The sequence below is a fragment of the Algoriphagus alkaliphilus genome (assembly GCF_900103735.1).
Classification (GTDB): domain Bacteria; phylum Bacteroidota; class Bacteroidia; order Cytophagales; family Cyclobacteriaceae; genus Algoriphagus; species Algoriphagus alkaliphilus.
In genome coordinates this window covers 1-93,076 of the sequence record NZ_FMXE01000019.1, presented here as the reverse complement: position 1 = coordinate 93,076, position 93,076 = coordinate 1, and the positions used below count along the sequence as shown (strand labels likewise).

The window sequence follows — 93,076 nt, the reverse complement described above, 5'->3', positions numbered from 1 at the left end:
GCCTCCTTTACACCGCATACTGTCCGGCCAGTAGCAGCTTACACCTGCCGGACTTTATTCCTGAGAACACATATACCCCCTCAGTTTCAGTATGGGCTATGGATATATCGATGTTTTACTATGGAGGTTCACTCTCGTTCAACTCCCCGTTACTCACCTGACGGATGACCTCCGCCTTTTCTTTATCGCTCAATACGAGTACCTTTCGGTGAAACGCACCATAAAGTGGTTTGTGAAGTCTGGCTGACAGCCTACACGATGGACCTACCATCATCTTTTCAACAGCATGCGTAGGACTTATTCCTCCGCTTCAAGGCACACATATGATTATCCGCAATGATGCCAGTAGATCAAAAATGGCCTCGACTTCGCTCGGCCTCCGGATTCGGGGTTAATGATGGGAGGGGAGGAAAGTCGAGGTGAACATTTATAAAATTTGGTTACTGGTAAGAAAGCGGATATACGTAGTTACAAATTATGATACTTCGAGGAATTAGGATTTAAAAAAGTTTGGTCTGTGAATTAACATCAAGCTAACCCATTCCTAACATCTAATTTTTTTGAAAAAATCTGTGAAAATCTGTGTTTTTTTCTGCGAAAATCTGCGGGAAACTAAACTAGCTTAAATCTCAAAAAATCGATTTAAGCCCCAAATGATCTACAAATGGCTGGAGGTCCTTATCCAAATGAAGTAAAATCAACTCTTTCTCAATGCAGTATGTAGCAATATAGGAGTCGATGGTTTTACGAATTGTGATGCCTTTTTTTCGCAAAAACCGATAATTCTGAGCGGATTTCAGAGCTATTTCTTGACCTCCAACTATTGCAAAAGGAAACTCATCAAGGAAACTCTTAACTTCATTGAAAACATAGTCTTCACGATACCCTTGAAGAATTTCAGTATAGATTAAATCAGTCATCAGAATATTTTCCACTCAAATAAACCGACTAAGAAACTCTGCTTCTTTCGTGTTTTTACCATTTAAGTAAGAAATCCAAACTGAGCTGTCAACCAAAATCACGATTTTCTCTCATTTCGTCAAGATCTCCTTCCCATTGATATTTCCCTCTAATCTGCTTAATTTTTTCCTGCTTCTTAAGGGAAACCATGTTCGCAAGAGCCTTTTCAACCACACCTTTTTTCGTCGTGATTCCCGTTAGCTTCATTGCTTCACGAATCAACTCTTCGTCGATGTCAATATTTGTTCTCATGTGTAGGTTTTTATAAAAATACACATTTTGATTACTGAGGGTTCTCTGATTCAAAAGTTTGAAAGCTGATTTCTTTAAAACGCATGTTTAAACATACCTTCTGGCAAAGCCTACAATTTTCAAATTTTTCAATCTTTCAAAACTCAATTCCGTACCTTTGACTTAACCAAATCATCCCCCATCATGAACGAGCGCTATATGCAGCGCGGAGTTTCCGCATCCAAAGAAGACGTTTACAACGCCATTTCCAAGCTTGACAAAGGCCTTTTTCCGCAGGCTTTTTGTAAAATCGTGGAAGACACGCTCGGCAATGATCCGGAGTACTGCAATATCATGCATGCGGACGGTGCCGGTACCAAGTCGTCTTTGGCTTACCTCTATTGGAAAGAGACCGGTGACCTTAGCGTTTGGAAGGGAATAGCGCAGGATGCCATCATCATGAATACGGATGACCTGCTTTGTGTAGGTGCAATCAATAATATTTTGGTTTCCTCCACCATCGGAAGAAACAAAAACCTGATCCCGGGAGAAGTAATCGCTGCCATTATTCAAGGCACGGAAGAAGTCCTGCAAATGCTCCGAGATAACGGTGTAAATGTCGTACTCACCGGAGGAGAAACTGCCGATGTGGGAGATCTGGTACGGACAATTATCGTTGACAGTACGGTTACCTGCCGCATGCGCAGAGAGGATGTCATTTCCAATGACAAAATCCAGGCAGGAGATGTGATCGTTGGGCTTTCATCCTTTGGCCAAGCCAACTATGAGACTGGGTACAATGGTGGAATGGGCTCAAATGGCCTGACTTCAGCCCGTCACGACATTTTCAATAAACTTCTGAAAACCAAATACCCTGAAAGCTTTGATCCGGCTGTTCCTGATGATCTGGTTTACTCCGGAAAATATAACCTGACCGATCCCGCTCCGGGTGCCCCGGTCAACATGGGCAAGCTCGTCCTTTCCCCAACCCGAACCTACGCTCCGATCATGGTGGATGTCCTCAACTATATGCGTCCGCATGTTCATGGGCTGGTGCATTGCAGCGGAGGGGCACAGACCAAAGTACTGCATTTTGTGGACAAAGTTCACGTCATCAAAGATAACCTGTTTGAAACCCCACCATTGTTCCGGGTTATTCAGGAAGAAAGCGGAACAGACTGGAAAGAGATGTATAAGGTCTTCAACATGGGTCATCGGATGGAGGTTTACCTCGATGAGCGCTTCGCCGAGGAAATCATCGACATCGCGGAATCATACGGAGTAGAGGCCAAAATTATCGGCCGAGTCGAGCCTCACGGTACCAAAAAAGTCACAATTCAGAGTCAGTACGGGACGTTTGAGTATTGACCCCCTGACCCCCTGAAGGGGGAAAAACAAGTAACTGGTAATCGATGGGAATCTTCGACATTCGTTATTCAACATTCGATGTTCGAAATTGAAAAAAGTCGCGAATTTATACTTGCGATGAAAATTGTCGACACCTCGTAAATCAAAAATCGCAAATCCTTTGTCTCGCTTTTTAAAAATTCTCTCTTGGTCTTTTGGGGTTCTCCTCCTGATTATCCTTGCCACCATTACCAGGGTAGATCGCTCACCGATTGAAGAACAGGAATTTTACCACGAAACTTTCGATCGTCTTGAAAAAACACCCTGGCAAGGTTCTGAAGGCGGCTTTTGGTTGGCAGGCTGGGGAAAAGCCAATGTAACACCGGATAAACCTGTTGACTTGGTGGGCTATGCCCCGCGTGGCCCCTATGAATTTGTACAGGACAGCAGCTTTGTCAAAGCCATCACGCTGAGCAATGGCAAAACCCAAATCGCCTGGCTAAATTTTGAACTTTTGATTGTCCACCCTGCTTTGGCAAAAGCTGTTGAAGAGGGAGTAGCAAACTCCGGCTTAGCACCTGATCAGTTGATTTTCACCGCGACCCATACCCATTCAGGTATGAGCGGCTATATGCCCGGGGCGATTGGCAAACTGGCTTTCGGAGGTTATGACCAAGAGATCGTGGACCATTTGGTAAACAAAAGTATCGAAGCACTCCGCTTTGCGGTTTCCACTCAGGACACTGTTTCACTCAGCTATCGCAAAGTCGATGCAGGGAAATATGTGGCAAATCGTTTCATCAAAGATGCGCCTTATGATCCATTTGTACGTCAGTTGATTTTCAGCAAAAGAACCGGCGAAAAGGCAGCCTTTTTCACCTATTCAGCTCATGCTACCTGTTTGAGCTCAAAGTTTATGGGCTTATCGGGTGATTATCCCAAATACTTGACCCGTGCTTTGGAAGCACGAGAATATGAGTTTGCCATGTTTGCAGCAGGGACTGTCGGAAGCCACAGACCGCTTTCTCCGGGAAATACTCCAGAAAAAGTTCAGGCCTATGCAGCAAGTTTGGATTCCGCCATTTGGCTTCGAATGACTCAGTTTGCCACCTTGAAGACACCCCGGATTCTTCACTCACGATTAGATATCGGCCTCCGCGAACCGCATTTGCGGATAACTGACAATCTTCGTATCAGACCTTGGCTATTCAATTATTTGCTTGGAGAGACCAATCCGCACCTTGATTTCACCCAGATCGGCAACTTATTATTGATTACATCAAGTGGAGAAATCTCCGGGGTTTTTTATGAAGAATGGGAAAAGCTCGCCAAAGAAAAGGGGCTCAACCTGATCGTTACTACTTTCAACGGTGGCTATATCGGCTACATTACGCCCGACGAACTCTATGATGAACACTACCATGAAGTCCGGGAGACCAACTGGTATGGCCCGGGAAATGGTCACTACTTTGATCAATTGATTCGGAAAACCATTTCAAAATCAGGACGCTAAACAGCTTGCCAAACTTGGGACCGGATCCATCCTTTTCGCCAGCATTTTTCATGATTCAATTCAAATCCCGCATTTTTAAACAGACTGTTTAAACTGGGGAGATCCTTTCTTCGATGTGAAGTAATAAGCCGGAAAAAGCCGATCATTCCTTTCTGAATCAATTTTTGCTGAATACCTACCGGATCAAAAAAGTCAGAAACCACGATTTTGCCATCCTCCAAAAGAGCCACTTTTATTTCCGAGAGCAGTATTGTAATCTCATTATCAGGCAAGGTATCGAGAACAAAGGGCTAGTAAGCCCGGTCAAATTTTCCTGTACTTGGCCAAGACCCGGTTTGAATTTTTAATCCCGAAGCTTTAAGATTTCTTTTTGCCAATTGGGTTATCCGTGGTGACAATTCCCAATACTCACCCTCCACATTTCCCTCAAAATCCCGATAGGCCTCACCATCCCCACCGCCGATGATTAACAACTTTTTACCTTCAACTCCTTCCAAAAAGGCTTGATTTGCGTAGATTAAGTCCCCTCCGAAAACCAGTCTTGAAATTATCTGATAAAAGGGAGCAAGGAAACCATAGGCATCTGACATGAGTAAAAGGTAGAAGCGAGTAGGAAGACAAAAGTATCAAGACGCAAGAAAATCAATGAACACTCTTCAAGAATTGACCTATACTAAACACTGATAATTGCGTTTGAAAATTGATCATTTAATTGTGATTATCTTTAACTTGAAAAAAATGATTCTGATATGGACTTGAAAATCACTATAGAAACTAGCCAATCTGATTTAATTGATAAAATCCTTGAATTGGTCAAAGGGGAAGCCGCGAAAGTCAAGGTAGAGAAAAGCAAAACCATTAAGCAAATAGAAGTTGGAGACTTACTCGATTCGCTTGCAAAGAGCCATCCTGTCAATTCGATTAAAGATCCCAAAGAATGGCAACGCGAGATTAGAGAAGATAGAGCCCTTCCTTTTTAATTATATGTTTTTACTGGATAGGAATATCATCATTCATGCACTGTCTCCTAGTCATGATCAGATTCGAGATTTTTTAAGAGCGAAAAATTTGGTCACTTCTATAATTAGCAAAATAGAAGTTTTGGGCTATTCAAAATTGACTGATCATGAACGTGAGGGTTTTCAAATTTTCTTTGGATCGATTCCTTCAATCCAATTGACTGAAAGCATTGTTGAATCAGCGATAAAACTTAGACAAGTAAGAAAAATGACTTTAGGAGACTCGATAATTGCAGCCACAGCCTTAGTAAATAAATTAGAGTTGGTGACTGCAAACACAAAGGACTTTGACTGGATTTCAGATTTAAAGGTTGTCAATTTTCAATAACCTATGATCATTTTTCAAGGTAAAACCAAGGGTTCGGATCCTGCTGTGTCTTGACACTTGTTTCTAGGCTCTTGTTTCCAAAATCCAACTTCTTGTGTCTAATATCTTCTCATCCCCAAAACAACCCACTCGATGAAAAACATCCTAAAAAAAATCTCTGGAATCCGTCAATTACTCAGCAGCGTGGACTTGGACCAAATCTCCAAACTCTCGCAAAAAGTGGACCTGCCCAAAATGGTCGGCCTCGTCTCACAAATGAGTGAATCTGACCTACAAAAAATGATGGGGATGCTCAAAGGTGGTGGAAAACCCAAAGAAATCCCTGCCATTAACGGAGATTTTTATGAGTTGGGGAAAACCTTGAAACCTGAGGAACGGGAAATCCAGCTTAAGGTCCGGGAGTTTATGGAACGTGAGATTAAACCGATCGCCAATGACTACTGGAATCGCGCTGAATTCCCCATGCACATCATCCCAAAAATGGCCGAACTCAACATCGCAGGGCTCACCTATCAGGGTTATGGCTGCCCGGGACATTCCGCGCTTTTGGAAGGGTTTATCGCTATGGAAATGGCGCGCATCGACACCTCGATCTCCACTTTCTTCGGAGTTCAAAGTGGCCTGGCCATGGGTTCAATCTACCTCTGCGGCTCGGAGCAACAAAAGCAAGAGTGGCTTCCCAAAATGCAGAAACTCGAGAAAATCGGTGCCTTTGGCCTCACCGAACCTGAGGTGGGTTCGGGTGTGGCAGGAGGACTGACCACCACCTGCAAGCGGGAAGGGGAGGTTTGGATTTTGAATGGCCAGAAAAAATGGATCGGAAACGCCACATTCTCAGACATCACCATCATCTGGGCGAGAGACTTGGATGACAATCAGGTCAAAGGATTTATTGTCCGAAAGGAAAATCCCGGGTTCTCGGCGGAAAAGATGGAAGACAAAATGGCGCTCCGTACCGTCCAAAATGCACTCATCACCCTGACCAACTGTGCAGTCCCGGAAACAGATCGGCTACAGGAGGCCAACTCATTCCGGGATACCGCAAAAGTCCTTCGCATGACCCGTGCCGGTGTAGCCTGGCAGGCGGTGGGATGTGCACGAGGTGCGTATGAGTTGGCTTTGGCCTATACCAACGAGCGGATTCAATTTGGCCGACCGATCGCATCATTTCAATTGGTACAGGATCTATTGGTGACTATGTTGGGGGATCTCACAGCTATGCAGACGATGGTTTTCCGGCTTTCGGAGATGCAGGATCAAGGCGAATTATTGGATGAGCATGCTTCTCTTGCTAAGGTCTTCTGTACGCTAAGAATGCGCTCGATTGTAGATCACGCCCGGGAGCTTTTTGGAGGAAACGGGATTTTACTCGAGCATAACATCGCACGCTTTGTGGCAGATGCCGAGGCGGTCTATTCCTATGAAGGCACCAAAGAGATCAACTCCCTGATCGTCGGAAGGGCAATCACCGGACACAGTGCTTTTGTGTAAAAACAGAAAGATTTTACCACAGAGAACTCAGAGTATTTAGTTTTTCTAGAAGAAATCTCCATTTGAACCTCAACCCTGAACACCAAGGGATACTTCATTCAAGAACACAAAGAAAAGCTAAAGCTTTTTTGGATAGAACCTTAGAGATTCCGCGGTGCAAATCAAAGAAAAAGAAGCAATCCCGGCAGTATAAAACTTGCTTCCATTCGCATTCTTTTTTGCTCCAATGATAGTCCTGCCTGGAAAAAAGTCAGGTAATGCACCAAGCTCATCAGCAACAAAATACATGCAAAAGGTCTATAAAAGGAGGACAGTAGGACAAATCCCGCCATGGAAATAAAGATCAAAGCAAAAGCCAACTTTCGGATCCATTGGATAAGTAAAATTGGTGGAAGTGACCATGCTGCCGAAAAAAAGCCGGCATTTTGATCTTCATCTTTATCAATGAAAGAAAGCATCAGCAAATTCAAAAAAGCAAGGCACATGTAAATAAGGATAAAAATCAGATCCTGCCAAACCAAGTCTATTCCATCAGCCCGAAGGATAGGAAGCCAAGCAATCCCCACCACATAAAACACCGCAATGGAAAATTCCTTCATCCAGCCCGGTCCGGCTTTGCGAATCAAAAATTTACTCCCCAAAATCATCACTGCCAAGGCTAGCGTGAGTTGAAGTTCTTTACCCCAACCAAACCACCAAAATGCGCCAGTCAAGCCAAGCGAAACAGAAATGGCCAGAATTAAACTCAGCAGTCTCCAATGGGCAAGATGATAAACCCGTCGGGGCGACGAGGGCAAATCCGTACTGTGGACATCCTGCAGGTGATCAAGCGTGTAAATACTCCAAACGGCCAATGCCAACAGCACATATGCGGGCCATTGAAGGTTAGAATGCAGTAATTCCTCAAAGAATACCATCCCCGCCATCGCACCGATTACAACATCAATGGAAAGCCAGGAAATGTATTGATAGGGAGATTTTTGAAGGGCCATGGGATAAAAATAGGAGTCAACAGTCGACAGACCACAGTCCATGGTTATTTTCTATTCAAATTTTCTATTTTTGGGGAAAAAACCCACATCACCAACCTGCTGTCGTCCGTTGACAGTGGACTGTTGACAAAAATCAACTCCTATGAAATCCCTATCCCTCCTATTGATCGCACTTTTTGCCTCCTTGGCCACTTTCGCCCAAAGCCCTATCAGAATTGCTTTCCTTGGCAACTCCATCACCCAAGGTCCCGGCAGAGACAACCCCGGTAGCTATCCACTACAAGTGGGAGCTTTGCTCGGCGACTCCTATGAGGTCAAAAACTTTGGTGTAAGTGGGCGCACGCTTCTTAAGAAAGGCGATTTCCCTATTTGGAACGAGCCTCAGTTTCAGGAGGCCAAAGACTTCACTCCTGACGTCCTCGTGATCAAACTGGGAACCAACGATTCCAAGCCTCAAAATTGGGCGCATAAAGCAGATTTTGTAAATGATTACCTAGACCTGATCGCTGAATTTCGAACGCACATGCCTGCCGATGGGAAAGTCTATATCGTGATTCCTGTGCCTGTGACCCGCGAAAACTTTGGAATCAATCCCGAGGTCATGAACAATGAACAGCGGCTGATGCTGTACGAAATCATCCAAAAATCCGGGGCAGAAGCCATCGATCTCTACACTCCCTTGATGAATAAAACAGAATTGCTTCCCGACGGTGTCCATCCCAACAAAGAAGGCTTGACGATCATGGCGAATGTGATTGCAAGGAGGATCCGTTTGTAAAACCGATTGGAAGATTGGAAAATTGAAAAATTGCTTCTTCTTCGTCCCTCGATCCCGATGATTATGAGGAGCAATTTCCGGGTAATGTCATGGGTTTTGCAATTTATGGCCGCTGTGAATGCCTGTCTGCCGACAGGCAGCCCTCCTCTCACCACTTATTTTCCAGTGATATTTTGGGAAAAACAAAAACGAAAAAAGCCTCAAACACATTGTAGATGCACCTGAGGTTTTTTTGCTTTCTAAAGATTCAAAAATCAATACCTAAGAATCGCTGCCACTCCCGACTCGGATGGCATTTGATCCGGATTCAACACAGTGACCTGACCACCCATTCGGAGCGCCAACTCGCTCATGTCATCCAGCAAATCATCTACTCTCGGGTTGTTAATATCTTTGTTCTGAACATTGCCTGTGACCAAATTGGTAATTCGGCTGGCAATAATCCGGTCTGCCTCGATAAGTAAGGTATCAACTCTACCTTCCACCAAAGCCACTGCTACCTCTTTGATGTCTTCGCTTCCCAAGCCATTGGCTTTGGACTGATTGTAACGGCTGACAAGTTCCTCCTGTTTTTTGAGAAATTCCGGCTCCATGATTTCCCAGGCCATAGCTGCCATTTTATCTATCGAAACAGCCGTCGGGTTAATTTTTATTCCGTCTTCCAGCAACAAGGGATTTTTGTTGACTTGGTGAAATAGGTGATGATATTCCGGTAAAGCCGCAAGCAAAAGCGGGATGCCGGTAGGCTTGGAATAATGCTCCGCTACGGACTCTGCCACAGCTCTGAAATAGCGCTCTGAGTCAATATCCACTTCCTCTTTTTTACCCCCATGACCGTGGTGCATCGAAGCACCCGTGCCGCCATAAGAGGCGACCGTCGAATGCTTATCGGTCTTTTCCTCACCAAGCGCATCAGTCATCGTAGCAGGAACAAGCGCATGAAGTTCCAATTCAACCAGCGAATGACGATTGCCTTCAAACAGCTGGATATCATGCCGGTTTATTGCCAAGACATGAAACCGACCTGTGGATTGTAAATAGTACTGAATCGGTTTGGTGTGAAAAGTATCCGCCACAATTGCCATTTCTTTTGGGCTGGTGGCCAGGTCCACGGCTTTACTATATCCCGGCGAACTGAATATCGCCAATCCTTCGGAAGTATAATTCCAGAAACCATCCCCACCTGTGATTTCAAGCAGGGGCTGAAGGTGTTTTTCGATTTCATCCTTTGAATACTTCCTCAGCAGCGAAGTTTCCAATTCTTTCATCAGATTTTTGAATCGCACCGGATTCTGAAGATTTTCAGGATGGGTTCGGTGCGTAGGCATATAAAGCGACAGACAGGGCGATTCAGCTACTGCCAAAAGTTCCTGAAGTAATGCTTTATTGACGGGGGTGGTGTTTTTGTTAGTTTTCATGTGTATATAATTGTTTTTTAGTGGTCACATGGAATCTCGCATGCAGAATAATCATCCCTTTGGGTGTCGCTTTGGGTCATGCTCGGTTTCATAGTTATAAAAAGATTGATGAGTATAAAAGGTTAATCCTAAGACAAATCGGGTGAGTGCACGGAATCCACTCGGGGAAACGGGGAAGATTTGAGATTTCTTAGTTGTGCCAAATAGCAGTGAATGCTCAGAAAATGGATCTGAATTCAAAAACAAAAAGAAATCAATAACGAAGAACTGATGGCTGATTTAAAAAAGGGTGGAAATAAATCAGGAAAGCCAAGGGAGGTTAAATCCCTTTTAATCAATTCCAAAGCTGAGCAGGTAATCTCAAACGGAAATAAATCAACAGGATTTTAGGCCGTATGCCCAAGGCTGATTACAGTTTGGTTAACGGCTGGTGTGAGTCAAAGTTGTCCTAATATGCGAGCGGGATATCTGCCATTGCGCATGAGGAGTTCAAGGCCCAGCGGTCAATTCACTTTTGGTAAATTACTTTTGGTAAATTACTTTTGGTGAATTACTTTTGGTGAGTTAAAAGTAGCTACTCTTATGGCTGGTAAATACAAAACTCCAACGAACCCCTTTCCAACTTCCGGATATTATGGTCCACGATATTTTTGTGATCGGGAAAAAGAAAGCCAACAGTTGGCCCAATTCCTTCAGAATGGCCAGTCTTGTCTATTAATGGGTCACCGGAGGCTGGGGAAAACTGCCTTAATTCACCATGTAAAGGGATTACTTCCCGCTGATTGGGAATTTATTTATTTGGATATCCTTTCTACAGAAAATGAACAACAGCTGCTCAACAGCTTGGGAGCTTCACTGCTCCAACATTTTTCCGAAAAAGACAGCACGGGAAAGCGAGTTTGGGAATTTGTCAAAAGTCTGAGGCCCACTATTTCTTTCGACCAGTTGAGTGGTATTCCACAGGTAAGTTTTCAAACCAGTCAAGCGGAAAAGCCAATTATTGATTTATTGAGCTTTTTATCAAGCTGGCAGAAGCCTATCGTGATTGCAATCGATGAGTTTCAGCAAATCCACTCCTATCCGGAGAAAAACACGGATGCTTGGCTTCGTTCCGCTATTCAGCAACTCCAAAATGTCGTTTTCCTTTTTTCAGGAAGTCAACAATCGATTCTCAGTGAACTTTTCTCTGACCCTTCAAGACCGTTTTATAAAAGTGCCAGCCCACTAAAGCTCGAAAAGATAAATAAAGAAGAATACAAAAAGTTCATCGTAAACACGTTTGCAAAACATGGGAAAACTATGCCTTCCGATGTAGCAGATCAGCTTTTAGATTGGACCAAGTGCCATACCTACTATGTCCAACTGCTTTGTAATCGGCTTTACCAGATCCCTACCACATCCTATGAGATATCCGATTGGCAGACCTCGGCCCAACAGATTCTCAATGAAAATGAGACCTTCTTTCTCCACTATAGAACACTGCTAAGCCTCCACCAATGGAAACTCGCTGTAGCCATTGCCAAAACAGGACGAGTCTATGGCCCTACTTCCAAAGATTTCATTGGAAAAAACAATCTGGGAAGCTCAGCCACGGTTTTCAAATCCCTGGATGTCTTAATAGAAAAGGAAATGATATTCCGGGAATTCGATTCGGAGGGAAATACCTACTACGAGGTATATGATGTGTTTTTCGAAAGATGGATTCAGGGGACTTATTGAAAAAATTAATACAATCTTCTCTCAGGCAAAACCCCTCTCACCCCACCTCTGGGATCTTCCACATCACCCGAATATCTTGGAATCAAATGGATATGAACATGAGGAACAGTTTGACCGGCAACCTCTCCAGTATTAATTCCCACATTGAATCCCTCCGGATTAGAGCGTTTCTGGATTTCCTTTTTCACTTCATTAAGCATAAAAATGCAAGAAGATTGCTCTTTAAAACTTAACTCAAAATAATCCGAAACATGCCTTTTGGGTATAATTAAAGAATGCCCGGGATTAACCGGAAATTTATCCAAAATTGAGTATGCTTGAGCCGACTCCAATATCAAGTCAACCTCTGAGCCTGGATTGCAAAAAGGGCAAGTTGAATCAGCCTTTTGAATTTGATTGTAATGCTGATATTCATAGATCTCACAATTATCATTTTTGAAAAAGGATCGGAAATGCAAGACAACATTGGTTTGAAAAGTGGGTTTTTGGTGGATTTTATGGATTCTAAAACCTTCATAAATTAAATCTCTTCTTACTGCAAAATAGGCCTTTCCTGTTGGCTTTAGCAGGGAGGAAACCTCCATCAAGACTTTTGATTGCTCTTCTGGAAGCAATACATTCAAAACATAAAAGCAGATAATAGTATCAAATCGCTGATCTGGAAAAGCAGGAAAATAATGTTTGTCATATCCGGAAATCTGAAATCCTTTAGTCTTTAGAATTTCGACGTCCTTTCCAAAACCACATCCAAAATCGAGTATTTCACCTTTTAGAAGGTTCCTTTCCTTGATAATCCTTGCTGGAAAGGAAAGAGAATCTCGCTCCTTGGCAGTGAGATGGGAATATTGATTAGCATTTTGGCTCATAAAACTCAAATCCATTATTGTGAGCAATTGTAATCAAAGGTTCTAAAGTTTCTTTAAACCTAATCTTAGCCTCACCTTCGTTGAGAAAATGTTCAAAAGAAGGAAAAATCGTTAGGTAGTCTTCAATCAACTTAGAATTTGATTTTTTGATGAAGACCAACTCAAAACTCCTCTTTTGAATATCAAAAAAAGTATCGAAAAACTGGTTGAGTTTCGGAAGCTTGTCGCTTTTCGATGCGTTGATTGAAGGATGTGCTGGAACCAGATTCCAGTTCAAATCATGAGAAACAAAGTTGTAAGGCACAAAATGATCCAAAGCATAAATCTCTTTAGTAATTGTTTTACCTGAGTAAATGCACTTTTGATCAGATACCTCATCGAAATAAAGATTCCAAAATTCCACTTTTTGTTTGGTTAAATTTTTCCTTCCAATTGGCTTAATCAACTTATTAGGAATATCTGGCACATTCGGGTTATGCTTCTGTAAAAATAAACCTAGGTTCCAATGGCAGAAATCTTTCAAAATACCGGAATTCTTCTGAAGGTACTGCATCCAATCAGGATGAATTTCAATGTAATTTGAGAATAAGGAATAGAGGCATTTCAGCTTCACATCTCTCGATGCCTTGTAAATCTGTGACGGACTCATCTTTGGAAACCAAGGGGAAAGAAACCAATGAGGCACCTGATTATCAAAATGAGCAAGGAAACTCTGGGATTGTGAATCAGAAAAAGAAAGAATTTTTTCCCAAACTCTTTGGCGACTTAGGTCGATAGACACCTTCTTTGTTTCCTTGAAAAACAAAGCTGCCTCTTGGACCTTATCCTGTTTTCCAAAAGAAACTTTGAAGTAATTAACGGTATACCAAGCATTTGCCAGCATTCGGGCAAATAATTTCCTTTTTTCAATCTTTGATCCTTCTTCCTCAGCCAATTGGATCAAGGAAAGAAACCAATAAAACTTATAGGTGGCAGAAGTCTTTTTTAAAGTTGCTGATAAAAATTGAACTGGAAGAGACTTATCATCAGGCAAATTGAACGTCATAGCATTAAAAACTTTAGTTCAATTTATACAAAAGTCATAAAAAAACCACAACCCTAACGAGCTGTGGTTCTATTTTGGGACCTATTGCTTGATTACTTTCCGGCAAGGGCATTGGCACCGGATACGATCTCGAGGATTTCGTTGGTGATGGCTGCCTGACGGGTTCTGTTGTACATCAATTTCAATTCTTTGAGCAAGTCTCCGGCGTTTTCGGTAGCCTTATCCATCGCTGTCATTCGGGCGCCATGCTCTGAAGCATTGCTTTCCAGGATGGCTTTGAGGAATTGCACCCGCAAGGCCTTTGGCACCAACTCCTCGATGATAAACTCGCGGGAAGGCTCCAGGATATAATCCGTCTCTACCGTGACTTTTTCGGTCGCTACAGCTGCCATCGGAAGAAATTGCTCGGTTCTAACAAACTGAGTCGCTACGTTTTTGAATTCGTTGAATACCAAAACTACCTGATCAAACTCCCCCGCAACAAATGCATCCATGGCATAATTTGCCGCTTCGCTAATCGCATCAGTAGAAAGACTCAGAAAAAGTGTGGAGTAATCTTCGATTCTGGCGTAGTTGGTCTTTTTGAAGTATTCCAAGGCCTTCTTACCAATAGTCATCACGGTGATGTCAGCACCAACAAATTGCGCGCGAATGGCAAGATTGGTTGCTTTTAACACGTTGGAATTGAACGCTCCGCAGAGTCCTTTGTCCGAAGTAATGGGGATCAGCAGCACCTTCTTCACCTCTCGCTTCTGCGCATAAACCAGGTCGGTGGCACCTTCCGAGGCCGCAGACACGTTGTTCAGAATAGCGGTCAACTTCTGAGAGTAAGGACGCATCTGAATGATTTTGTCCTGTGCCCTTCTCAGTTTGGCGGCGGACACCATCTTCATGGCCTTTGTGATCTGCTGTGTAGAGATTACCGAGGTGATTCGCTGCTTTACTTCCTTAAGATTAGCCATCAGTGAGTTGTAATTCTATCAATCCGGCGAGGTCGCCCCCGCCGGGGATTTTCAATTATTTAGCGTATTTAGGTGCCAGTTCGGCAGCTGCGGTAGCAAGAATCTTTCCTGCACCGTCCACGTCACCTTTGAGGATCAATTGCAACGCCTCAGGATAAGTAGAGTCAAGCAACACGTAGAATTCCTTCTCGAATGCTCTCGCTTTCTCTACAGGCACGCTGTCCATCAAGCCTCTCGTAGAAGCATAGATGATTGCTACCTGATGCGCTACAGATACCGGGGCATACTGAGGCTGCTTCAGGATTTCCTGATTACGACGTCCTCTTTCGATGGTACGCTTGGTAGAAGCATCCAAGTCAGATCCGAATTTGGAGAACGCTTCCAATTCACGGAACTGCGCCTGATCCAATTTCAGAGTACCTGCCACTTTCTTCATTGACTTAATCTGTGCATTACCACCCACTCGGGATACGGAGATACCTACGTTGATCGCAGGACGGATACCGGAGTTGAAAAGGTTGGTCTCCAAGAATATCTGACCATCCGTAATCGAGATCACGTTTGTTGGGATGTAAGCGGAAACGTCACCTGCCTGCGTTTCGATAATCGGAAGTGCGGTCAAAGACCCACCACCTTTGACCAAAGGTCTCAGGGAATCCGGAAGGTCGTTCATCTGACTTGCGATGGCATCAGACTTGTTGATTTTCGCAGCTCTTTCCAGCAATCTTGAGTGTAGGTAGAAAACGTCACCCGGATAAGCTTCACGTCCCGGAGGTCTTCTCAATAGTAGGGAAACCTCACGATAAGCTACTGCCTGCTTGGAAAGATCATCATAGACCACCAAAGCCGGACGGCCGGTATCTCTGAAAAATTCACCGATAGATGCTCCTGCAAATGGCGCAAAGAACTGCATCGGAGCTGGATCTGCAGCAGAGGCAGCTACAATTACGGTATAAGGAAGTGCTCCGCCTTTTTCAAGTGCAGCCACTACGTTAGCTACGGTAGAGGCTTTCTGTCCGATCGCTACATAGATACAGAAAACAGGTTCTCCTTTTTCGTAAAATTCTTTTTGGTTGATGATGGCATCAATTACCACGGCAGTCTTTCCAGTCTGACGGTCACCGATGACCAACTCCCGCTGACCACGTCCGATCGGAATCATCGCATCGATAGACTTGATACCAGTCTGAAGCGGTTCGTTTACTGGCTGACGGTAGATTACACCGGGAGCTTTTCGCTCCAAAGGCATTTCGTATAGTGGTCCTTCGATCGGGCCTTTTCCATCAATTGGATTTCCCAAGGTATCGACAACTCTTCCAAGCATGCCTTCGCCTACCATGATAGAAGCGATTTTCTTGGTACGCTTTACCGTATCCCCTTCTTTGATCTCTTTGGAATCACCAAACAATACAGCACCTACATTGTCCTCTTCGAGGTTTAGAACCATTGCTTTCATTCCGTTGTCGAATTCAAGCAATTCTCCGGATTGTGCTTTGGAAAGCCCGTAAATACGCGCTACGCCATCACCTACTTGGAGGACTGTACCTACTTCTTCAAGTTCGGCTGCAGTTCTGACACCCGCGAGTTGTTCTCTCAGGATTGCCGAAACTTCATCAGGTCTTATTTCTGCCATGTTATCGTCTATTAATGCTTTTTCTAAATTTTACTTTCGTAGAGATTAACAGCAAACTGAGCACGCAATTCTCTCAATTTACTACTTAAGGATTCGTCCAACTGACGGTCATTTACCCGAAGGATAAACCCTCCAATCAGATCAGGATTGATTTTTTCGATGAGCTTAACGGTTTTCATTCCGGATATTTCCAGAACAATTTTGGTAAACTCAGCCCGAAGATTATCATCCAAAGGAAAGGTAGTAGTCACTTCTGCTACCTGTATGGAATTGTGGAGTTGGTATTGTGCCTGAAACTCCTTGGCAATGTCTATCAAAGCTTCCTCTCTGTTCTTTCTGCAAAGAATTTCAAAGAAAGCGAGGGTAGTATTTGTTGTACCTCTTTTTTCGAAGAGGGCTTTCAGGATTTTCAGCTTTTTATCAGAGCTTACGGTGGGATTTCTCATCGCAAGTTCAAAATCCCTGTTTGATTTGGCCAAATTGACCAAATGCAGGAAATCCTGATACACCTCTTCCAATTGGCCTCTTTCGATGGCCAATTCCATCAGAGACTTGGCATAAGCGTATGCAACTCTATGGTTTGACATGAGGATTTAGTTAAGCTTAATGTCTTTTATAAATTCGTCGACGAGGGCTTTTTGCGCTTTTTGGTCAGTCAAATTTTTTCTTAATAATTTTTCAGCAACTTCAAGTGTCAAGATAGCCACCTGATTTTTCACTTCAGTCAGGGCTGCCTTTTTCTCAGTTTCGATTACTGCTTTGGCATTTTCGATCTGCTGTGCCGTAACTTTTAAGGCGTCGTTTTTGGCATCTTCAATCATTTTCACAGAAGCTTCTTGCGCTTTTCTCAAAATGACGTCACGCTCCAGACGTGCTTCGGCAAGTAGTTTTTCATTGTCTGCCTTGAGATTAGCCATTTCATTACGAGCTGATTCAGCCGCTTTGAGGGCGTTTTCGATGCTGCTTTCGCGCTCCTCCAAAGCCGCAAGCATAGGCTTCCAAGCAAATTTGATGAGGATGAAAAGCAAACCTAGGAAGCCAAACAGCTGCCAGAATATCAGACCGGAACCTGGGGTTATTAAATCCATGGATGTGTGTGATTTATTTCAGATTGTTCAATAGAAAATAAGAAAAGGGAAAGGCCTAGCGCCGATCCCTTTTCGATTTTTTTAGCTGATGCCCGCGATGTTAAGCGCGATCAACAGACAGATTACTGCTGCAAACAGGGAAACCACCTCGATCAAGGCAGCAATGATCAACATTGCACCTTGGATCTTACCAGCAGCTTCAGGCTGACGAGCAATAGCTTCCATTGCCTGACCACCGATACGACCGATACCAAGTCCTGCGCCAATCGCAACAATACCTGCACCGATACCAGCTCCCATAAGAGCAAAACCAGCGGACAATAAGATAGACATTAACATAGTTTTAGATTTATAAATTGAACAAAGAAATTACTGATTAATGGTGATCGTCATGTGCGTGTTCTGCCACCGCAGATCCAATGTACATCGCTGAAAACAGCGTAAACACATAGGCCTGAATTGTGGCTACCAGCAACTCGATGATATTGATAAATGTCACCATCACGGTACTAACGACACCTATTGTAATGGATTCGAAAATAAAGGCTAAGGCAATAAAGCCAAGGATTACGATGTGACCCGCTGTGATCGCGACAAATAGTCGTACCATCAAAGCAAAAGGTTTGGTGAACAATCCGATGATCTCCACCGGCACAATGATGAGCAACATAAGCGGAGGAACGCCGGGAGTCATGAAGATGTGCTTCCAATACTCCTTATTCCCGTTGACGTTGGTTATGATGAAAGTCAAAACCGCCAAAACCATCGTCACCGCGATGTTGCCTGTCATGTTGGCTGCACCGGGAATCAACCCAAGTAGGTTGCCAAACCAGACAAAAAGAAAAAGTGTAATTAAATAAGGGACGAATTTCTTGTATTTCGGGCCGATTGATTTCTGAGCGATTTCGTCACGGACGAAAATGATGATCGGCTCCAGAATTGCAGCAGCACCTTTTGGAGCTACTGGACCATTCTTTTTGTAGTGATTTGCCGCTGACAGTGCGAGATAAGCCACCAAAAACAATACAATAAACATCATGACGACATTTTTGGTAATCGAGAAATCGATGAAACTTGCTCCGTCTACCCGACCCAAATGATCATGATCATCTATAAAATATCCTTCATACGCATATTCTTTTCCGAATTTATGCGTTTCGTGATTTTGGAAATCAGATGACTTGAAAAACTCCAATCCACGATCTGCTGAATAAACAATCACAGGAAGTGGAAGCGTCACGTGAGTATCGCCAAAAGTAACAAAATGCCACTCATGGGAATCTACAACGTGGTGCATGATAAAGCTCGTCTTATCTTCATCTGATCCTGCTGCAAGCGTTGAATTAGAAAAAATCAGTGTGAAAACTGACAGTAAAAGACTTAAGGCCAATAATTTACGCGTCATCAACTCGTTTGTTTTGAGGGGCTACTTCGAAATCGGCCGCAAGTTAGCCAGAAAGGTGTAGATATCAAAAACCAAGTAGAACAAAAAAATCATAAAGAAATCAGCGATAAACAGAATAATATTGGCCATTCCCGGCCATACTTCTAGTCCAATGAATACCAATGAGGCAATTAATCTCAGAATCATGGCCAAAACCATAATTTGGAAGAAATTTTCAGCAAAGCTTTTTAGTAAAAAACCATTGAGCAAACCGATCAAAAAGGAGGTGATCACCATGAAAAAATAGATTTCCCAGATTTTTTCATGAATGACCTGAGGCAATAAAAAATTCAGAGTGACAATTAAAACGGCTATTGCTGCCGAAAAAAGAACAAATCTGAGGTGAATGGATTTGGGTAGAGCCATCGCTTTTTTTCACAAAAGTAGCCCAAATTTTCTTTCCGTCGTCGGACAGTATTCTTTGTGGTGAATTTTGGAATTGCTGAACCGGTGAATTGTGGAAGGGTTGAATTGAGGAACTGAGAAATTGCTTAATCGAAGTAAAAACAACTTACAGCTCTCTCCTTAAAGGCCTATCCATCTCCTTTCAACTTCCTGACTATTGACTTCTGCCTTTCTAAATTGCAACTACCTACTTCTCAAGTTTTGTCTTGCATCTTGTGTCTAGCTTCTTGTCTCTAAAAAACTACTTATCCTGCTTCATCTGCGCCCAAAGCTGATAAAAAGCCACAAAAACAGAAAGAAAACAGAAAACCAAAATCCAAACCGGAAACTTCATTTCAGACCGCTGCTGAAGCAACCAACCGAAATAAGTACCGGCACCAATGATTCCAAACAACTGAAAAGAAAGGCCGATATATTTCACATAGACTGGCGTACTGCTGTCTTCTTTGCCTTTTTTTCCTTTCTCGATTTCCATAGTAAAGTGAAAGTATCTAAAAATTTCAGTAAAAAGGATGTCAAATTGAGGTTATGGTACGATTTGGGCTTTATGGTCGTTCGGTAAGTAAGCTAAAAAGCCTATTTTGGTATTCTAATTGGGTAAATTCTGAAATGAGAAGATTTTCCGGACTGGCTGTAGTCATTGTTATTTTTATCGGAGCCTGTTCCTCTGAGCGCAACACCTTTACCAACAGGGCATTTCACAATCTTACGTCACACTTTAATGCCTATTACCTTGCCGATGTCAAAATCAGGGATGTGGAAAAGCAAGTTTTCTTAAATTATAAAGAAGACTTCACACAGGTATTACCTGTTTTCATCCCGATAGATTCTGCTACCATCCAACAGAATAAAGAAAAATTGGATTCGGCACGAGAACTTTCTTCAAAAGCCATCGATTGGCACCGCATCGCCAAATGGGTCGATGACAGCTATTACTTACTCGGTAAAATAGATTACCTGCAAGCCCAACAAGACGATGCACTCAATGCCTTCAAATATGTCAACAGCAATAGCAAAGACAAAGCACTCCGCCACAAAGCACTGATCAGCCTATTACATCTCTATATAGATCGACGGGAATACGAGCAGGCAAATTTTACGATTGACTATTTGTCCAAAGAGACTGGGATTTCAGAAGAAAACAGGTTTCAGTTGTTTAAAACACTCGCTTATTATTACGAAAGCCGCACTGACGCTAATGGAGTCATTGGGGCATTGGATCGAGCCGTAGGATATGCCCCGGATAAAAAGGAAAAGTCCAGAATCAATTTTATTCTCGCCCAACGCTATCAGCGCGAGGGACTTGACGCCCTGGCTTATGATTATTACAGAAAATCTCTTGAAGGAAATCCTCCCTACGAACGGAGCTTTTTTGCTATGCTCTATGCGCAGCAAGTAGCTGAACTCAACGCCTCAAAAGATTTGAGGAAAGTCAGAAATTACTATGACGGACTTTATAAAGATTCAAAAAATAGTGATCTGAAAGATGTAGTCGTCTACGAGCGGGCACTCTTTGAGGAAAAACAGGGGGATATTCCTTTGACGCTGGATTTGCTTCATCAAGCTGCCAAAGAACCGGGTAGCAACCCGAGACTCAAAGGATATATTTATCAAAAACTGGCGGAGATTAATCTTCGGGAATTCAAGGATTTTAGAGCGACAAAGTACTATCTGGACAGTGCGCTCACCTTTATTCGTGAAGATGATCCAACTGCACTTTCCATCCGGGAACAAAAGAAAACCTTGGACCAATACGTATTCCATGTGGAACGGATACAGCTCAATGACAGTCTCACTATGATTGCAGGATTGAGTCCTGAAGAACAACAGACTATCGCCCAGAATTTTATTGCTGCCGAAGAAGAAAGACTGATCAGAGAAGCAAAAGCCAAAGAACCTCCCAAAAATTCGAATATTTTCAATAACCTTTTGGCTTTTAGTGGAAGAGACCCCGGTGCCAGTTTCTACTTTGACAATGGAGTAGCCATGCAGCAGGGGGCAATTGAATTCAGCAGAGTTTGGGGAAATCGCCCCATTCAGGATAATTGGAGAAGAAGGTCTGCAATTTTTCAGACGACTATTCAACCTCAGCAATCCACGGGTTCGACCGATTCACTGTCGCCTTCTGAAAACCAAATTTTAGCGGGCCTACCTTCCATTGAAAGCCTATTGGCTAAAATCCCAAATACCCCCGAACAGATTTCTTTGCTAAATTCTGAGTTGGAGGAATCGTATTTTGAACTTGGAAAACTGCTGTATTTCGACTTGAAGGAAATAAAGCCAAGTATCAATTATCTAGAAACATTGATTCGGGATTATCCAACGACCACACGTAAGCCTGAAGCTTATTACCTGCTTTACTTGGGACAAAAAGACTCCAAGGGAAATTTTGAGCAATACATCAACCGATTGAATAGGGAATATCCTGAATCGCAATACACTTACTCCGTCAACAACCCAAATGCGGCCTCCGGAAATCTAGCTGCACTTGAATCTTCCAAGGGGTATGAACGGGCTTACAACGCCTATTATGGAGGGCAATATCAGGAAGCCCAACAATTGATCAGAACGACTCTGGAAGCATATCCATTGACCAGAAACACTGAAAAACTACTCCTGCTCGATGTTATGGTGATAGGCAAGTTGGAAAGTAGAGATCGATTCAAAAGTAGACTGGAGTCTTACATCGCAAACACGAAAGATGAGGCCTTGGTCAGTTTGGCAAGAAATATGCTCCGCCCTCTACTAAGCAGTGATGAACTCGCCGCCTTAGCTCCAAAGGAAAGTATCGCAATTGACTCAACCCAACTTCTTGCAGATAAAGCGGCTGAAAATACAGGAAAAGTAGTTCCGGCTGATTCTCCTTATAAGCTAAACGAATCCCAAACGCATATCTTTGTGATCGCTTTGACCCGAACTGAATCCGAGAATGCAAAGAATCTCTTGGCGGACCTTGAAAATTTTCACTCAAAAAGTTTTCCAAATGCCCGGCTTAGGACTGGCAACATGAATATGACCCAAGAAAATGCGATTTATATTATAAGTCCGTTTTCTAACGCCGAAAAAGCAAAAGAATATTATTTGAAATTTTCAGAAGAGTTTAAGTCCGAAGGATTGCAGGAAAGTGCCCGCACCAATTCCTTCTTTATCTCGATCGAAAATTTTCAGACGCTCAACAAAACAAAAAACACGGAGGAATATCTAACCTTCTTCCGAACCCTATATAAGTAAAATCCCATGCAAAAAAATACCAAACCATCAAATCCTGTTTGGGTCGGTAAAACAATAAAATACCTTTGGATTTCCTTCGTCGGAGGGGTGATTTTCTTCATCCTGTTTGTCTGGATGGTCAGTGTGAATTTTCTCGGTTTATTTGGGACTTTACCGGATTTCAAGGCTCTGGAAAATCCTGAAAGTGAATTGGCCTCTGAGCTATATTCAGCGGATGGTTTTCTATTGGGGACTTATGCCCGTGAAAATAGAAGCCCCGTAAAATACGAAGAACTATCCCCCAACTTAGTTCAGGCTCTCGTTGCAACCGAAGATGTGAGATTTGAGGAGCACTCCGGAATTGACATGACTGCAATGATGCGCGTGTTTGTCAAATCCATTTTATTGGGTCAAGATGCAGGTGGAGGATCAACATTGAGCCAACAGACTGCAAAAAACCTCTTCAAAACCCGAACTGACGCTTCTCAAGGCATCCTGAGTTCGGTGCCGGGACTTCGCATGCTGATCATCAAAACCAAAGAGTGGATTGTAGCTACTCAGTTGGAAAAAGCATACACCAAAGATGAAATCCTGACTTTATACCTCAATACCTCTGAATTCGGTTCCAATGCCTACGGAATCAAAACCGCCTCCGGAACATTTTTCAATAAACTACCATCCGAGTTGTCTGTTCAGGAGTCAGCCGTTTTGGTAGGACTTTTCAAAGCCCCGACCTATTACAGTCCTGTCTTCAATCCGGAGAACTCACTGAGAAGGAGGAACACCGTTCTTGGTCAAATGGCTAAAAACGGGCTGTTGACTGAGACAGAGTTTGATTCAATTTCCAAGCTTCCGATCGAACTTGACTACCGGGTTCGTAATCAAAACCATGGTCTTGCCACCTATTTCAGAGAAATAGTAAAAGCAGACCTGATCAAGTGGACGAAAGAAAATCTCAAGTCTGACGGGTCATCTTATGATCTTTTTGGAGACGGCTTAAAAATCTATGTCACCCTAGACAGCAGAATGCAGCGCTATGCTGAGGAAGCTGTTCAGGAACACATGTCAGTCCTTCAGCAGGCATTTTACAAGGAAATGGGGAACAGAGACCCATGGATAGACGAAAACTTTCAAGTCATTCCCAACTTCATCGAAAATGCAGTAAAGCGGACTGAAGCTTACAGATTGCTTAAAGTCCGCTATGGCGATGATACCGACTCGATTAATCTAAGGCTAAACGAAAAGAAAAAAATGCGTGTCTTTTCCTGGGATGGAGAAATCGACACCCTGATGAGTACCATGGATTCCATGCGATACTACAAGAAATTTCTTCAGGCCGGATTTATGAGCATGGATCCCCACACCGGACACATCAAAGCCTGGGTAGGTGGTATTGATCACAAATACTTCAAGTTTGACCACGTAAAGCAAGCTAAGCGTCAGCCGGGATCAACTTTTAAGCCCTTTGTCTACGCAGCAGCCATTGAAAATGGCTACAGCCCTTGCTATTCAGTGGTCGACCAACCGGTGGAAGTCTACATACCCGGTCAGCCAGCTTGGAGTCCTTCTAATGCCGACGGTAAATTTAGCTATCAAAAAATGACCATCAGGCAAGCAATGGCTGAATCTGTAAACTCGGTTACTGCATATATGATGAAAAAATTGAGTCCAAAGATTGTAATCGAAACAGCGAGAAGACTTGGCATTACCAGTGATTTGGAAGAAGTGCCTTCTCTGGCTTTGGGAGTAAATGATGTGTCCATATTCGAGATGACCGGAGCATTTGGCACATTTGTAAACCAAGGAGAACATACCACACCTTATTACATAGACCGCATAGAGGATAAAAACGGAAACGTAATTCAGCAATTTACCCCACGTAAAAAGCCTGCCATGAGTGAAGAACACGCTTATTTGATGTTGTATATGCTTCGAGGTGGATTTGAAGAGAGAGGGGGAACGAGTCAAGGAGTTCCTTATACACTTCGAGAAGGAAATGAACTTGGAGGTAAAACCGGTACCACTCAAAATGCATCGGACGGATGGTACATGGGCGTAAGCAAAGACTTGGTTTCCGGTACCTGGGTTGGTGGAGATGATCGGGCAATTCACTTCAGAAATTGGTCAGCAGGTCAAGGTGGCCGTACTGCAAGACCGATATGGGTCAAATTCATGGCCAAAGTCTATGAAGACAAGAGCTTAGGGTACACCAAAGGTTCCTTTCCAAGACCTGATCGACCGCTCAGTATAGAGATTAATTGTGACCGCTACGAACAGGAAAGTCAACGATTTGCAGATTTTGATTATGACGCCAAAAAGAACGATTTCTGAATTAGTCAGTTATTTAAAATACATACCATGAAAAGCAGCCTGAATCACAGGCTGTTTTTTTAATTTTAACCCATGCAATCCTCATCCTTTTTACCGGAAGAACACCTGCAACTCCCCGATCAACCGGGAGTATATAAATATTTCAATGAGGAAAATGAATTGATCTATGTAGGCAAAGCCAAAAGCCTAAAAAAGCGGGTCAGCAGCTATTTCAATAAAAATACAGGAGTAAACCATAAGACCAAAAGAATGGTCAGGGAGATCCGAAAAATCGAAATCACGATCGTGGACAGTGAGCTTGATGCGCTGCTGCTTGAAAATAACCTCATCAAAAAAAGTCAACCCCGGTACAACATTTTGTTAAGGGACGATAAGACTTATCCTTATTTGCTTATCACTAAGGAAAATTTCCCGCGCATTTTTCAAACCCGCAAACACATCCCAAAGCGAGGAACCTACTTTGGGCCATTTGCAAGCGTAAAGGCCATGAACAATGTTCTTGATCTCATCCGTGACTTATTTACCATCCGTACCTGTAAACTCGACCTGAGCCACTACAAAATCGATGAGGGCAAATACAAAGTATGCCTGGAATATCATATCGGCAATTGCCAAGGACCATGCGTTGGCTTACAAAAGGAAGCCCCCTATCTCAAGGATTTAGAACAGGCTAAACATATTTTGAAAGGAAATCTTGGCGTCCCAAAGACCTACTTCAAACAGGAGATGCAAGCTTTGGCGGAGAATCTGGAGTTTGAAAAGGCTCAAAAGATGAAAGACAAATTGGATCTTTTGGAAAAATATCAATCCAAATCCCTCATCACCAGTCAAAGCATCCAAAACCTTGATGTTTGCACCATCGTCACAGATGAAAAATACGCTTATGTAAACTTCATGCGTGTAAAGAACGGTGCGATGATCACTTCCAAAAATGTGGAATTGAAAAAACGATTGGATGAAAGCAATGAAGAGTTACTGATCACAGCCCTGATTCATCTCCAAGATCAATTTCAAAGTGATGCAGATGAGATTCTGATCAATATTGAATTGGAAAATCCCATCGAGGGACTCAATGTAAGCGTTCCAAAAATCGGGGATAAAAAGAAACTTATCGAACTTTCACTCAAGAATGCGCTGTATTACAAAAATGAAAAAGCGCTGCTTCAAGGGCTTAACCAAGACAAAAAGGATAGAGTCATCAGGCAACTTCAGCAGGATCTAAGCCTTCCCGAAATTCCGGATCACATTGAGTGTTTTGACAACTCGAACATTCAGGGGACAAGCCCTGTAGCGAGCATGGTATGCTTTATGGGAGGGAAACCGACTGTCAAAGAATACCGCCACTACCACATCAAGACGGTGGAGGGAGCCAACGATTTTGCGAGTATGAAGGAAATCGTCGGAAGACGCTACAAACGATTGATGGAGGAAGAAAAACCACTGCCGAAACTTATTGTAATCGATGGAGGCAAGGGTCAATTATCCTCAGCAGTCGAAGCGCTTCAGGAATTGGGAATCTACGGAAGAATGCCAATCATCGGAATCGCCAAACGATTGGAAGAAATCTATTTTCCGGGAGATTCCTATCCTATTCACATCGACAAAAAATCAGAAAGTCTAAAATTACTTCAGCGGATCCGCGATGAGGCACACCGATTTGCAATTACTTTTCATCGCAAAGTCAGAAGCAAAAATGCATTTGGGACACAGCTGACCGGGATTTTAGGGATTGGAGAAAATACTGCCGACAAACTATTGAAACATTTCAAATCAGTAAAAAACATAAAATCTGCGAGTGAGGCAGAATTGACTGAGGTAATCGGAATGAGCCGGGCGAAATCACTCCTGGAATGGATGGAAAAAAATAAAGGGGCCTAAGCCCCTTTTTATTTTACCACTCCCAAAGAGAGTTTTCAAATTCTAACAATTTGTATTCGAATCCAAGCGAATTAAGATAAGCTTGCATTTCGGGATTAGGATGATCGGATTTAACCAAATCAGCAATCAAGGCTTCATCCGGATTAGTAAACCTTCTGACTACAGATCTGAATAATCTGGATTCAAAAGCTTCATCGTAAGTTAAGCTTTTTGAAATATTTTGAAAATTATGCCATCTGGCTGTTGGATGACTTTTGAAATAATTGACAAAATCCTTGTATCGAACAAAACCCACAGTTTTTTGACCCGCATTGGCATTTGTTTGAGAGGGCATCACCAATTCAATGTATTTGATATCAAATTTGAGTTGGGAATGATGTTTATCAAAAACAAAGTCCTCTTTGAAATCCAGGTAATAAAGTTGTTTAGAAAAGATTGAATCTCCATTTGCTGAAATCCAGAAATTGTCCTGGAACTGTGCAATAGAGAGCGGTTTGGAAAATTCCGGATCAGCAAATACCTCAAATGCGTTTTCATCAACAATAGCCTTATAAATCTGAGTTACAATCCCATTGGCTTTGTTATCCCCTGAACCATAGAGCGAGAGGTTGTACTTTTCTCTCAAATCTATTCTACGCCAAACCGAGATTTGATACATCTTATCATCATCCCTGATTCGCTTGGCTGAATAAATGGTATCCATGGAGAACTGACGATCTCCAAAACCTGATGGGGTGACACTGGTGGCCACTTGGGCATTGGTGCGAAGAGGTACCAATCCAACGACAACCAAAACTGCCAGGAAGATGTGTTGCACAAATCGTTTCATAATTTTCTTTATTTACTTCGAAATCCAATTACTTAACAGCAAGTCGGATAATCTGTCTTAGTTCAGAGTTGATTTTATTTCCTCTGAAATTTGTTCTTGTAACTTGTGTTACCCTGATTACGATGTCATCGCCAGGACGTGCACTTTCTAGTAGTGTTCGCATACTACCACCAATTGGAACTGTACCTCTTGGAACCTCACTTCTCAGGAGAATAAGTTCTCCCCCAGTTACTTCAAAATTGGAATCTTTCGACATTGTTCTTGCAAACGTTGGTTCTGCAACCGCAGCCACCTTCATTCCACTGAAAACATTTATTGCGTGTGCAACAGCTCCATCCATTTCAGATCCATTTGCTGCCAAAGCTTTAATCGTAGGCAATGGAACAGGCTTAATGTCAAACACAACGTCACCGATTCTATTTCCACCACTGCTTACGCCAATAGTAACTTTTCCTGACCCTCCAGGAATCACGGTAATCTGACCGGGTTTACTTCCTTTAATGGATTGTCCATTGCTCACATTGAAGTCAGGAGAATAGGTGTTGCCTAGAGCCGGAACTTCAATCAATAATTCATTGGCACAATCGGCATATAGCTGCTGAACAACTTCTGAAGAAACTTTGATGATAGGCTGCGCTACAAAATATTCGTATTCAACAGGAATCACTTGATCTTCACCTCCAACATTGGTGATAATTTCACCCTTCAATAATTGTCTGGAAAGACCCTTGTCGTCATAACTTCCCGCAGGAGGCACTGTAAACTCTACTTTTCCAAAACCATTTTCAACAGGGACTGTACGTCCTCCCAAAGTCATCGTCGGGGCTGCAGAAGATGAAGCAGAGGCGATAAACATATCACCTTGAAATTTGGTGCCTGCTGCAACCACATTAGAAACGGCAGCAATTTTACCTTCCAAAATATCCGCTTTGAAATAGAAAGTACCTATTGACTTGGCAATTTCGCTCAATGCCTCACTTTCTATATTTAAGACTTCATTTTGATATTGGGAAATAAGTGCCAACACCGCTCCAACAGGTGATTTTACAAACGTGAGGTTTACAAAGCTCTTGTTTCGAGCTTCTCTGTCGTTAGCAAATAGCTCAATATCTTTTGCATCCCGAGCAATTGGAGGAAAAGTCATTCCTGTAATTCCTATACCATTCAGAATGCCTGAGATTTGAGTGGGATAGTTATTAAGTTTTTCTTTCAACTCTTCTCCTTTACCGCTGTTCGCAAATAAATTACCCGGAACTTCAGTATTCTTCAACGCGGAATTAACAAAGTTACCTTCATCATTCTTTGCATTTGCCTGAGTAATGAGTTGCTGTTTCAGGTCTTCCAAATACGAGAAAATTTCTTTCGTCTCATTTCTAACCGCTTGAGAAGCTCCTACTTTTGGAAGATCTTTCGGGTTATTTCCCTGCTCTTCTACCGCTCCTTTAATATTAGCTACAGAGGATTCGTTTTTTGAAATATAATTCCGTGAGGTTCTTTCCATCCCATCGTTGATGAGAACGAACTTCTGAAGGATCTGATTACTTACTTGGAGGGCCAAAAGGGCCGTCAATACCAAGTACATCATTCCGATCATCCTCTGCCTAGGTGTCTCTTTAGCTCCTGCCATCTTATTTAGTATCTATTATTTAGATGTTTGGGATTAATTAACCTTTCATGGCTGAAAGCATTCCGCCATAAATTTTATTAAGCGAGCTAACGTTTTGATTCAACTTGACCAATTCATTTTTAAATGCTTCAGTTTCCTTACCTGCTTCGGACAAGCCTTGCATAGCTGAAGTCATATTGCTGTAGAATTTATTCAATGTCTTTACATGGCTGTTTGCATCCTGCAATTCCATTTCATAAACTGTATTCAGTGCAGAAAGATTTTTAGTTACATTCTGAACTTGAGTATGGTATGCTTTTGCATCCTGAGAAGCTGCAGACATTTCGGTAAGGGCTGCTGCGGTTTTGCTATAAGAAGCATTCATATCCACCAAAGTCTTTGCAGCGGATTTTACATTTGTCGCATACTCATTTGTAGCAACGGCAGCATCAGAAAGATTACCCATTTTTTCTGCCGATGTTGCTAAATTTTGCATCCCTTTACCCAAGCTTTCTATCAATTCCGGGCCTATTTTAGCTTTTGCAAGCATGTCATCCAATTTGGCAGAAACATCGTCTCCCTTGGTCTTTTTAGAACCTCCATCAGCAAGTTCAGGATAAATTTTACTCCAGTCCATTTCTTCTGCTTTTGGCTCAAATGAAGAAAGAAAAAATATTATTGCTTCTGTGGTCAATCCAACACCGATCATGATGTTGGCAAATTGCCAATCCAGAATTTTAAACATTGCACCTAAAATTACGACAGAGGCACCAATACCGTAGATTTTTGGCATCCAATTGCCGTAGAACTTTGCTTTAAACGAGTTGCTGTTATTAGCCATTTGTAAATTATAAATTAAGGTTTAGGTTTTTTGAAAATTTGAATTACCGTCTTGTACGCTTTGAAGACTTTACATCCATTGATCCGGATCTGCCCATGAAAGTCATAGCAGTTCTGAATCCAATGTGTGCCTGAGCCACGTCCTGATATTCATAGGTCCGGGTAGACGTCTCTAAATAATGTGCGATATCTTTCCAGCTTCCGCCCCGAACTATCTTTCTTGGTTCATTTGGATCGTTATATACCGGATCCAAATCCCAAGTATCGACTCTGGATGTTGCTTTATATGCGTCCATCACCCATTCTGCCACATTACCGGACATGTTATACAATCCAAATCCATTCGGAGAAAAAACATCCACGGGCGCAGTGTAAGCAAAACCATCATCGATGTAATTACCCCTACCCGGTTTGAAGTTTGCCATCAGACAACCTCTTTTGTTTTTAAGATATGGACCTCCCCAAGGATATTTAGCGACATCCTTGCCGCCTTTTGCTGCATATTCCCACTCTGCCTCAGAAGGAAGTCTAAAAGAAGGAATATCAAAATCAGAGTCATCATTAGCCCTGAGATGATAGGTTCTCCACACACAGTATTGCTGCGCTTGATCCCAAGTAATTCCTACCACAGGATAATCGTCAAAAGCTGGGTGGTCAAAATAAAATTCCATCAAAGGATCTCCATAATGATAAGAGAAGCTTGTCGACCACACTGTAGTGTCAGGTTTAAGTTCCTCAAAGTTAAATGTGGGTGGATCTTTTAGCGTAGTGGGGGTACCGGTGGCTAACTCTCCGTTTTTAACAGCCTCCAAAAATTGTCTGTATTTGTTATTGGACACTTCGTATTTGTCCATAAAAAATTCAGAAATAGTGATTTGCTTATTCATAGCAGACTGCGTGTAGGCAATATCTTCATCAGATTGTCCCATCCAAAAAGTACCAGCTTTCACTGGTACCATGTCTATCGGGAGATTTTGCTGCCAGCTCGCTCTTTTGGCTACCCCGGTAACCTCGCCTCGCCTGTTGGACTTTTCACTTGCAGATCCCTTCTTATTAAAAAGCCCGCAACCTGGCAAAAGGGTTGCTAATGCTAAACCCAAAGTTATCGGGACTAAGCGAATTTTCATTTTTTTATACATAAATGACGTTTTTGAAATCATCAAATTATTGCTCAACACAAATCTTAATCCTAATTCGAAATTTAGGCGAATAAACCCCAATAATGCAAATAACCTGCCAATTATAAACCTTTTTGTAAACGAAACGTAATCGGCATTTGCTGTAAAGCATTTTACCGAGAATCAGATTTAAAATCTAAATCTTGGGGTTCTTTGAATAACACGTTCTATCTCTCGGTTGGAGGACGAAAGAACATACCTTAGCATTAACTCGTGACTGGTCGGAGATTTGGCATCTAATCCCCCGGTGACTAAATCAAATGCATAACCTAGCTTTAGAGAATTGTCTCTCAATAAACTATATCCCAAAATCAAAGAAATAGACTCCTCCCCACGATACGCCAATCCTGCATTGATCTTATTCTGATGTGTTGCCATAACGCTGACATCATAAGAAAAATTATTAAACGATACAGTTTTGATTAGCAAACTGGGTTCTATTCTCAATTGACCTATTGGTCTGATTCTATAACCGAACAATACATAAGAATGGTTTTTTAACTGATTTGCGTAGGCTCCATCTCCAAAATCAAATGCTGGCTGATTTAGGTGTTTTGAACTCAGTCCCAAATAATAATCTCCCCGATCATACAAAATACCTGCTCCAAAATCCAAAGCTAATTGGCCTTCTTTGCCTGCGTTGGGTAGAGTAGGTTCAGGATTGACAACAATAATTCCCCCATAATCCAAGGAACTCGAAAATATTCCGGCATACCCACCAAAACTCAATGTGGCCCTGTTTATTTTTTTATGGTAGCTAGCTTTAAGATTGATTTCGAGATTTCCTGCCGCTCCGATCTGATCATTGACGATGGATATGCCATACCCTATATTTTTACCCTCAAGCCTTCCTTCTGCGGTGATCAATTGAGTGATAGGCGCCCCTCCTTGTCCTGAAGTGGTAGTATAGTTGAGCCATTGGGACCGATGAAGTGCAGAAAAACGATACCCCCCCTCTTTCCCCGCAAAAGCAGGATTGTAAAACATGCCATTGTACATGTATTGGGTAAACTGTGCGTCCTGTTGGCAATATGCGCTTACTGCATTTAAAAGCAGAATCAGCACGATTCCTGTTTTTAAAAAGTTATCCAAGCGGCTTTTGGTATTCATCAGGCTGTAGTCTTTCCCATTTTTAAATAGTACATGAATTTAAACTGAAAAACCACAGAAAATGATTTTAAGATTTACAAATTATTTGCCTTTTTGATATAAAGCTCCAATGCCCCCGTCATACTTGGCGCATTTGGCATTGGCGCCTCAATATCCAAAATCAAATCCAAATCCCGAACAGCCTGTGCTGTAGTAGGACCAAATGCAGCAATTCTGGTGTTTCCTTGGACGAAATCCGGAAAGTTTTGTTTTAAGGATTTGATGCCTGATGGACTGAAGAAGGCCAAAACATCATATTTAACATCTGCCAGATCAGTCAAATCTGCTGCAACCGTATGATAAATAATGGCCTCAGTGAATGCGATACCATGTTTTTCCATGTATCCGGGTATGTCATCCTTTCGGATATCAGAGCATGGGAACAAATACTTCTCGTTTTTGTGCTTCTTGAAGTAATCAAAAAGATCCTCAGCTGTCTTCTGTCCCACGAATAACTTTCGCTTTCGGATGACAATATACTTTTGGAGGTAATGTGCAGTTTGATCTGAAATGCAGAAGTATTTCATTTCAGCAGGCATTTCTATCTTGAAATCCTTACAAATCGCAAAAAAGTGATCGATGGCATTCCGGCTTGTAAAAATGACTGCCGTATGCTTCAAAATATCAATCTTTTGCTTTCGGAATTCTTTTGGCGGAACAGGCTCGACCTTAATGAATTGTCTAAAGTCTATTTTTAGTTTATACTTTTCCGAAAGCAGGACGTAGGGAGAATTTACATCAGTAGGTTTTGGCTGGGAAACTAGAATACTTTTTACTGGCTTAAAGCGATCTTTTGGAGTTGCACTCATGCTAGTTATTTCCTTAATTTTTGGTTAAAACACCTCATAGACCAAGAAACATAATCCACTTTGAAAAGATTAGAAATGGTACTAATTCAGCAATACAAAGGTAGGTAAATAAATGGTATTTCTTAAAACTCAGTCTATTCATCATAATAAGAAATAAACCCACTACCCCGAAAATATAAAACCAAAAGAAGCCCGTAATTAAAATCGTTAGGGCAGATCCCAGTTCCGAAAAATTGTTGGCAACAAAATAAGCCCCCACCAACAAAACTAAGGCAAATCCAAAAACTACCAATCTCAAAAGATAGAAAAAATGCGAAAACTCCGCCTTTCCCAAATCAAATAAGTAAGATATCACACGGATACCGATAAACTTAAAGATGGTCAAGACCAATATTGCAAATGCGCCAAGTAGCCAAATCAGCAAGAGTGAAGAAAAATCCAATCCAATCCATGTCTCCAGCCAGTCTTTTTTGAAAATCACCAAACCTGTAACAGCAGTCTGCGAAATCATCATTCCCACAATCAAGAGATAGAAAATAATGTCAAATGAAAAAAACTTTTGAAGGTTACCGCTTTCAGAAAAGTCCTCAGCACTGATTACTGCCAAGGGCTGAAGCATCACTGCCAACAAATATGGGTAGGCAAGCTTATACAAGGCAAGGAAAAAAATAATCACAAATAAGCCTGTAAAATAAAAATCTTTCACAGACTGGGGGACGAATCGTTCTAAAAGTGGAACTCCCTCCGAAATTACGCTAGTATCAACTCCATCAATCCGTCCTATTAATTTCTTAATCCCCACATTCATCGGGGCAAGATTGGGACTTACCACTGTGAAGTCCAATGAATCTTTTCTAAACTCCGCCTTCAATTCATTGACCGATTTATAAAAAACTGTATCGCCTGTCGTCAATTGCCACAGTTTTTGATCAATAAAAACAGTGGATTTAGCAGGTAATTTAATCTGGAATTCAGATTGGGGAAATGCGGTCAAATTAAGTTTTAGCTCAATTTGATTGTTGCTCCCAAACCAAGATTCCTCCCGTGCAGATTTCCATAGCCCGTCATAATTTTCCAACACCTGTGCTACCGATGCAGTACTCAGCAGAAAGTAAAAAAAGAATAGTAGTCGAATTTTAGACATAAATTTTTCACCCGCTAAAACCTAGCCAGATACCCAAAGTGAATCCTGGAATAAGAAAACGATAAGGCTTGGATGTCAGATTTCCCTATCGCAAGCACAAAACTGAATAATCCTCCGTCAGTGTCCAAATTGATTCCCGTGCCAAATGAAAATGGACGGTCAATCTTGGGAGAATTATACGGGTTTTCGATGATCCCAAGGTCAGCAAAAACAATCAGAAAGGAATTTTGATCAAAAAACAAGCGCTGTTCGAGATTGAGATAGCCAAAACTTTTTGCAAAGAAATTTTTCTCGTTAAATCCACGAAGACTTTTCAATCCACCTACCCGATAAAGCTCATTGAGGAACAAATTCTGATTTTGAAGAAATCCCCCAACTGCTCTAAACCACATTCCCCAGGTAGGTTTAACAAACAGATGTTTTTCTCCTGAAAACCACCCTTGATACTGCGCAGAGGATTCTTCAAGCCCATCATATAATTCCTCAGGTAGTCCCGTGTTTTGCAGTATTTGCTTATTGCCTAAAGAAAACCTTCCTTGAATTCTGCTGCCCCTTCTTGGAGAAACTGGTGAATCCAGGGTATTCCAATCCATTCCGATCCCATATTGATTCCATCTGTAGTCAATCGAGGCAGGCAAGGCCTGATCAGGAATGATGTCTTCGGGTGATATCAGATCTCCTGCTTGCCTTTTTGTAAAGAAATTCAAATAGGTTTTATCTGATATCCGAAATCCAAAATCCAGTTCAAACATCCGATTCACAAAACTGGAATCCTGTTTGAGCAAAGAGAAACCTACCCCAACATCCAATGGGGTATGAAAGACAAAGGATTCTTTAGCTTTAATTTCCAGGGATTGGGATTGAATATTCAGCCTTTGCCAATTAAGAGAGAAATCCCTGCCTTTCCCTCCTAGATGATACAATTGAAGATCCACTTCCCCAGTAATCAAGACTTTTCCTAGTTCATTCTCATTAGGCAAAAGCCCAATAACTCCGTCAAACACATTGACTCTTCGATCCTGAAGCATAAAAATGGGCTTTGCCTGCCGCATCTGAAATGCCAATTCAGGTGACTCAACAACCGTGAAATAAGGTGATTTACGGATGGTTTGAGTGGCTTTTGCCAGGTCTTTTTGTGAAAAGGGTTGGCCTGGGATCAAGCCTGTAACCTGCTGAAGGTATCGCTTATCAGTTTTACTTCCACCTGCAATCTCCAAGCTATCCCAAGTGATCCTTGGGCCAGAGTTGTACTCCAACACTCCGGAGATCAGATTATTTCTGATAGTCAAGCTATCTATTTTTAACTCGGCAAAGGGATATCCTGTGTCTTCGGCATAGCTAAGGACTCGATCAATCCACTGGTAAGGAGCTTTATAGCTTAACATCGGCTTTCCCAAGGATGCAAAAAATTCTTCAGGAACGCTTCCCGGCTTAATGTTTTCCCACCGAAATAGTTGACCAAAATCCCAAGTCAAACGCAACGTGTCGTTAAAATTTTTCTCCCTAAAATACCCTTCTAAGTACCCCTCGGACTTGAAAATCAAGGAAACCGAGTCAGTCAATTTCCCCACTTCAGTGAACGTGCCAAATTCTCTGATTTTTTTGATTTCCGAGGTTGGAGATTCAGTCCATTCCACTCGAATGATCTGTTGACCCAGACAAATTGCCTGGCTAAAAGTCAACCAACTAACTACTGTCAAAAAAAGTGACTTCAAGGTGCTATTCAGGATTGTTTATATTCGCAAGTTAATCGAATTCACTTGGCAGGCATCTACATTCACATTCCCTTTTGCAAGCAAGCTTGCCATTACTGCGACTTTCATTTCAGCACCAATCTGAACCGAATGGATCAACTCGTGAAAGCAATCGGTAAAGAGCTCGAAATCCGAAAAGATTATCTCGCCGGACAACCCATCAAAACCGTCTACTTGGGAGGAGGTACCCCATCTCTCCTTTCGGAAAAAAACCTGAATTTTTTACTGGAAAAAATTCAAACAACTTTTCGCACAGACTTGCAGGAAGTTACACTTGAGGCAAATCCAGACGACCTTTCTGCTGAAAATTTAAAGTTTTGGAAAGAATTGGGCATTGATCGATTGAGCTTGGGTATCCAGAGTTTTCAGGAAGAAATATTACAATTTTACAATCGCGTTCATTCTGCCTCTGAGGCCTTGGACGCGATTTATCGAGGGAGAGACGCGGGATTTGAAAAGTTTTCCATTGACTTGATTTATGGCTTTCCATATGGAGATCATTCTATTTGGGAGAAGGATCTGACAGAAGCACTTCGCCAGGATCCGGGGCATATTTCCGCTTATTCGCTTACCGTAGAACCAAAAACTGCTTTGGGCAAATGGATTATAAAGGGTCGATTTCAGCCTGCAGAAGAAGATTTTGTGGCAGAGCAGTTTGAACTACTTCAGGAGCAATCAGAAAAATCAGGATACATCCAATACGAAATTTCAAATTTTGGCAAGTCAGGCCAATTTGCCTTGCACAATACAAATTATTGGACGGGTGTTCCATACCTCGGTGTAGGGCCCAGCGCTCATTCCTTTGACGGAAAAAACCGCGGTCTCAATCCGGCTTCAAATACCGCCTACATTAAAGAGTTGGAAGCTGGTACAAGTCCTTTTGAATTAGAACTCTCCACAAAGGAAGATCAGGTAAATGACAGAATTCTTACCGGTTTGCGTACGATTTGGGGACTTTCGCCAGCCGAATTATGCAGTGAATATGGGGTCGATATTCTGGATAGCAAAAGAAAAGAGATTGAGAAATTAGAAAAGATGGGTTGCCTAATATGGGATGGTAAAATCCTATCTTTGAGCAAAAGGGGAAAGTTGCTGGCAGACTGTATCGCAGCCGAACTGTTCATCTGAATTCATAAAATCGAGTCTGGCTGAATCAAACAGGCATTACGCGAGACTTGAATAGTGGGATGATTATCCAAGGCAATCCTCCCGCCTGCAAATCTGTCCTTTAGAATCAACTGACAAACACATGAATTACAATTCAAATCCTAGGAGAAAAAAGGAAGCTGCACCTTTGGAGGCAGCGTTCAATGAGTTACTCAAAGCGTATCGATTAGAGGATAAATTCAAAGAAAAACAACTGATTAGTTTTTGGGGAGAAATTGTGGGAAAGACCATTTCAGACCGAACGACCGCTGTATTTATCAGAGATAAGAAGCTTTTTGTAAAACTAAGCTCCGGACCTGTTAAAAAAGAACTGATGCTAAACCGCTCCAAAGTTCTGCTTCTGATCGAGGATCAAGTAGGAAAAGGCGTGGTAGAAGATCTTATTTGTCTTTAACCTCTTTTTGACAATTTTTAACTGGACCGGGCCAACTGAATTCCCTCCAAATAATAAGGATTAATTCAGTTTCAGTATTATTGCGGTATTGTTCCAATGATCAAACTACCCTCAATCCATATAGGTAAGCTTAGCCTGCTGCTCGCCATCCTGGTGTGGCTTGCCTTGTTGTTTGTGGATTTGCTTAGGCTATTTGGCATGATCAACGAGATCGATTCTGGGATTTCAGACGAGATCACTTGGATCTTGGAAATTGTTTTCTTTTTTACCCTTTATGGATTCTACAGCTATTCAATAGAGAAAAACATCCAAAGCGATTTCTTAAATCTTTTGTGGAGGGCCGCATCGACGGGGATCTTCGCAAGTGGTGTAGCCCTTTTGATAGAACTTTTCTATTTGTCTTTGGGAGACAGCAGGCTGGCCTCGGAGCTTTTTCTGAAGAATTTTTTCTACCACGTTAATTTTGCCCTCACGACTATTTTTCTGATTTCATCAGCCTTGCTGTGGAAGCATTTGATACTTTATCAAAAGAGCAAGAAAGTGGTCAAGCAGTGGCAGGCTTTCGAATTTGCTATGCTGGTCGCCATGTTTTTTGTTTTTTTCAACAAGAATAATTTCGATTACAGCTTCTTTTTTGGAATGGTCATCCTGTTAATCATTTCGGCAGTACTATCCGGAAATTTGAAATGGATTCCCTACCTCACTTTCAAAGAAAAATGGAAGTCCCTGCTTTTCCTTTTCTTTATCTTAGTCTGTATTGGTTACCTGTTTAGACGGTTCATGGCCTATTCTGAGGCAGAGACATATCAGGTTAATCTGACTGACAACTTATTTCTAATGGCCTTATTTGGCTTTATCTTCATCTACGCCCTTTTTAGTTTTTTAGTCACTTTGTTCAATCTCCCCACCTCTTCGGTCTTTGAACAAAAACTGACCGAAGCCATAAATTTCCAACGTCTCAGCCAATCTATTCAGCCCGGAGAAAATGAAGAGCAGGTACTGGACATTCTACTGGACAGCTGCATGAGCGCTTCCTATGCTGATGCTGCGTGGATAGAAATAAACCCTGAAGAACAAATTATCGGAACGAATCAATTGAGATTTCTGGATGAACTCACCAGGCACGAACTTTCAGCACTGATCAAAAACCAAAAAAATGCAACAGACTGGGCTACCTCCGACAAGCCGGAGATGCTTCAGCCGCTTACCGTTAAACTTACCCATCCCCGTTACGAATCCACACTATTGGTCCCAATCGTGATCAATAAAACGGCAATAGGTCGAATGGTACTCTGCAAAGAAGTACGAGACGGATTCAATAAGGAAATGGTAAATATCATCAGCACTTTTGTTCGGCAGGCATGTATCGCAGTAGAAAATCACCGGCTTCTAAATCAGGCGATTCAAAACGAGCGATACCAAGAGGAATTAAAAATTGCTCAACGCGTCCAAAAGGCATTACTCCCCACCAAATTGGATCATCCTGATTCTTTTGGAATTTGTGCCTTTTCAAATGCTGCGGACGAAGTAGGTGGTGACTATTACGACACCTTTAAACTGGATGAAAACCGATACGTACTCATCATCGGGGATGTATCGGGAAAAGGAACCTCCGCGGCATTCCACATGTCTCAGATGAAAGGCGTATTTCATAGCCTTATTCAGCTTAATCTGAGTCCTGCCCAATTTATGATAAAGGCAAATTCAGCTTTGAGCAAATGCCTGGGGAAAAATCATTTCATCACCGCATCTATCTTCTTTATCGATATAGCGAAGAAAAAAATCTGCCATGCCCGCGCTGGTCACATTCCTACCCTCTTTTATAAAGCTAAAGATGATAAATCTGAATTTATGCTCTTTGATGGATTGGGTTTGGGAATTTTAAGAAACAAGCAGTACGAAAATCACGTTCACGAAAAAACCTTCAACTATGAGTCAGGTGACATTCTGGTATTAATTACTGATGGTATCGTAGAAGCAAAAAACCAAAAAGGGCAGCAGTTTGGATTTGAACGTATCCGTAGTTTGGTGGAAATACACCATAAAAAGTCCCCTCTTGAAATTCAAAACCAACTTATCGAATCCCTTCACGTTTTTGTGGGAGGGGATAGATTAATCGACGATGATTATTCGATGATGGTCGTGAAATTCCAAGATCCCATAAATTAAGAATACTTTGTATAAAGAACCCCTAAGACATGCTTCGTATTGAAAAAACAACAGAAAATCATAGTGAAATCCTCAGCCTTTTCGGCGAAGTTGATGCTAGTAACTCTGTGATCCTTGATGAGGCAATCCAAGAACTGGTGGATGGCGGCTCAAAGTCTATATTAATAGACGGCAAAAACCTGGAATACATCTCCTCCGCCGGATTGGGAGTATTCATGTCCTACTTGGAGGATTTTCAGGAGAATGGAATCAGTATGAAAATCTGTAATTTGGTTCCAAGAGTTTTTGAGGTGTTTAAAATTTTGGGACTGGATCAACTGATCCCCATTTACAGAGACAGAGCCGCTGCATTTGCCGATTAGAAATGAAATACCGTCTTAATATTGCTTGCCAAACTTCGGCCCTTTCGGGATTAAGATCTTTTATCCAGCAGGCATTGGTAGGAGTAGCTTTTAATGATAACGAGAAGCATCAAGTTACCTTGGCTGTGGAAGAAGTATGTGCCAATCTGATTATCCATTCCCACGGCTGCAATCCTCAGGAGAGCATTCAGTTAGAAATAATTGATTCTGCTGAAAAACTGATTTTTGAAATTTCCGATCAGGGCAAAGCATTTAATATTTTGAATTATAAAAGTCCTGACTTAAAAGAAGTCATGCTCGAAAAGCGAAAAGGTGGCTTAGGCATCATTTTGGTAAAGAAGATTATGGACGAAATAGAATTTGAATCTGAGAATGGCACCAATACTTGCCGGCTGATCAAGTGGTTTCAATCCTAATTTTGGTTAAATGCCAGTTAAATGCCCTGTCATTAAGTCATTGAACCCGAATTACTGATAAATTTGTAACATTGCACCTTTAATCGGCCATCAAGTCCATGAATCACCGAACCGTTTCGGCATTTACATTTTCTCTTTTATTTGTTTGCTTGCTTGGCAGTACTTGGTCTGTTTTGGCCCAAACCACAAAGGAGGCGCTGCTTACCCTTGACGGGAAGCCTGTAGAAATAGACGAATTAGTCTATCTCATATCCAAAGGGAGAAATACAGACACTCCAAAATCGGGAGTTAGCCGTGAAGAATTCGAGGAAAATCTTGACCTTTTTATCAATTATAAATTGAAAGTTAGGGAGGCCGAAGCCTTAGGTCTTGATCAAGCTGAAGAATTTTCAAGAGAATTCAATTCATTTAAAGAAACGCTCATTTACCCATACCTGATCAAAAACTCCCTCGAGGAAGGCGAGCTTCGAAAAGCTTACTCCAGAATGCAGGAAGTGGTCAGAGCCAGTCACGTACTCTTTCAATTCCCTCCGAATGCGAGTTCGGATGACAGCCTGATTGTTCTCAAAATGGCATTGAAAGTCAAAGCTGAAATCGAAAATGGGGGAAACATCAATGAATTGGCGGTCCAATATTCTGATGATCCATCTTCCAAAATAAACAAAGGGGACTTGGGTTACTTCACAAGTCTTCAGATGGTGCAGCCTTTTGAGGATGCCGCATTCAATCTTCAAGTTGGCCAACTCTCAGATCCCGTTTTATCCAATTTTGGGTACCATGTCATTCAGGTACAAGACCGTCAGCCAAATCCCGGACAAGTAAGAGTTTCGCACATCTTAGTTCGCTTTGACGCGGAAAATCAGACTCAGGAAGAAAACGCCCGAAGGAAGATATCGGATATCTATGCGGAAATCCAAAAAGAAAGTACGGTTTGGGAGGATATAGTGAAGACCTTTTCCGAAGATCCCGCAACAAACCAAAGAGGGGGTATGCTCCCTTGGTTTGGCGTTGGAAACATGATCCCTGAATTCGAAATGGCGGCTTTTTCGCTTACCGAGATTGGTGAAATATCTCCTCCTTTGAAAACCCAATATGGTTACCACATTCTACGTCTTGAGGAAAAAAAGCCCATTGACACCTTTGAAGAAATGGAAGAATCAATCCGCTCAAAAATATTGAGGGATTCTCGTTCCGGGATGATTCAATCTCAGGTGGTTGCAATCCAAAAGGCGCGCTATGGATTTGTAGAGAACGATGCCTCGTTAGCTTTGCTGGCCCAGGCGCTTAACCAAACAAATAAATCAAGTTTTGAACCGGCCCTGATCAGTCGGTCCCTGGAAAACACTCCACTTTTCACCTTACAGGGCAAAACCTACAAGGCAGCAGAACTAGCAGCATACATAAAAGCCGAGGAGCTGAGCCCAAAGGTAAAAGGCGGAACTTTTGATATTTGGTACGATCGCTTTGTCGCAAGCACCTTAGCTCAAACAGAGGAAAAAGACCTGGAGGCAAATAACAAAGAGTATCAAATGCTGCTCAAGGAATACCGGGATGGAATTTTACTTTTCTCTCTGATGAATCAGGAAGTCTGGCAAAAAGGAATTACTGATTCGATTGGTCAGGTGGAATTTTATAGAAAAAATATTTCTCGGTATCAGTGGAAAAATCGCATAGAGGCGTATATAGTGAAGGTTTTGGATAAAACCAAACTTGTAAATGCCCGTCAGGTACTGCAAGGGAACGGATTCAACCAAACCTTGATTCAAAATTTTGAAGCAAACTTCAAAGCTAATACCCCATTGGCTTACCAGACTGAATCCGGTATTTTCGAATACGCTGATCATGAGATCCTCTCCAAAGTCAATCTAAATCAGACCTTCCAGGAGATTGAAGTGGATGGGGCAACGTACTTGGTTACGCTAGGTCAAAAATTCCCTGCCGAACCACGGAAATTCGAAGAATCAAGGGGTCTGGTAATCAGGGATTATCAAGAATACCTAGACAAGACACTCACTGATACCTTAAAAAGAAAGTACCCAATCCAGATAAACGCTCAAGCCAAGGAAGAGGCTTTTCTGGCATTGAATCATTAATTTAAATGATTTCCAATTCTGGCAATCAAAGATCACCAAACATCATGAAATTTCTAATCCGACTTATTCTTAGCGTTTTTGGAGCGATGGCTCTTAGTCAGACTCTTCTTGCACAGCAAGCTCCACCGACCGGCCAAATCATAAATAAGATTGTCGCAAAAATTGACAATAATATTGTCCTTGAATCTGAAGTCCAGCAGACCTATATCGAAGCCCTTGCGCAAGCTCAACAAGGAATAGTTGCGCCAACGCGCTGTGAGGTTTTTGAAAGCCTGCTGATCAATAAGCTTATGGTGGCCAAAGCTGAAATCGACTCCGTACTGGTTACGGAACCTGAGGTTTTGCTTCAGGTAAATAGTCGATTCAATTCCGTCATGCAGCAGTTTGGTGGAGATGAGGCCATGTTGGTCCAAGTTTATGGAAAAACTGCTGAACAACTCAAAGGAGAAATCGAAGATGTCATCCGAGAGCAAATGATTGTAACCAAAATGAAATCGAAGATCACAGAAGGGCTGACGGTATCTCCTGCTGACGTAAGAGCATTTTTTTACAGCATACCCAAAGATTCACTCCCCCTGTTTACTTCCGAAGCCACAGTAGGACAAATAGTAAGAAAACCGGAAGTAAGTCCGAGAGTAAGGGAACAGCTGATCGCGCAGCTTACCCAATTCAAACAGGATATTCTGGATGGAAAAGCAGATTTTGCTGATCTGGCAAAGAAACATTCTGAAGATCCCGGTTCCGGTGCACAAGGAGGGGATCTCGGATTTTTCCGCAAGGGCGAATTAGCACCTGAATATGAATCTACAGCCTTGGGACTTCGCTTGGGAGAAATCAGTGATCCGGTAGAAACCCAGTTTGGTTTTCATATGATCCAATTGCTTGAGATAAAAGGAACGAGTTACAATACGCGCCATATTTTAAAAATTCCTGTTCCGGACGAGGAGGATATCTTAAAAGCAGAACGTTACCTTGACAGCCTAAAGCGGGAAATTGAAGCAGGCAAAATCGAATTCGCAAAAGCAGCAAAGGAGTATTCCAACGACAGAGGCACCTCTGATAATGGAGGATTTTTCACTGATCCATCTACAAATTCAAATCGCCTTTCCCTCAGAACATTGGAGGATCCTGTGCTCTATTTCACCATTGATACCATGAAAGTGGGAAGTATTACCAGACCGATTCGATTTGAAGACCCAAGAGAGGGAGTTAAAGTGAGAATTCTGTACTATCAGGCCAAATACCCTGCACACCGGGCCAGTTTGGAAGCTGATTATGAAAAAATGAAGGCTGCCACGCTACGTCGAAAAGAAGACGAAATTCTCGATAAGTGGTTCATTACTGCCAAGGAAGATGTATTTATAGACATTGATCCTGCGTACGACCGATGCAACGCGCTGAAAGGAAATTAGAATTCCAATAAAAATTTAATCTGACCCCAAAAGGTTTTAACTTTTTGGGGTCAGTCGTTTCTAGCCCATCACCTTCGGGGAAATCTTAATAATTTTTCAAAAAGATGATCAGTCGATTAAATTCAGCGTCTGTTATTGCCGGGAAATTGGCAATTCGAAAGCTCGTAGACTTTAAAGGCCCATAGCCACTCCCCAATTGCATGCCTTCTTTTTCGGCAGCCTTTTTCACAGCAGAAATCAACTCCTCCGATCCTGCTACTCCCATTACGGTGCTACTCCGAGTCAGCTCATCATCTACCAACATTCTGAATTTTTCTGACTGCGCGATGGTGTTTTCCAGATTTTTCATCCGTGCTCTCAATCGGGCATCCACATGCTGGATTTCAGGTAGATCCTTCAAAACCCTGTTGAGCAAATAAATCCCAAAAACATTCGGGGTGTAGTGGGTTTGGAATCCGGCTGCATTTTCCAACATAAAGTTAAGGCTGTTGTATCGCCCCTTTTCACCTTTCTGCAAGGCCTTTTCAATGGCTTTAGGAGAAACAATCAACACTCCAAGTCCCGCCGGGAGACCAAAGCACTTTTGAACCGATGCATACCAAATATCCGCCAAGCTAAAGTCCATCTCAATGCCACCCATGCTGGATGTAGTGTCAACGGCAATCATTTTCTCCGGAAATTTCCCTCCAATCGCTTCGATGACCGACATAGGGACCTGAGAGGCGTTTGCGGTTTCATTTTGGGTTATCGCAATCACATCAAATTCCCCGCTGATTTCTAATCCGGCAATATCCACTGCCTGATTGGCCTCAAGTTTCAAACCAAAAGAAGCAGGAACGATATGCTTGGCATATTCAAACCATTTTTTGCCAAATGAACCGGAATAGATATGAAAACTGGCCCTTTCCACGATAGATTGGGAAATAATCTCCCAATTCTCAGTTGCGGAAGAGGTGAACAACAACTTATAGTCATCCGGCATGTGGAGTTTTTCGCGCATGAGCTGCTCGGTCTCCTGGTAGAGTTGCATGAATGCCCCACTGCGGTGATTGGCACTGAGGATCCCCTGATTGTAGGCATCCTGCATGTAGTGAGGGAGCGCGTCGTAAACTTTGGACGGCCCTGGAGCAAAAGTAATCATAGGTCTGGAGAATTGAGAAAATAGGTGACCCCGAGTTCGTAGCCTTTCAGCCCTAAGCCTGAGATCATACCTACACAAGACTTGGAAATAATACTTTTATGACGGAATTCTTCCCGCTTGTAAATGTTGGAAATATGGACTTCGAGCGTCGGTGTGGTAACGCCTGAAATAGCATCCGAAATCGCCACCGAAGTATGGGTATATCCTCCGGCATTAAGGAGGATGGCATCGAAACCAAAACCCACTTCGTGGATTTTATTGATCAATTCTCCCTCCACATTACTTTGGAAATAATGGAGTTCCACTTGAGGGAAGCGCTTTTGAAGCTGCTCAAAATAAGCCTCAAAGCTTTGACTTCCGTAGATTTCGGGTTCACGTTTCCCCAACAGATTTAGGTTGGGTCCGTTGATGATTTGGATTTTCAATTTAGGATAGGTTAAGGCTTTGAGTCAAAGTTAAGTAGTCCCTGTAAGCATACAAGGTCTAGTAGTCTGAAGTTTAAAACTTCCTTTCTTTTATTCTAAAAAGATACGCTAAGGTAAATTCCAGATTAGTTGAACTCATATCAAAAATTCTGCCCTGCGATTCCGGGTTTGTGAAATCATATCCAAACCTGACTTCAGCAGAGAGGGTACTTTTCCCAAACAGTTTTGAAATACCTGCCCCTGCTGTAAGTCCGTACATCAATTTGTTCGGCACATCTCCCGCACCTCCATAGGTTGGCAACTCTCGCGGAGTTTCCCCTTCAAATTCACGGGTGATGTCTTTTGCTTGGAGTAAATAGCCTAGATGCGGGCCAACTTTGATCTGAAATCGCCCGGATCGGCCGGCAAAAAAACTTGCCAGTAGCGGAACTTTGAGGTAAGTCAACTCCGTCTGATTCAGCTTTTCATCTCCATTAAATTGGCGAAAGCCCAGGGTCAGCTGCTGAAGGTTAAGTTCTATTCCGGCATTTTTGGAATTGAAATATTCCACAACAAAAGAAAAAGTCGGAGAACCTATCCCATCTACTGATCGACTTCTTGTAGCAGCAGAAGCTTGGTAACTATAAGTAGAAGTCGCATATCCTCCTCTGATCCCCACACTGAGCTGAGCCATTGCTCCAAGAGGGAGGATAAATAAGGAAAGGCAAATCAGGATTTTATGCATGCTCAAAATTAAGAGAATTCGAAGGACTTACTTTATTTCTGATTCAGGATAAACGTCCCCACAATAACTTCTCCATCAATTCCAAGACCCCGAACTTCTACAACTACAGGGCCATCCGAATCATTGGTGTAAAAAGAAAATGTCACGGTTCCTTTCTCATCCGCTATCAAATAGGGATTCCAATAAAGAGTCTGACGGTCGTCTTTTTCAACAGGTTCGGTAATCTGGGCATAATCCACAGGAATAAATGTCCCTGTAGGCTGGAAACCCTCCACCAAAAATTCCTTGATGCCTGATCCGGCCAAACCATCCAAGCTCATATCCAGATTGTCTTTGAGGTAAACAGCAATAATTCCGTTTCTTCCCTGATCGCCGAGCATCGGAGCCATCCGTGTCACCACTTCTACCCGATCGATATCAAAAGGATTGATACTTCTTAAATTATCAGCGGCATTGGATGCCCCGGATGCCCCCATAATAGCCCCATTGACCATGACCAGAGGCTCCATACTCCCTTGGCCGGAGACCGCCCCTCCACGGATTCGGATGGACTGCTGCCCTGTCGCACCCGTGGTATTTATCCGCATACTTGGCACATTCCCCGCTAGACTATTCACCAAATCAGTATTACTCCCAGTTTTGGTCAAGTCCTCGCCTCTCACGACAAAATCAGGGTTACCATAAATGGCTGGTTTTGAGTTGGAGTTCGTTTGCTTTGCCGCAGGCAGTTCTTCCTCCACTTCAGAGATTCTAATAGGTTTGGCAAGGGTGATTAATTTTGGAAAATAAGCCTCCTCGGGGAGAGCTATCGGAGCCTTTAAAGGAGTGGACAGGTCAATTTTCAGAGGTTTGCCTTTTTTATCCATGGCAGAAAAAGCCAACTTCAACGGGCCAAAATATTCCAAATCATCCAATACAAAAGTCCCATTGCTCCCAGACTCCAGATCGACCATCCCCTGAAAATCATTCACAAAAGCGGTAACCTGTGCAGCAGTGCCTTTGCCTTTCTCATCTGTCACAGTACCCGAAAGTTTCAGACTTCTTTCGATCGGGTAGGAAAACCGATCCAAACCCAAATTCTCGGACACTCCATGGAGATTTAGAGCATTTGCCATTTCTAAAGTTCTTTTGACAGGAACGAGCTGACGGGCATCCCAAACTCCCACAGAAAGTGTGGCGGGAATCGACTGACCTTTATCATTGGCTACATTAATGGTTACAGTGACTTTCTCTCTGGTACCGAATTGCGCTTTATCGGCCTGAATTGCTGCCCCCTGATTTTTCCAATTGGTAAAGGTTTCCTCGGGGGCGATTCGCTTGTAAGGATCGAGAATGCTCAAAGGCTGGAGAAAATACTGATTGGGGCCATAATTTCGCATCCAATTGGTATAGGCACGGAGAAAATATTTTTCACCCGATAACGAATCTGGCAGGTAGAAATCCCCGACTACAATTCCGTCTCTGATCTGGAATTTTTTCTCAATGACCATATCCCGCTCCCCACTGACCAATTCTACATGGAGTACTTTGCTGAGTTCATCACGCAAGTAGGAATTGCCGTAGGCAAAATACCCCTTGAAAAAAACCTGATCCCCGGCATAATAGTACGGCTTGTCGGTATGGAGATAGACTTTCTCCTGATAGTTTTTAGCTGTTTTGGCCAAATCCTGAAGCTGAATCGCCTTTTCGGCATTGTAATCCAAAGGAAGCAAATTGGAAATTCGCTTGCGGTCCATATCCCCTGAGAAAACCAAATCCTGAGGATTTATTACCATGCCATTTTCCTTTACCTTGACTTTTCCGCCATTTACTTCAAGCCATGAAATCGGATAGGGCGCGTCTTTGTAGGTGTTTGCCTGAGCAAAGCCCTTCTGATAGTGAATCTCAATCCTGCCCTTCAAATTGATAAAATACTCACCCGGTGGACTTGTTGGTGTAACCAATGGATCAGCTTTATATACCACCACCGAATTGCCCAACTCATTGGCGAAAATATCGCTTCGCATATTTCTGCTGGCTGATCCTCCTGCCTTGTCTCCATAGAGGAAAAATCCTTCACGCTCCTGCGTCCCATTGAGTATCGACCGGAACATATTCATGGGAGATTTGCGGTAGATTTCTGCACGATTCTTTATCCAGGTTGATTTCTGTATTTCTGACTCCGGGCTCATTTCCTCAAATCTCGCCGCACCCACAATTCGATAATTAGTCGGTGAGTCAAAAAATTCATTCAGGTTAAAGGTGATTTTGTATCCTAAATATTGATTTTCGATTTCAATCGGAAGGTCAGCTTTCGCCACAAAGGCACCTTTATCCGCTCCAACAGGAAAATCAATCACCCATGGATTCAGGATCTTTGTTTGGCTTGCGGCATCATCAATACCAATAAAGAGGTTTTGAAATTTACGCAAGTCCCGTTCCCAGTTTTTGTCACGGGACGCCTTGATTTCCACATCACTCAGCTCGGTCGCAAATGGCTTCATCGACAGATTCACCGTCAGGTTTCCGCCTGGGTTCAGGGTGACTTTTCGTGTCTCTGCGACATATCCCATAAAGGAAAAACCCACTTCCAAAGGCCCGGCCTCCAGGTTGGAAAGGGTGAATTTCCCATCCATATCGGTGACGGTTGAGATGGTGGTATTATTGATAAAAACATTGCAAAAAGGCAAGGTTTCACCAGTTTCGGCATCTTTAACTGAACCAGTGATGGTTCCACTTTGAGCAAAAACAAAATTAAATAACCCTAAAAAGGCAAGGAGCGAAAGAAAGGCACTTTTATTCATAAATGCATGAGTTGGTTTAGCGTATGCAAATAATCGATTTTTGAATCAGTTTCCGCCTTGAGTTGTATCATTGAGCAAAAATGAACCATATATCGGCTCCCCGAGATCAGTTATTCCTCTAATTTCAACCCAAATTGGCCCAGGCTTCTCATTTAATTGAAATTCAATCTGTTGAGACATTCGAGATCCCACTGCAACAAGGAATGGATTCCAGTAGAGTGTAGGCTTGAGTTCGGTTAAAAAGGGAAATTCAGCTCGGGATTTTTCAAGCTCTTCAAAGGATTGATTTTCGGGATAACCTTTCATTTTAAAAATTGTGTAATTATTCATATTAGCTTCAATTGCTTTACTTCGATCCAAACCGGATTTTAAAATAATAGAAATAATTCCGTTTCTTCCTAAATCGCCATATTGAGGCACCAGTCTTCGAATGACCTCCACACGCTCAATCGAGAACACGTTCAGATTACTGATCACATCAAATGCAGTCTGTCCCCCACTTCCCCCACCTCCTAGACCTGATAATCCGGCAGAATTCATCGGTGCACCATTTACCAAGACCAAAGATTCACCACCTCTAAATCGAATAGCAGGAGGAGTTCCAAAGACTGTCATCCCGGGTATTTGACCTGCCAAGGCATATAGGAATTGAACAGTTGTCCCATTTAGAAAAATATCATCTGTTTTCACTACGTTATCCGGATTACCGTAAATCATCGGCCCCATGGAAAGCTCTCGTCTATCCTCAATTACTGCTTCTTCCATCAGGATTTCTCCCACCTCAAGATCTAGTTGTGACTGAATATCCGGAGAAGGTTTAATCCCTCTGGGAACAATTGCCGGAAAATCAAAAGATTTAGGAATGGATACAGCCGGATAATCCTTGATTGCCAAACTGACATTTCGGACAGGCAGTGCCTCTCGATCTATTGCCTGAAGGGCGATTTCAAAGGTGCCATCAAAATTTGAAGATGGAAGTTCAAAGCTCCCGGATTTGTCCGTCCCCAGTGTTCGGACATCGGTATATCCGTTGATGAAAGCTTTAAGACTTCCAGATACAGCCTGCCCTCCCCTGTCCAACAATTGCCCCTGAAGGGAAAAACCATTTTCAGGATGTTTGGGGAATTCTTCAATTGCCCTTTTTGCCACCTTAGGCTGAAAACTCTCCTCCATTTTTGTCTTCTCCTGGATCGGTACCGCTTGATTCAAATCCAAAACAGATACAGATAGATTGGCATTCACAGGATTACCAGAAGCATTGGTTGCCATGATATTAAGCTTCACAGTTTCTCCTCCCTCGTAAACTTGCTTATCTGAAAACACACCGACCCCAACAGCTTTCTGCTGAATTTCGGAAGCTTCAGGCTGAAACTGATGGCCTAGAATCTGAATGGGTTGAAAAAAATCACTTTCCGAATAATTCTGCCCCCATGCTGTGTAAGCCCGAAGGATGAAATTCCCTACATCTTGACTATTCGGGAGCTCCAAATACCCAGAAGAAACTCCTCCGTTAATTTTAAAAACTCGATGCATCCATAGGTAGCCTGTACTGTCCAAGAGCTCCACATGCAGCACCTTACTCAGTTCCTCCGCCATCAGCGGATTTCCATAGTTAAGGTAGGCTTTGAAATAAAGATTTTCCCCTGGCCAATAATGCTTCCGATCCGTATGAACGAAAATTCGCTCCTGCATCGCATCGGCAGTCTTTTCCAGATTGGCCAGTTTAATCAGTTTTTCTGCATTGAAATTTGAAGGCAATCCAAAGATTGGATTCATATCCAAAAATGCCCCACCCAACACCAGATCTACAGAACTCACTGGTGCCCCATTGAATTTGACTTCGAGCTTTTCTCCTAAATAATCCAAATTTCCATTCTTCCCATCAGGTATGTTTACGGACAAGGGCTTCGTAAAGCTCAAAAGATAATCTCCCGAATTATTTGCAAAAGACACTTCAGGATTAGGGTCTGTGTCAAAATTCTCCACTGCACCTGTCATCAGTTCAGAGATATACTTTTGCGGGGATTGAGCAAAGATTTTCATGCGTTTCTGACGCCAAAGTGTCATTTGTCCACCTTCACTTGGCAATTCAAAATAGCTGTAGGTTGCTTGAATTTTATCCGATGATCCTAAAATGAATGGCTTGAAATAAGTTGAAACCAAATAGCCCGTTTCATTATTGGAGAAGAAAATCGGACCGATGGAGTGAACTCGAAGGTTTTTGTCTTCTAACCTTTCGAAAAGTAGTTTGTCCGGATTAAGCAGAGCGATTTCCCGCTTTTTAATATCAGATCCGACAAAGGCTTCCATGACTTGATCCATAACTTTGGTCTGTTGTCCTTTGGAGAGATTTTCTCCACTTGGATCCAGTTCAGTAGTTTTAGTCAGCTTGACTTGGACATTCTTTTGAATTCCTGCTTTCAGCAAAATAGTCTCGCGATAAGAATTCCAACCATGCCCCCAGACTTGAACCTCCCATTTTCCTTCAGGAATACTTGAAATCAAAAAGTTGCCAAGCGAATCCGAAAACGCCTGAAATGTGGTATTTGGAATGAAAATATGCACATCCTCCAGCGGTTGCCCGGTGATTTGGTCTGTGACTTTACCAGCCATTCGGGAAGTTTGTCCAAATAGAATTATTGTATGAAAAAAGAAAAGGAGTGAAAAAGTAAGTCTTGATCTCATTTTTTTTAGGTTATAGAATACCTCTTCAAGTATATAAAAAAAGCTCCAATCTGGAGCTCTTAGTTTTATTTTTTTACATTCGGAAGATTATTGATCAGACTTTAGATCATCCCGGTCTTTTAATTTTTTATCCTCCACATTCTTGTTGAGGAACTCATTGATCTTGTCAATCGGGAAACTGGAACTTATCTCTCCAAAGGAATTGATCTCCATTTTGAAACCTTTCAGTTCGTCATGAACCCGTGGTTCCTCTTCTTTTTTCTTTTTCTTTGCCATCTTATGCTACGACTGTCAAGGTGCTTAACGCAAATCGGATTCTTTTGGCCACTTCAATTGGACCTAAAATAGCAAAAACTACCATCAAATCAGGTCCGGCACCGGAACCGGTCACCGCCAGTCGGACTGCTTGCATCACTTTGCCGAGCTTGATTCCTTCTGTCTCGGCGGTGCTTTCCAACAACGATTTGGCTGAAACTGCATCAAATTCAACACTATAGCTATCCAATGCAACGGCGTATGCACTAAGGACTTTTACGGCATCCCCATTCCACTTTTTTGAAGCGATCTCTTCATCAAAACTGTCTGGGGCTACAACGATAAATCTACTCTCTTTCCACAATTCAGCAGGGAAAGTCACCCGATCTTTCACAAGGTTGACAATGGAATCGATTCTGTCCGAAGGAACATCTACCCCATCCTTTTTCGCGTCAGCTATCAAGAATGCAGCTAATTCAGAGGTAGGTTTGATTTTCAGATACTGCTCATTGAACCACTTGGCTTTGGCGATGTCGAACTTGGTTCCTGCTTTCCCGATTCGCTCTACGGAGAATGCTTCCACCAATTCCTCCAGCGTGAAAAGCTCCCGCGCATCACCGGGATTCCAACCCAGGAACGCCAGGAAATTAAGGAAAGCATCAGGTAAATAGCCCTGCTCACGGAAACCTGAGGACTTTTCTTCGGTAAAAGGATCTGTCCAGTTCAATGGAAAAACCGGAAAGCCTAACTTGTCCCCATCCCGCTTGGACAGTTTGCCATTTCCGTCCGGCTTCAGCAAAAGCGGCAAGTGCGCAAACTGCGGCATGGTAGCTTCCCAACCGAAAAACTTATACAAGAGTACATGAAGCGGAGCAGATGGAAGCCACTCCTCGCCACGAATGACATGAGTAATATTCATCAAGTGGTCGTCCACGATGTTTGCCAAGTGATACGTCGGCATGCCGTCAGACTTCATCAGGACTTTGTCATCCAAGGTGCTCGAGTGAACCAACACCCAACCCCGGATCATGTCATTGAGCCTTACTTCCTCATTGCGGGGAATCTTCACTCGGATCACATAGGGATCACCGGACTCCAAGCGGGCCTTCACCTCCTCGGGCGGAAGCGTGAGGGAGTTTTTCATTTGAGTTCGGGTGATGCTGTTGTATTGAGGCTGAACCACTCGAGCAGCAGTCAAGCGCTCACGCATGGCTTCGAGTTCTTCGGTGGTATCGAAAGCGTAATAAGCATGACCCTTCTCCACCAAATCAAGCGCATATTGCATATACATCGGCTTGCGCTCTGACTGACGATAAGGGCCACAGTCACCCGGATTCCAGGGACTCTCAACAGGGGAAATCCCGAGCCACTCCAGCGATTCTTTGATGTAATCTTCCGCTCCGGGTACAAAGCGCGTCTGATCGGTATCTTCGATGCGGAGGAGGAATTTCCCTCCCATTTTTTTGGCAAAAAGGTAATTGTAAAGGGCGGTGCGGATGCCACCGATATGCAGTGCTCCGGTAGGAGATGGAGCAAATCGTACGCGAACTTCTCTGTTCATGATGTATTCTTCTCAGCTAAAAACCCTGAATTCTGGGCTTTGGTTTGTCAAAATCAGGGGGCAAAGATAGGGAAATGTGGGGGAAAGGGAGATCAAAAAATGGAAGTATAAAAGATGGGAAAGCAAATCCATCACCTAAAGGAGCTATTTGAAATATGTATGTACGGAACTTTGCCAGTAGCTTTTGAATAGACTTAAAATTCCCTAAAAACACCAAAAGTTAGGCTTCATCGGACATCGGACACCCGACATCCGGCCCAAATGGGTTATTAAATTTGCTTACTGGCAGAATAGCGTAAAATCATACTAATTAATCTGATTATCCGCAATCCTGCCAGAAATTAAGAAATATGCTTTAGAAGTTGCGGCTAATCGTCCACAGACAACGGTCGACGGTCCACAGCATGTTCTAAGGAACTTCAAACGATATTTAATAGGGTTACTGGTAGAAAAGCGGATATACATACTAATTAAATACAGATTGCTTCAATCCCTGTATTATCAAAAAATATCTTGCCAATGATTCTGTTAAAAATTTTCTTTGTTAGCCTTATTCTGATAGAAGTTTCAGAGACAAATACTCGAGGCACAAATGAATACGACTTAATCAATTTTCTAGCCTGTGAGACAAATGAATATGTGTTGGTAGATGAGCGATTTCTTTTTTGGAAAGATTATGGCAGTGATTCTTATGCAAAATTACCCACTAAAAATATAGATTCAGGAAAAAGAATGGATAGTTTTGATTTGGACAGCCCTTTGGAGGAGAATGATAGAGGTAAAATTGAACAAGTTTTAAATTTCAGCGGCCCTCATTCCATCCATTTAGATTCTCTAAACTGCGAGAGTAAATTAAATAAAACTAAAGACCTTGTGCCTAAAAAGACAATCTATTCCTACTCCTGTCCAATTCTACTGAAAGGAATAGACCATCAACTGTATGGAATCATTTTGGAACAAGAAACCTTTGAGATAAACAACGAATTAAAGCTAAAGGTATTTGTAAAGCGATCAGACTCTTGGGGATTGGTTTACGAGTCACTAATAGCTTTGTCCTAATTGCAGTGAAATCTAAATTGCCCAAATCGAAAGGTCTGGGCTTTTTTTGATCAAAATTGTCTAAAGATGCGTATCTATTCGTTTAAAAATTAACTTACTTGTGAGTCCCTTCCCTTTTCATCCTCCACCTTCTGAACTTTGATTTTTTCAGTGTCACTTGGCAGAATCCATCCCTTAGCCAAAGCATGGGCAGCAGCTTCTGTTGTGTCTTTGACCAAGATCAATTCAACTCCGTGACTTTGATAGGCTGAAGATAAGTCACTCAGATCTGCTCCGGAAACATCCCGAATGTAGACTGCAAGTATCCTTTTTTTATAATTCACGACGACCTCTAGGTAAATCTGCGGGTCTTTCTGACCGCTGTCTCCGATCAGGATGAAATCCAAACCTCCAAACACCTCAAGGATATGGTGAATCTGCTTTAGTTTATGATCATGGTGACTCCCTGCGATCAGCTGCTCTCGTGACAGACCAATATCCCGAAGCATAAGAGGTCCCTTGGGGATTTTGTGTGCATCTAAAAACTCCATCAAAAAGTCGTAAATGTTCCAAGGACTGCTCGAAACGTAGAAAATCGGGTTGCTCAGAATTTTATCCCTGCCCTTGCGCAATGTTTCATAAAACTCCGAAACTCCCGCGAAAGGAATCCGGGTATGTGCATTTTGGGTAAATGTCACCTTTAGCATCTCCCACATTCTCATCGCCCCCGTAGTCAAGATCGTATCGTCGATATCCGAAATAATTCCGTAATCCGGATCCGGTGTGGGGAAATATACCTCGCCTTGCGCAACCACTTCCGTCGCCTTACCCAGAAGATCATGAAGGAGTCTCAGTCTCACTGGGTGCCAACCTTCAAGGACTTCGACACCATTCAATAGAAGTTGAATCTCAAAATATCCCTCTTCGTCCGTAGTTACTTTGATCGTTTTCCCCTGAAATTCAGCTTCCAAATCCACTCCCGGAAAAACAATGGTGAGAAAACGTTTTCTCATTTTTCGGAAATTCCTCCAAAACCGATCTTCAGGTGCAGAAGCTTGAATGTCCCGGTCTGCCAAAACTCTGCCTGCCAGATAGAGTTCCTTTCCGTTTCCATAGCCAGCATAAGGCTGGATCAGCACCTTCTTCACAAACCCGACTTTCACCCAAATCCAAAGCTTACCCCTTGAAAACTTGCGCTTTGCATAATAAATTACGGGGAGGACACGAAATCGGGAAGGAGGTGGAGATGACATCGCGCAAAATAGGTTAATCTACCTTGATCAAAAAATATTCATTTTTTTGGTCAAAAACTCCTTTAATGAAAGGTGCATGACCCCTTCAAAGGAATTCCCATCAAACTCATCCAGTGTGATAACCACTTTGGGATAGTTGTCAGCAATAAGCTGGAGATTTCCAAACTCTCGTTGAATCGTGGCGGGTTCTTTGATCGACAATGCTACTTGTACATATAAGGTTTCCCCGTCCTTGTGACAGACAAAGTCCACCTCCCTATCCCCTATCACGCCGACTTTGACATCATACCCCGAGATCAAAAGCTGATTATAGACCGCATTCTCTAAGATTTTACCTAGATCCTCGGGTCGAAATCCCCAAATACCATGTCTGATCCCAAGATTTTCGAAATAGTATTTATCACCTATTTCAAAAAGTCTTCTACCAACCAGATCGAATCGGGATACTTTATGAATCAAAAAAGCATTTGTTAAGTAAGACAGAAAAGCTTGAACCTGATTAGGAGCAATCTTTACCTGCTGAGATTTGAGAAAGGCAGCAATTTTATTGGCAGAAAACAAACTTCCGGTATTGTTGGCCAAATACAACACAAGCCTCTCTAGAAAAACAGTGTTTCGAATAGAATTTCGGTTGACCACATCCCGATACAGAATGGTATTGTAGATATTTTTTAAATATTCAAAAACTACAGAATCAACCAACTCTAAATGTCGGAGGTAAGGCAAACCACCAAACTTGAGAAACTTTTGCAAGGAAACATCACTTTCTTCCAGTTGATGAAAATGAAGAAACTCCATATAGGAAAGACTGTAAACCTTAATCTCAATAAATCTACCACTCAGAAGTCCTGCAATATCCCCTGATAGCAAATTGGCATTACTGCCTGTACAATAAAGATCAAGTTCTTCGTCCAAAAGTAATGAGCGCAATGCATCCTGAAACCCTTCAATATCCTGTATTTCATCAATGAAGACATAGTTCACTTTGCCTGCCTCCTTTTTGTCCTTGATAAACCGATGCAATTCTTCTGCGGAATTCAGAAAAGAAAATTCCAAATCTTCCTTATTGATGTAAATGATTGAGGCATCAGGAAAATCAGTCTGGATTTTACGAATCAGTTGAAATAAAATATAGCTCTTACCGACCCTTCGCTGTCCGGTAAATACTTTGATCAGACCCTTACCGACGAAAGGCCAAATCCGATCTAAATAAATGGGACGCTCAAATATTTCTTTGGGCAGATTCATGAGTTAATCTAAAATTGAGATTTACAAAAACAAGAAAGCTGTAATCATAATTATAAAAATTGTGTAAAAATACAAAGGTTGTAATCATAATTACAACTTTTCTAAAAACTGCTCCTCTGAATTTGCAATTCTGAGGCACTATAACCCGATTTGCAATCCTGACTTGTCAAAAAACCGAAAAGTTTAGGATTACAAATCTTGGAAACATAATTCAAGACTGGAAATCTCGAAGATCACTTACTCAATTCATAAAGGCAACTTCTCCAAATCCACATTTCCACCCGAAAGGATAATACCAACCTTTTTGCCTGCAAATCGATCCTTATTTGCCAGCAAAGCCGCCAAAGGAACTGCGCATGAAGGCTCAATCACGATCTTCATCCGCTCATACACCAAGCGCATCGCATCGATGATTTGCGGATCGGTGGCGAGCAGAATATCCTCGACATAGTGTTTGATCAATTCGAAGTTGAGTTTGCCAAGGGAAGTTAGCAACCCGTCAGCAATGGTATTTGGATCTGTTTGGGGGATAATTTCTCCTGCATGAAAGGATCGAAAAGCATCATCCGCACCAGTAGGTTCTCCTGCGATTACTTTTATTTCAGGATTCAAATAATGTGCGGTCAACGCTGTTCCACCAAGAAGTCCCCCACCGCCAACAGGTGCCATTACTATTTCCAGATCGGGCTGATCTTCCAATAGTTCCAGCGCACAAGTCGCCTGTCCTTCGATCACATCCATGAAATCATAGGGTGGAATAAATGTGGCTCCGGTTCGGGCTACCACCGATTCTAGGGTAGTTTCCCTCGCTTTCAGATTCGGCTCGCACTCGATGATTTCCCCTCCATATCCTTTGACCGCTTTCTTTTTGATCTCAGGCGCATTGGAAGGCATGACGATGTAGGAAGGAATCCCCGCTACACTTGCCGCACGTGCCAAGGCGGCCGCATGGTTTCCTGAGGAATGTGTCGCGACTCCTTTAGCCCGCTCCTCAGGGGTAAGTTTCATAACGGCGTTTGCGGCGCCACGTGCTTTGAAAGCTCCGACTTTCTGGAAGTTTTCACATTTGAAAAAGATCTCACAACCTGCGATTTCATTGATTGCGGTGGAAGTAAGAATCGGTGTGCGATGGATAAAGGGCTGAATGCGGTCATGTGCCGCCCGGATATCGGACAGGGTGGGAAAATTCATGGGTTAAAGATAAGGAAGGGAGATATGCTTCGCGAAATAAACTTTGTGAGATAAGCTGCGCGCCTGCCTGCCGAAGGTAGGAGATACAATAGAAATATACCTCTCCCTGCGATCAGTGAAATATCATGGAGGAAAGCGACGTAACTGCCTACAAAAGTTAGGATAAAAATATTTCCCGCTGATTTGCGCTGATTGGAACCGCTGATCTGCGCGGATTTCAAAACAATAATTCCAAAATTCTGCGGAAATCAGCGATTTTTTCTGCGTCCATCTGCGGGAAAAAAAATTATTAAATCCTGATTCGGCTCAAAATAAGCACAAAAACATCAAAATACAGCTCATTTTTCCTTGATTTTGAGCCGTATTTTTATCATTTTTGAACCGATTGAAGGAAATGAAAGAAACAACATCAGAAATATTAACCATCATTCAGGACTCAAAAAAGGTCTCAAGGCAAGAAATTGGGGATAGGATTTCCTTTTCTTCCAGTGCTGCCACGCTCAAAAGAATCATTCAAAACTTGCTGGATGAAGGTTGGATCTGTTCACAGGGAAAAGGAAAGGCAACGGCTTATCTTCCTTCATCAAAATTGGAATTAAGTTTTCCAATTGATTTGGATGCCTATTTTTTAAAAGAGCAAGACGAAAGAATCGTCAAAAACCAATTCGATTTTGAGATTTTTGAAAAGCTGGAGCAAAACCAAATTTTTTCTTCAGATGAAATTAGTGCTATGGAGAAAATCCATGAATTGTTTAAGAAAAGAGTTTGCGATTTGACTCCGAATGAATACCAAAAGGAAATGGAGCGTTTGGCGATTGACTTAAGCTGGAAATCCTCTCAAATAGAAGGTAACACATATTCCCTACTTGAAACCGAGATCCTGTTAAAAGAAAAGAAAACAGCTTCAGGCAAGACTATAGATGAAGCAACTATGCTACTCAATCACAAGGAGGCGATTGACTTTCTTGAAACAAATAAAGATTATGCGGAGCGGATCTCTGTCCGGGCTATTGAAGATTTGCACCGCATACTTATTGAAGATCCGGGAATTGGTAAAAATATTCGGAGGAGAAGAGTTGGAATTACCGGTACTAATTATCAGCCCCTGGACAATGAATTTCAAATTCGGGAGGCATTGGAAAAAACTTGTCAGCTTATCAATTCTTCAAAAATAGGGTATGAAAAAGCTTTTTTAGCCCTTCTACTTATCTCCTACATTCAACCATTCGCAGACGGAAATAAGCGTACTGCCCGAATCTTTTCCAATGCAATTCTTTTAGCGTATGCGCATTGTCCGATTTCATTTAGAACTGTTGATCCACTTGACTACAAAAAAGCCATGTTGGTATTTTATGAACAGACAAACTTAAGTCCGATGAAGCGCATATTTATCGAGCAAGCTGAGTTTGCTGTGAATACCTATTTTTGATAAAAAGGTCTCGATTATCTATATAGGATGATGGGTTTTGCAAAATTGGCTTCGCGAAATACTATTCAGATATACTTCGTGAGATAATTATTTCCCGCTGATTTGCGCTGAGTCAAATCGCTGAATTACGCAGATTTCTAAGGGGATCAACAAAATCTAATTAAAAAAATCCGCGGAAATCTGTGGCTTTTTTATGTGTAAATCTGCGGGAAACCAAAAGTAATTTGTAGACTGTTTCATCCTATTCCCTATACCGAAAACTCCTCTCATCAATCGCCCGCATCGTACACAAAATCCCGTCGAGGTGATCGTATTCGTGCTGAATCAGTTCAGAAATCGCTCCATCCACGGCCCAACTTTGCTTTTGCCAGTTTTCATCCCGGTATTCCAAGGTCAGCGATTGGTGCCGTTTCACCTTGACCAGCAGATTGGGAAAACTCATGCAGTCATCCCAAAGCTCCAATTTTTCATCGCTCAGGGCCTTCAACTTCGGATTCAAAATAATGTAAGTCCGATCCAGATTCAGGTAAAACATCCGCTTCTTAATCCCCAACTGCGGTGCGGCTATTCCTCTTCCAAATTGATAAACCCTGCGAATGTCCTCCATGGCTTCGTGGAGTTGCTGAGTCCATTCTGGCACTTGAGGGAGGTCAGTTTCTAGTACAGGTTCGCAGATTTCGTAGAGTCTCGGGTCTCCGAGTTTGAGTATATCATGGATGGTTTTCATGGTTTAAAAATAATGGTTGATATGCGATTTTTCGGAGTGTTATTTGAGAAGTATGATGGAAATACTGTTGAAATGTACCTCACAACGCTCGGTGAAATACGCTTCGCGAAATATTTCGTCCGACGAAGGAGGACTTATTTCAAATGTATTTCTATGTATTTCCTATATCCCATATTTTCATTCTTTTCAAATACCAAGTAATAGCCCTATTTCCCTTACTTTTGCGCCATGAATTACCTTTCGGTTGAGAATCTCAGTAAGGCTTTCGGGGAACGGAAGCTTTTTTCAAATATATCCTTCGGCATTTCCCAAGGTCAAAAAATAGCACTTGTCGGCATCAACGGCGCAGGAAAGTCAACTCTGATGAAAATCATCATGGGTCAGGAGATCTCCGATACCGGCCAAGTCGGCATCAATCAGTCCGTCAAAATCGCTTACGTCCACCAAAATCCGGTGTTTGAAGGTTCGCTGAGTATCTACCAGACCATCTTTGACCAAAGCAACAGCGAAATTCTTAAGGTGATCGAGGATTATCACAAGGCACTTTTGGACTCCGAGCGGGGCATTGACAACTCAGACAAGATGTCTGACCTCTTTGAGAAAATGGATGCGTTTCAGGCTTGGGATTTTGAATATCAGGTAAAGGAGGTTTTGGGAAAACTCGGCCTTCACGACACAGATCTGCCGGTAGGAACACTTTCCGGAGGGCAGCGCAAGCGGGTAGCTTTGGCAAAGGCTATCCTAGAGAAACCTGATTTGCTTTTGCTTGACGAGCCAACCAACCACCTTGACTTGGAGACAATCGAGTGGCTGGAAGATTACTTGTCAAAAGCCAACCTTTCGCTTTTCATGGTGACTCACGACCGGTATTTTTTGGAGAAAGTCACCAATGAAATCCTCGAACTCGATCAGGGAAAAATTCACCGATATCAAGGCAACTATGGCTATTTCTTGGACAAGAAAGCCGAACGGATGCAAAATGAAGATGTCGAACTTGAAAAAGCTAAAAGCCTTTACAAAAAGGAATTGGACTGGATTCGCCGTCAGCCCAAAGCCCGTGGCACCAAGGCCAAATATCGTGTGGAAGCATTCGAGGAAACCAAAGAAAAAGCTTTCACCAAGCGGGAAGAGCGTGATATTGAGCTTACCGTATCAACTCAGCGACTTGGAAATAAGATTCTTGAGATAGACAAAATCTCCAAAGCTTATGGAGAAAAGACATTGGTCAAAGATTTCTCCTATGTCTTCAAAAAGAAAGACCGGGTCGGAATCGTCGGGCCAAACGGTGCTGGAAAGACTACTTTTCTCCAAATGATTACAGGTTTGAATCAACCCGATTCAGGTAAAATCTCTGTGGGTCAGACGACAGCTTATGGCTACTACCGACAGGAAGAAGATCGATTTGATGAGGAAAAGCGCCTGATTGATGTGGTGAAAGAAGTGGCTGAAATTGTGACTTTGGACAAAGGTCAGACAATCACGGTGAGCCAGTTTTTGACGCAGTTTGGATTTCCTCCCAAGCAACAGTTTACGCCAATCGCCAAAATGAGCGGTGGGGAGCGCAGACGGCTTCAACTGCTGATGGTGCTGATCAAGAATCCAAACTTCCTGATCCTCGATGAACCTACGAATGATCTGGATTTGATGACTTTGAACATCCTGGAGGAATTCTTGGACACCTTTCCGGGCTGTCTGATCATCGTATCTCACGACCGATATTTCATGGATCGCTTGGTCGAGCACTTGTTTGTGTTTGAGGGTGAAGGGGTGATCGGTGACTTTCCGGGGAATTATACGGATTTCAGGGAATGGGAGAAAGAGATGCAAGAAGCGAGAGCCAAGAAGCAAGACATTCCGGCGAAACAAGAACCTAAAATAGAGAAGCAAGAGGGAAGAATCGAGAAGCAAGAATTAGCTCCGAAGGTCAAGGCGGGTTTTAAGCAAAAGCAGGAATTCAAAAAGGTGACAGAATCCATGGCAAAACTGGAAGCTGAAAAGGCTAAGCTCACCGATCAGATTTCTGCTGGTGGTTCCGAAGTCGATCAGCTGATGGCTTGGTCAAACAGGCTTCAGGCGATCGATTCCGAAATAGAGAAACTGGAACTGACTTGGTTGGAATTGAGTGAATTGGATGGGATTGATTAGTTGGCCACAAAGCCGCCAAGGCACAAAGGTTTTTCTAAATTTAAAAAACAGAGTAAAAGTGAGATTTACTATACCTTAAGCTTTTATAGTTTGGTTAAATACCTTATATTAAACTAATTATATCAGAAAAATATGGAAACTTTCCTCATCGAATCCAAGAATCCAGAAGATTCCAAAGCAATAAAGGAGTTTTTGAAATCTCTGAATATCAATTACAAGTCTTCCAGTTCCATCTCTTTAGAAGTCTTGGAAAGAGCGAATGGAATTGCTGAAGTATTTATAGAAGCTAAAAAGATCGAATCCGGAGAGAAAGAAGCCAAGAGTTACTCCTCATTCAAAGAATTAATGGATGAGCTATAAGCTAATTCCTACTTCCAATCTTTGAAAAATCTGAACTAGAAAAAGTCTCCGTCCGGTATATCAAGGCACTTTTGGAGTCCTAGGAAATTTGAAATTGTTTCAAATTTAAACTTTGCGACTTCGCGGCTTCGTTGCAAACTTCAAACTCTTCCCTTCAAAAAATCCTCTCTTAACTCCTCTGGAAACTTCTCAATGGCATAACGTAAGTCCGTCCTAGGCAGGGATTGGTAATGCTTCTTCAGGAAGTCAAACTCATGTTTAAAAATAACAAAGGCCAGTCAATTGACCAGCCCAAGTTTTAGAAATCGTCTCCGCCAAAATTGTCTCCGCCTTCCCTGCGACTACCACGATCCTCTCTCTTGTCTTTGAATCCTCCAAACCGATATGTGAATGACAGCGTGCCAATCCGGGTTTCCCGCTGGAATGTGCGGGTTTGTGTGAACCTCGGATCTTCGGTCGTAGTTCTGAAATTCCTGGTATTGAAAATGTCTGTGACATTCAGGCTCAAAGTTCCTTTGCCTGAAAGTACCTCGCGCCTCATGCCTAGGTTGATACTCCATTGGGGTTCGATCTGCCCCTGTGGCTGCACGATCGGGCCCCGATAATTCCCCTGAAACTGGATGCTGAACCACTTTGGAATAATCATATTTCCCAAAAGAGAAACTGTCCAGCTGAAATTCTCATTGCTGAATCCTTCTTCAATATTCTCTCCGTTGACTTTGGAATAGAAAAAATTCCCGGTCAGTGTGGCATCAAAATTTCCGGAAACCTGAAACTGATTGATCAATTCAAATCCTGATGAAGCTTGCGTATCAGCATTTTCACGGGTGGTTATCGCCACATTGTTGTCTGTCAGATAGGTGATTCGAGTTTGAACATCGGTGGAATACCGGTGGTAAACCGTAGCATTGAACAGGTATCGATCCCAGCCTTTCATGTACCCAAACTCATAGCTGTCGGTGAATTCCGGCTGGAGATATGGATTTCCAATATTGAGATTATACTGGTCATTGACTTGATAGATCGGGGCCAAATCCCTGATGCTGGGACGGGAAATTCTTCGGGAATAATTCAGGCTGAGTTCATTTTCTTCACCCAGACTATAGGTAAGGTAAGCACTTGGAAAAAGGTTGAAATAGTTATTGGGAATTTCCTCATTTCTCTTCTCGGTAATTCCCAAGGTCTCGGTGTATTCACCTCTCACCCCAAGCTGATACCCGAGTTTATTGTGTTTGTTTTTGAAGGTGAAATAGGCCGCGTAGACATTTTCTGTGAAATCATAAGACTCTGTGAGGCTGTCTACCACCACTGGCCCAAACTCATTAGAAATGTCACCCTGTGCAAAAACTTGACTGGAATTCCAGTTGCCAAAAGTTCCCTTCAGCCCGGACTCGATTTTCCCATTTTGCCCAAAAGGCTTTTCATAATCCATCTGGGCCACATAAAGCCCACTTGTTCGGGGTCGATTGTTGGTTTGAATGATTCTTTTGGAAGGATCCTCTTTTCCATCTCCATAGAAAAACTGCTGCTCATAATATTCGTCCTGACTCCTTTCGTCATAGGAGTAGGTGAAAGATGTGAACAGCTTTTGCCCGAGAGAATCAATCTCCCAGTTATAGCTCAGCCCGCCCTCATAATTGGAGGAAACACTATATTCTTCATTCCTTCGGAAAAAAGTAGAATCAATCACTCTTGCAGAACTGATATTTCGCTGATTGACATCTGCAAACTCAATTTCATCATCAAAATTTCCCTGAAAATAAAGCCCCAAAGTTTTCCCAGGCTTTAAGGAAAAATCCACTCCTCCTCTCACCAGATGATTTTTCTCAAATTCCAATCCGTCCTGGTTCTGATCCAAAACCGGAGAAAATCCTTCCAGATTGGTGGTTCGTGTTCCTTTTCCCGACTCGATTTCCCGTCGATCCTGCCAGTTGTAGGAGAAAAAGTAATTAGCGTTTTTCTTACCGTAATTCAGGTTGATGCCGGCTTGGTACTTATCTCTGGTTCCTATTGAGGCATTAAGCTGTCCATTGACCCCGGTCGCTATGTTTTTTTTCAAAATGATATTGATGATCCCTCCTACTCCAGCCGCATCATATCGGGAGGATGGATTGGTTATCAGCTCCACTTCCTTAATGCTGCTTGCAGGAAACTGCGAAAGAATGCTTTCCACATCATCTCCTGACAGATTGGACGGACGCCCGTTGATGTAAATCAGGATATTCCCACTTCCCCGCAAGCTGATTCCTCCCTCGTCATCCACTTGAATGGAAGGTAAAGTCGCCAAGAGTTCAGCCGCAGTTGCTCCTTCGGCCAGGATGTTGTTTTCAACATTGTAGGTACGCTTATCAATGTCAGATACAAACATGGATGTCACTCCCTCTACGATTACCTCATTCAGATTTTGCGCATCAGGCTGGAGTTTGATTGTCCCGAAATTCATCGACGGACGATCCCCCAATCGGATCTTTTCGAAAAAGTCTTTGTATCCGATAAATCCAACCCTAAAGAGGTATTCCCCCGGCTTTCCGACAAAGGAAAATGTCCCGTCCAAATCACTCATTCCTCCGGTCACGAGAGTGGAATCAGCTGGATTGAGCAATGCGATATTTGCAAATTCCAGCGGCTGCTCATTACTTCCGTCTGCGATTTTACCTTTCAAACTCACCTCCTGGGCCTGTAGCACCAAGAAGCGAAAAAAGGAAAGGATAAATAGGATTAGTAGCCTATATCTCACCATAGTTTTTAAAATCAAATTCTTGGAGAAGCTCTCAGGAAAAATAAAGACATTATAAATTCGACTTTTACCAAAGACTATTACCCGTTAAACCAAAAAAATGAGCCGGGGTTTAATCGTATTGACCAATAAGTTTTAAGGGGTAAAAAATCCTTACATCGTGTATTCTGGCTATTTGAGTGGGAAAAAAATTAACAGGATCTGGTCTTGGGTGAAATGGATTTTTTTGAAATACATAAAGGTCGCAATCCCTTTGTGGTTTAGCCGGTGAAAATTTCCAGAGCAGCGCGGATCATCTTTTCCACCGTTTTTTCTGCCTCAGGATCAAATTGCTTCAAAGGTCGGTTTGCTACAATGGCGTTCAAACTCAGCATTTGATGCCCGAGCAATTCTCCCATCGCATAATAACCTGCCGTCTCCATTTCGAAATTGGTCAGACTTCTATCTTCAATTCTTAGGGCAGAAAGGCGCTCGATCATTTGATCAAATCGTGGCTTCAGTCGGACTTCTCTTCCCTGAGGCGCATAAAATCCCGGACAGGTCAAGGTTACACCCTTGACAAAGTTTTGGTCAAGCTTTTCAATAAGACTAACCGAAGCAGAAGCTTGATAGGGTAGAAATGAAAGGCCCAACTCCACCTGAATAGCCTTTGCCAAGCTTTGATTTCCAGGCAACTCCGGATAGTAAACCATCAGGGTATCCATGCCTATTCCAATCTCCGAAGCCAACAGCGATCCAACAGGAATATCAGACTGCATACTGCCAGAGGTCCCCAAACGTATAATCTGCAAACTCTTTTTTTCAGGCTTGATTTCTCGTGTCTGTAAGTCCACATTAACCAAGGCATCGAGCTCAGTCATCAGAATCTCGATGTTGTCTGTCCCCATGCCCGTACTCATTACGGTCACTTGTTTTCCGTTTAGCCTGCCGGTATGGGTGATAAATTCCCGTTTGTTCATTTTGAAATCAATCCGATCAAAATATCTGGAAACCAAGGCCACCCGATCAGGATCCCCTACTGTAAAAACAAGAGAAGCCAGATGTTCTGGCTTCAGATGTAAATGGTAAATACTTCCGTCATAATTAACGATCAGTTCAGACGCAGGAATTTTCCGATTCTCCATGGAGTTTTTGGATTAGTTCTTTACTTGGCTTACGGTGAAGTCCTTTATATGGATTATATCCGTTGGTATTTTTCTGGTAGTAGCCGGTCCCGTCATAAGGTCGCTTTTCGGGATTTTCTTTGCACTCCACAGAGCAGGCACCATCCATTTCCCAACCGCATTTTTCACAGATCGCAAGGTGTTCGTTGCAAGTTGGATTGGCACAGTTGACCATCCGGTCAGAGGCCGTCCCACAGACGTGGCATTTCGAAATCACCGTAGGATTCACTTTGTTGACATCCACAGCGATGCGATTGTCAAAGACGTAGCATTTTCCCTCAAAGTCCTCTCCTCCTGCTTCCATGCCGTATTTGATGATACCTCCATGAAGCTGATAGACATCCTCAAAGCCCTGTTCCAAAAGGAAAGCGGAGGCTTTTTCACACTTGATTCCACCCGTGCAATAGGTGAGTACTTTCTTGTTTTTCAGATGCCCGAGCTCTTTTACTTTCTCCGGAAAATCACGGAAGTTGTCGATATCGAGGGTAATTGCATTTTTAAATCGACCGAGTTCATGCTCGTAATTGGAGCGAACATCCAAAATGACCACATCCTCCTGATCTTTCAAGGCCTTGAATTCCTCAGGGGCAAGATGCTTCCCGGTTTTCACATTTGGATCCAGGTGGCGAAGCGCAGAATGCACGATTTCAGGCTTGTACCGCACATGGATCTTGGTGAAAGTATGTTTCTCGTGGAAATCGATCTTGAACTCTGTTTTTGCAAACCGCGGATCAGCCTGAACATAGGCCATGTACTTTTCGCAATCTTCAACCAGTCCTGAGACTGTTCCATTAAGTCCTTCATCAGAAATGATGATTCGACCTCGGATGTTGTTGGCAACGCAGAACAGGTGATGCTCTTCCCGATATTCTTCGGGGTTTTCGATTTTTGCGTAGCAATAGTACAGCAGGATGCTGTAAGGTTTGTTTGTTGTTGTTTCCATAACTAGCGCCCTGTTTCGGCAGGGTGTTGGGGATTTTTGATTTACGATTTTTGATTTACGATGCCAATGACCGATGTTTTACTTCATCATTCGATATTCAGCATTCGGTGTTCGTTATTTCTTCTTACTTCTTACAACTCACTTTTTACTTTTCACCACTTACTTCACCTTCGCCGCCGGATTCCCGAAGACCGTTTCATTTTTTCCTACTGAACCAATCACAACAGACCCAGCACCAACTCGGGCTCCTTTGCCGATTGTCACTCCAGCCACTATCGTTACTCCCGAACCGATAAATGCGCCTTCTTCAATCGTCACCTCCGCATTTACGATCGATCCTGCTCCGATCTGCACAAAATCACCAATTACCGCCTTGTGATCAATCAGTGCAGCGGTGTGGAAAATGCAATGGCTTCCTACTTTTGCTCCGGCACCGATCGTGACATTTGCATTGATGAAATTACCATGACCCAAAGCAGCATCTGTGGAAACATAAGCACGCTCATGGATTGCATTGACGGGCTGGACTTTTCGGTTTTCGATAAGCATTTCCACAAGAAACTTGCGGTATTTTACATCGTCAACTGCGACAAATGCTTCGGTTTTCTTACCGATCAACTTTAAGAAACCTTCGTCCTCGGGATTCCCCAAAATTGGAATATTATTGATCTCCGTACCGTAAAGACTCTGATCCTCATCCAAAAAGCCATAGACGATGACTTGATTGCTGTTGAAAATCTCAAGTGCGGGATGAGCAATTCCTTTTGCTCCCAGGATGATCACCGGTTTTTCCATAAATTTTAATGGTTTTGGACTGCGAAAGTACGAGAAATGACTCGCCTGCGCAAAGCTTCATTTGGATTGGCCCTTGAGAAGGCTCTGCCCGATTTTGCAGTTCAGGCATTTTTGGGGCTGGCAATACGTTCGGAAAAGCCCGATCATACCCTGAGAATCGAAGGCATTTTCAGCTTTCCAACCTTTGTCCCCATACTTTCGGATGATGAAATTACTCTCGGCGGGGATCGTCTGCATCAGGTCAAAGCATCGCTCCTGCCACTCGGGCTGCTCAAAGTATCGACCGTATGCAAACCAAAGCGGAATCACAAAATTGATAATCAAAAGCTCCAAAGAACCGCCGGAGATGCCCTTGGAAGCCACTTTTTCCGTCGGTTTGCCAAAGGAATAATGATACTTCCAATAGTCAGAAGGCGGTATTTGGAGGAGTTTTTTGAAAGCTGCAAACTCCCGATTATCTTCTAAAACAGCCTGAAGTAAATTAGGCGCTTTGGAGAGAATCGCCGCCAATTGTGCAATTCTTATTGTCGGGAAATTGGTCGGTCTTGCTCCCAGGAAGGTCCAGTGTTGACGCAGAAGTGGAGTTGTCCAGCCGAATTTTTTCTGATAAAAATCATACTCTCCAATCAAATGCTGAACATAGGGTTCATCGCTTTTTTCCGGCATAAGTCCGGCCTGACCTAATAGCATCGCCTCCAAAGCTGAAACCTGAGTTCGATGCTTTTGGAGCACTTTATACGGAACCGAGGCTGCCAATTCCCCCATTGGCTGACTGTTGATCTTGAATCCAAAGCAGGTGAAAAGCCAACGGTAAGCCGTCTCTTCCCAATCTCCTTTGGTTTGGTCAAGTATCGCAAGTATCAGTTGGGATTTTTCCAAAAGCCGCTCCACCAAGGCCTTTTCCAGAGCAGAAAATCGGATAATTTCCTGAACGGCAAGTAAGGCATGTGCACAGGGCAAGTCAGATTTGAAATCCAGCATTTGCTCGTAGTTTCTCCAGATTTCCAAGAAAATCTTGCCTTTCAGTTCAACCGTAGGCATTGGGGTACCATCGTTTCGAAGCACTTCGCGGTTATTTTCCCAAACCACGTGCAGAATCACCGAATTGTAAGCCGGATCACCTCCGTGTGCATGCTGCTTCCATTCCGAGGCCATCCGATGCACTTCGACATGCCCGTGGAGCGTGACCCCATCCAAAACAACGGTCGCATCTCGAAAGTCAGGCCCTTCGCTTTGATTGTGAAAGCCAACCTTTATGATTTGGACGAATTGACCATCAGTTGTCCGAAGGTCATTTTTGTCGAAGTATTGATACTTCCAGACAAATTGTAAAAAGTCTTCTTTGAAGTTCATAATTCCCAAAGACTAAGAATTTATGGAATTTAAGGAATTCAGAATTAGAAGTCAACTTCAAATCAGATTCAAGTGCAAATCGATTTGAAGATTGGCGTTTTAAAAATACCATCTTTTGTTTTCGAACTTTTTGTTTAAATTTTATGTACCAAAAAAGTACATGCTATTAAAACTATGCTAGTTATCAGTTCAAAAGAATTTAGAGATAATCAAAAAAAATATTTTGACCTAGTGGATCAGAATCAGCAGGTTATTGTACAGCGGGGTAAAGATAAATCCTACGTTTTGGTACCGATATCAGACGAAGATCGTTTTTTCCTCGATCCAAAAGTCATTTCGGAGGTAAAGGAAGGAATTGAGCAGTACAAATCTGGAAAGGTAATAAAAGTGGCAAAGGAGGAACTTGATCAACTCCTTGGACTATGAGCTATGGGTTAGTTTTCACTCCTAAGGCTGTGGAAGGAATTGAAAAACTTAAAAAATCAGGGAATATTCCTCTAATCAAAAAACTTAAAAAACTCCTTTTAGAATTATCCGATCACCCTTTCACTGGGACCGGACAACCCGAACTTTTGAAACATGATTTTGCTGGATTTTGGTCGAGAAGGTTGAATAGAGAACATCGAATTGTTTATGCCGTTGACCAAAAGATCATTAAAGTCTCGGTTATTTCTGTTTTAGGGCACTATACGTAAATCTAGAAAAGCTTTCCAAAATCAAAGATACCTCTCCAAAAGCTCCTTCATCTCCTCTTGCAGCTTTTGAGCTTCTTCCCCTGCAACTTTCGCAAAATCCTTTTCACCAGAAGCATAAATAATTCCCCGGCTGGAATTGACCAAAAGTCCACAGGTCGAGTTCATTCCATATTTCGCTACCTCGGCTAAGCTTCCTCCCTGGGCACCCACTCCCGGAACTAAGAAAAAGTGTTCCGGAGCTGCTTTTCGAGCTTCACCAATCAATTCGCCCCGAGTAGCGCCGACTACATACATCAGGTTTTCCGGACTGCCCCATTCCTGACTTTTCTCCAGTACAGACTGGTAAAATGGTTTTCCTGCTTTGTCTTCGATCAGTTGGAAATCCATCGAGCCCACATTCGAAGTCAAGGCCAACAGAATCACCCACTTGTCCTTAAACTCCAAAAAAGGCGAAACACTGTCTTTTCCCATGTATGGAGCCACCGTGATCGAATCGAAATCCATGGATTCAAAAAATGCCTTAGCGTAGAGTTTGGACGTATTTCCGATATCACCACGTTTTGCGTCAGCGATAGTGAAAATATCCTTGGGGATGAGTTCGGATACTTTTGCAAGTGTCTCCCATCCTTTCGCTCCCAAGGCTTCGAAAAATGCAATATTGGGTTTATAGGCCACTGCAAAATCAGCTGTCTCTTCGATGATGGCCTTGCAAAAGCTGAAAATCGGATCAGCTTCAGAGCGCAAGTGAGCCGGTATTTTCTCCAAATCAGGATCTAAGCCTACACAGAGAAAGGAGGATTTTTGTTGGATTTGGGAGAAAAGCTCGGATCGGGTCATGTTTGGTGGATTTTGGGCAAAGGTATTGATTTAAAAAATTTAGGCTAGTCTTCATCTTTGCAGATTTAAAATGACATTTTAAATCTGCAAGGATGATTGAAATAAATTTTATTGAAAAACAGCTAGTTGTGATTTTTTGCTAAATCAGCTTTTACAAATGTCCCAGCCAAGGAAATCCCAGCTGAAATCAAGAAAAAAATCAAACTGAAAGCCACGGCTGCGGTCTCTTCGATTCCTGCATAGGTGTGCGCGTAGACAAAGACCAATTCCCGTGCTCCGACTCCACCGATCGTCAAAGGCAAAACCGCTACAATCGAGGAAAGTAAAAACACAAGCTGGTATGCGAGGATATGCTCCGTGATTCCTAAGGATCGAAGGATAAACCAAGCACAAATGAGTTGTGCGATTTGTCCGGCAAATGACCAAACATTAGCCCGCCAAAATGAGGGGAGGAAGTCTTTGAAAAGAAACTTTTGAGCCAGCCAAAATAGGGGAATAGTCAAGATCAATCCGCCAATCATCACTCCATTCCAAACCGGACTTTCGAAAAAGGCGAAGTCAACTTTCACCACTAAAAAAAAAGCAAAAAGCAAAAACACAATCGCGATCAGTCCACCGAGACGATCCAAAAGGGCAGCTTGCAATAGTTTTTTGACAGGAGTTTTAAACTGTTTGTTGAGCAGGTAAACTTTGTACCCATCGCCACCGATTCCTCCGGGAAGGAATAGATTGTAAAACATCCCGATCAAATAGAGTCGCCAGTTTTGGCCTTCTGAAAGGTGTATTCCGATATTTTCAAAGTAACGATTGAGGCGGATGGCCGTAGCCACCTTACTCAGGATAAACAAGGCCAAAGCAGGAATCAGCCAAAGCCAGTTGATCGATGTTGCGAGTAGAAAAAGCTGCCCGGTATCGATTTTCCTAAAAACCAAGTACAAAGCCAAACCTGTCAGCAGAAGCTTCAGGGCTGTTTTGAGTTGATTTTTGAATCGGATCAAGGAGGGGAATGGGTTATTGGTTAATAGTTATTGGGGAAAGAATGCTCAATTATCAAACTCAATGTTCAATTTGCAAGGGATTATACTGCCAACTTCTACTGCCTACTTTTTTCAGCTTTCTGATTTTATATTTCTGATTTCTTCATCTGATTTCTTCATCTGATTTCCACCCTCGCCTTCGACTCCGCTCAGGCTGACAGAACTGCAAACTGACCACTGCCAACTTTTTCAAACTTCTGACTTGATACTTCCGACTTCAACCTTTTCTCCCTGAAAAACCGCCTTCACGGAATAAGTCTTTTTGTTTTGGGACTCATAGTAAGTGCGAACAATTATCTCTGAAATAATCCCTGTAGTGATCAGCTGGATTCCTCCCAAGAGCGAAATAAACCCGACAATCATAAGCGGTCGACCCCAAATGTCCTCTCCCATGATTTTGAGCACCAAAAGGTAGAAGTTGATCAAGAATCCCAAAACCAAGGCCATCAATCCCAATCCTCCAAATAAGTGAATCGGACGCTGAAAATACTTTTGGAAGAAAAGCATCAGGATCAAATCTGCCATCACCTTGAAAGTCCGGCTCAAGCCATACTTGGAAGTTCCGTGAATCCGGGGGTGATGCTTCACATCGACTTCGGTCATTTTGGCTCCCTGCTGCTTAGCCAAGACGGGGATAAAGCGATGCAACTCACCGTAAAGCCCCATATTTTGGGCAATCCCAGCTTTGTAAACCCGAAGTGTACAGCCGTAGTCGTTTAGGTACACTTTGGTGGCATTTCGGATCACCCAATTGGCGATTTTGCTGGGAATTTTGCGCAGCACAAAGCCATCCCTTCGTTTAGCACGGCATCCTGCTACCACGTCCCATTCTTCATCGATTGCCTTTTGGAGTATCATAGGTAGGTCGGTGGGGTCATTCTGCAAATCCCCGTCCATGGTTGCGATGTACTCACCGGTAGCCATGTCTATGCCTGCTGCAAGAGCGTTTGTCTGCCCAAAATTGCGGTTGAAAATAATGAGTTTAGTGCGGGCATTCGCGTATTTTTTGACTTCGGCCACAGTCCGATCCGTGGAGCCATCTTCGATCAGAATCACCTCATAGTCGATCTCTGAGAGAGCGGCATAAGTGGCATCCAAAAGTGGTTTGATATTATCTTCCTCGTTGTAAACGGTGATGACAACAGACAAAAGTGGCTTGTTCATGGGATAAAATTTGGTCAAAAATACCCAGAAATACTTCTGCTGACAAAATCACATCAGATTTGAAGCAATTCCCCCACTTCTAATTCCCGGCCTTCCCTTATCAATAGGTTCCGATATCTTTTGGATTGTATTCCAAAAGATTCTCCCAAACCTGGATTTTGGTTTTTCCCAATGTGTCTTTCCCAAACAAAAAAGGGCGTTCCTCCTCAAAAAGCAATTTTTCAAATCTTACTGCGGCTTCGGGAGAAGCCTGATTTCTACTCACGAAAATAAATTTTTCAGGCTTCCCGACAAATTGGTCCATTCCCGGCCAAAGGTCCCATTGATTTTTTCTGCTGCCCATGTTGACCGTGAAAGTTTGGGGATGGTCTTTGATGTAAAAGGCCAGTTCGGAAGCGACATGATAACTTTCACTGAATATTACAGGAGCAAAAATCTCAAGGCTGTCTCTCAAAAAGTCAATCCTATTTCCCAGATCTTCATATCCTATCATACTTTTGAACAGTGCCTTTTCCGCGGAGAAAATTGGTCCTTGGCTTTTCCAGCGGAGAAAATTTGGAAGATAAAACAGAAATGGGAGGCTAAGACTGATGGCCAATGCCCATTGAGAATACCGCTTCCATTTATCTCCAAATTCGGCGACTAGGGGTGCCAAAAAAACGGGAAATGTACTGTAAGTAAACCCCGGCCAATTGACCTCTATAAAGGTGAAAAGGCTAAGTCCCCCAAAGCCCAAAAATGTCAGAAGACCCGGAAACACAAGATAAATGCCTGTATAATCTTTTTGAGCAGTCAATTTTTTTATTCCATAAAAGAAAAATGGCAGAAAGAAGACCGAGACCATAGCTAATTGACCTCCAAAATATTCAGAGGTTCTTTTCAACAAAAGGCCAACATCAAAAGGCCTGGGCGTGGTGCCTGAAACTCCCCCAAGAGCTGCCAGATGTTTGAACGTATAAAAATCATTTTGAATGTTCCAGATCAGGCTGGGTAAAAATCCCAAAAAAGCGATGCCTGCAAACCAAAGCCATGGTATAAATTGACTTTTTATTTTCCCGGAATACACGAGAAAAAACAAAGATGCCGGAAATATCAGAACCATCGTCAATTTGGACATGATGCCTAAAGCGGTGATTAAGCCCGCGATTACCCATTGCCCTTTTAGTTCAGAAAATATAGCCCGATACAACAAATACCAGGACAGTGTCCAAAAAAAAGTCATGGAAGTGTCGGTCGTATGAAAAGTGAATTCCAGCAAATGAATAGGCATTCCCAAAAATATCAACCCGGCAAGGCATGCGGTTTTTTCAGACTTGTAGAGATCAAAGGCAAAGGAATAGACAATCCAAGCCGTAGCCAATCCAAAGACTATGGGGGTGAACCTTACGGCAAATTCAGTATCCCCAAAAATCCCGGTGCTGAGAAAATTGAGTACAGCCACCATGGGAGGTTTGGAGTAATAATGCCAGTCCATATTTTGAGCCCAAAGCCAATATTGGGCTTCTTCGGTAAACAGGTCAAGCTCCGGTCTGAAGGTTAAGAGTATTTTAGCTATGGCAAAACCAAGATTGGCCACCCAAAAAACTGCCAAAAAATGTTGTTTTTCTGTCATCAGGGGTTTACTAAATGAAAAAGCCCTCGGTAAAACCGAGGGCTCCTCACAAATTTAGAGTTTTACTGTTTTACCAATACTACCTTTTCTTTATACTTTTTGATTTGTCTGCGCAAGCCCTCGACTGCTTCATCAGCAGCAGCTTCGAATGATTCATCCTGATGCTTTGCAAAAAACTGTTTCCCGGGCACATTTAGCTTAATCTCGACTATTTTATTTTCATTTTTCTCATTTTTATCGATCCTCATAAAAACCTCCCCATCGATGATTCGATCATAGAAGGTGTCCAGTTTGTCCGCCTTTCGCTGAATAAAGTCGATCAATTTGCGATCCGCATCAAAGTGGATGGAGTGCATCTGCAGTTTCATAGTGATTTGCATTTAAGTGGTTGAACAATTGATTTATTTACGCTTTAGGATGTGCCTGTTCAAACACAGCCTTCAGTTTTTCCATAGAGTTGTGGGTATAGACCTGAGTCGCCGCCAGATTGGCATGACCAAGTAGGTCCTTTACAGCATTGAGGTCGGCACCTTTGTTGAGTAGGTGAGTGGCAAAGGTGTGCCGGAGCAAATGTGGGCTTCTTCGCGTATTCTGCGCAAATAGGTCTAAATAATGTCTGACGATCCGATAAATCAACATAGAATAGCTTTGCTCTCCCCGATTGGTTACAATAAAGTAGGCATTCCCGTCTGTTTTTGAAAACCTTTCCACAAATACTTTTTGATACAAAATGATATTCTGTTTCAGGGATTTTGTCAATGGGATTATTCGTTCTTTTTTCCTTTTCCCTAAAACTTTCACCTGGTCTTCGATGAGATTTAAATCCTTCCACCTGAGGTTGGTTAATTCCGAAAGTCTGACTCCAGTCAGGTAGAGAAACTCCATCACCATTCGGTCCCGCTGTCCCTCAAAGGTGGGCTCGTACACGCTTTCTTCTAAAACGGCCTCAATGGTCAGTTCCTGTACAAATTCGGGAAGTTTTTTCGGATTTTTAAGGGATTTTAACTTGTAAGTGGGGTCTTGAGTAATCAGCCGGGAGCGCAACAAAAACTTATAATAGGATCTCAAAGTGGCTATTTTTCGGTTAACTGAGGTGGTACTCAAACCCTTTTCGACCAAATCAATCACCCAAGCGCGAAGTTCTGAATGCGTGCACTGGGTAAGCTCATTCACCTCAAATGAAAGAGACACAAAATCAGCTACTTGCTCCAAATCGTTGCTGTACGCCAGCACGGTATGCGGGCTGCTTCGCTTTTCATACTCCAGGTAATTGATAAATGAGTCAATCATCACTCAAAAGGTAGCAGAAAAACGGAAAAATAACAGTGACTTTTGTCAGAGAATAAAAACAAAAACGCACCTGCCATTAAGGGCAAGTGCGTCTGTATTTAGAATCAAATTCTGATTACTTCATCTCTTCGTTGCGAAGTTGTTGCTTGTAAGCAGCTTTGATGACTTGTGCTCTTCTTACGATAGAAGGCTTTGTAAATGCCTGACGGGCTCTGAGTTCGCGAACCGCACCGGTTTTGTCAAACTTCTTTTTAAAACGCTTCAGCGCTTTTTCGATGGATTCGTTCTCTTTTACGTTTACAATGATCATAGTGTACACCCCCTTTCGTGGCTGCAAAGGTAAGAGAATAATTTATAAATTGGAAGATCGGAAAAATTTAAAATTAAGGTGCCTCTTTGGAGATTTGAAAAAATAAATTCAGCCCTTGTAGTTAGCAAACCCATACCACTCAAACTAATTATTTACCCCACCAATTCAATTTGACCGATTATCAGATTTTTGCCAAATTTCTTAGTTGATTTTTTGGTATCCAACTTCTGCTTTCCTAGTTTTAATTCAGCTAGCTTTTTAATCAATCTTTTAACTAAACAAAAAAACAACATGAAAAAAACGATGTTTTTAGCCTTGGTCGTACTGGGTATGGTTTTGGGTACTATCGCAGAAGCACGTTAAGCACCATGCGATCACATTTCTTCAAACAATTATGGATGCCATGTATATAATTGTCCAAGTGGATGTGTTGTTTGGGTTTGTCCGAATCCAACAAATCCCGCAGGACCTCCAGTTGTTGGTGAATTTTGTGACGAATAATTAAAATGATACAGCGCTGTATTTCTTTGATTCTAATAGTTTTGCTATTTGAGTCATGTAATTCTTCTGGTGACGATCAGAACAATGAATATGTACAATTAGAAGAATTGATTTTTATTGATTCAGTTTTAATTGAAGAAGAGAAAGGTTTCTTGACAAAACCAGCAAAATCTACAATTTTAAATGACACCTTAATTGCTATTATAAGTATGTATGCAAAAGGCATATGGATAGTCAATACAAAAACTGGTAAAGAAGAAACAAGTCTATTGGATAAATCTGTAATGGGCGTAAGTTTCTTTATCAGTAACTCGGATTGGACTAACTACCCAGAAGTATACATTCTAGATGGCAGATCGTCAAATGTTTATCACCTAAACCTTGAAAAAGGAAAAAACGAAACAGAGATTATACTAGACAAAATCTCGATCAAGCTCCCAAAAGGATTTAGTTTTAGGATTTTTGCTGATCTATTTTGGTTTAGGGGTAACGAATTCTATATAGAACTGTCGCCGGATGATACCCGCCAAACTTCCATTGATTTTTACAAAAAAGCAGGAAAATTCATTGGTGTATTCGACCTAAATGGAAATTTCAAATATAGGTTTCTAGATTATCCACCCTCACTTACCAATTTGAAAGGATTTATAGAGCCTACTTCTGTTTATAGTTTTGGTCGATTAAACGAAACAGAATTCGCATTATCTTTTCCGAGCGAAAAACATTTGTTGATGATTAATAGCCGGGATACAACAGAAATAAAAAAAATCGCATTTCCAAAAAGTCAATATTTTGAATACGAATGGCCATATCTAGAAGAAGAAGTGTTCCATGATATGACTGCACCTAAATCTTTTCCTGCTCCGCACCGGTTTGGAGAATTGATTTTTGATAAAGAAAATCTTTACCTCCAATCATTTATGAAAGACAATGTTAATTTTTCAACATTTAAACTGATGTCTCATATTTTGAAGTATAATTTTAGAACCAAAACTTGGAAGGAAAGTAGGAATCCGAAAAATTTCCTTGACCTGGGAATTTTCTCAGGAGTTTTAAATGACACGCTCTATTTTGTAGAGGCTTCAGTAATGAACAGAAATGAAAAATACATCAAGCGAGCAGTCCTCAGACCTATCGAAGACTAAATGGCTCATAACTTTTCCAAAGTTCGAAACTTTGGAATGGTTTTACTGCTAAAACAGAAAAGTCCAACCCTTTCGAGTTGGACTTTTCATTTATATAGAATTTTGATCTTAGGAAATCACTTTCTCAGCCAATACTACAATCACATTGTCTTTAACCTCGACTACGCCGCCATCCACAATGAAGGACTGCTTGCCCTCTGCTGTGGTAAAGGAGACCGTGCCTTTAGCCAAGGCCGAAACAATTGGCGCGTGATTATTCAACACCTGAAAGGATCCATCAGCACCAGGGAAACTTGCCTCTGATACCTCTCCCTGAAATACTTTCTTCTCCGGTGTGACGATTTCTAACTTCATAGATGTTTGGTTATTGAGTTATTAGATTAGGAGTTATTGGTTTCCAAATACTTGTATCCACCAATAACTAATAACCATTAACTAATTATCTTACTTCGGCAAGCATTTTCTCACCTTTAGCGATGGCATCATCGATGCTACCTACCAAGTTGAACGCTCCTTCAGGAAGGTGATCTAACTCTCCGTCCATGATCATGTTGAAGCCTTTGATGGTGTCTTTGATATCAACCAAAACACCTTTCAAGCCTGTAAACTGCTCTGCTACGTGGAATGGCTGAGAAAGGAAACGCTGCACTCGTCTCGCACGGTGTACGACTTGCTTATCCTCATCGGAAAGTTCTTCCATACCCAGAATGGCAATGATATCCTGCAATTCTTTGTATCGCTGAAGGATCTCTTTCACACGCTGCGCACAGCCGTAGTGCTCCTCACCAAGGATATCCGGAGAAAGAATTCGAGAAGTAGAGTCCAAAGGATCCACCGCAGGATAAATACCCAATTCGGCAATCTTACGGGAAAGTACGGTAGTCGCATCCAAGTGAGCGAATGTCGTCGCCGGAGCCGGGTCAGTCAAGTCATCCGCAGGTACGTAAACCGCCTGAACAGATGTAATAGAACCGTTTTTAGTAGAAGTGATTCGCTCCTGCATGGTACCCATTTCGGTAGCCAAGGTAGGCTGGTAACCTACTGCAGACGGCATACGTCCAAGAAGTGCGGACACTTCAGAACCTGCCTGCGTGAATCGGAAGATATTGTCAATAAAGAATAGAATGTCTTTTCCCTGACCTGTGCCATCACCATCACGGTAATATTCAGCAAGTGTCAAACCTGTCAAAGCTACTCGAGCACGTGCTCCGGGAGGCTCATTCATTTGACCAAACACGAAGGTTGCTTTTGAGTTTTCAAGCTCTTTCAAATCAACTTTAGATAGATCCCATCCACCTTCAGTCTCCAATGAGTGAACGAAGTCTTCCCCGTAGGTAACGATGCCTGATTCGATCATTTCTCGAAGTAGGTCATTTCCCTCACGGGTTCTTTCACCCACACCGGCGAATACAGAAAGACCTGAATAAGCCTTGGCGATGTTGTTGATCAATTCCTGAATCAATACGGTCTTGCCCACACCGGCACCACCGAATAGACCGATTTTACCACCTTTTGCATAAGGTTCAATCAAGTCGATTACTTTGATACCTGTATAAAGAATTTCGGCAGAAGTAGAAAGATCTTCAAATCTGGGTGCAGATCTGTGGATCGGAAGTCTTTTTCCGGCAGGAACCTGAGGGAGACCGTCAATTGCATGACCTACTACATTGAAAAGACGGCCTTTGATAGCTTCGCCAGTCGGTACAGAGATCGGTTGACCCAAATCTCTTACCTCCATGCCACGTACCATCCCTTCGGATGCGTCCATTGCGATGGTTCTTACTCTGTCTTCGCCAAGGTGTTGCTGCACTTCCATTACGACTACCTGACCATCTTCTTTGGTCACTTCCAGTGCGTCAAGGATGTTTGGCAGCTTTCCGCCTTCAAAGGAAACGTCCACCACGGGGCCGATTACCTGAGTTATCTTTCCAATATTTGCCATTTGTTGCTTGAAATGTAAAAAGGTTTACGCTTTTTTAATTCGAGCGCAAAATTAACCATTAAAGCCTAATCCCAAAGGATATTTGGAAAATAAATCCTAGCTGCACTGCTCAGCGTCTGGCGAAAGTGTTTTTGGGCTTTTGAGACCAATATTATGTACTTACAAAATCCGCTTCGCAAAAAGAAAAACGCCTGACCAATAGCGGCTGCTGAGATAGTCCTCGGTCACACCGAGCGAAGTAGATGCATGAATAAACCGAATATCACCTTTCACCGATTCGGTGACTATTCCGGAATGGGTGACTTGGTTTTTCCTTTTGCCAGTGGCAAAAAACAACAAATCTCCAGGCCGAACTTGATTTAAGTTGATCTTTTGACCCAACTTGCTTTGATCCGCGGACATACGGGGAAGATTAATCCCAACGGCATAATAGGAATGGTAAACCAATGCTGAACAGTCCATTCCAGCCCGGGTAGTTCCTCCATATCTGTAAGGTGTTCCTCTGTAGCTTTTTGCAGTTTCTACCACAGTGAAAGCCGGGCTGTCTTTGGGGATTTTCTTGGATCTACAGCTCTGAAAAAAGAAAAGCCCAAAAAGAAAAAAGACAGGCAGAAATTTTAAAAAGACTTTTTGACCTTTCACTGGAATACTTTAATGGTTTTTCAAGTTTAAGAGGTAGGCTTGGATAAATCAAGGCATTCTTTTTAAGTATATGATCTTTTCCTAATGTGATTAGGATCACCGAAATCCCTATCACGCTCATTTTATCTTTGCATCACAATTCAGAAACAATAAATATTACCTATGAATATTCAACAATTTTATGACGAAGGATTAGCTCATGCCAGCTATGCTATCTTAAGTGAAGGGAAAATAGCCCTTGTGGATCCAGGCCGGAACCCTCAGCCCTATTATGATTTTGCCGAAGCTAACCTTGCCAAAATCGTAGCAGTAATCGAAACTCATCCTCATGCCGATTTTGTCAGTTCACATTTGGAATTATACAAAAATGACGATGCCACCATCTACGTTTCCAAATTAGTCGGAGCAGAATACCCGCATGTTGGTTTTGATGAAGGAGATTCATTCCAAATGGGAAAAGTAACTTTCCATTCCCTCCATACTCCTGGACACTCGCCTGACTCGATCAGTATACTACTAAAGGATGAAAACGAGAAAGATCATGCCCTTTTCTCAGGTGATACGCTTTTTATCGGTGATGTGGGTCGTCCTGACCTTAGGGAAAAAGCCGGTAATATGACCGCTCAGCGGGAGGAGCTGGCAAAAATGATGTACCACACCGTACAAGACAAACTGAAACCTCTGGCAGATGATGTTTTGGTTTTCCCGGCTCATGGTGCAGGCTCGCTTTGCGGCAAAAATCTGAGCGATGCCCGCCAATCCATCATCGGTGAGCAGCGTCAAACAAATTGGGCTTTTAATGATTTGGACGAAAAAACCTTCGTGGATTCCTTGCTTCAGGGTCAACCTTACATTCCAAAATACTTCGGTTACGATGTGGACATGAATAAAAAAGGTGCGCCAGCGTATCAGAGATCTATTTCTCAAGTGAGTATTTGGCCCGAAGGAGCTACTTTACCAGCTGAGGCCCTAGTGATCGATACTCGAAATAATTTGGATTTTGCAGCAGGACATATCCCCGGTGCGATCAACATCATGAATGGCGGGAAATTTGAAACCTGGCTAGGTTCAATTGTCGGGCCTGAAGAAAAATTCTTCCTCGTGGCAGACATTGCGGCAGAATTGGAAATTTTGATCACCAAAGCTGCAAAAATAGGCTATGAGCAATTGATCAAAGGCGCTGTGGTAAATCCAGCTGGAATGACCGAAAAAGGGAATTCATTTGATTTGGAGGCGTTCAAAGCAAATAAAGAACAATTTACAATCGTTGATACCCGTAGTAGAGACGAACATGCTACAGCACCGATTTTCGAAGCAGCTATAAATATTCCGCTTCAGGAATTGAGAGAAAGAGCTGAAGAAATTCCAACTGGAAAACCCATACTCGTCCACTGTGCGGGAGGATACAGGTCTGCTGCAGGATCAAGTATCGTCGCAGGAATATTGAAGGATGCGGAAATTCTGGACTTCAGTGAAGCGATTAAAGAATTTCAACTGATCGCACATTGATTGTCAGTTGAGAAAAGTTGCTAAGTCCACCTCCGGCTCAAAACCGGAGGTTTTTTTTATTGAAAAAGGACAGAAAACGCGCTCAAAATACGTTCTTCAGGTAAACCCGGACTATGCATTAGAAACCGTATTAGCTCATCCCAACGAATGCCGAAAAGAGCTAAAAATACAAGAAAACAAGCATATTACGAATGAGACATCCTTTATTTTCGGGGTCCTGACTGAATTAGATGCAGCGAAGCGTTTGATTTTATCCGCCGTGGCGGATGAGCTCGTAATAGGAAGTTTAATGAATATTCCGGGTAAATTTATCTCGAACGAGCAGTCATGCCTTGAGTCATTTTGGAAAGTCTTTGATCAAAAAGCTGAACCAATTTGGTTAAATTGGAGTCATTGTGGAGAAACGCAAGAAATATGAGTCGGGAAGAATTTAGCTGTATGCCAATCCATCAAAAAATCAGAATTCTCTTCATTGAGGGGACTTTTGTGGTGGGTATCCGCTATTACCGACATAAGATCAACCTTTATTTACTTAGAGATGAATACGTCGAGGTTTTTTACAATCACAAGTTGGACAGGATCGACCGCATCGAATATTTGCAGCGGGATCACAGTCGGATGAAGTTTTACCTCGATCAGATCAAAATTGACTAATCAAACTTTTCAAACTCTCCCTGATAAAAATCCTCACGATACCTAAAGCGACCTACGCCTTTAAGATTTCCTTCCAGAATTTCTATACTTGCATCGGAAGCTTTCATCGGCAAATCAAATTCGATCGTGACTTCGATCTTACGAATGTTGTTTCCGCCCAGATCTTTAATCATCCCTTCATTAACTGCAAGAACTCGGACTTTACCTCCGCGTAGTGGGAAAAAGGCCTCTGCAAGTATGCGAAGTATTTTTTCTGATTGGCCAGTTGGACTCTGATCTGCTCATAACTAGTGTAACTAACATCTGAATCGGCCTTAGACTTTTCATTCAAAAAAGCAGTCAAAACTTCCTCGTAAGGATAATTATCATTGAAGTAATCAATTACTTCTTGTCTCGGTACATTTTCTCCCATCTTAGGAGTGTTTGATAAATTTTTTCGAGGAGATTCAATACTTAAGCTCCATTCGAGATTTGATGTCCGAATCCCCAGACTATGGTAACCCTGATACACCCCATTAATTCCTATTGACCCACTTCCATTTCCCGACCGAATATCAGAAGTTCCAAAAGTACTTCCATCAGGCAAAGTCCCCTCAAATTCCACTTGATCCAGCAGATTTTCTGGTTCCTCATTTTCCTGACAGGAGAAGGAAACAATAATTAAAAGCAAAGCTGGGAGGATCTTAAATGCGTTTTTCATCATAAGTGCTTTTGGTTGATAAAAGTGTTTGATTTCGAGACGGATCGTAGATCGGTTACACTACAAAAAAAACCGCAGAATTTTCATCCTGCGGTTTTTTGTTTGGGTGTTTTTTGGTTTTACAGCTTTCGCTTCAAGAAATCTGTCATTTGAGTGTACAAGTGCCAAGTGGTATTGCCACCCGAAATACCATGATTCCTATTAGGATAATAGAAGGTCTCAAACTGCTTGTCAGCTGAGATCAGGGCATTGACCAAGTCGACGGAATTCTGAAAATGGACGTTATCATCGCCCGTTCCGTGTATCAGTAGAAAGTTGCCTTTGAGCATATTCACATTCGTGATCGGGCTGTTGTCATCGTATCCGGCAGCATTAAGCTGTGGAGTCTGAAGGTAGCGCTCCGTGTAGATGGTATCGTAATACCTCCAAGTAGTCACCGGAGCTACTGCGATGGCAGTTTTGAAAACATCGTTGCCCTTCATGAGTGCCAGCGAGGACATATATCCTCCATACGACCAGCCCCAAATGCCGATTCGCGCGGGGTCTACAAAAGGCATCTTGGCAAAATACTTCGCTCCTTCGATCTGATCAATGGTTTCCAATTTTCCAAGATTAGCATAGGTGGAATGCTTGAAATCACGTCCTCGGGCGCCTGTTCCCCGATTATCCACGCATGCCACGATGATGCCTTCCGCCGCCAGCTGCTGATGCCAGAAGTCGCGGGTTCCTCCCCAGGAATTCAGCACATTTTGGGAACCCGGTCCTCCATACACATACATCAGCACAGGGTATTTTTTGTTGGGATCAAAATCTGCCGGTTTGATGATGTAGCCGTTCAGCATGGAGCCATCAACCGTAGGGAAGGTGAAAAATTCCTTTTTCCCTAAAGCAAAACCGGACAGTCGCTCCTTCAGTGCCTGATTATCTTCCAAGACCTTTATCTCTTTTCCGGAGGATTCATTAAAAGTCACCTTCACAGGAGTGTCAGTCGTGGAGTAATAATCAATGAAGAACTTGTGGTCCGGACTCATATTGATGGTGTGTGTGCCTTTGGAAGGTGTCAGGATTTTTTTCCCTTTCCCATCCAGATTGATCACATAGAAATTTCGCTCAAGCGGAGATGCTTCCGTGGAAATAAAATAAAGCTTCCTGGCTTTTTCATCCACCCCTACCATCGCTGTAACTTCCCAATTACCGGTTGTAATTTGTCGGATTAGACTTCCGTCCAGATTATGATGGTAAATGTGCTTGAAGCCATCTTGCTCGGAAGTGCGGATAAAAGTCTTGCCATCACTGAGGTACTGCAAGTCATCATTATAATCAAGATCCACATAAGTTTTGGAAGTCTCGGAGATGATCAGTTTGCTTTCCCCCGAAATGGCATTTGCATGAAACAGGTCGAGCTGATTTTGCAGGCGATTCAGTCGGATAAAAGCCAGTTGGTTGGCATCTTTTGTCCAGTAGATTCTGGGCAGGTAAATGTCTGTTTCAGATCCAACATCCACTTTTTGGGTTTTCCCATTTACCAAATCGTACACATGAATGCTCACTAAGGCATTTTTCTCACCCGCTTTTGGATACTTAAATTTGTAATCCTGCGGATAGAGCGAACCCCAAATTTGCATATTGAATTCAGGAACTTGTGTCTCGTCAAATCGGATGAAGGCAATTTTCTTTCCATCAGGCGACCATTTGAAAGCTTGGGCCATGGAAAATTCCTCCTCATACACCCAATCTGCAGCTCCGTTGATGATTTTGTTCCACTCACCGTCTTTCGTGATTTGGGTAAGTTTATTACTGGCCAACTCCACCATATACAGGTTGTTTTCTTTGACAAAAGCCACTTTGTCATTATCAGGAGAGAGCGTGGCGTAAGAAATTTTCTCTCCGTTCATTAGCTGCTGCTTTTGGCCAGTGGCCATATCCACCACATAGAAAACACCTTTGGAAGACCGCCGATAAATAGACTCAACATCGGTTGCGATCAACGCCTTAGATTCATCTGCATTGAAACTGTAAGATGAAAAACTCACACCCAAGGCACGTCCGTCCAGTAAAACTCCGGCTTCAGCGCCGGTGGACACATTGATTTTGAGTACTGCAGGAGCACCGTTTCGCTCAACCTGCGAACTGTAAAACTGTCCATCTTTCATCCAGTTGATGCCATAGACGGATTTTTGGGAGAAGGTGCCTTTTTTGAAGACATCCTCCAGGCTTACTTTTTTCAGACTTTGGGCATGGGTGCTATGTGCCATTCCGATCATCACGATCCAAGCCAAGCTGAGCACTTTCCAACTTTTAATCATATCCTTGAAATTTTGGGTAAAATTCTTGTGGTAAATCTGGGCGAATATATAAAACCCCCCATGTGTTTCGAAACCCTTGGAGGGTAAACGGAAAATAAGCTATTTCGTAACCTAAATTTTTCCAGCCATGAAGAAAAAAATTGCCTTGGTTACCGGGGGCTTTACCGGTGAATCTGTCATCTCACTGAAAAGTGCAGCAGTTGTAGAAAAAACTATTGACAGAGATCGGTATGATGTCTACAAAATTTTCGTGTATCCGGGCGATTGGCACTTCGTCTGTGCTTCAGGAGAAAAAATTCCCGTGGATCTGAATGACTTCAGCATCACAATAGGAGATGAAAAAGTCAAGTTTGACGGTGTTTTCAATATCCTCCACGGTTCACCGGGAGAGGACGGTAAATTGGCTGGATATTTTGACATGCTCGGTATTCCATATACCACTTGTGATCAACTGACTTCGGCGATCACGATGAATAAGGGCTACACCAAAGCAATTGTTCAGGATATTCCTGAATTAAACGTGGCTAGATCGATCCAGCTTTTTGAAAATGTGGTTGAAAACGCCTCGAAAATTGCAGACAGTCTGACTTTGCCACTTTTTATCAAGCCCAATAACGGCGGGAGTTCTATCGGAATGAGCAAAGTTAAAACTTGGGAAGAATTGCCGGAAGCCTTAGGAAAGGCTTTTGCTGAGGACGCTCAGGTTTTGGTAGAAGAGTTTGTCTCTGGACGGGAGTTTTCGATCGGGATTTTTAAAGGGAAAGGCCAAATCACCGTACTTCCCGCAACAGAAATTGTGAGCAGCAAAGAGTTTTTTGACTACGAGGCCAAATATGTTCCGGGAGTATGCGAGGAAATCACTCCCGGGAGAATGACCGAAGAGGAAGTCGAGCGAGTCGGCAGGATCGTGACCAAAGTCTATGAAAAACTGAACTGCAAGGGAGCGGTACGAATCGATTACTTTCTTCAAAACGAAACAGGCAAGTTCTATTTCATTGAGATTAACACTGTGCCTGGGCAGACTGAGACAAGCCTGATTTCACAACAGGTGAAAGCAACAGGGAAAAGCATTAAGGAGTTTTACACCGAGCTGATTGAGGAGATGTTTTCTTAGAGGCAAGGTGCGAGGGATAAGACACAAAAGAGCCCCTGATTAATCTTTGGGGCTTTTCTATTGGATAAAGAGAATTTTCAAGAATTGAATATTTGGGGATTACGATCACCAAATATCACATTTTCAGGCTCCGACTACTAAATACAGCCCCGCAGCCAAAGCACTTCCGATAATCGGACCAACTATTGGAACCCAAGAATATCCCCAATCTGAACTCCCTTTTCCAGTGATTGGTAAAATCTGATGCATTATCCTCGGACCCAAATCACGGGCAGGGTTGATGGCATAGCCTGTCGTGCCTCCAAGGGATAAGCCAATCACCCACACCAAAAGAGCAACTGGTAAGGCCCCAATTGAGCCCAAGCCAATGGGGGTCCCAGTTGGGTCTTCCAGCTTTGCGCCAGCGATATAGAGAATCACCAAAATCAGGACAAATGTCCCGATGATTTCAGAAGTCAAACTTGTATTAAAATTCCGGATAGCAGGATCCGTGCAAAAAGGCGCACGCTTCAATAAGGGATCTTTTTCCAAATCAAAATGATCCCGATACATCAGCCAAGCCAAGAATGAACCGGTCATCGCACCTAAAATTTGGGATAGGATGTAACCAGGAGCCAAAGCCCATTCAAATTTCCCTACAATCCCCAAACCGACTGTGACAGCTGGATTCAAATGAGCCCCACTATAGGGTCCTGCCACAACAACTCCACAAAATACACCCAAAGCCCAAGCAGTAGTAATTGCCATCAAGCCTCCTGCATGCCCTTTTGTACCTGGTAAAAGGACATTCGCAACAACCCCTGTACCCATCAGCAGCAGGATTGCAGTTCCAATAAATTCCGCGATAAATGGATTCATCTGTTTATAATTTGTTTTTTAGAGGCCAGATGGAATACCCTAGATAACCATCGCCCTGTGAAAAAAGCTTTTCCGATGGGTATTTCATATTATTCTACCCAGTGTTTAGATCTTTCTACTGCTTTGTGCCAAAAGTGAATCAGCTTCTCTTGTTTTCCCACTTCCATTTCCGGTTGAAAACTTCGATCGGCTGCCCACAACGCCTGAAGTTCATCCCGATCTTTCCAAAATCCAACTGCTAATCCTGCCAGAAATGCCGCACCGATAGCTGTTGTCTCAATGATCTGCGGCCGCTTGATCTCGCAGCCCAATAAATCTGCCTGAAACTGCATCAGGAAGTTATTTGCAGTAGCACCACCGTCGACACGAAGTTCCTGCGTGAGTTTCCCACTGTCCTTCTCCATGGCTTTGAGCACATCATAGACTTGATAAGCGATGGCCTCTAAAGCTGCACGTGTCATGTGCGCAATAGTTGTCCCTCTGGTAATTCCAAAAAAAGCTCCTCTCGCATTTTGATCCCAATGTGGCGCTCCCAAACCGGAAAGTGCCGGAACAAAGTAAACGCCGTCATTATCCTCCAAGCTCATCGCCAATTTTTCGGTTTCAGATGCTTTTTTGAAAAGTTCCAGTCCATCTCGGAGCCACTGAACGGCAGCACCCCCGATGAAAACCGATCCTTCCAATGCATAATTGATTTCATCACCAATCTTCCAAGCTACAGTTGTCAACAGCTGATTTTTCGATCGCACAGCCTCTTTTCCGGTATTCATGACCAGAAAGCATCCCGTGCCATAGGTGGTCTTGGCCATTCCCGGTTCGATACAAAGCTGCCCAAAAAGTGCCGCCTGCTGATCTCCGGCCACTCCCGCAATGGGAATTTTGACACTTAACACATCGCCGGCTGTCTCGCAAAACACCTCGCTACAGGTCTTGACCTCAGGAAGCATGGACTGTGGTATTTCAAAAAGTTCTAAAAGCTTCTGATCCCATTCCTGCGAGTGGATGTTATAAAGCATGGTTCGGCTCGCATTCGTGATGTCAGTCAAGTGGGATTTCCCAGCAGTCAGCTTCCAGATCAACCAAGAATCCACTGTGCCAAAGGCTAGTTCTCCTGCCTCGGCTCTTTCCCGAGTTCCTTTTACATTTTCCAGGATCCATCGGATTTTAGTTGCTGAAAAATACGCATCAATGATCAATCCTGTCTTTTCAGCGATCATTTCAGCATGGCCTTTTTCCTTCAGTTCATCGCAAAAAGCAGCTGTTCTCCGATCCTGCCATACAATGGCTCTGTGGATGGGTTTCCCTGTCTTGCGTTCCCAGACGATGGTTGTTTCTCGTTGATTGGTGATGCCTATTGCTGCGATTTGATCCGCACGAATGTCTTTGTCAACCAAGGCTTCGATCATCACAGCAGACTGGCTGGTCCAGATCTCGTTAGCATCGTGTTCCACCCAACCCTGATTGGGGAAATATTGCTTGAACTCCTTTTGGGCAACTGAGACGATCTGTCCCTGCTTATCAAAAATAATGGCTCTGGAACTGGTCGTGCCTTGATCCAGCGCCATGAGGTAGGGTTTGGTTTGGGTCATTTTGGGTATTTGGGTTAATTGGAAATCAAGATTTAAAAAATTAAGACTTAATCAAATATTTCTCCGCCACTTTTCTAAAATCTTCCAACTCTTTTTCAATCCAGCCTTCATCCTTTCCAAGTTCCGAGGCCATCAGTTTCACCACTTTTTCCGCTGAATCAAGTGCAGCTTGTGCATCCAAGATCAACATCCGAATCCTCCGGGAAAGCACATCCTCGATCTTGACCGCCATCTCATGTCTTACCGCCCACACCACTTCAGCCAAAATATTTGGAAATTCAGGATTAATCCGTTCAGAAAGACCGGGATCTGCCTTTGTCAAATCCTGTATCAAGACCGCATTCGATCCATAGACTGCCCAATGCCCTTTTGGGATCACCTTGGTAAAGCCATGAAGCAAAATGTCCTTGGATCGGGAGGGATTCATTTGTTCTCCTGTGATTTTGGGAAAATACTCCACGGTGTCCTCGCCCATTTTTCTGAAAGTCGTCCACTTTCCTCCTGTAAGGGAAACGAGTCCACTCTCGGAAACAATTACCTTGTGTGAGCGAGAGATTTCTTTGGTTTTGGTGCTGCCTTCTTTGGGTCGCGCCAGAGGCCTAAGTCCCGCAAAAACAGATTTAACGTCCGCTCGGGTGGGCTTTCGAGTCAAATATCCAGCAGCAGTCTCCAATACAAAATCTATTTCCTTCTGTAAAGCCTCTGGTTCGAGTTTGGCCTTTTCCCTCAGGGTATCGGTCGTCCCGACAACCAGTTTTCCCTGCCAGGGAACGGCAAAAAGGACTCTACCATCCCGGGTTTTTGGAATCATCAGGGCATCTTTTCCACCCAAAAAATCCAAATCCAAAACCAGATGAATTCCCTGACTAGGCTGGATGGTCTTCGCCGCGTCGGGATTATCCATTTGGAGGACTTTGTCAGCAAAAACTCCCGTAGCATTCACCACCATTCGAGCCTTGATTGAATATTTCTTTTTGCTCAACATGTCCTGCACATGCAATCCGCTGAGTTTGCCCGATGCGTCTTTTTCGAGCGCATTTACCTTGGTATAATTCAGCACAATGGCTCCTGCATGATCGGCAGTTTGCGCGATTGAAAGCGCAAGTCGGGCATCATCAAACTGCCCATCATGGTAGACAATCCCTCCAAAAAGTCCTTTGGGATTTATTCCCGGCATCCGGCTTATCGTCTCTTCCTTCGAAATGTAGCGCGATGCACCCAAACTCAAGTTGGCGGACATATAATCATACATTTTGAGTCCGGCACTGTATTGAATCCGATCCCAACGGGTATAAACTGGAATAATGAACGCTTGATTTTGGGTGAGATGCGGCGCATTTTTGATCAGTCGACCTCGCTCTCGAAGTGCTTCCAACACCAAAAAAACATCGCCTTGAGCAAGGTATCGTACTCCGCCATGAAGGAGTTTGGTACTTCGGCTGGAGGTGCCTTTGGCAAAATCCGCCTTTTCAAAAAGTGCTACTGAAAGGCCTCTGGAAACTGCATCCAAGGCTACGCCTAATCCTGAGGCACCTCCTCCGATGACAGCAATGTCCCAGATCTTTTCCTTGTTTTGAAGTTGTTTGAAGTTTTCGTCGCGATTCATGGGTTCCTTCACTTGTGATTTCAAGATAAAGGAATTGAATCGTGAATGGAAAAATCAGGTTAAAAATCCTTATAAACTTTTCGCTCGACAGAGGAAGAATTGGATTCCAGCCTCACGATGTAAATAAACTCATACTCCAAGTCTGTCAAATCAGCAAACTTCTCCCCTTCTCCCACAAAATAGTTTGCTAATTGGCTCACTGTATTACTATGACCGACGACTAGCGCGTTCCCTTCTAGTTTTCTTAACTGCTCCACCAGGCCATCGTGATTTTTGGAATCGTAGGACTGAATTTCAACCCCTGCCGCTGTAGCGGTAGGTTCTACTGTTGAACGGGTCCGTTTGTAATCTGTTGAAAAAACGTGCTTGATATTCTGATCTTCAAGAATCTGCGCAAGTTTTTTTGCACGAATTCCGCCTACATGAGCTAAGTCTGGATCCTCACCTACAAGTTGCTTTTCGGCATGTCGGACGATATAGATGGTTTTGGGTTGGTTTGGTGAGGTGCAAGCTCCTAGAATTAGGATGACGCTTAGAAAAATGAGAAGGTTTTTCATAGTTAATGGAGATATGCTTCGCGCTTGCCTGCCGGAGGCAGGAGACACACTTGAAATAGGTCCACTAGAGCGGACGAAATAATAGAGGCATTTCTATCGGATAAGACAAATACTAACTTTAAAACACAGGTATTTCTACTGTATTTCTTTTTTAATTACCCCGAAAACGTATTATCCAGATGCTGATCTTTCACCCTTCGCTCTTCAAATTCAAGGAATTGCTCCCAGAATTCTGACTCAGGAAGTGCCGCTCGCATATACAATTTCTCCTTCAGGGTAGGATGTACAAAAATAAGATGAAAGGCATGCAGGTTAATACTCGCATCCGGATTTGGCTTGGCAAAACCATACTTCACATCCCCCCGAATTGGGCAACCCATGGATGCCAACTGCACCCGAATCTGATGTGGACGACCGGAGATCGGACGAACTTCCAAAAGCCAGTGGTCATTCATATAACCCAAAGTTTTGTAATTCAACTCGGCCTTTTGCGAACCGGGCACTTCCCTGTCGTGCGCAGTGACCACATTTTTGAATTCGTCTTTGGTCAAGTAGTGCGTCAGTTTGCCCATCTCTTCGCGAGGCTTACGCTTCACAATCGCCCAGTAGACTTTATGAATTTCCCGCTTGCGGAAAAGCTCCATCATTCGCTCCAAACCTTTGGATGTGCGTGCAAAAGCGACCAACCCACTTACAGGACGGTCTAGGCGATGTACGGGATGAAGGAATACTTCTCCCGGTTTTTTATATTTTTCTGCGATGTATTCTTTGCAATAATCGGTCAGTGTTTTGTCGCCGGTTTTATCACCCTGCACGAGGATGCCCGCGGCTTTATTGACGATCAGGAGGTGGTTGTCCTCATAGACAACGGAAAATGGCTTCTTTTTCATGTGTTTATAATTTGATTTTTAATTGCCACATGGAATACCCCCAGATAATCATTCCCCTGTGTGTCGTTCGCCCGTCATGGGTATTTCATCTGTTTATATTTTGTTTTTTAATGGTCAGATGGAATGCCCCGGATAATCATTCCCCTGTGTGAGAAGCCTTTCTCATGGGCATTTCATGTGTT

Annotated in this window: 85 protein-coding genes; 28 read left to right on the top strand and 57 right to left on the bottom strand. The window is 42.7% G+C overall.

Going from position 1 to position 93,076, the window contains the following annotated elements; translation table 11 throughout:
- Positions 1–629: 629 nt before the first annotated feature.
- Positions 630–920 (bottom strand): type II toxin-antitoxin system VapC family toxin, encoded by a 291-nt coding sequence (gene vapC, locus BLQ81_RS13700; protein ID WP_217636670.1) that lies wholly within the window; start codon positions 918–920, stop codon positions 630–632.
- Positions 921–1,008: 88 nt separating this feature from the next.
- Positions 1,009–1,212 carry a type II toxin-antitoxin system VapB family antitoxin gene (locus BLQ81_RS13695; RefSeq protein WP_092730949.1) on the bottom strand — a complete coding sequence of 68 codons (204 nt, stop codon included), beginning with the start codon at positions 1,210–1,212 and terminating at the stop codon, positions 1,009–1,011.
- Between the two features lie 183 nt (positions 1,213–1,395).
- Here BLQ81_RS13695 and BLQ81_RS13690 point away from each other — a divergent pair, with 183 nt between their 5' ends.
- Together BLQ81_RS13690 and BLQ81_RS13685 are read left to right on the top strand one after the other, a co-directional pair.
- A complete protein-coding gene (locus tag BLQ81_RS13690; protein ID WP_092730947.1) occupies positions 1,396–2,559 on the top strand; it encodes an AIR synthase related protein in 1,164 nt (387 codons plus the stop codon).
- 160 nt (positions 2,560–2,719) lie between these two features.
- Positions 2,720–4,051, top strand: a complete 1,332-nt coding sequence (locus BLQ81_RS13685; RefSeq protein ID WP_092730961.1) for an alkaline ceramidase — start codon at positions 2,720–2,722, stop codon at positions 4,049–4,051.
- 290 nt (positions 4,052–4,341) lie between these two features.
- On the opposite strand, the gene BLQ81_RS13675 is transcribed toward BLQ81_RS13685, so the two are convergent.
- Positions 4,342–4,641 (bottom strand): hypothetical protein, encoded by a 300-nt coding sequence (locus tag BLQ81_RS13675; protein ID WP_092730943.1) that lies wholly within the window; start codon positions 4,639–4,641, stop codon positions 4,342–4,344.
- 159 nt (positions 4,642–4,800) lie between these two features.
- On the opposite strand from BLQ81_RS13675, the gene BLQ81_RS13670 reads away from it, so the two are divergent.
- The 3 genes from BLQ81_RS13670 (at position 4,801) to BLQ81_RS13660 (ending at position 6,889) form a co-directional block, all read left to right on the top strand.
- A complete protein-coding gene (locus BLQ81_RS13670) occupies positions 4,801–5,031 on the top strand; it encodes a hypothetical protein (protein ID WP_092730941.1) in 231 nt (76 codons plus the stop codon).
- 4 nt (positions 5,032–5,035) lie between these two features.
- Complete coding sequence (locus BLQ81_RS13665; protein ID WP_092730939.1) at positions 5,036–5,398, top strand: type II toxin-antitoxin system VapC family toxin; 363 nt, start codon at positions 5,036–5,038, stop codon at positions 5,396–5,398.
- A gap of 132 nt (positions 5,399–5,530) precedes the next feature.
- The gene (locus BLQ81_RS13660; protein WP_092730937.1) at positions 5,531–6,889 is read left to right on the top strand and encodes an acyl-CoA dehydrogenase family protein; all 1,359 of its coding nucleotides are present in this window, start codon (positions 5,531–5,533) and stop codon (positions 6,887–6,889) included.
- Between the two features lie 161 nt (positions 6,890–7,050).
- Here BLQ81_RS13660 and BLQ81_RS13655 read toward each other — a convergent pair whose 3' ends face one another.
- The gene (locus BLQ81_RS13655) at positions 7,051–7,881 is read right to left on the bottom strand and encodes a UbiA prenyltransferase family protein (RefSeq protein ID WP_139183635.1); all 831 of its coding nucleotides are present in this window, start codon (positions 7,879–7,881) and stop codon (positions 7,051–7,053) included.
- A 142-nt stretch (positions 7,882–8,023) separates the two neighbouring features.
- Between BLQ81_RS13655 and BLQ81_RS13650 the strand changes: the two genes are divergently transcribed.
- Positions 8,024–8,659: a GDSL-type esterase/lipase family protein gene (locus tag BLQ81_RS13650; RefSeq protein ID WP_092730933.1), complete on the top strand. Its 636-nt coding sequence runs from the start codon at positions 8,024–8,026 to the stop codon at positions 8,657–8,659.
- 254 nt (positions 8,660–8,913) lie between these two features.
- Here the strand turns inward: BLQ81_RS13650 and BLQ81_RS13645 are convergent, their stop codons facing one another.
- The gene (locus BLQ81_RS13645; RefSeq protein WP_092730931.1) at positions 8,914–10,077 is read right to left on the bottom strand and encodes a baeRF3 domain-containing protein; all 1,164 of its coding nucleotides are present in this window, start codon (positions 10,075–10,077) and stop codon (positions 8,914–8,916) included.
- A gap of 582 nt (positions 10,078–10,659) precedes the next feature.
- Here BLQ81_RS13645 and BLQ81_RS13640 point away from each other — a divergent pair.
- Positions 10,660–11,796, top strand: coding sequence for an AAA family ATPase (locus BLQ81_RS13640; RefSeq protein ID WP_092730929.1), 1,137 nt, complete (start codon positions 10,660–10,662; stop codon positions 11,794–11,796).
- Between the two features lie 5 nt (positions 11,797–11,801).
- On the opposite strand, the gene BLQ81_RS13635 is transcribed toward BLQ81_RS13640, so the two are convergent.
- The 10 genes from BLQ81_RS13635 to BLQ81_RS13590 all read right to left on the bottom strand — a co-directional run bounded on the left by BLQ81_RS13635 (position 11,802) and on the right by BLQ81_RS13590 (position 19,714).
- Positions 11,802–12,662: an HIT domain-containing protein gene (locus BLQ81_RS13635; protein WP_092730959.1), complete on the bottom strand. Its 861-nt coding sequence runs from the start codon at positions 12,660–12,662 to the stop codon at positions 11,802–11,804.
- The gene (locus BLQ81_RS22310; protein ID WP_175454234.1) at positions 12,646–13,185 is read right to left on the bottom strand and encodes an HNH endonuclease domain-containing protein; all 540 of its coding nucleotides are present in this window, start codon (positions 13,183–13,185) and stop codon (positions 12,646–12,648) included. Before BLQ81_RS22310 ends, BLQ81_RS13635 begins: the two co-directional genes overlap by 17 nt.
- 614 nt (positions 13,186–13,799) lie before the next feature.
- Positions 13,800–14,669, bottom strand: a complete 870-nt coding sequence (atpG, locus tag BLQ81_RS13625) for an ATP synthase F1 subunit gamma (protein WP_092730924.1) — start codon at positions 14,667–14,669, stop codon at positions 13,800–13,802.
- Positions 14,670–14,724: 55 nt separating this feature from the next.
- Positions 14,725–16,302, bottom strand: coding sequence for a F0F1 ATP synthase subunit alpha (gene atpA / locus BLQ81_RS13620; protein ID WP_092730922.1), 1,578 nt, complete (start codon positions 16,300–16,302; stop codon positions 14,725–14,727).
- A 23-nt stretch (positions 16,303–16,325) separates the two neighbouring features.
- Entirely contained in the window at positions 16,326–16,889 is a 564-nt protein-coding gene (gene atpH, locus BLQ81_RS13615; protein WP_092730920.1) for an ATP synthase F1 subunit delta, read from the bottom strand.
- Positions 16,890–16,895: 6 nt separating this feature from the next.
- Complete coding sequence (locus tag BLQ81_RS13610; protein ID WP_092730918.1) at positions 16,896–17,390, bottom strand: F0F1 ATP synthase subunit B; 495 nt, start codon at positions 17,388–17,390, stop codon at positions 16,896–16,898.
- An 81-nt stretch (positions 17,391–17,471) separates the two neighbouring features.
- Positions 17,472–17,729: an ATP synthase F0 subunit C gene (gene atpE / locus BLQ81_RS13605; RefSeq protein ID WP_092730916.1), complete on the bottom strand. Its 258-nt coding sequence runs from the start codon at positions 17,727–17,729 to the stop codon at positions 17,472–17,474.
- A gap of 37 nt (positions 17,730–17,766) precedes the next feature.
- On the bottom strand, positions 17,767–18,795 hold the full coding sequence (atpB, locus tag BLQ81_RS13600) for a F0F1 ATP synthase subunit A (protein ID WP_092730914.1): 1,029 nt from the start codon (positions 18,793–18,795) through the stop codon (positions 17,767–17,769).
- A gap of 21 nt (positions 18,796–18,816) precedes the next feature.
- Positions 18,817–19,200, bottom strand: coding sequence for a hypothetical protein (locus BLQ81_RS13595; RefSeq protein ID WP_092730912.1), 384 nt, complete (start codon positions 19,198–19,200; stop codon positions 18,817–18,819).
- A 280-nt stretch (positions 19,201–19,480) separates the two neighbouring features.
- Complete coding sequence (locus BLQ81_RS13590; protein ID WP_092730910.1) at positions 19,481–19,714, bottom strand: AtpZ/AtpI family protein; 234 nt, start codon at positions 19,712–19,714, stop codon at positions 19,481–19,483.
- Between the two features lie 134 nt (positions 19,715–19,848).
- On the opposite strand from BLQ81_RS13590, the gene porW reads away from it, so the two are divergent.
- The 3 genes from porW (at position 19,849) to uvrC (ending at position 26,658) form a co-directional block, all read left to right on the top strand.
- Complete coding sequence (gene porW, locus BLQ81_RS13585; protein ID WP_092730907.1) at positions 19,849–22,470, top strand: type IX secretion system periplasmic lipoprotein PorW/SprE; 2,622 nt, start codon at positions 19,849–19,851, stop codon at positions 22,468–22,470.
- Positions 22,471–22,476: 6 nt separating this feature from the next.
- Positions 22,477–24,780 (top strand): penicillin-binding protein 1A, encoded by a 2,304-nt coding sequence (locus tag BLQ81_RS13580; RefSeq protein WP_092730905.1) that lies wholly within the window; start codon positions 22,477–22,479, stop codon positions 24,778–24,780.
- Between the two features lie 72 nt (positions 24,781–24,852).
- Positions 24,853–26,658 carry an excinuclease ABC subunit UvrC gene (gene uvrC / locus BLQ81_RS13575; protein WP_092730903.1) on the top strand — a complete coding sequence of 602 codons (1,806 nt, stop codon included), beginning with the start codon at positions 24,853–24,855 and terminating at the stop codon, positions 26,656–26,658.
- 13 nt (positions 26,659–26,671) lie between these two features.
- On the opposite strand, the gene porN is transcribed toward uvrC, so the two are convergent.
- From porN to BLQ81_RS13535, 8 genes are all read right to left on the bottom strand, one after another.
- Positions 26,672–27,487, bottom strand: coding sequence for a type IX secretion system ring subunit PorN/GldN (porN, locus tag BLQ81_RS13570; RefSeq protein ID WP_092730901.1), 816 nt, complete (start codon positions 27,485–27,487; stop codon positions 26,672–26,674).
- A gap of 28 nt (positions 27,488–27,515) precedes the next feature.
- Positions 27,516–29,114 (bottom strand): type IX secretion system motor protein PorM/GldM, encoded by a 1,599-nt coding sequence (gene porM, locus BLQ81_RS13565; RefSeq protein WP_092730899.1) that lies wholly within the window; start codon positions 29,112–29,114, stop codon positions 27,516–27,518.
- 37 nt (positions 29,115–29,151) lie between these two features.
- On the bottom strand, positions 29,152–29,934 hold the full coding sequence (gene porL, locus BLQ81_RS13560) for a type IX secretion system motor protein PorL/GldL (protein WP_092730897.1): 783 nt from the start codon (positions 29,932–29,934) through the stop codon (positions 29,152–29,154).
- Between the two features lie 43 nt (positions 29,935–29,977).
- Entirely contained in the window at positions 29,978–31,072 is a 1,095-nt protein-coding gene (porK, locus tag BLQ81_RS13555) for a T9SS ring complex lipoprotein PorK/GldK (protein ID WP_092730895.1), read from the bottom strand.
- A 168-nt stretch (positions 31,073–31,240) separates the two neighbouring features.
- Positions 31,241–32,221 (bottom strand): PorP/SprF family type IX secretion system membrane protein, encoded by a 981-nt coding sequence (locus BLQ81_RS13550; RefSeq protein WP_092730893.1) that lies wholly within the window; start codon positions 32,219–32,221, stop codon positions 31,241–31,243.
- A 74-nt stretch (positions 32,222–32,295) separates the two neighbouring features.
- Positions 32,296–33,069, bottom strand: a complete 774-nt coding sequence (locus BLQ81_RS13545; protein ID WP_092730891.1) for a uroporphyrinogen-III synthase — start codon at positions 33,067–33,069, stop codon at positions 32,296–32,298.
- Between the two features lie 34 nt (positions 33,070–33,103).
- Positions 33,104–34,213, bottom strand: coding sequence for a DUF4271 domain-containing protein (locus BLQ81_RS13540; RefSeq protein WP_092730889.1), 1,110 nt, complete (start codon positions 34,211–34,213; stop codon positions 33,104–33,106).
- Positions 34,214–34,227: 14 nt separating this feature from the next.
- Positions 34,228–35,928, bottom strand: coding sequence for a BamA/TamA family outer membrane protein (locus tag BLQ81_RS13535; protein WP_139183634.1), 1,701 nt, complete (start codon positions 35,926–35,928; stop codon positions 34,228–34,230).
- 45 nt (positions 35,929–35,973) lie between these two features.
- On the opposite strand from BLQ81_RS13535, the gene hemW reads away from it, so the two are divergent.
- From hemW to BLQ81_RS13500, 7 genes are all read left to right on the top strand, one after another.
- Positions 35,974–37,095 (top strand): radical SAM family heme chaperone HemW, encoded by a 1,122-nt coding sequence (hemW, locus tag BLQ81_RS13530; RefSeq protein ID WP_092730885.1) that lies wholly within the window; start codon positions 35,974–35,976, stop codon positions 37,093–37,095.
- A gap of 121 nt (positions 37,096–37,216) precedes the next feature.
- Entirely contained in the window at positions 37,217–37,528 is a 312-nt protein-coding gene (locus tag BLQ81_RS13525) for a DUF721 domain-containing protein (RefSeq protein ID WP_092730883.1), read from the top strand.
- 96 nt (positions 37,529–37,624) lie between these two features.
- On the top strand, positions 37,625–39,697 hold the full coding sequence (locus BLQ81_RS13520; protein WP_092730881.1) for a GAF domain-containing SpoIIE family protein phosphatase: 2,073 nt from the start codon (positions 37,625–37,627) through the stop codon (positions 39,695–39,697).
- 29 nt (positions 39,698–39,726) lie between these two features.
- Positions 39,727–40,059: an STAS domain-containing protein gene (locus tag BLQ81_RS13515; protein ID WP_092730879.1), complete on the top strand. Its 333-nt coding sequence runs from the start codon at positions 39,727–39,729 to the stop codon at positions 40,057–40,059.
- A gap of 2 nt (positions 40,060–40,061) precedes the next feature.
- Positions 40,062–40,475, top strand: a complete 414-nt coding sequence (locus tag BLQ81_RS13510; RefSeq protein WP_092730877.1) for an ATP-binding protein — start codon at positions 40,062–40,064, stop codon at positions 40,473–40,475.
- Between the two features lie 98 nt (positions 40,476–40,573).
- Positions 40,574–42,568, top strand: coding sequence for a peptidylprolyl isomerase (locus BLQ81_RS13505; protein ID WP_092730875.1), 1,995 nt, complete (start codon positions 40,574–40,576; stop codon positions 42,566–42,568).
- 44 nt (positions 42,569–42,612) lie between these two features.
- The gene (locus BLQ81_RS13500) at positions 42,613–43,980 is read left to right on the top strand and encodes a peptidylprolyl isomerase (RefSeq protein ID WP_092730957.1); all 1,368 of its coding nucleotides are present in this window, start codon (positions 42,613–42,615) and stop codon (positions 43,978–43,980) included.
- Between the two features lie 85 nt (positions 43,981–44,065).
- On the opposite strand, the gene BLQ81_RS13495 is transcribed toward BLQ81_RS13500, so the two are convergent.
- From BLQ81_RS13495 to gltX, 7 genes are all read right to left on the bottom strand, one after another.
- Positions 44,066–45,121 carry an aminotransferase class V-fold PLP-dependent enzyme gene (locus BLQ81_RS13495; protein WP_092730873.1) on the bottom strand — a complete coding sequence of 352 codons (1,056 nt, stop codon included), beginning with the start codon at positions 45,119–45,121 and terminating at the stop codon, positions 44,066–44,068.
- Entirely contained in the window at positions 45,118–45,546 is a 429-nt protein-coding gene (gene aroQ, locus BLQ81_RS13490) for a type II 3-dehydroquinate dehydratase (RefSeq protein WP_092730871.1), read from the bottom strand. Before aroQ ends, BLQ81_RS13495 begins: the two co-directional genes overlap by 4 nt.
- Positions 45,547–45,619: 73 nt before the next feature.
- The gene (locus BLQ81_RS13485; protein WP_092730869.1) at positions 45,620–46,270 is read right to left on the bottom strand and encodes a porin family protein; all 651 of its coding nucleotides are present in this window, start codon (positions 46,268–46,270) and stop codon (positions 45,620–45,622) included.
- A 32-nt stretch (positions 46,271–46,302) separates the two neighbouring features.
- Positions 46,303–49,053: a carboxypeptidase-like regulatory domain-containing protein gene (locus BLQ81_RS13480; protein WP_092730867.1), complete on the bottom strand. Its 2,751-nt coding sequence runs from the start codon at positions 49,051–49,053 to the stop codon at positions 46,303–46,305.
- 45 nt (positions 49,054–49,098) lie between these two features.
- Positions 49,099–51,738 (bottom strand): carboxypeptidase-like regulatory domain-containing protein, encoded by a 2,640-nt coding sequence (locus tag BLQ81_RS13475; protein ID WP_092730865.1) that lies wholly within the window; start codon positions 51,736–51,738, stop codon positions 49,099–49,101.
- An 87-nt stretch (positions 51,739–51,825) separates the two neighbouring features.
- Complete coding sequence (locus BLQ81_RS13470) at positions 51,826–52,014, bottom strand: hypothetical protein (RefSeq protein ID WP_092730863.1); 189 nt, start codon at positions 52,012–52,014, stop codon at positions 51,826–51,828.
- A gap of 1 nt (position 52,015) precedes the next feature.
- Positions 52,016–53,554, bottom strand: a complete 1,539-nt coding sequence (gltX, locus tag BLQ81_RS13465; RefSeq protein ID WP_092730861.1) for a glutamate--tRNA ligase — start codon at positions 53,552–53,554, stop codon at positions 52,016–52,018.
- A 519-nt stretch (positions 53,555–54,073) separates the two neighbouring features.
- Here gltX and BLQ81_RS13460 point away from each other — a divergent pair.
- Entirely contained in the window at positions 54,074–54,613 is a 540-nt protein-coding gene (locus BLQ81_RS13460; protein WP_092730859.1) for a hypothetical protein, read from the top strand.
- 89 nt (positions 54,614–54,702) lie between these two features.
- Here BLQ81_RS13460 and BLQ81_RS13455 read toward each other — a convergent pair whose 3' ends face one another.
- The 3 genes from BLQ81_RS13455 to BLQ81_RS13445 all read right to left on the bottom strand — a co-directional run bounded on the left by BLQ81_RS13455 (position 54,703) and on the right by BLQ81_RS13445 (position 58,284).
- Positions 54,703–55,845: an App1 family protein gene (locus BLQ81_RS13455; protein WP_092730857.1), complete on the bottom strand. Its 1,143-nt coding sequence runs from the start codon at positions 55,843–55,845 to the stop codon at positions 54,703–54,705.
- 27 nt (positions 55,846–55,872) lie between these two features.
- Positions 55,873–57,093, bottom strand: a complete 1,221-nt coding sequence (locus BLQ81_RS13450; protein WP_092730855.1) for an ATP-binding protein — start codon at positions 57,091–57,093, stop codon at positions 55,873–55,875.
- Positions 57,094–57,339: 246 nt separating this feature from the next.
- On the bottom strand, positions 57,340–58,284 hold the full coding sequence (locus BLQ81_RS13445) for a pyridoxal-phosphate dependent enzyme (protein ID WP_092730853.1): 945 nt from the start codon (positions 58,282–58,284) through the stop codon (positions 57,340–57,342).
- A 394-nt stretch (positions 58,285–58,678) separates the two neighbouring features.
- Between BLQ81_RS13445 and BLQ81_RS13440 the strand changes: the two genes are divergently transcribed.
- Positions 58,679–59,713: a Fic family protein gene (locus BLQ81_RS13440; RefSeq protein ID WP_092730851.1), complete on the top strand. Its 1,035-nt coding sequence runs from the start codon at positions 58,679–58,681 to the stop codon at positions 59,711–59,713.
- Positions 59,714–59,954: 241 nt separating this feature from the next.
- Here the strand turns inward: BLQ81_RS13440 and BLQ81_RS13435 are convergent, their stop codons facing one another.
- Positions 59,955–60,440, bottom strand: a complete 486-nt coding sequence (locus BLQ81_RS13435) for a peptide deformylase (protein WP_092730849.1) — start codon at positions 60,438–60,440, stop codon at positions 59,955–59,957.
- A gap of 228 nt (positions 60,441–60,668) precedes the next feature.
- On the opposite strand from BLQ81_RS13435, the gene BLQ81_RS13425 reads away from it, so the two are divergent.
- Entirely contained in the window at positions 60,669–62,585 is a 1,917-nt protein-coding gene (locus tag BLQ81_RS13425) for an ABC-F family ATP-binding cassette domain-containing protein (protein WP_092730844.1), read from the top strand.
- Positions 62,586–62,717: 132 nt separating this feature from the next.
- Positions 62,718–62,945, top strand: a complete 228-nt coding sequence (locus tag BLQ81_RS13420) for a hypothetical protein (protein ID WP_092730842.1) — start codon at positions 62,718–62,720, stop codon at positions 62,943–62,945.
- A gap of 298 nt (positions 62,946–63,243) precedes the next feature.
- Here the strand turns inward: BLQ81_RS13420 and BLQ81_RS13415 are convergent, their stop codons facing one another.
- The 5 genes from BLQ81_RS13415 to BLQ81_RS13395 form a co-directional block, all read right to left on the bottom strand.
- Complete coding sequence (locus tag BLQ81_RS13415; RefSeq protein ID WP_092730840.1) at positions 63,244–65,685, bottom strand: outer membrane beta-barrel family protein; 2,442 nt, start codon at positions 65,683–65,685, stop codon at positions 63,244–63,246.
- Between the two features lie 257 nt (positions 65,686–65,942).
- Positions 65,943–66,806, bottom strand: a complete 864-nt coding sequence (locus BLQ81_RS13410) for a nucleoside phosphorylase (RefSeq protein WP_092730838.1) — start codon at positions 66,804–66,806, stop codon at positions 65,943–65,945.
- The gene (gene trhO / locus BLQ81_RS13405; protein ID WP_092730836.1) at positions 66,778–67,788 is read right to left on the bottom strand and encodes an oxygen-dependent tRNA uridine(34) hydroxylase TrhO; all 1,011 of its coding nucleotides are present in this window, start codon (positions 67,786–67,788) and stop codon (positions 66,778–66,780) included. The genes BLQ81_RS13410 and trhO overlap by 29 nt, the downstream gene beginning before the upstream one ends.
- A gap of 159 nt (positions 67,789–67,947) precedes the next feature.
- Positions 67,948–68,583: an acetyltransferase gene (locus BLQ81_RS13400; RefSeq protein WP_092730834.1), complete on the bottom strand. Its 636-nt coding sequence runs from the start codon at positions 68,581–68,583 to the stop codon at positions 67,948–67,950.
- Between the two features lie 57 nt (positions 68,584–68,640).
- On the bottom strand, positions 68,641–69,936 hold the full coding sequence (locus BLQ81_RS13395; protein ID WP_092730832.1) for a DUF2851 family protein: 1,296 nt from the start codon (positions 69,934–69,936) through the stop codon (positions 68,641–68,643).
- A 174-nt stretch (positions 69,937–70,110) separates the two neighbouring features.
- On the opposite strand from BLQ81_RS13395, the gene BLQ81_RS13390 reads away from it, so the two are divergent.
- A complete protein-coding gene (locus BLQ81_RS13390) occupies positions 70,111–70,362 on the top strand; it encodes a type II toxin-antitoxin system Phd/YefM family antitoxin (protein ID WP_092730830.1) in 252 nt (83 codons plus the stop codon).
- Positions 70,359–70,631 (top strand): Txe/YoeB family addiction module toxin, encoded by a 273-nt coding sequence (locus BLQ81_RS13385; protein ID WP_092730828.1) that lies wholly within the window; start codon positions 70,359–70,361, stop codon positions 70,629–70,631. The genes BLQ81_RS13390 and BLQ81_RS13385 overlap by 4 nt, the downstream gene beginning before the upstream one ends.
- Before the next feature lie 21 nt (positions 70,632–70,652).
- Here the strand turns inward: BLQ81_RS13385 and pyrF are convergent, their stop codons facing one another.
- From pyrF to rpsU, 7 genes are all read right to left on the bottom strand, one after another.
- A complete protein-coding gene (pyrF, locus tag BLQ81_RS13380) occupies positions 70,653–71,468 on the bottom strand; it encodes an orotidine-5'-phosphate decarboxylase (RefSeq protein WP_092730826.1) in 816 nt (271 codons plus the stop codon).
- A 122-nt stretch (positions 71,469–71,590) separates the two neighbouring features.
- Entirely contained in the window at positions 71,591–72,466 is an 876-nt protein-coding gene (locus BLQ81_RS13375) for a lysylphosphatidylglycerol synthase transmembrane domain-containing protein (protein WP_245693265.1), read from the bottom strand.
- A 228-nt stretch (positions 72,467–72,694) separates the two neighbouring features.
- Positions 72,695–73,669: a glycosyltransferase family 2 protein gene (locus BLQ81_RS13370; RefSeq protein ID WP_092730953.1), complete on the bottom strand. Its 975-nt coding sequence runs from the start codon at positions 73,667–73,669 to the stop codon at positions 72,695–72,697.
- 100 nt (positions 73,670–73,769) lie between these two features.
- Positions 73,770–75,281 (bottom strand): ArnT family glycosyltransferase, encoded by a 1,512-nt coding sequence (locus BLQ81_RS13365; RefSeq protein WP_092730824.1) that lies wholly within the window; start codon positions 75,279–75,281, stop codon positions 73,770–73,772.
- A 62-nt stretch (positions 75,282–75,343) separates the two neighbouring features.
- A complete protein-coding gene (hpf, locus tag BLQ81_RS13360) occupies positions 75,344–75,649 on the bottom strand; it encodes a ribosome hibernation-promoting factor, HPF/YfiA family (protein ID WP_092730951.1) in 306 nt (101 codons plus the stop codon).
- Positions 75,650–75,686: 37 nt separating this feature from the next.
- Positions 75,687–76,571, bottom strand: coding sequence for a tyrosine-type recombinase/integrase (locus BLQ81_RS13355; protein ID WP_092730822.1), 885 nt, complete (start codon positions 76,569–76,571; stop codon positions 75,687–75,689).
- 115 nt (positions 76,572–76,686) lie between these two features.
- Positions 76,687–76,881 (bottom strand): 30S ribosomal protein S21, encoded by a 195-nt coding sequence (gene rpsU, locus BLQ81_RS13350; RefSeq protein ID WP_077353255.1) that lies wholly within the window; start codon positions 76,879–76,881, stop codon positions 76,687–76,689.
- Between the two features lie 506 nt (positions 76,882–77,387).
- Between rpsU and BLQ81_RS13345 the strand changes: the two genes are divergently transcribed.
- A complete protein-coding gene (locus BLQ81_RS13345) occupies positions 77,388–78,527 on the top strand; it encodes a hypothetical protein (protein WP_092730820.1) in 1,140 nt (379 codons plus the stop codon).
- A gap of 108 nt (positions 78,528–78,635) precedes the next feature.
- On the opposite strand, the gene atpC is transcribed toward BLQ81_RS13345, so the two are convergent.
- From atpC to BLQ81_RS13330, 3 genes are all read right to left on the bottom strand, one after another.
- Positions 78,636–78,881, bottom strand: a complete 246-nt coding sequence (gene atpC, locus BLQ81_RS13340) for an ATP synthase F1 subunit epsilon (RefSeq protein ID WP_092730818.1) — start codon at positions 78,879–78,881, stop codon at positions 78,636–78,638.
- Between the two features lie 85 nt (positions 78,882–78,966).
- The gene (gene atpD / locus BLQ81_RS13335; RefSeq protein ID WP_092730816.1) at positions 78,967–80,469 is read right to left on the bottom strand and encodes a F0F1 ATP synthase subunit beta; all 1,503 of its coding nucleotides are present in this window, start codon (positions 80,467–80,469) and stop codon (positions 78,967–78,969) included.
- A 159-nt stretch (positions 80,470–80,628) separates the two neighbouring features.
- Positions 80,629–81,111, bottom strand: coding sequence for a C40 family peptidase (locus tag BLQ81_RS13330; RefSeq protein WP_407640247.1), 483 nt, complete (start codon positions 81,109–81,111; stop codon positions 80,629–80,631).
- A 162-nt stretch (positions 81,112–81,273) separates the two neighbouring features.
- Between BLQ81_RS13330 and BLQ81_RS13325 the strand changes: the two genes are divergently transcribed.
- From BLQ81_RS13325 to BLQ81_RS13315, 3 genes are read left to right on the top strand one after another with little or no spacing between them, the layout of a single operon-like run.
- Positions 81,274–82,620 (top strand): MBL fold metallo-hydrolase, encoded by a 1,347-nt coding sequence (locus BLQ81_RS13325; RefSeq protein ID WP_092730812.1) that lies wholly within the window; start codon positions 81,274–81,276, stop codon positions 82,618–82,620.
- 7 nt (positions 82,621–82,627) lie between these two features.
- Positions 82,628–83,038 carry a hypothetical protein gene (locus BLQ81_RS13320; protein ID WP_092730810.1) on the top strand — a complete coding sequence of 137 codons (411 nt, stop codon included), beginning with the start codon at positions 82,628–82,630 and terminating at the stop codon, positions 83,036–83,038.
- Positions 83,035–83,274 (top strand): hypothetical protein, encoded by a 240-nt coding sequence (locus BLQ81_RS13315; protein ID WP_092730808.1) that lies wholly within the window; start codon positions 83,035–83,037, stop codon positions 83,272–83,274. The genes BLQ81_RS13320 and BLQ81_RS13315 overlap by 4 nt, the downstream gene beginning before the upstream one ends.
- Here the strand turns inward: BLQ81_RS13315 and BLQ81_RS22305 are convergent.
- From BLQ81_RS22305 to BLQ81_RS13305, 3 genes are all read right to left on the bottom strand, one after another.
- Positions 83,271–83,447, bottom strand: a complete 177-nt coding sequence (locus BLQ81_RS22305; protein ID WP_175454233.1) for a hypothetical protein — start codon at positions 83,445–83,447, stop codon at positions 83,271–83,273. The two genes, BLQ81_RS13315 and BLQ81_RS22305, sit on opposite strands and share 4 nt — an antisense overlap.
- Positions 83,444–83,974: a hypothetical protein gene (locus BLQ81_RS13310; protein ID WP_092730806.1), complete on the bottom strand. Its 531-nt coding sequence runs from the start codon at positions 83,972–83,974 to the stop codon at positions 83,444–83,446. Before BLQ81_RS13310 ends, BLQ81_RS22305 begins: the two co-directional genes overlap by 4 nt.
- 119 nt (positions 83,975–84,093) lie before the next feature.
- Complete coding sequence (locus BLQ81_RS13305) at positions 84,094–86,238, bottom strand: S9 family peptidase (RefSeq protein ID WP_407640248.1); 2,145 nt, start codon at positions 86,236–86,238, stop codon at positions 84,094–84,096.
- A gap of 169 nt (positions 86,239–86,407) precedes the next feature.
- Here BLQ81_RS13305 and BLQ81_RS13300 point away from each other — a divergent pair, with 169 nt between their 5' ends.
- The gene (locus BLQ81_RS13300; protein WP_092730802.1) at positions 86,408–87,394 is read left to right on the top strand and encodes a D-alanine--D-alanine ligase; all 987 of its coding nucleotides are present in this window, start codon (positions 86,408–86,410) and stop codon (positions 87,392–87,394) included.
- Positions 87,395–87,517: 123 nt separating this feature from the next.
- Here BLQ81_RS13300 and BLQ81_RS13295 read toward each other — a convergent pair whose 3' ends face one another.
- From BLQ81_RS13295 to BLQ81_RS13275, 5 genes are all read right to left on the bottom strand, one after another.
- Entirely contained in the window at positions 87,518–88,252 is a 735-nt protein-coding gene (locus BLQ81_RS13295) for an MIP/aquaporin family protein (RefSeq protein ID WP_092730800.1), read from the bottom strand.
- Positions 88,253–88,341: 89 nt separating this feature from the next.
- The gene (gene glpK, locus BLQ81_RS13290) at positions 88,342–89,841 is read right to left on the bottom strand and encodes a glycerol kinase GlpK (protein WP_092730798.1); all 1,500 of its coding nucleotides are present in this window, start codon (positions 89,839–89,841) and stop codon (positions 88,342–88,344) included.
- A 40-nt stretch (positions 89,842–89,881) separates the two neighbouring features.
- Complete coding sequence (locus BLQ81_RS13285) at positions 89,882–91,447, bottom strand: glycerol-3-phosphate dehydrogenase/oxidase (protein WP_092730796.1); 1,566 nt, start codon at positions 91,445–91,447, stop codon at positions 89,882–89,884.
- Between the two features lie 59 nt (positions 91,448–91,506).
- On the bottom strand, positions 91,507–92,004 hold the full coding sequence (locus tag BLQ81_RS13280) for a SixA phosphatase family protein (RefSeq protein WP_092730794.1): 498 nt from the start codon (positions 92,002–92,004) through the stop codon (positions 91,507–91,509).
- Between the two features lie 155 nt (positions 92,005–92,159).
- Positions 92,160–92,894 carry an RluA family pseudouridine synthase gene (locus BLQ81_RS13275; protein ID WP_092730792.1) on the bottom strand — a complete coding sequence of 245 codons (735 nt, stop codon included), beginning with the start codon at positions 92,892–92,894 and terminating at the stop codon, positions 92,160–92,162.
- Between the last annotated feature and the right edge of the window lie 182 nt (positions 92,895–93,076).

Excerpts from the sequence above, each read along its gene's own strand:
- vapC (WP_217636670.1), bottom strand. The coding sequence starts at position 920 with ATGACTGATTTAATCTATACTGAAATTCTTCAAGGGTATCGTGAAGAC.
- BLQ81_RS13695 (WP_092730949.1), bottom strand. The coding sequence starts at position 1,212 with ATGAGAACAAATATTGACATCGACGAAGAGTTGATTCGTGAAGCAATG.
- BLQ81_RS13690 (WP_092730947.1), top strand. The coding sequence starts at position 1,396 with ATGAACGAGCGCTATATGCAGCGCGGAGTTTCCGCATCCAAAGAAGAC.
- BLQ81_RS13675 (WP_092730943.1), bottom strand. The coding sequence starts at position 4,641 with ATGTCAGATGCCTATGGTTTCCTTGCTCCCTTTTATCAGATAATTTCA.
- BLQ81_RS13670 (WP_092730941.1), top strand. The coding sequence starts at position 4,801 with ATGGACTTGAAAATCACTATAGAAACTAGCCAATCTGATTTAATTGAT.
- BLQ81_RS13665 (WP_092730939.1), top strand. The coding sequence starts at position 5,036 with ATGTTTTTACTGGATAGGAATATCATCATTCATGCACTGTCTCCTAGT.
- BLQ81_RS13660 (WP_092730937.1), top strand. The coding sequence starts at position 5,531 with ATGAAAAACATCCTAAAAAAAATCTCTGGAATCCGTCAATTACTCAGC.
- BLQ81_RS13655 (WP_139183635.1), bottom strand. The coding sequence starts at position 7,881 with ATGGCCCTTCAAAAATCTCCCTATCAATACATTTCCTGGCTTTCCATT.
- BLQ81_RS13650 (WP_092730933.1), top strand. The coding sequence starts at position 8,024 with ATGAAATCCCTATCCCTCCTATTGATCGCACTTTTTGCCTCCTTGGCC.
- BLQ81_RS13645 (WP_092730931.1), bottom strand. The coding sequence starts at position 10,077 with ATGAAAACTAACAAAAACACCACCCCCGTCAATAAAGCATTACTTCAG.
- BLQ81_RS13640 (WP_092730929.1), top strand. The coding sequence starts at position 10,660 with ATGGCTGGTAAATACAAAACTCCAACGAACCCCTTTCCAACTTCCGGA.
- BLQ81_RS13635 (WP_092730959.1), bottom strand. The coding sequence starts at position 12,662 with ATGAGCCAAAATGCTAATCAATATTCCCATCTCACTGCCAAGGAGCGA.
- atpG (WP_092730924.1), bottom strand. The coding sequence starts at position 14,669 with ATGGCTAATCTTAAGGAAGTAAAGCAGCGAATCACCTCGGTAATCTCT.
- atpA (WP_092730922.1), bottom strand. The coding sequence starts at position 16,302 with ATGGCAGAAATAAGACCTGATGAAGTTTCGGCAATCCTGAGAGAACAA.
- atpH (WP_092730920.1), bottom strand. The coding sequence starts at position 16,889 with ATGTCAAACCATAGAGTTGCATACGCTTATGCCAAGTCTCTGATGGAA.
- BLQ81_RS13610 (WP_092730918.1), bottom strand. The coding sequence starts at position 17,390 with ATGGATTTAATAACCCCAGGTTCCGGTCTGATATTCTGGCAGCTGTTT.
- atpE (WP_092730916.1), bottom strand. The coding sequence starts at position 17,729 with ATGTTAATGTCTATCTTATTGTCCGCTGGTTTTGCTCTTATGGGAGCT.
- atpB (WP_092730914.1), bottom strand. The coding sequence starts at position 18,795 with ATGACGCGTAAATTATTGGCCTTAAGTCTTTTACTGTCAGTTTTCACA.
- BLQ81_RS13595 (WP_092730912.1), bottom strand. The coding sequence starts at position 19,200 with ATGGCTCTACCCAAATCCATTCACCTCAGATTTGTTCTTTTTTCGGCA.
- BLQ81_RS13590 (WP_092730910.1), bottom strand. The coding sequence starts at position 19,714 with ATGGAAATCGAGAAAGGAAAAAAAGGCAAAGAAGACAGCAGTACGCCA.
- porW (WP_092730907.1), top strand. The coding sequence starts at position 19,849 with ATGAGAAGATTTTCCGGACTGGCTGTAGTCATTGTTATTTTTATCGGA.
- BLQ81_RS13580 (WP_092730905.1), top strand. The coding sequence starts at position 22,477 with ATGCAAAAAAATACCAAACCATCAAATCCTGTTTGGGTCGGTAAAACA.
- uvrC (WP_092730903.1), top strand. The coding sequence starts at position 24,853 with ATGCAATCCTCATCCTTTTTACCGGAAGAACACCTGCAACTCCCCGAT.
- porN (WP_092730901.1), bottom strand. The coding sequence starts at position 27,487 with ATGAAACGATTTGTGCAACACATCTTCCTGGCAGTTTTGGTTGTCGTT.
- porM (WP_092730899.1), bottom strand. The coding sequence starts at position 29,114 with ATGGCAGGAGCTAAAGAGACACCTAGGCAGAGGATGATCGGAATGATG.
- porL (WP_092730897.1), bottom strand. The coding sequence starts at position 29,934 with ATGGCTAATAACAGCAACTCGTTTAAAGCAAAGTTCTACGGCAATTGG.
- porK (WP_092730895.1), bottom strand. The coding sequence starts at position 31,072 with ATGTATAAAAAAATGAAAATTCGCTTAGTCCCGATAACTTTGGGTTTA.
- BLQ81_RS13550 (WP_092730893.1), bottom strand. The coding sequence starts at position 32,221 with ATGAATACCAAAAGCCGCTTGGATAACTTTTTAAAAACAGGAATCGTG.
- BLQ81_RS13545 (WP_092730891.1), bottom strand. The coding sequence starts at position 33,069 with ATGAGTGCAACTCCAAAAGATCGCTTTAAGCCAGTAAAAAGTATTCTA.
- BLQ81_RS13540 (WP_092730889.1), bottom strand. The coding sequence starts at position 34,213 with ATGTCTAAAATTCGACTACTATTCTTTTTTTACTTTCTGCTGAGTACT.
- BLQ81_RS13525 (WP_092730883.1), top strand. The coding sequence starts at position 37,217 with ATGAATTACAATTCAAATCCTAGGAGAAAAAAGGAAGCTGCACCTTTG.
- BLQ81_RS13520 (WP_092730881.1), top strand. The coding sequence starts at position 37,625 with ATGATCAAACTACCCTCAATCCATATAGGTAAGCTTAGCCTGCTGCTC.
- BLQ81_RS13515 (WP_092730879.1), top strand. The coding sequence starts at position 39,727 with ATGCTTCGTATTGAAAAAACAACAGAAAATCATAGTGAAATCCTCAGC.
- BLQ81_RS13510 (WP_092730877.1), top strand. The coding sequence starts at position 40,062 with ATGAAATACCGTCTTAATATTGCTTGCCAAACTTCGGCCCTTTCGGGA.
- BLQ81_RS13505 (WP_092730875.1), top strand. The coding sequence starts at position 40,574 with ATGAATCACCGAACCGTTTCGGCATTTACATTTTCTCTTTTATTTGTT.
- BLQ81_RS13500 (WP_092730957.1), top strand. The coding sequence starts at position 42,613 with ATGAAATTTCTAATCCGACTTATTCTTAGCGTTTTTGGAGCGATGGCT.
- BLQ81_RS13495 (WP_092730873.1), bottom strand. The coding sequence starts at position 45,121 with ATGATTACTTTTGCTCCAGGGCCGTCCAAAGTTTACGACGCGCTCCCT.
- BLQ81_RS13485 (WP_092730869.1), bottom strand. The coding sequence starts at position 46,270 with ATGCATAAAATCCTGATTTGCCTTTCCTTATTTATCCTCCCTCTTGGA.
- BLQ81_RS13480 (WP_092730867.1), bottom strand. The coding sequence starts at position 49,053 with ATGAATAAAAGTGCCTTTCTTTCGCTCCTTGCCTTTTTAGGGTTATTT.
- BLQ81_RS13475 (WP_092730865.1), bottom strand. The coding sequence starts at position 51,738 with ATGAGATCAAGACTTACTTTTTCACTCCTTTTCTTTTTTCATACAATA.
- BLQ81_RS13470 (WP_092730863.1), bottom strand. The coding sequence starts at position 52,014 with ATGGCAAAGAAAAAGAAAAAAGAAGAGGAACCACGGGTTCATGACGAA.
- gltX (WP_092730861.1), bottom strand. The coding sequence starts at position 53,554 with ATGAACAGAGAAGTTCGCGTACGATTTGCTCCATCTCCTACCGGAGCA.
- BLQ81_RS13460 (WP_092730859.1), top strand. The coding sequence starts at position 54,074 with ATGATTCTGTTAAAAATTTTCTTTGTTAGCCTTATTCTGATAGAAGTT.
- BLQ81_RS13455 (WP_092730857.1), bottom strand. The coding sequence starts at position 55,845 with ATGTCATCTCCACCTCCTTCCCGATTTCGTGTCCTCCCCGTAATTTAT.
- BLQ81_RS13450 (WP_092730855.1), bottom strand. The coding sequence starts at position 57,093 with ATGAATCTGCCCAAAGAAATATTTGAGCGTCCCATTTATTTAGATCGG.
- BLQ81_RS13445 (WP_092730853.1), bottom strand. The coding sequence starts at position 58,284 with ATGAATTTTCCCACCCTGTCCGATATCCGGGCGGCACATGACCGCATT.
- BLQ81_RS13440 (WP_092730851.1), top strand. The coding sequence starts at position 58,679 with ATGAAAGAAACAACATCAGAAATATTAACCATCATTCAGGACTCAAAA.
- BLQ81_RS13435 (WP_092730849.1), bottom strand. The coding sequence starts at position 60,440 with ATGAAAACCATCCATGATATACTCAAACTCGGAGACCCGAGACTCTAC.
- BLQ81_RS13425 (WP_092730844.1), top strand. The coding sequence starts at position 60,669 with ATGAATTACCTTTCGGTTGAGAATCTCAGTAAGGCTTTCGGGGAACGG.
- BLQ81_RS13420 (WP_092730842.1), top strand. The coding sequence starts at position 62,718 with ATGGAAACTTTCCTCATCGAATCCAAGAATCCAGAAGATTCCAAAGCA.
- BLQ81_RS13415 (WP_092730840.1), bottom strand. The coding sequence starts at position 65,685 with ATGGTGAGATATAGGCTACTAATCCTATTTATCCTTTCCTTTTTTCGC.
- BLQ81_RS13410 (WP_092730838.1), bottom strand. The coding sequence starts at position 66,806 with ATGGAGAATCGGAAAATTCCTGCGTCTGAACTGATCGTTAATTATGAC.
- trhO (WP_092730836.1), bottom strand. The coding sequence starts at position 67,788 with ATGGAAACAACAACAAACAAACCTTACAGCATCCTGCTGTACTATTGC.
- BLQ81_RS13400 (WP_092730834.1), bottom strand. The coding sequence starts at position 68,583 with ATGGAAAAACCGGTGATCATCCTGGGAGCAAAAGGAATTGCTCATCCC.
- BLQ81_RS13395 (WP_092730832.1), bottom strand. The coding sequence starts at position 69,936 with ATGAACTTCAAAGAAGACTTTTTACAATTTGTCTGGAAGTATCAATAC.
- BLQ81_RS13390 (WP_092730830.1), top strand. The coding sequence starts at position 70,111 with ATGCTAGTTATCAGTTCAAAAGAATTTAGAGATAATCAAAAAAAATAT.
- BLQ81_RS13385 (WP_092730828.1), top strand. The coding sequence starts at position 70,359 with ATGAGCTATGGGTTAGTTTTCACTCCTAAGGCTGTGGAAGGAATTGAA.
- pyrF (WP_092730826.1), bottom strand. The coding sequence starts at position 71,468 with ATGACCCGATCCGAGCTTTTCTCCCAAATCCAACAAAAATCCTCCTTT.
- BLQ81_RS13370 (WP_092730953.1), bottom strand. The coding sequence starts at position 73,669 with ATGAACAAGCCACTTTTGTCTGTTGTCATCACCGTTTACAACGAGGAA.
- BLQ81_RS13365 (WP_092730824.1), bottom strand. The coding sequence starts at position 75,281 with ATGACAGAAAAACAACATTTTTTGGCAGTTTTTTGGGTGGCCAATCTT.
- hpf (WP_092730951.1), bottom strand. The coding sequence starts at position 75,649 with ATGAAACTGCAGATGCACTCCATCCACTTTGATGCGGATCGCAAATTG.
- BLQ81_RS13355 (WP_092730822.1), bottom strand. The coding sequence starts at position 76,571 with ATGATTGACTCATTTATCAATTACCTGGAGTATGAAAAGCGAAGCAGC.
- rpsU (WP_077353255.1), bottom strand. The coding sequence starts at position 76,881 with ATGATCATTGTAAACGTAAAAGAGAACGAATCCATCGAAAAAGCGCTG.
- BLQ81_RS13345 (WP_092730820.1), top strand. The coding sequence starts at position 77,388 with ATGATACAGCGCTGTATTTCTTTGATTCTAATAGTTTTGCTATTTGAG.
- atpC (WP_092730818.1), bottom strand. The coding sequence starts at position 78,881 with ATGAAGTTAGAAATCGTCACACCGGAGAAGAAAGTATTTCAGGGAGAG.
- atpD (WP_092730816.1), bottom strand. The coding sequence starts at position 80,469 with ATGGCAAATATTGGAAAGATAACTCAGGTAATCGGCCCCGTGGTGGAC.
- BLQ81_RS13325 (WP_092730812.1), top strand. The coding sequence starts at position 81,274 with ATGAATATTCAACAATTTTATGACGAAGGATTAGCTCATGCCAGCTAT.
- BLQ81_RS13315 (WP_092730808.1), top strand. The coding sequence starts at position 83,035 with ATGAGTCGGGAAGAATTTAGCTGTATGCCAATCCATCAAAAAATCAGA.
- BLQ81_RS22305 (WP_175454233.1), bottom strand. The coding sequence starts at position 83,447 with ATGATTAAAGATCTGGGCGGAAACAACATTCGTAAGATCGAAGTCACG.
- BLQ81_RS13310 (WP_092730806.1), bottom strand. The coding sequence starts at position 83,974 with ATGAAAAACGCATTTAAGATCCTCCCAGCTTTGCTTTTAATTATTGTT.
- BLQ81_RS13305 (WP_407640248.1), bottom strand. The coding sequence starts at position 86,238 with ATGATCGGAATGGCACATAGCACCCATGCCCAAAGTCTGAAAAAAGTA.
- BLQ81_RS13300 (WP_092730802.1), top strand. The coding sequence starts at position 86,408 with ATGAAGAAAAAAATTGCCTTGGTTACCGGGGGCTTTACCGGTGAATCT.
- BLQ81_RS13295 (WP_092730800.1), bottom strand. The coding sequence starts at position 88,252 with ATGAATCCATTTATCGCGGAATTTATTGGAACTGCAATCCTGCTGCTG.
- glpK (WP_092730798.1), bottom strand. The coding sequence starts at position 89,841 with ATGACCCAAACCAAACCCTACCTCATGGCGCTGGATCAAGGCACGACC.
- BLQ81_RS13285 (WP_092730796.1), bottom strand. The coding sequence starts at position 91,447 with ATGAATCGCGACGAAAACTTCAAACAACTTCAAAACAAGGAAAAGATC.
- BLQ81_RS13280 (WP_092730794.1), bottom strand. The coding sequence starts at position 92,004 with ATGAAAAACCTTCTCATTTTTCTAAGCGTCATCCTAATTCTAGGAGCT.
- BLQ81_RS13275 (WP_092730792.1), bottom strand. The coding sequence starts at position 92,894 with ATGAAAAAGAAGCCATTTTCCGTTGTCTATGAGGACAACCACCTCCTG.